This window comes from Mycobacterium sp. BK086 (assembly GCA_004362315.1).
GTDB lineage: Bacteria > Actinomycetota > Actinomycetes > Mycobacteriales > Mycobacteriaceae > Mycobacterium.
Window position 1 is genome coordinate 396,328 of record SNWL01000008.1, and the last position, 115,343, is coordinate 511,670.

The 115,343-nt window shown below is 66.0% G+C and carries 101 protein-coding genes and 1 tRNA gene (2 of these 102 only partly in view); 31 read left to right on the forward strand and 71 right to left on the reverse strand.

All coding sequences use genetic code 11. The features are described from left to right. The 4 genes from EV580_RS28380 to EV580_RS28395 all read right to left on the reverse strand — a co-directional run. Positions 1-934 carry the 5' portion of an NAD(P)H-dependent glycerol-3-phosphate dehydrogenase gene (locus EV580_RS28380; RefSeq protein ID WP_133695674.1) on the reverse strand. The gene continues 92 nt to the left of window position 1, outside the view, so the window shows 934 of its 1,026 coding nt (coding positions 1-934); it begins with the start codon at positions 932-934; its stop codon lies off the left edge, out of view. Positions 935-965: 31 nt separating this feature from the next. Beyond that, entirely contained in the window at positions 966-1,199 is a 234-nt protein-coding gene (locus EV580_RS28385) for a hypothetical protein (RefSeq protein WP_133695676.1), read from the reverse strand. Between the two features lie 6 nt (positions 1,200-1,205). Beyond that, a complete protein-coding gene (locus EV580_RS28390; RefSeq protein WP_133695678.1) occupies positions 1,206-2,720 on the reverse strand; it encodes a flavin-containing monooxygenase in 1,515 nt (504 codons plus the stop codon). Between the two features lie 77 nt (positions 2,721-2,797). Beyond that, on the reverse strand, positions 2,798-3,289 hold the full coding sequence (locus EV580_RS28395; protein ID WP_133695680.1) for a YajQ family cyclic di-GMP-binding protein: 492 nt from the start codon (positions 3,287-3,289) through the stop codon (positions 2,798-2,800). Positions 3,290-3,395: 106 nt separating this feature from the next. On the opposite strand from EV580_RS28395, the gene EV580_RS28400 reads away from it, so the two are divergent. Next, positions 3,396-3,478: transfer RNA gene (locus EV580_RS28400), tRNA-Tyr, on the forward strand. A gap of 317 nt (positions 3,479-3,795) precedes the next feature. Here EV580_RS28400 and EV580_RS28405 read toward each other — a convergent pair. Then, on the reverse strand, positions 3,796-4,107 hold the full coding sequence (locus EV580_RS28405; RefSeq protein ID WP_133695682.1) for a hypothetical protein: 312 nt from the start codon (positions 4,105-4,107) through the stop codon (positions 3,796-3,798). Between the two features lie 576 nt (positions 4,108-4,683). Beyond that, positions 4,684-5,415, reverse strand: a complete 732-nt coding sequence (locus EV580_RS28410) for a cutinase family protein (RefSeq protein WP_133695683.1) — start codon at positions 5,413-5,415, stop codon at positions 4,684-4,686. Between the two features lie 271 nt (positions 5,416-5,686). Here EV580_RS28410 and EV580_RS28415 point away from each other — a divergent pair, with 271 nt between their 5' ends. Beyond that, positions 5,687-6,001: a hypothetical protein gene (locus tag EV580_RS28415; protein WP_133695685.1), complete on the forward strand. Its 315-nt coding sequence runs from the start codon at positions 5,687-5,689 to the stop codon at positions 5,999-6,001. Between the two features lie 302 nt (positions 6,002-6,303). Next, on the forward strand, positions 6,304-9,372 hold the full coding sequence (locus EV580_RS28420) for a serine/threonine-protein kinase (protein ID WP_133695687.1): 3,069 nt from the start codon (positions 6,304-6,306) through the stop codon (positions 9,370-9,372). A 4-nt stretch (positions 9,373-9,376) separates the two neighbouring features. Here EV580_RS28420 and EV580_RS28425 read toward each other — a convergent pair whose 3' ends face one another. The 13 genes from EV580_RS28425 to EV580_RS28485 all read right to left on the reverse strand — a co-directional run bounded on the left by EV580_RS28425 (position 9,377) and on the right by EV580_RS28485 (position 26,235). Next, positions 9,377-10,000, reverse strand: a complete 624-nt coding sequence (locus EV580_RS28425; RefSeq protein ID WP_133695689.1) for an FHA domain-containing protein — start codon at positions 9,998-10,000, stop codon at positions 9,377-9,379. Between the two features lie 9 nt (positions 10,001-10,009). Then, positions 10,010-11,065 (reverse strand): branched-chain amino acid aminotransferase, encoded by a 1,056-nt coding sequence (locus tag EV580_RS28430; protein ID WP_133695690.1) that lies wholly within the window; start codon positions 11,063-11,065, stop codon positions 10,010-10,012. Beyond that, positions 11,062-12,426 carry a class-II fumarase/aspartase family protein gene (locus EV580_RS28435; RefSeq protein ID WP_133695692.1) on the reverse strand — a complete coding sequence of 455 codons (1,365 nt, stop codon included), beginning with the start codon at positions 12,424-12,426 and terminating at the stop codon, positions 11,062-11,064. Before EV580_RS28435 ends, EV580_RS28430 begins: the two co-directional genes overlap by 4 nt. Beyond that, entirely contained in the window at positions 12,423-14,387 is a 1,965-nt protein-coding gene (locus tag EV580_RS28440; RefSeq protein WP_133695694.1) for an FAD/NAD(P)-binding protein, read from the reverse strand. Before EV580_RS28440 ends, EV580_RS28435 begins: the two co-directional genes overlap by 4 nt. Next, the gene (gene aroF / locus EV580_RS28445; RefSeq protein WP_133695696.1) at positions 14,377-15,420 is read right to left on the reverse strand and encodes a 3-deoxy-7-phosphoheptulonate synthase; all 1,044 of its coding nucleotides are present in this window, start codon (positions 15,418-15,420) and stop codon (positions 14,377-14,379) included. Before aroF ends, EV580_RS28440 begins: the two co-directional genes overlap by 11 nt. 174 nt (positions 15,421-15,594) lie before the next feature. Continuing rightward, positions 15,595-16,890 (reverse strand): ATP-grasp domain-containing protein, encoded by a 1,296-nt coding sequence (locus tag EV580_RS28450; RefSeq protein ID WP_133695698.1) that lies wholly within the window; start codon positions 16,888-16,890, stop codon positions 15,595-15,597. Next, positions 16,887-18,638 carry an MFS transporter gene (locus tag EV580_RS28455; protein ID WP_133695700.1) on the reverse strand — a complete coding sequence of 584 codons (1,752 nt, stop codon included), beginning with the start codon at positions 18,636-18,638 and terminating at the stop codon, positions 16,887-16,889. Before EV580_RS28455 ends, EV580_RS28450 begins: the two co-directional genes overlap by 4 nt. After that, positions 18,635-20,290 (reverse strand): class I adenylate-forming enzyme family protein, encoded by a 1,656-nt coding sequence (locus tag EV580_RS28460; protein WP_133695702.1) that lies wholly within the window; start codon positions 20,288-20,290, stop codon positions 18,635-18,637. Before EV580_RS28460 ends, EV580_RS28455 begins: the two co-directional genes overlap by 4 nt. A gap of 35 nt (positions 20,291-20,325) precedes the next feature. Further along, positions 20,326-21,552, reverse strand: coding sequence for an aminotransferase class I/II-fold pyridoxal phosphate-dependent enzyme (locus tag EV580_RS28465; RefSeq protein ID WP_133695703.1), 1,227 nt, complete (start codon positions 21,550-21,552; stop codon positions 20,326-20,328). Next, the gene (locus tag EV580_RS28470; RefSeq protein ID WP_133695705.1) at positions 21,549-22,466 is read right to left on the reverse strand and encodes a prephenate dehydrogenase/arogenate dehydrogenase family protein; all 918 of its coding nucleotides are present in this window, start codon (positions 22,464-22,466) and stop codon (positions 21,549-21,551) included. The genes EV580_RS28465 and EV580_RS28470 overlap by 4 nt, the downstream gene beginning before the upstream one ends. Further along, a complete protein-coding gene (gene pabB, locus EV580_RS28475; RefSeq protein ID WP_133695706.1) occupies positions 22,463-24,532 on the reverse strand; it encodes an aminodeoxychorismate synthase component I in 2,070 nt (689 codons plus the stop codon). Before pabB ends, EV580_RS28470 begins: the two co-directional genes overlap by 4 nt. Continuing rightward, positions 24,532-24,837 (reverse strand): chorismate mutase family protein, encoded by a 306-nt coding sequence (locus EV580_RS28480; RefSeq protein ID WP_133695708.1) that lies wholly within the window; start codon positions 24,835-24,837, stop codon positions 24,532-24,534. Before EV580_RS28480 ends, pabB begins: the two co-directional genes overlap by 1 nt. Positions 24,838-24,864: 27 nt before the next feature. Next, positions 24,865-26,235, reverse strand: coding sequence for a phenylacetate--CoA ligase family protein (locus EV580_RS28485; protein WP_133695710.1), 1,371 nt, complete (start codon positions 26,233-26,235; stop codon positions 24,865-24,867). A 232-nt stretch (positions 26,236-26,467) separates the two neighbouring features. Here EV580_RS28485 and EV580_RS28490 point away from each other — a divergent pair, with 232 nt between their 5' ends. Next, positions 26,468-28,693 carry a hypothetical protein gene (locus tag EV580_RS28490; protein WP_133695712.1) on the forward strand — a complete coding sequence of 742 codons (2,226 nt, stop codon included), beginning with the start codon at positions 26,468-26,470 and terminating at the stop codon, positions 28,691-28,693. Between the two features lies 1 nt (position 28,694). Here the strand turns inward: EV580_RS28490 and EV580_RS28495 are convergent, their stop codons facing one another. From EV580_RS28495 to EV580_RS28505, 3 genes are read right to left on the reverse strand one after another with little or no spacing between them, the layout of a single operon-like run. Then, entirely contained in the window at positions 28,695-29,780 is a 1,086-nt protein-coding gene (locus EV580_RS28495; protein WP_133695713.1) for a DUF2855 family protein, read from the reverse strand. 9 nt (positions 29,781-29,789) lie between these two features. Further along, the gene (locus EV580_RS28500; RefSeq protein ID WP_255497172.1) at positions 29,790-30,101 is read right to left on the reverse strand and encodes a hypothetical protein; all 312 of its coding nucleotides are present in this window, start codon (positions 30,099-30,101) and stop codon (positions 29,790-29,792) included. Positions 30,102-30,119: 18 nt separating this feature from the next. Then, positions 30,120-31,112, reverse strand: coding sequence for a GGDEF domain-containing protein (locus EV580_RS28505; RefSeq protein ID WP_133695717.1), 993 nt, complete (start codon positions 31,110-31,112; stop codon positions 30,120-30,122). Positions 31,113-31,261: 149 nt separating this feature from the next. Between EV580_RS28505 and EV580_RS28510 the strand changes: the two genes are divergently transcribed. Both EV580_RS28510 and EV580_RS28515 read left to right on the forward strand, forming a co-directional pair. Further along, positions 31,262-33,400 carry a hypothetical protein gene (locus EV580_RS28510; RefSeq protein WP_133695718.1) on the forward strand — a complete coding sequence of 713 codons (2,139 nt, stop codon included), beginning with the start codon at positions 31,262-31,264 and terminating at the stop codon, positions 33,398-33,400. A gap of 66 nt (positions 33,401-33,466) precedes the next feature. Then, entirely contained in the window at positions 33,467-34,912 is a 1,446-nt protein-coding gene (locus EV580_RS28515; protein ID WP_133695720.1) for a beta strand repeat-containing protein, read from the forward strand. Positions 34,913-34,927: 15 nt separating this feature from the next. Here the strand turns inward: EV580_RS28515 and EV580_RS28520 are convergent, their stop codons facing one another. The 6 genes from EV580_RS28520 to EV580_RS34360 form a co-directional block, all read right to left on the reverse strand. Beyond that, a complete protein-coding gene (locus EV580_RS28520) occupies positions 34,928-35,284 on the reverse strand; it encodes a heme-binding protein (protein ID WP_133695721.1) in 357 nt (118 codons plus the stop codon). Between the two features lie 37 nt (positions 35,285-35,321). Next, complete coding sequence (locus tag EV580_RS28525; protein WP_353619864.1) at positions 35,322-35,561, reverse strand: hypothetical protein; 240 nt, start codon at positions 35,559-35,561, stop codon at positions 35,322-35,324. A gap of 167 nt (positions 35,562-35,728) precedes the next feature. After that, the gene (locus EV580_RS28530; protein ID WP_133695723.1) at positions 35,729-37,171 is read right to left on the reverse strand and encodes an amino acid permease; all 1,443 of its coding nucleotides are present in this window, start codon (positions 37,169-37,171) and stop codon (positions 35,729-35,731) included. After that, positions 37,168-38,703, reverse strand: coding sequence for an MFS transporter (locus EV580_RS28535; protein ID WP_133695725.1), 1,536 nt, complete (start codon positions 38,701-38,703; stop codon positions 37,168-37,170). Before EV580_RS28535 ends, EV580_RS28530 begins: the two co-directional genes overlap by 4 nt. Before the next feature lie 5 nt (positions 38,704-38,708). After that, a complete protein-coding gene (locus tag EV580_RS28540; RefSeq protein ID WP_286171897.1) occupies positions 38,709-39,014 on the reverse strand; it encodes a hypothetical protein in 306 nt (101 codons plus the stop codon). Positions 39,015-39,080: 66 nt separating this feature from the next. Next, positions 39,081-40,712 (reverse strand): helix-turn-helix transcriptional regulator, encoded by a 1,632-nt coding sequence (locus EV580_RS34360; RefSeq protein ID WP_133695726.1) that lies wholly within the window; start codon positions 40,710-40,712, stop codon positions 39,081-39,083. 159 nt (positions 40,713-40,871) lie between these two features. Between EV580_RS34360 and EV580_RS28550 the strand changes: the two genes are divergently transcribed. The 6 genes from EV580_RS28550 (at position 40,872) to EV580_RS28575 (ending at position 51,031) form a co-directional block, all read left to right on the forward strand. Continuing rightward, positions 40,872-41,285, forward strand: a complete 414-nt coding sequence (locus EV580_RS28550; RefSeq protein ID WP_133695728.1) for a hypothetical protein — start codon at positions 40,872-40,874, stop codon at positions 41,283-41,285. Positions 41,286-41,597: 312 nt separating this feature from the next. After that, complete coding sequence (locus EV580_RS34130; RefSeq protein WP_208114671.1) at positions 41,598-45,575, forward strand: Eco57I restriction-modification methylase domain-containing protein; 3,978 nt, start codon at positions 41,598-41,600, stop codon at positions 45,573-45,575. After that, positions 45,572-49,021 (forward strand): SNF2-related protein, encoded by a 3,450-nt coding sequence (locus EV580_RS28560; protein WP_133695729.1) that lies wholly within the window; start codon positions 45,572-45,574, stop codon positions 49,019-49,021. Before EV580_RS34130 ends, EV580_RS28560 begins: the two co-directional genes overlap by 4 nt. Before the next feature lie 295 nt (positions 49,022-49,316). Next, a complete protein-coding gene (locus tag EV580_RS28565; protein WP_208114672.1) occupies positions 49,317-49,838 on the forward strand; it encodes a hypothetical protein in 522 nt (173 codons plus the stop codon). A gap of 129 nt (positions 49,839-49,967) precedes the next feature. Further along, entirely contained in the window at positions 49,968-50,393 is a 426-nt protein-coding gene (locus EV580_RS28570; RefSeq protein ID WP_133695731.1) for a cupin domain-containing protein, read from the forward strand. Between the two features lie 59 nt (positions 50,394-50,452). Next, positions 50,453-51,031, forward strand: a complete 579-nt coding sequence (locus EV580_RS28575) for a hypothetical protein (protein ID WP_133695733.1) — start codon at positions 50,453-50,455, stop codon at positions 51,029-51,031. On the opposite strand, the gene EV580_RS28580 is transcribed toward EV580_RS28575, so the two are convergent. Then, positions 51,028-51,510 (reverse strand): hypothetical protein, encoded by a 483-nt coding sequence (locus tag EV580_RS28580; RefSeq protein ID WP_133695734.1) that lies wholly within the window; start codon positions 51,508-51,510, stop codon positions 51,028-51,030. The genes EV580_RS28575 and EV580_RS28580 overlap by 4 nt on opposite strands. A 100-nt stretch (positions 51,511-51,610) precedes the next feature. On the opposite strand from EV580_RS28580, the gene EV580_RS28585 reads away from it, so the two are divergent. Further along, positions 51,611-52,420: a glycoside hydrolase family 16 protein gene (locus EV580_RS28585; protein ID WP_286171899.1), complete on the forward strand. Its 810-nt coding sequence runs from the start codon at positions 51,611-51,613 to the stop codon at positions 52,418-52,420. Between the two features lie 13 nt (positions 52,421-52,433). Here the strand turns inward: EV580_RS28585 and EV580_RS28590 are convergent, their stop codons facing one another. Next, positions 52,434-53,969 (reverse strand): hypothetical protein, encoded by a 1,536-nt coding sequence (locus tag EV580_RS28590; protein ID WP_133695736.1) that lies wholly within the window; start codon positions 53,967-53,969, stop codon positions 52,434-52,436. Between the two features lie 103 nt (positions 53,970-54,072). After that, on the reverse strand, positions 54,073-55,290 hold the full coding sequence (locus EV580_RS28595; protein ID WP_286171900.1) for a TetR/AcrR family transcriptional regulator: 1,218 nt from the start codon (positions 55,288-55,290) through the stop codon (positions 54,073-54,075). A gap of 180 nt (positions 55,291-55,470) precedes the next feature. Here EV580_RS28595 and EV580_RS28600 point away from each other — a divergent pair, with 180 nt between their 5' ends. Then, positions 55,471-56,349: an oxygenase MpaB family protein gene (locus EV580_RS28600; protein WP_133695739.1), complete on the forward strand. Its 879-nt coding sequence runs from the start codon at positions 55,471-55,473 to the stop codon at positions 56,347-56,349. A 5-nt stretch (positions 56,350-56,354) separates the two neighbouring features. Here the strand turns inward: EV580_RS28600 and EV580_RS28605 are convergent, their stop codons facing one another. From EV580_RS28605 to EV580_RS28655, 11 genes are all read right to left on the reverse strand, one after another. Further along, positions 56,355-57,134, reverse strand: coding sequence for a mannan-binding protein (locus tag EV580_RS28605; RefSeq protein ID WP_133695741.1), 780 nt, complete (start codon positions 57,132-57,134; stop codon positions 56,355-56,357). Positions 57,135-57,139: 5 nt separating this feature from the next. Continuing rightward, positions 57,140-57,730: an Rv1363c family protein gene (locus EV580_RS28610; protein WP_502703949.1), complete on the reverse strand. Its 591-nt coding sequence runs from the start codon at positions 57,728-57,730 to the stop codon at positions 57,140-57,142. A 4-nt stretch (positions 57,731-57,734) separates the two neighbouring features. Beyond that, positions 57,735-58,985, reverse strand: coding sequence for an MlaD family protein (locus tag EV580_RS28615; RefSeq protein ID WP_133695744.1), 1,251 nt, complete (start codon positions 58,983-58,985; stop codon positions 57,735-57,737). Next, entirely contained in the window at positions 58,982-60,196 is a 1,215-nt protein-coding gene (locus EV580_RS28620; protein ID WP_133695746.1) for an MlaD family protein, read from the reverse strand. Before EV580_RS28620 ends, EV580_RS28615 begins: the two co-directional genes overlap by 4 nt. Next, complete coding sequence (locus EV580_RS28625) at positions 60,193-61,269, reverse strand: MCE family protein (protein WP_286171909.1); 1,077 nt, start codon at positions 61,267-61,269, stop codon at positions 60,193-60,195. Before EV580_RS28625 ends, EV580_RS28620 begins: the two co-directional genes overlap by 4 nt. A 35-nt stretch (positions 61,270-61,304) precedes the next feature. Continuing rightward, positions 61,305-62,324: an MCE family protein gene (locus tag EV580_RS28630; RefSeq protein ID WP_133695749.1), complete on the reverse strand. Its 1,020-nt coding sequence runs from the start codon at positions 62,322-62,324 to the stop codon at positions 61,305-61,307. After that, complete coding sequence (locus tag EV580_RS28635; RefSeq protein WP_133695751.1) at positions 62,317-63,372, reverse strand: MCE family protein; 1,056 nt, start codon at positions 63,370-63,372, stop codon at positions 62,317-62,319. Before EV580_RS28635 ends, EV580_RS28630 begins: the two co-directional genes overlap by 8 nt. Beyond that, complete coding sequence (locus tag EV580_RS28640; RefSeq protein ID WP_133695752.1) at positions 63,372-64,745, reverse strand: MlaD family protein; 1,374 nt, start codon at positions 64,743-64,745, stop codon at positions 63,372-63,374. The genes EV580_RS28635 and EV580_RS28640 overlap by 1 nt, the downstream gene beginning before the upstream one ends. After that, entirely contained in the window at positions 64,746-65,600 is an 855-nt protein-coding gene (locus EV580_RS28645; RefSeq protein ID WP_133695754.1) for an MlaE family ABC transporter permease, read from the reverse strand. Further along, a complete protein-coding gene (locus tag EV580_RS28650) occupies positions 65,597-66,439 on the reverse strand; it encodes an MlaE family ABC transporter permease (RefSeq protein WP_133696017.1) in 843 nt (280 codons plus the stop codon). Before EV580_RS28650 ends, EV580_RS28645 begins: the two co-directional genes overlap by 4 nt. Positions 66,440-66,696: 257 nt before the next feature. Continuing rightward, on the reverse strand, positions 66,697-67,830 hold the full coding sequence (locus tag EV580_RS28655) for a fatty acid desaturase family protein (RefSeq protein ID WP_286171910.1): 1,134 nt from the start codon (positions 67,828-67,830) through the stop codon (positions 66,697-66,699). 280 nt (positions 67,831-68,110) lie between these two features. On the opposite strand from EV580_RS28655, the gene EV580_RS28660 reads away from it, so the two are divergent. Continuing rightward, positions 68,111-68,821, forward strand: a complete 711-nt coding sequence (locus tag EV580_RS28660) for a GAF and ANTAR domain-containing protein (RefSeq protein WP_133695757.1) — start codon at positions 68,111-68,113, stop codon at positions 68,819-68,821. Between the two features lie 43 nt (positions 68,822-68,864). Then, entirely contained in the window at positions 68,865-69,626 is a 762-nt protein-coding gene (locus EV580_RS28665; RefSeq protein WP_133696018.1) for a GAF and ANTAR domain-containing protein, read from the forward strand. Positions 69,627-69,636: 10 nt separating this feature from the next. On the opposite strand, the gene EV580_RS28670 is transcribed toward EV580_RS28665, so the two are convergent. Further along, entirely contained in the window at positions 69,637-70,449 is an 813-nt protein-coding gene (locus EV580_RS28670) for a GAF and ANTAR domain-containing protein (RefSeq protein WP_133695758.1), read from the reverse strand. Between the two features lie 38 nt (positions 70,450-70,487). Beyond that, entirely contained in the window at positions 70,488-72,122 is a 1,635-nt protein-coding gene (locus tag EV580_RS28675; RefSeq protein ID WP_133695760.1) for a fatty acyl-AMP ligase, read from the reverse strand. 361 nt (positions 72,123-72,483) lie between these two features. On the opposite strand from EV580_RS28675, the gene stpK7 reads away from it, so the two are divergent. Next, on the forward strand, positions 72,484-74,283 hold the full coding sequence (gene stpK7 / locus EV580_RS28680; protein ID WP_133695762.1) for a serine/threonine protein kinase StpK7: 1,800 nt from the start codon (positions 72,484-72,486) through the stop codon (positions 74,281-74,283). 4 nt (positions 74,284-74,287) lie between these two features. Here stpK7 and EV580_RS28685 read toward each other — a convergent pair whose 3' ends face one another. After that, positions 74,288-75,559: an ROK family transcriptional regulator gene (locus tag EV580_RS28685; protein ID WP_286171902.1), complete on the reverse strand. Its 1,272-nt coding sequence runs from the start codon at positions 75,557-75,559 to the stop codon at positions 74,288-74,290. Positions 75,560-75,584: 25 nt separating this feature from the next. On the opposite strand from EV580_RS28685, the gene EV580_RS28690 reads away from it, so the two are divergent. Next, on the forward strand, positions 75,585-77,957 hold the full coding sequence (locus EV580_RS28690; RefSeq protein ID WP_133695763.1) for a cadherin-like domain-containing protein: 2,373 nt from the start codon (positions 75,585-75,587) through the stop codon (positions 77,955-77,957). Here EV580_RS28690 and EV580_RS28695 read toward each other — a convergent pair. The 10 genes from EV580_RS28695 to EV580_RS28740 are packed head-to-tail and all read right to left on the reverse strand — an operon-like array spanning position 77,954 to position 87,816. Further along, complete coding sequence (locus EV580_RS28695) at positions 77,954-78,400, reverse strand: DUF5709 domain-containing protein (protein WP_133695765.1); 447 nt, start codon at positions 78,398-78,400, stop codon at positions 77,954-77,956. The genes EV580_RS28690 and EV580_RS28695 overlap by 4 nt on opposite strands. A gap of 39 nt (positions 78,401-78,439) precedes the next feature. Beyond that, complete coding sequence (locus EV580_RS28700) at positions 78,440-79,402, reverse strand: 2-hydroxyacid dehydrogenase (protein WP_133695767.1); 963 nt, start codon at positions 79,400-79,402, stop codon at positions 78,440-78,442. Next, a complete protein-coding gene (locus tag EV580_RS28705) occupies positions 79,402-80,748 on the reverse strand; it encodes an enolase C-terminal domain-like protein (RefSeq protein ID WP_133695768.1) in 1,347 nt (448 codons plus the stop codon). The genes EV580_RS28700 and EV580_RS28705 overlap by 1 nt, the downstream gene beginning before the upstream one ends. 12 nt (positions 80,749-80,760) lie before the next feature. After that, positions 80,761-81,570: an IclR family transcriptional regulator gene (locus tag EV580_RS28710; RefSeq protein WP_133695770.1), complete on the reverse strand. Its 810-nt coding sequence runs from the start codon at positions 81,568-81,570 to the stop codon at positions 80,761-80,763. A gap of 1 nt (position 81,571) precedes the next feature. Beyond that, the gene (locus tag EV580_RS28715) at positions 81,572-82,300 is read right to left on the reverse strand and encodes a sulfite exporter TauE/SafE family protein (protein ID WP_133695772.1); all 729 of its coding nucleotides are present in this window, start codon (positions 82,298-82,300) and stop codon (positions 81,572-81,574) included. Then, a complete protein-coding gene (locus EV580_RS28720; protein ID WP_133695774.1) occupies positions 82,297-83,301 on the reverse strand; it encodes an ABC transporter ATP-binding protein in 1,005 nt (334 codons plus the stop codon). Before EV580_RS28720 ends, EV580_RS28715 begins: the two co-directional genes overlap by 4 nt. Further along, entirely contained in the window at positions 83,294-84,316 is a 1,023-nt protein-coding gene (locus tag EV580_RS28725) for an ABC transporter ATP-binding protein (protein WP_133695776.1), read from the reverse strand. The genes EV580_RS28720 and EV580_RS28725 overlap by 8 nt, the downstream gene beginning before the upstream one ends. Then, on the reverse strand, positions 84,313-85,296 hold the full coding sequence (locus EV580_RS28730; protein WP_133695778.1) for an ABC transporter permease: 984 nt from the start codon (positions 85,294-85,296) through the stop codon (positions 84,313-84,315). Before EV580_RS28730 ends, EV580_RS28725 begins: the two co-directional genes overlap by 4 nt. Before the next feature lie 12 nt (positions 85,297-85,308). Continuing rightward, a complete protein-coding gene (locus EV580_RS28735; RefSeq protein WP_133695779.1) occupies positions 85,309-86,238 on the reverse strand; it encodes an ABC transporter permease in 930 nt (309 codons plus the stop codon). Between the two features lie 18 nt (positions 86,239-86,256). Continuing rightward, the gene (locus EV580_RS28740) at positions 86,257-87,816 is read right to left on the reverse strand and encodes an ABC transporter substrate-binding protein (protein WP_166654943.1); all 1,560 of its coding nucleotides are present in this window, start codon (positions 87,814-87,816) and stop codon (positions 86,257-86,259) included. 319 nt (positions 87,817-88,135) lie between these two features. Here EV580_RS28740 and EV580_RS28745 point away from each other — a divergent pair, with 319 nt between their 5' ends. After that, on the forward strand, positions 88,136-89,122 hold the full coding sequence (locus EV580_RS28745) for a 2-hydroxyacid dehydrogenase (RefSeq protein ID WP_133695782.1): 987 nt from the start codon (positions 88,136-88,138) through the stop codon (positions 89,120-89,122). Here EV580_RS28745 and EV580_RS28750 read toward each other — a convergent pair whose 3' ends face one another. The 7 genes from EV580_RS28750 to EV580_RS34365 all read right to left on the reverse strand — a co-directional run bounded on the left by EV580_RS28750 (position 89,123) and on the right by EV580_RS34365 (position 96,257). Beyond that, on the reverse strand, positions 89,123-90,058 hold the full coding sequence (locus EV580_RS28750) for a LysR family transcriptional regulator (RefSeq protein ID WP_133695784.1): 936 nt from the start codon (positions 90,056-90,058) through the stop codon (positions 89,123-89,125). It abuts the gene before it with no gap. A 60-nt stretch (positions 90,059-90,118) separates the two neighbouring features. Then, a complete protein-coding gene (locus tag EV580_RS28755) occupies positions 90,119-91,384 on the reverse strand; it encodes a glucarate dehydratase family protein (RefSeq protein ID WP_133695786.1) in 1,266 nt (421 codons plus the stop codon). A 3-nt stretch (positions 91,385-91,387) separates the two neighbouring features. Beyond that, a complete protein-coding gene (locus EV580_RS28760) occupies positions 91,388-92,326 on the reverse strand; it encodes a 5-dehydro-4-deoxyglucarate dehydratase (RefSeq protein WP_133695787.1) in 939 nt (312 codons plus the stop codon). Positions 92,327-92,356: 30 nt separating this feature from the next. After that, positions 92,357-93,955 carry an aldehyde dehydrogenase (NADP(+)) gene (locus EV580_RS28765; RefSeq protein WP_133695789.1) on the reverse strand — a complete coding sequence of 533 codons (1,599 nt, stop codon included), beginning with the start codon at positions 93,953-93,955 and terminating at the stop codon, positions 92,357-92,359. Between the two features lie 71 nt (positions 93,956-94,026). After that, positions 94,027-95,364, reverse strand: coding sequence for an MFS transporter (locus EV580_RS28770; protein WP_133695791.1), 1,338 nt, complete (start codon positions 95,362-95,364; stop codon positions 94,027-94,029). A gap of 109 nt (positions 95,365-95,473) precedes the next feature. Beyond that, entirely contained in the window at positions 95,474-95,929 is a 456-nt protein-coding gene (locus EV580_RS28775; RefSeq protein ID WP_133695792.1) for a DUF5994 family protein, read from the reverse strand. A 196-nt stretch (positions 95,930-96,125) separates the two neighbouring features. Then, on the reverse strand, positions 96,126-96,257 hold the full coding sequence (locus EV580_RS34365) for a hypothetical protein (RefSeq protein WP_133695794.1): 132 nt from the start codon (positions 96,255-96,257) through the stop codon (positions 96,126-96,128). Between the two features lie 114 nt (positions 96,258-96,371). On the opposite strand from EV580_RS34365, the gene EV580_RS28785 reads away from it, so the two are divergent. The 5 genes from EV580_RS28785 (at position 96,372) to EV580_RS28805 (ending at position 101,733) form a co-directional block, all read left to right on the forward strand. Continuing rightward, complete coding sequence (locus tag EV580_RS28785) at positions 96,372-97,139, forward strand: GAF and ANTAR domain-containing protein (protein ID WP_133695796.1); 768 nt, start codon at positions 96,372-96,374, stop codon at positions 97,137-97,139. Positions 97,140-97,281: 142 nt separating this feature from the next. Continuing rightward, on the forward strand, positions 97,282-98,439 hold the full coding sequence (locus tag EV580_RS28790) for a glycosyltransferase (RefSeq protein WP_286171911.1): 1,158 nt from the start codon (positions 97,282-97,284) through the stop codon (positions 98,437-98,439). Then, complete coding sequence (locus tag EV580_RS28795; RefSeq protein WP_133695799.1) at positions 98,436-99,458, forward strand: glycosyltransferase; 1,023 nt, start codon at positions 98,436-98,438, stop codon at positions 99,456-99,458. Before EV580_RS28790 ends, EV580_RS28795 begins: the two co-directional genes overlap by 4 nt. After that, complete coding sequence (locus EV580_RS28800) at positions 99,455-100,933, forward strand: glycoside hydrolase family 130 protein (protein ID WP_133695801.1); 1,479 nt, start codon at positions 99,455-99,457, stop codon at positions 100,931-100,933. The genes EV580_RS28795 and EV580_RS28800 overlap by 4 nt, the downstream gene beginning before the upstream one ends. Next, positions 100,930-101,733 carry a transglutaminase-like domain-containing protein gene (locus EV580_RS28805; protein WP_183507834.1) on the forward strand — a complete coding sequence of 268 codons (804 nt, stop codon included), beginning with the start codon at positions 100,930-100,932 and terminating at the stop codon, positions 101,731-101,733. The genes EV580_RS28800 and EV580_RS28805 overlap by 4 nt, the downstream gene beginning before the upstream one ends. A 6-nt stretch (positions 101,734-101,739) precedes the next feature. Here EV580_RS28805 and EV580_RS28810 read toward each other — a convergent pair whose 3' ends face one another. Beyond that, positions 101,740-101,925, reverse strand: coding sequence for a hypothetical protein (locus EV580_RS28810; protein ID WP_133695804.1), 186 nt, complete (start codon positions 101,923-101,925; stop codon positions 101,740-101,742). Then, entirely contained in the window at positions 101,925-102,731 is an 807-nt protein-coding gene (locus EV580_RS28815) for a class I SAM-dependent methyltransferase (protein WP_133695806.1), read from the reverse strand. The genes EV580_RS28810 and EV580_RS28815 overlap by 1 nt, the downstream gene beginning before the upstream one ends. 187 nt (positions 102,732-102,918) lie before the next feature. Between EV580_RS28815 and EV580_RS28820 the strand changes: the two genes are divergently transcribed. Continuing rightward, positions 102,919-103,518: a TetR/AcrR family transcriptional regulator gene (locus EV580_RS28820; protein ID WP_133695808.1), complete on the forward strand. Its 600-nt coding sequence runs from the start codon at positions 102,919-102,921 to the stop codon at positions 103,516-103,518. 155 nt (positions 103,519-103,673) lie between these two features. Beyond that, entirely contained in the window at positions 103,674-104,174 is a 501-nt protein-coding gene (locus EV580_RS28825; protein WP_221218612.1) for a DUF5994 family protein, read from the forward strand. Positions 104,175-104,235: 61 nt separating this feature from the next. Here the strand turns inward: EV580_RS28825 and EV580_RS28830 are convergent, their stop codons facing one another. Both EV580_RS28830 and EV580_RS28835 read right to left on the reverse strand, forming a co-directional pair. Next, positions 104,236-104,439 carry a cold-shock protein gene (locus tag EV580_RS28830; protein WP_071947580.1) on the reverse strand — a complete coding sequence of 68 codons (204 nt, stop codon included), beginning with the start codon at positions 104,437-104,439 and terminating at the stop codon, positions 104,236-104,238. A gap of 76 nt (positions 104,440-104,515) precedes the next feature. Beyond that, positions 104,516-105,865, reverse strand: a complete 1,350-nt coding sequence (locus EV580_RS28835) for a DEAD/DEAH box helicase (RefSeq protein WP_133695812.1) — start codon at positions 105,863-105,865, stop codon at positions 104,516-104,518. Between the two features lie 267 nt (positions 105,866-106,132). Here EV580_RS28835 and EV580_RS28840 point away from each other — a divergent pair, with 267 nt between their 5' ends. Beyond that, a complete protein-coding gene (locus tag EV580_RS28840; RefSeq protein WP_133695813.1) occupies positions 106,133-107,383 on the forward strand; it encodes a KasA/KasB family beta-ketoacyl-ACP synthase in 1,251 nt (416 codons plus the stop codon). Here the strand turns inward: EV580_RS28840 and EV580_RS28845 are convergent, their stop codons facing one another. Together EV580_RS28845 and EV580_RS28850 are read right to left on the reverse strand one after the other, a co-directional pair. Next, positions 107,384-108,238, reverse strand: a complete 855-nt coding sequence (locus tag EV580_RS28845) for a cyclopropane mycolic acid synthase family methyltransferase (protein WP_133695815.1) — start codon at positions 108,236-108,238, stop codon at positions 107,384-107,386. A gap of 48 nt (positions 108,239-108,286) precedes the next feature. After that, complete coding sequence (locus EV580_RS28850) at positions 108,287-109,198, reverse strand: cyclopropane mycolic acid synthase family methyltransferase (RefSeq protein WP_133695817.1); 912 nt, start codon at positions 109,196-109,198, stop codon at positions 108,287-108,289. Positions 109,199-109,260: 62 nt separating this feature from the next. Here EV580_RS28850 and EV580_RS28855 point away from each other — a divergent pair, with 62 nt between their 5' ends. Both EV580_RS28855 and EV580_RS28860 read left to right on the forward strand, forming a co-directional pair. After that, entirely contained in the window at positions 109,261-109,812 is a 552-nt protein-coding gene (locus EV580_RS28855) for an SAM-dependent methyltransferase (RefSeq protein WP_133695818.1), read from the forward strand. Next, positions 109,809-110,516 (forward strand): hotdog fold domain-containing protein, encoded by a 708-nt coding sequence (locus EV580_RS28860; RefSeq protein ID WP_133695820.1) that lies wholly within the window; start codon positions 109,809-109,811, stop codon positions 110,514-110,516. Before EV580_RS28855 ends, EV580_RS28860 begins: the two co-directional genes overlap by 4 nt. On the opposite strand, the gene EV580_RS28865 is transcribed toward EV580_RS28860, so the two are convergent. Next, complete coding sequence (locus EV580_RS28865; protein WP_133695822.1) at positions 110,513-111,364, reverse strand: NYN domain-containing protein; 852 nt, start codon at positions 111,362-111,364, stop codon at positions 110,513-110,515. The two genes, EV580_RS28860 and EV580_RS28865, sit on opposite strands and share 4 nt — an antisense overlap. A 145-nt stretch (positions 111,365-111,509) precedes the next feature. On the opposite strand from EV580_RS28865, the gene EV580_RS28870 reads away from it, so the two are divergent. Together EV580_RS28870 and EV580_RS28875 are read left to right on the forward strand one after the other, a co-directional pair. Continuing rightward, positions 111,510-112,766, forward strand: a complete 1,257-nt coding sequence (locus EV580_RS28870; RefSeq protein WP_286171903.1) for a L,D-transpeptidase — start codon at positions 111,510-111,512, stop codon at positions 112,764-112,766. A gap of 165 nt (positions 112,767-112,931) precedes the next feature. After that, a complete protein-coding gene (locus EV580_RS28875) occupies positions 112,932-114,200 on the forward strand; it encodes a L,D-transpeptidase (RefSeq protein ID WP_133695826.1) in 1,269 nt (422 codons plus the stop codon). Positions 114,201-114,203: 3 nt separating this feature from the next. Here EV580_RS28875 and EV580_RS28880 read toward each other — a convergent pair whose 3' ends face one another. Both EV580_RS28880 and EV580_RS28885 read right to left on the reverse strand, forming a co-directional pair. After that, positions 114,204-114,761 carry a hypothetical protein gene (locus EV580_RS28880; protein WP_133695827.1) on the reverse strand — a complete coding sequence of 186 codons (558 nt, stop codon included), beginning with the start codon at positions 114,759-114,761 and terminating at the stop codon, positions 114,204-114,206. 136 nt (positions 114,762-114,897) lie between these two features. Next, on the reverse strand, positions 114,898-115,343 hold the 3' portion of the coding sequence (locus EV580_RS28885; RefSeq protein WP_133695829.1) for a hypothetical protein. The gene runs 271 nt beyond the window's last position; only the last 446 of its 717 coding nucleotides appear in the window; its start codon lies off the right edge, out of view; the stop codon is at positions 114,898-114,900.

Consider the following 115,343-nt stretch of genomic DNA (forward strand, 5'->3'; position numbering starts at 1 on the left):
CGTCGACCTCACGGGCGATCGGCATGTTCAGGCCGTACTTCTCGGCGAACTCCATGATCACGCTGGCGGCCTTGACGCCCTCGGCGACCTGGTTCATCGACGAGATGATTTCCTCAATCGTCTTGCCTGAGCCCAGTTCTTCGCCGACGTGGCGGTTGCGGCTGCGCTTGGACGTACACGTGACGATCAGGTCGCCCATCCCCGCCAGGCCGGAGAAGGTGTCGCGGTGCCCTCCGATCGCCTCGCCCATGCGGGACATCTCGCGGACCGCGCGGGCCATCACCAGTGCCCGGGTGTTCTCGCCGATCCCCAGTGAGTAGCCCATGCCGACCGCGATGGCGTAGACGTTCTTCAATGCCCCGGCGATCTCGACGCCAACAACGTCGTCCGTGGTGTAGACGCGGAACCGCTTGGTACGGAACATCTTCGCGAGGTTGGCGGCCAGATGCTGATCGGGCATGGCCAGTACCGCGGCGGCGGCATAGCCGTCGGCGACCTCGCGCGCGATGTTGGGGCCGGCGAGGATGCCGGCCGGGTGGCCGGGCAGGACCTCGTCGATGATCTGGCTCATCCGCATGTTGGTGCCTTGTTCGAGGCCCTTGACCAGGCTGACGACCGGCACCCAGGGGCGCAGTTCCTTGCTCAGTTCGGCGAGCACGCCGCGGAAGCCGTGCGAGGGCACGCCCATCACCACGACATCCGCGCAGTCGGCTGCCTCGCTGAAATCGGTGGTGGCGCGCAGGGTTTCCGAGAGTTCGACGTCGTCACCCAGGTAGCGGGAGTTGCGGTGGTTCTCGTTGATGTCCTTGGCGGTTTCCTCCGAACGCACCCATTGCAGCGTCGGCCCCCGGCGGGAGCAGATGGATGCGACGGTGGTTCCCCAGGATCCGCCACCGAGTACGACTACTTTGGGTTCGCGGCGTTCAGACGTCATGGGGTTCAGGGTATGGCGAACAACCCGGTGTTCATGGGGAGTTGGGCAACTGAATACTCGGGTCGGCGTCAGGATCCTCGTCTTGGGCGGATTCGATCACCCACTCAGGCTTGGGGGTCGGCGCGTAGGCGCCCATCCTCGCGATATCGGGTCCGGTCCACATGGTCCCGGAGGTGCCGAAGCGCCAAATGAACGTCACCACGAAGATGCCGATGGCGATCACGATCCACCCGATGAGCACGATCTCAGCGACCCTGGCCCACACGGGAAGTCATCCCGCGACGCGGGCCGGGCTGGCCACCCGGCCGAATGTCATGTTCTCGTCGACCTTGTCGATGAAGTGGTGATCGAACGCGTCGGCGAGATAGTTCTGCCGCACCACCCACGGCCGCTTGAGTCCCGACTTGGGCAGGGCGTGCAGGTTGCGCAGCACGTACCCGGCCTGGATGTCCCACGCCGGCTTCTCGGCGAGCGGCTCGCCACCCAGATGCGGGAAGGCGTGCGTGTAGCCGTGCGACTTCATGTGCGCGATCAGCTTGGCGGCCGAGCGTGCGGTCATATCGGCGCGCAGCGTCCACGACGCGTTGGTGTAGCCGATGCACCAGATCAGGTTCGGCACGTCCTCGAGCATGTAGGCCTTGTAGGAGAACCGCTCCTGGGGCTTGATCTCGTTGCCGTCCAACGTGATCCGCACGCCGCCGAGTGCATGCAGTTGCAGGCCGGTGGCGGTGACGATGATGTCGGCGTCCAGGTGTTGGCCCGACTTCAGCGTGATGCCGGTTTCGTCGAAGTGGTCGATATGGTCGGTGACCACCTCGGCGCGGCCATTCCTGATGGCCTCGAACAGATCGCCGTCGGCCACCAGACACAGCCGCTGATCCCACACGTTGTAGCGCGGATTGAAGTGCACGTCCACCGGATAGCCCGGGGGCAGTTCCTTGACGTTCTGTGCCCGGACCATCTTCCTGGCCGTACTGGGGGAGATGCGGGACAGGAACCAGACGAAGCTTTCGAAGGCCACCGCGAAGTACCGCGCGAATGCGTGAGAGAACTTGCGGGGAGTGATCTTTCGGACAAGGTCGATGAGCGGATTGACCCGCGAACCGGCCAGCAGGTAGGTCGGTGAGCGCTGCAGCATGGTGACCTTGGCGGCCTTCTGCGCCAGTGCGGGAAGCAGCGAAATCGCCGTGGCCCCGCTGCCGATCACGACCACCCTCTTGCCGCTGTAGTCGAGGTCCTCAGGCCAGAACTGCGGATGAACGACGGTGCCTTTGAAGGTCTGTAGCCCGGGGAAGTCGGGGGTGTAGCCCTCGTCGTAGTTGTAGTAGCCGGAGCCGAAGAACACGAAGCGACCCCGATAGGTTTTGGGCGCGCCATTCTCGGTGACGCGCACGGTCCAGGTGTCGGTGACCGAATCCCAGTCGGCGGACCGCACGTGGGTCTGGAAGTGGATGTGGGGAAAGATGCCGCGCTTGCGGGCGGTGTCCTCCATGTATTCGCGGATGTGGTCGCCGTCGGCGACACCCTCCTTGCGAACCCACGGTTCCCACGGCCACGACAGCGAGAAGATGCTGCTGTCCGAGCGGACGCCCGGGTAGCGGAACAGGTCCCACGTGCCGCCGATGCGCTCGCGGCGTTCGAGGACGACGTAGCGGACGCCGGGGTTGCGCTCGGCGATGCGGTACGCGGCGCCGAGCCCAGAGAAGCCCGCGCCGATGATCACGACGTCGTACGTGCCGCCGTCCTGCTCGGCGGTCACGGGTTCGGTCGCCGGAGTAGCGGTCATCGCGGTCCTCGCTTCGTGCCTCGAGTGGTGATGCTCACCACATTAGGCACTGACCGGTTGGTCGAGCGAGGGTTGTCCTACCGGTAATTGACGAACTGCAGGGCCACGTCCAGGTCGGCGCCGCGCAGCAGTGCTTGTACGGCCTGCAGATCGTCGCGCTTCTTGGAGCTGACCCGGATCTCGTCGCCCTGGACCTGCGTCTTCACACCCTTGGGGCCGTCGTCGCGGATCAGCTTGTTGATCTTCTTGGCGCTCTCCTGGTCGATGCCCTGCTTCAGGCTGCCGACGACCCGGTAGGTCTTCCCGCTGGCCATGGGCTCGCCGTCGTCGAAGGCCTTCATGGAGATGTCGCGGCGGATCAGCTTTTCCTTGAATACGTCGACAGCGGCCTTGACCCGCTCCTCGGTGGAGCTGACCAGCTCAATGGCCTCGTCGCCCTTCCAGGCGATGGTGGTGTCGGTGCCGCGGAAATCGAAGCGGGTGCTCAGCTCCTTGGCCGCCTGATTCAGCGCGTTGTCGACCTCTTGGCGGTCGACCTTGCTCACGATGTCGAACGATGAATCCGCCATTGGACTCGTCCCCTTCCTTCACGTGATCGGCCGGTTTGTAGTTGAGGTACATGATCGTTGTACCCTGCTAGTCGCACCAAACCGGATCCCCGGCGTGGCGCACCCAGGCAGGTTGCCCGAGCGGCCAATGGGAGCGGACTGTAAATCCGTCGGCGGAAGCCTACACAGGTTCGAATCCTGTACCTGCCACGTCTTTGTTCAGGCCCCCTCATCGAGGGGGCCTGAAGCGTTTGTGGGCATCGGCAGTCCCACGGTTTGTCATTGCTGGGATTGAGGTGGGAAACCATCGCGGCAAACAAAGAAGGCAACGGCGAACAGGCCCTCGATGCGATCGAGCAAGGTACGCTAGTCCACGTCGAGCTCCAGAATCGGGCGCGTACGAGTCGCCAGTCGCTCAATCATGAACTAGCGCAACAAAGCACCGGGGGATTTGTCATGTCATCGTCAGCAAAGGACGGTCGCCTAGCTGGACCTCACGACCAAGATCTGTCTGTGCGTCGCTGGCTTCAGCTCGGTGTGGCGTCGGCCGGCATGGGTGCGGCGCTGGTCGGCTGGTCTCTGGTTGGGCCCCAGATCGGTGTTGCGGGCGCCGATAGTGGCGTTGGGTCGTCCTCGTCGGTCTCCTCGTCCAACGGCGGTACCGGAACGGCCAAGCCGCGCGCCCGTGTCGAGACCCGGTCGACGACACCCCGCAAGGCGAACCGGACGGATGCGTCGTCGCGGGTGACGTCTCGCTCGAATCGCGTCGCGGTAGCCGAAACCTCCTCGGTCGCAGGCAGGCTCACCAGCACGACCACCGTGAATTCACGGGTGGTCACTGCGGCGCAAAACGCTCCCGCGCCGAAGGTGGTCGTGGCGGCGAGTAGGAGTGACCCTCTGGGCGCGGCCGGAAAATTCCTTACAGAGGCGTTGAAAGAACTCCTCAATCGGAAAACGACACTGAACCCGTTGCAAAAACTGGACGACTTGAGCCCCAAGCAAAAGAGCTTGTTGGACTTGATCCCGAAAATCCCGGTATCGAAAGAAAACACCACGTGGTACCGGGAAGCGCAAGCACGGGAAGCAGAACGACTGCTGCGAGCCGACGCCAACAAACGGCGGATGGCCGAGATAATCCAAAACGGCGTTCGGTTGACTGACAGAAACGGAAGGTCGGTCTACTCGACGGACGGGAAAGTTTTCGTCCGTTACGCCGTGACGTCGTTCAGCATCGGTCCTAACGGTCGAGTTGACGGTCCGCTTGAGCCCCAACTTTTCACTCTGTCCGACAGAGGGTCGCAGAGGAACCGGGACGCCATAATTCGGTCTATCCTGAAGCTTGACCCGGCACAGGTGCGGAGCACCTGGCCACGGTAATGCACTCCAAACTGCTTATGCCGCAGTGTGATTGCGGATCATCCCGCAGAGGCGTCGGACGGCGGCGACCCGATGCGATCTTCGGCATAGCCCGCCGCCTGAGCGGTCATCCCGTTGAATCCGTACGACGCGTGCGCGATGCCCGGTTGGCCGCCGGGGGTGCCGTCGCAGATGCTGTCTCCCGCTGCGCACAACTCGAGGAGCTTCGGAGTGTAGCTGGGTCCGATGACGAGGTCGGGCGCGTCGTACTGCTTGAGGAACTCAGCCGACGGCGTGCCGAAGAGTGTCACCGCTGTGACATGGCCGGCCACGCTGGCCGGTAGCGGCGCGGGAGCCACCGATGCGGGAATGCCGGCCGGTGCGTGGTCGGCGGTGACGTATCCGGCGACGACTGCGCCCTGCGAGTAACCGCCGAGCACGATCTTCGTGCCAGGGCAGTTCGCCGCCGTGGCCGCTACGTGCGCCCCGGCGTTCTTGACACCGTCGATGACCGTCGCGGCGAACGCCTCCCGGTTGGCGAAGTCACTGCTGGCCGCATAGTCGACGGGGTAGACGTCGAGCGTCCGCGGGCCCAGCTGTGCACGCAACGCATCCACGAACGACTGACCCACTCCGCCGACGCCGGGGGGCTCGCCGGTGCCCCGCGCAAAGACAACCTCGACGTCGGGGCATGCCGCGGCACTCGCGGACGGAATCGACGTCGAGCTGAGAACCGCACTGGCGGAGACGACGGCGGCGGTGATCCGGCCGAGCAGGTGTCGCGGTGCCATGGAAACCTCCGGTGGGGCTAACGAGATGAGCTGTCACACCGAACTACCCCGGCGTCTGTCAACGAAACCCCTTTGGAGTCACCAGGCGGCGACTTATTGCTGCTCGCAATGTGTTTGAGACGCACGATCGTCGCACCCTTACCTGGCGGATAGCTATTCCTTCCCTGTCGCAGGAGTAAGTCTGGCTTCTCGGCGATTACGGCAGAACCGCCGAATCGGCAGCATTTCTTCTCAACGAGCAACACCGAAACGAACCGAGAAGGAACCCACAATGACCGCATTCAAATACGCAGCCACGATCGTCGGCGCCCTGGCGTTCGTCGCCCTGGCCCCGGCCGTCGCCAATGCGCAGCCAATCGACAACACCGGCGGTGGCGGCGGCTGCACCTACACCGACAAGGACGGCTACGACGTCCCGATCGACGACGGCCAGGACGTCTTCGTCGACGGCAAGATCGTGAGCTGCCGCGGCGGAAAGATCGTCGTCACCACCGCGCCGGCCAGCACTGGCGGCACCGTCAAGCCCACCAACCCCTCGAAGATCGGAGTGCTCATCGACCTGCCGCGCGCGGCTGCGACCCGCTAACCCCGCACAGTCAACCTTCGGCCCGTCACCAGGGGAGTGGTGGCGGGCCGAACAACTGTGCCGAGCCCGCAACCCGGGCAAAGTTTGAACCACCGCCATCCCGAGGCCGTGTCTTGCCTAATGGGGAGGGGGCCAAACACTGGAGCAATGCCGTAACCCAGTCCACTATGTAACTGCGAGCTTCCCGGCGGGGACTGAATATGTAGGCGGCGGCTAACACCAAATACGGCGTCGGCGAGTTCGCGCTCGGTACTTTTGTAGATCGCGAATCGGACGCATCACATCGGAGGACCATCGGCATTATGGCCGGAGAACGTGCGGAGGGCGGAAAGCCCCCGGCTGAGGGGATCGCTGCTGAGCTTGTAGCAGCGGGTTTTCTGGACGCAGTCGAAGTTGGCCGGGGCGGCGCGGGGATCGTCTACCGGTGCCATCAAACCTCACTTGCGCGCATCGTCGCGATCAAGGTGCTGATGTCCGATCTCGACCAGGACAACCGCGAACGCTTCCTGCGTGAGGGCCTGGCCATGGGCAAGCTCTCCGGGCACCCGAACATCGAGAACATCCTGCAGGTCGGCGTGACCGACACCAACCGGCCCTACATCGTGATGCCCTACCACGAGGCGGGTTCGTTGGCGCAGCGCCTGCACCGCGTCGGCCGGATCGCCTGGCCCGACGCCCTGCGCATGGCCGTGAAGTTGTGCGGAGCGTTGGAAACCGCCCACCGGGCAGGCACATTGCACCGTGACATCAAGCCGGGCAACGTGCTCGTCAACGATTACGGCGAACCGCAGCTGAGCGATTTCGGCATCGCCCGAATCGTCGGCGGATACGAAACCGCGACCGGGTTTTTCACCGGCACGATCGCCTTCACCGCGCCCGAAGTGCTGTCCGGAAATCCGCCGACGGCGGTGTCCGACGTGTATTCGCTCGGTGCCACCATCTACGCCCTGATCGCCGGCGCGGCCGCACACGAGCGCAAGGACGGCGAGGATCTCGTCGCGCACTACCTGCGCATCAGCTCGACGCCCGTGCCCGACATGCGTCCGCAGGGCATCCCGGCCGACGTCTGCGCCGCCATCGAGAAGGCGATGTCCCTGGACCCGACCGAACGGCATTCGTCCGCGGCGGAGTTCGGCCGCGCGATGCAGTCGGCCCAGCGGCACAACGGGCTGATCGCCGATCAGATGGTTCTGAGCGAGGCCACCGGTCAGTCGGCGCCGCCCGCGGACACCGCGGCGATCCAGTTCGCGACGCAGACCGACCTGTCCGAGGCGGCGTCGCTGTTGGGTGGTCCTCCGGCGTCGGCGCCGCCACCCCCGCCGCCGGTCTCGCCGAGCCTGACCGGCCCGGTCTCGCCGGGCCCGGGTGGGCCGATCTCGCCGATTCCGCCGCTTCCCCCGGGGCCGATCCCACCGGGCGGATTCGGGCCGTCGACCCCGGAGCCTGACGGGCCGACCAGCATCATCAAGGGAAAGGCGCAGGATCGTCGATCCCTGCTGTTGATCGGCGCGGCGGCGATCGTGACGCTGATCGTGGTGGCAAGCCTCATCTACTTCGTGTCGTCGCGCGACAAGGCCCCCGGTGGTGCGGCCGGGCCGGCGACCACCACGAGCCAACCGACGACCGAGGTCCAGGCCGGCTGGAAGCCGATCACCAACGCTCGGGTCGCCCGCGAGGCGACCGCCACAACCCAGGCCGACGGCACCATCTGGATCTTCGGTGGCCTGGAAAGCGACGGCAGCGTCAGCGGACGTCACGAGGGCTACGACCCCGCGATCGACAGCTGGAAGGGCGGCGACGATCTTCCAGTCCCGGTCCAGCACGCGATGGCAGTGACGTGGCAGGGCACCCCGTGTGTTCTGGGCGGCTGGCGGGCCGACGGCGCCAACACGCAGGTGGCGACCGACAAGGTCTGGCGGGTGGTCAACAGTCGCTGGGTCGAACTGCCGCCGCTGTTGCAGCCCCGCGCCGCGGGCGTGGCAGCGGTGGTCGGTGGCCGCCTGGTGATCACCGGCGGGGTCGGCGCCAACGGCAAGCTGCTCAACACCACCGAGGTGTTCGACGGCACCGTTTGGAAGCTCGGAGCCGAAATCCCCACGCCGCGAAAGATGTTGGGCGGAGCGTCGGACGACAAGGTCGTTTATGCGGTCGGCGGATCCGACGGGGCCAACGATCTGGCTTCGGTCGAAGCCTATGACCCCGTTGCTGATTCGTGGACGGCACTGCCCGCGCTTCCGCAGCCGCGTAGCGATCTCGGCGTCGCGATTGCCGACGCCCGCTTGGTCGCCGTCGGTGGCGTTTCTACCGGCCAGGTGCTCAAAACCGTTTCTGTGATGGATCTTTCGGCCAAATCGTGGGCCGGTCTGCCCGATATGAGCACCGCGCGTCACGGCATGGCCGTCGCGGCGGTCGAGAAATCGGTCTACGTGATCGGCGGAGCGACGGCCGCGGGCAACAACCAGGTGACTTCGGCGGCAGAGACCTTGAAGCTGGCGCCGCGCAAGCTGCAGCCCGCGTCGGCATGGCGCGCGCTGCCGGATGCCCCGACCCCCCGGCTGATGATGGCCTGGACCGTGCTCGACGACAAGATCTACATCGCCGGCGGCATGAGCCATGGCGACACCCTTCAGCTGGTCCAGAGCTACGACCCGCAGACCGGTGCGTGGGCGGCCCAGCCGCCGCTGCCGGTCCCGCTGCACCACGCGACCGCGACGACGTTCCGTGGCGAAATGGTGGTCATCGGCGGCGCCAGCGACGAGCTGGCCAGCGCGTCGAACAAGGTTTACGCCCTGCGTGGTGGCAACTGGGTGGAGCTACCCAGCCTCACCCACGCCCGCGCGGGCGCCGCGGCTGCGGTCGTCGGAGACAAGCTCGTGGTCGCCGGCGGCCAGAACCAGAAGCAGTTGGTGGCGCAGACCGAGGTGTTCGACGGCCAGTCCTGGAAGGACGCGGCCGACCTGCCGACCCCGCGCGAGCACTTGGCCGCCGTGTCGGACGGGACCTACGTCTACACCGTCGGCGGACGATTCCTGTCCGCCGACAAGAACTCCGCGGCGTTCGAGCGGTTCGATCCGGCGTTCGGGCAGTGGACCAAGCTGGTGGACATGCCGACCCCGCGCGGCAGCTACGGGGCCACGTTCATCGACGGCCGGATCGTTGCCCTCGGTGGCGAGGAGCCGACGCAGGTGCTGGCCACCGCGGAGATGTACGACATCGCCGAGGGCAAGTGGATATCCCTGCCGCCGATGCCGACGGCGCGCCACGGTGAAGTGGTCGCCGCGGTCGGAGACACGGTGTACGCCATCGGCGGTGCGAATCGGCCGACGCATGAGGGTGGGGTCGCGACGGTCGAGGCGCTGGACTTCTCCTAGCGCCTTACTGACCAGAACCGTTGTCGCGCAACATGTTCAGCGTGACAGCGCCGCGCCGAATGGCCTCGTTGGCCAAGCGCACCCGGCGCTCGCCCTCGGGAGGGATCGAGAACTTGTCGTACAGGTTCTGCAGATGCTGTTTGATCGCGGCCTCGGTGACGAAGAGCTCCTGAGCCATCTGCTTCACCGACACCGCCTCGGGGAACGGATCCCCGGACACCAGCGGGCGGCACAGAACGACGAGGACCTCGAGCTCGCGCGGGGTCAGTCGCGGGGCCGGCTGGGACGGGGCGACAGATACCGTGGCTTCACCGATGGTCGCTTCGTCAGTACCCCGCACCTCCCAGAAGACCAACTTGGACTTGCCGATCCGCAACTCGTCGCCCGAGCGCAGGACGCGCTCGGCGGCAATCTTCTCGCCGTTGATGTAGGTGCCGTTGCGGCTCCCGACATCCCGGATCGACCACGCGTACCCGTGGTTCTCCAAGACGGCGTGCAGGCGCGAGACGGTCGAGTCGTGGTCGAGTGACACCACGTTCGACGAGGACTTGCCGACCGTTACTCGCTCGCTGCCGAGTGGGATCAGCTGCCGTCCGGAGGGTTTCCAGACTTCCAGGTGGGAAGGCATGTCGACAGCTTATTCGGCGCTGTCGACGAGCCGCATCCAGCCGAACTCGTCCGGTGCGTCGCCGTAGTGGATGTCCAGCATCGCCTCACGCAACCGCGAGGTGACGGGACCCGCGGTGCCGTCGCCGACCGGCCATTCCCGCTGGCCGGAGACCACGTGGCCGACCGGGACGATCGAACGGAAGGTGCCCGAGACGAACGTCTCGGTGATCCGCCCGTCGGCGCAGCTCTGCTCCCATTCGTCGACCGTCAGCGGTTCGGCGGAGACCGGATAGCCGAGCGAGAGCGCCAGCTGCAGGACCGTGTCACGGGTGATGCCCGCCAACAGTGATCCGCTCAGGGGTGGTGTGCGCACGCACGGTCCGTCGAACGTCGACTCCACGAAGAACAGGTTGGAACTGCCGGCTTCCTCGATGTAGCGGCGCTCGACCGCGTCGAGCCAGACGACGTCGTCGCAGTCGTTGGCGGCGGCGCGCCGCTGGGCGACGTAGGCGCCGCCGTAGTTGCCGCCGCACTTGGCTTCCCCGGTGCCGCCCGGTGCAGCCCGGATGTGATCGGTCGCGATCCACAGCTTTAGCGGCTTTGGCTCTGCGGTGGATGCCGGCCGCGACGGTGTGCCGATCACGGCGAACAGAAACTCCTCGGCGGGGCGGTTGCCCAGGCCCGTCTCGGCCGCAATCATGAACGGCCGCAGGTACAGACTGTGTCCGCGGGTGGGCGGCACCCAGTCCGCGTCGGTCTGCACCAGCGCCGCCACGGCCGCGACGAAGTCGTCGACCGGCAGCGTCGGCATGGCCATCCGGCGTGCGGAGTTGTTGAACCGGCGGGCGTGGTCAGTCGGCCGGAACACCGCTCGCTGACCGTCGGGGCGCCAAAACGCTTTCATCCCTTCGAAAATCGTCTGCCCGTAGTGCAGCGCCATGGTGGCCGGATGCAGGGCCATCGGGGCGAGTGGGCCCAGTTGCGGTTCGTCCCAGCCCTCCTGCGCCGACCATCGCATGGTCACCATGTGATCGGTGAACACATCGCCGAATCCCGGTGTGGCAAGTGCGGCAACCCTATTCATGAGATCTCCTTGAAGTGTCTGAGTGCACGGTCGACGAGCGGACCGGAGATCCCGGTGTAGCCGGCCGGATCGAACAGGTCCGCCACGTCTGCGGTCACGCCCTTGTCGTGCAGGGCGACTGTCAGCAGGTCGGCGACATCGGCGCCGGTTCGCTCCGCGGTCGACGTGACCTCGGCCAGTAGGCGTTTGGCGTTGCCCTTGCCGAGCAGCGGCGCCAGCACCGCGTTGACGCGTTCGGAGACGATGGCGCCGCGGGTGAGTTGCAGATTCGCGGCCATCTGCTCGGGGACGACCTGCAGTGTTTCGGTCAGGCGTACGGAGTTGGCGGCCGCGCCGGCAGCGATGCGCAGGCACTCGCGCAGCGGCTGCCACTCGGCATGCCAACCGCCCGAGGACCGTTCGTCTTCGGCGGCCATGGAACTGAACAGGATTGAGGCGATCGGTGGCAGCTGCCGGGCCGCGGTCGCGACGAGGGTGGCAAAGACCGGATTGTGCTTCTGCGGCATGGCCGACGACGCGCCCCGGCCGGGTGCGGACTCCTCGGTGACCTCACCGATCTCGGTGCGGCTCAGCACGAGCACATCGGCGGCCAGCTTGCCGAGCGCGCCGGTGGTGACCATCAGGCTGGCGGCGACATCGGCCAGCGGAGTGCGGATCTGGTGCCAGGGCAGGACCGGCTCGGCCAGCCCGAGGCGCTCGGCCACCAATGCCGGCAGGCGCAGCGTGGCATCGGCCGACTCCTGCCCGTACTGGTGATAGGCCGCGAGCGTGCCCGCGGCGCCGCCCATCGACACCGGCAGCGTGTTGCGGGCCTGGCGCACCCGCTGGACGGCGTCGAGCACCAGGTGTAGCCACGTCGCGGCCTTCAACCCGAAGGTGACCGGCACGGCGTGCTGGGTCAGGGTGCGCCCGGCCATCGGGGTGTCCCGATGTGTCTCCGCCAGACCGGCCAGCCGGTCGGCGCAGGTGATCAGGTCGTCGGCGATGCGGTCCAGGGTCGCCGCGCAGAGCAGAGCCAGCGCGGTGTCCAGGATGTCCTGGCTGGTGCTGCCGCGGTGCACGTACTCCGCGGCTTCGGGGTCGACGGACCGGACCGCCGCGGTGAGCTGCTCGACGAACGCGACGACGGGGTTCGCGGTGTCGCGCACTCCCGCGGCGACCGCCGCGCGGTCGATGTGTGCAGGCGCGGCGGCGGCCCTGATGGCCACCGCCGCGCCCGCAGGGATCACGCCTAATTCGGCCTGTGCTTCGGCCAGTGCGACTTCCGTCGCGAGCATGGCGCTCAGCACAGCGTCGTCATCGACCAGATCGGCCACGCCCGTCGCCGCCCATGCGGGTGCCAGAATTCCGTAGTCCGTCATGCCGATCGCTCCGTCAGTTGGTCGGTGGCCGATTGCAGGGTGGAGCGGGCAATCGCGTCCGCGTCGCCGAGGATCACGGAGTTGACGCCCGGGCGGATGCCCGCCGCGGTCACCCAGTGCACCGACTCGGTGGGCACGCCGAACGCGAAACGCCGTGGGTGAGCGCGGTCGTGTGCGTCGAGCAACCGGTACGGACGGCGGGTGACGGCGACACCTCCGGCAACCCAGTGCCCGCCGCCGCGGATCGGAATGCGGTGCGCGCGGCACTCGCCTCTTTCGAGCAGTGTCCGTAGCAGTGGGTCGGCGCTGCGGTGCAGGTCGGTTTCCGGCAGCCGCGCCTCGATCAGCGTCGCTGCTCTGACGGTGAGGTCCGGGCATTTTCGTGAGTAGGCGACGAATTCGCCGCTCTCGCAGTCGACCTGCATATCCGGGCCGAGGACCTCGAGGATGCCGGCATCCATCAGCGCGCAGAACTGCTCGATCCGTTCGGCGGGCGGGCCGATCGACAGGAACGCGTTGAGCGGCATGTACCAGCGTTGGAGCTCGTCGCGGTACGAGTCGCCGGACAGGCCGCCGTGGTCGACCAGCAGACGGATCTCGTTGCGCAGGTCGCGCAGGACGTCCATGGCTGCCTTGCGCGGCCCGGTCACGTTGCCCTTGTCGGCCTCGCGGACTTCGTCGTCGAGGTAACTCCGCAGCCAGCTGCGGAATTCGCTCGTCGAGGACACGTCATTGTCGCTGTACGGCGTGGCGATTCTCTGCCAGTTCCAACCACTTTCGGGATCGATGTCGAATTTGGCCAGTACGGTGCGCTGGGCTTCGCTCTCCTCGATAGCCAGCGGATCACCGAAGATCGGCACGGTCGCCGGCTCCGCGGCAGCGAACAAGGTGGTGAATTCGTCTGCGTCACAGGTGCATCGGCGCTCCCGGACCAGGGTCGCGTAGTACACGGTGCGGACTTCCTGGTCGATCAGCGGCCAGATGTCACGGCGGAAGTCGGCGGGTGCGCCGGCGTCGGCGCGGGCGCGCAGCCGTTCGATGACTTCGGGGGTCACGTAGCGGGCCGTGTGTCTGCCGAACGATCCCTTCTGGTTCTTGCCGCGGGCGTGGTAGGGCACCCCGCGCCGCGATCCGACCACCAGGTGGGGTTCCTCGCCGGACGCGACGTATTTCAGGCTACCTTCGTCGCGTACGAAAGACCCGCCGCGGCCGATGCTGAACAGCGCCATGTAGTCGAAGAAGTTGAGGCCCATGCCCCGCAGGATGATCGGCTCACCGGCGGGGATGGCGTCCAGCGCCACATCAGCGGGGTTGTTTGGCGCGATGTACCGGATGTCGTTGCGGAACGCGTACTCACTGAGGGCGGATTCCGTCTCGCCGAGGTGATGCGGCTGGTGTCCGAGCGCGAGCACGACGGACTGCAGGTCGCTGATGACCTCACCGGAGTGTAACGCGATCTCCTGCAAGCCATTCGGCATATCGCGCACGTCGACTGCGATCGCCTGGTGCGACACGAAGCTGACCGAGGGCGGTGCGCTCCAGATGATGCGGTCGCGCGCCCACTGCAGGTAGCTGCCGTAGAACGGCCGCGACGGGTAGTCGTCCGGTCCGAGTGTAAGGGCCTCGGCCCGAACAGCTTCCGGCACGGTCGGGCTGCCGACCAAGGCGATGGAGCGGGCCCACTCGTAGAGGCTCGGCCCCGGGACGACCGGTCCGTCGCAGTCCACGGTGTCGTCGACGAAGATCGTCACCTGGCAGGCGACCGTGTTCATCAACAGCACCCGGTCCTGGTCGCTGCGCCAGACCTGACCGCCGTCGAACACATGCGGGTCGATGAGGTGGATGACGAGCTGCTGGCCGGGCGCCAGAAGTAAATCGGCGTTGGCGCACAGGCGTTCTGCGACCGAGAGGCCGCGGGGGCCGAGGCCGACGATCGCCGTGTGTAGCGGCTTAGTGAACACCGGGCGCCCCGCTCATGGTGCGGCCGAGTGCTTCAGCTACGGGAGCCAGCCGAGCCATCACGTCGGCGAATTCGTAGGGCAGCAGTGCCTGCTTGCCGTCGCACAACGCCTCTTCCGGCGCCACGTGCACGTCGATGATCAGTGCGTCGGCCCCGGCGGCGATTGCGGCCAGCGACAGCGGTGCCACCAGGTCGGGGTGTCCGCCGGAGTGGCTGGGATCCACCATGACCGGCAGGTGGGTGCGCTGCTTCCACAGCGCGACCGCGGTGAGGTCGAGCGTGAAGCGGGCTGAGGGCTCGAAGGTGCGAATTCCGCGCTCGCACAGCACAACCTGATCGTTGCCCTCGAGCAACAGGTATTCGGCAGCGGCGAGGGTCTCTTCCACGGTGCAGCCGAAGCCGCGCTTGAGCACCACCGGGAGTCCGCTCTGGCCGGCGGCGGTCAGCAGCGCGAAGTTCTGCATGTTGCGCGCGCCGATCTGCAGGGCGTCGACCACGCCGGCCAGCCGCTTGACGTGCTCGGGATCGATCACCTCGGTGACGACGGGCAGACCGGTGCGTTCGCGGGCCTCGGCCAGCAGATCCAGACCGTCCCACTGCAAGCCCTGGAAGGAATGGGGCGAGGTGCGGGGCTTGAAGACGCCGCCTCGCAGGCCGGCCGCGCCCTCGGCGGCGACGACGGCCGCGGTGGCCAGCGTCTGCTCGCGTGATTCGACCGCGCACGGGCCGGCGATCACCGCGACCGAGCCGTCGCCGATCGTCGTCGGACCGAACGAGACCTGGGTGCCGCTGGGGCGGAGCTCCTTGCGGCCCAGCGGGGCCTCCTTGTGCCGTTCCACCACGTGCGTCGGCGCGGGCAGATCTAGGAGATAGGCGGTGTCGATGAGCTCGATATCGGACGCCGAGAGGACGTGCGACTCACCGAGGCGGTACAACTCGGCGGGGGAGCCGCCGGCTTCGAAGTGCTGGATCCATCCCTCGACGCCGGCGCGGGTGATGCTCTCGTCGAAGATGAGCAAGGTGTCTGTGGTCATGGCTCAATAGTCGTGACCTGGGGCTTTCTGCGTAATCGCCTGCGGTACCAGATAATTCCATGCGCGAGGATAGGTTTTCCTGTCCCCGCGGTAAGTGTGCGCGGCTGACGCGAAAACGACACCAGGGCTGCGAATCGCGAAGATTCACAGCCCTGGTGTCGATCTCGGCGCCCACTAGCGCGTGTGCACCTCGATTGCCGCGCGGACGCGTGCCTCGATGGCGTCCAGCTCCGCGAGCGTCGGGGCGTCGATGAAGAAGGTGACGGCCCGGTCGTCGGAGCTGCGGATGGGGCCCAGCTCCGTGCCGATCGCCTCGTAGACGAACACCGCACGCAGCGCCGCAGGCGCATGGGCGGGCAGCGCGGGAATGTCCGGCCAGGGATTGCCGTCGTTGACCCATCGGGGCTGCACGTCGGGCCAGTCGACCGTCACGTCGACGAGTGTGCCGGGCTGGTGCGCGACGTACACCTGCCGCGCGTACCGCCGGGCCGCGGGATAGTCGGCGGGCTCCCCGAGCGCGATCCGCAGGATCTCGGGCTCCATCCGCCAGCCCGTTGCGAGCCGGTACAGCACCATGATTCCGTCGCCGGGAGTGCGGGCGGCCACCTCCATCAGCCGGGCCTCGCCGTTCTCGTCGAGACGCCACTCGGCGTGCGTGATGCCGTTCTCGACACCCAGCCGGTCCAGCAACTCGATGTTGGCCCGCTGCACCGCATCCCACGCGTCGTCGCGCGGGGCGGGCACGGTGTGGGCCATCTCGACGAAGTACTGCGAGTCGACGTCGTTCGTCTCCTTGCGGGTGATCGAGGAGAACAGCGTCTTGCCGTCTTGGGTCAGGCTCTCCACCGAGTACTCCTGGCCGGTGATCATCTGTTCGACCAGGATGGTCTCCTCGGCGGGGTAGGTCGCCAACTGCGCGGCCAACTCGGCGTCGTCGTGCACCATCTGGACACCCTCGCTCGAGTGCCGGGTGGCCGGTTTGACGACTGCGGGCAAGGGGACCGACCCGGCCTCGGCAGTGCGGGAACCGGGCGGCATCAGCGCCGACACCGGGCTGAGATCGGGCAGGTACCACCGCTGCAGGAACTTGTTACGGCAGGCGCGGGCCGCCCGCAGACCCGGGAACGGCAGGTCGAAGGCGTCGGCGATCAGGCCCGTCGGCTCCACGAGAGTTTCCCCGACGGCGTAGGTACCGACGACGTCGTACTGCGCGCGCCAGCGTTCGGCATGTTCGATGACCCCGGGAAGGTAGGAGCCTTCGCTGGCGACCGACCCGTCGACGAAGGCGATCTCGTCGATCATCGAGGCGGGATGAGCGGGGTCGTCGCCGTGGGCGGCCGCATACGAGCGCGAGATTGCCGGGGTGATCACCAGGACCTTGAGGTCTCGCCTGCGTAGCTCCTCGATGTAGATGGCATCGCGGCAGACGACGGGCAGGTAGCCGGTCAGGATAAAGGCGCGAGGTTTCATGATGCGGTCCTTCCAGATGTGACGGGGATTCGTACGGTGGGCTGGCTCGACGGCGGACCGGCGATGACGGCGGCGGGAATGTTGGCTTCCAGCCGCAGGATTCGGCTGCCGATCCGCACCGACATCCCGGGGAGCCAGGCGACCGGCTTCCACGGCGCGATGCGGGTCCACCGGGTCTTGCCCGCCGCCCGGATGGCGACGCCGTTGCGCGATTCGCGGTCGATGACGTACACCTGGCCGGCGATACTGCGAATCTCCAAGTGCGCCCGTGACATTCCGTTGGAGCGGACGTCGATCTGAATCGGCCGCAGCCCCCGCCGGACGGCATCGCACTGATGCGGGTCGCGTCCCACCACGCAGTCCCGATCCAGGATGAACCGCGACGCATCGTCGAGGACAACGTGTTCGAGATTGCGCTGGACCTGGACCGTGGTCTGCGGCACGAGGCGAGCCGGCGGGCGGACCGCGAACGGGGCGGCGGCCAGCACGACGGTGGCGGGCTCGGCCACGACTTCGGCCGGCTGCTCCGCGTCGACGGGGAAGGGCCGGCTCCGGATCGCCCAGTGGACGACGGGCACGGTCGCCAGACCCGCCGCGGTGAGCATGCCGCCGAGCATCAGCCAGCCGACCTGCCCGATGCCCAGGCACAGGAAGCCGAGCACCGCGGGCGCCACCGCGAACGCGGCACCCAGGCCCATGTCCTGCAGCCCCACGTACTCGCTCTGCGCATGCGCGGGTGCCAGCTCGAAGCTCAGCGCGAACACCGCTGCCGCATGGCACATTTCGCCCACCGAGTGCACAGCCACCGCGACCAGCAGGACGGCGGCCGACGCCCAGCCGGGCAGCCCGGACGAGACGGCGACACCACCGCAGGCGATCAGGAAGACCAGCCCGGCGACCCGCATGGCGGCCGCACCCTGGCGGACGGTGTGCACCTTCTTGCCGACCCAGACCTGCAGGGCCACCACGCCGATGGTGTTGACCAGCAGCACCGCACCGACCATCCAGCGCGGGGCGTTGGTCTCGGTCGCGATCCACAACGGCAGCGCGAAGGTGATGACCGCGTACTGCAGGCTCATCACGCCGTTGAGGATCGTGTACGCGATGAACGGCTTGTCGCGCAACGCAACCCCCGGCCGGGTTCCCGGCGGAGCCGGCAATGGCTCGAAGTAGGGCAGCATCGCGGTCACCAGCGCGCCGACCAGAAAGGTCGCGGCATTGGCGATGAACAGCACCTGGTAGGCGACCAGGGTGTGCAGGGTCAACGCCAATCCGCCGATGGCGGCGCCGATTCCGACGCCGGCGTTCTCGATCGCCCGCAGCTGCGAGCGGTAGGCCGCGGCACCTTCGCCGCCGACGCGACGGATCAGGCCGCCGCGAGATGCCCGCGACGCCGCTGTCGCGAGCATCTCGACGACCGTCACCACGACGAACATCCAGATGTGGCTGACGAAGACGTAGGCCACCATCGTCGCGGCGAGCACCACCAGGCTGAGCGCCGCGACCCCACGGGGGCCGCGGCGGTCGGCCAGGTGGCCCATCGGTACACCGGCGAACAAGCCGATCAGTCCGGCCACGGCCAGCCACAGGCCGACCTCGGTGACCGAAAGTCCCAGTCCCTCGGTGAAATACAGGACCGACGACGTCATGAACATGCCGGTGCCGATGTTGTAGATCCCGGTGCCCAAGCCCAGGCGGCGACGCGCGCCGGGCTCGGGGACCAGGGTCTTGAGCCACGTCCCGATCATGCGACTGCGCGGTTCTCGAATGACGAGCACAGGGACAGATCGCTGTACCGTTCCCGCAGTTCGCGTTTGAGCACCTTACCCGTCACACCCACCGGGAAGTCCTCGGGTGTCACGGCGATGTCGAGAACGGCGATGCGGGGGTGGCCCGCCTTCGACAGCACCTCGTTGGCCTGTGCCAGCAGCCGCGCGGCCGCCGACGGCGCCTCGTCGGTGATGATCACCGCGACCGGGACGATACGCTCGCCGTGCCGGCCGGCGACGACAGCGCAATCGGTGATGGCGCTGATCTCGCTGAGCAGCACCTCCTCCATGAGCACCGAATAGCCGGTGCCCTCGGCGGTTTCGATGGAGTCCTTCGTCCGGTCGACCACGAAGATGTTGCCGTCCGCATCCTGGAACACGAAGTCGCCGGTCAGCCAGTAGCCGCCGAGCTTGGAGCGGTAGGTGGTGTCCGAGTCGTTCCAGTACCCGGCGGTGATCGACGGACCTTTGGCTCCGAAGAAGCCGACCTCGCCGACCGCCGCCTTGCTGCCGTCGGGCCGCAGCACCGCGACCTCGGCGACCGGGTCGGGCTTGCCGACGCGGCGGTCCGAGCGCTCCGAGGCCAGCGTGCGGGGCTGAACCACCAGGCCCCAGCCGAGCTCGGTGGTGCCGAAGCGGTCGTAGAAGGTCGGCGGCTCCTGGTCAGGGCTGCGCTTGGCCAGGATCGCGTCGATGTGGGCGCCGTGGATGGCGTCACCCATGTTGACCCAGTAGTCGACCGAATCGACAACACCGGTGGCTGTGTCGAGAGCGGCCAGTTCGGAGTACGCGTGTGCGAAGGCCATCACGCCCTTGGGCTGATGCAGGTGCACGGCCTCGGCCAGCTGCTCACCGCTCGGGTCGTAGAGCGCCACCAGCGGGGTGCCCGCGAGGATGGAGTAGGCGGTGTACACGATGCACCCGAGATGCGACTGCGGTTGGGCGGTCATCATCCGCTCCTGGGCGGGCTCGATGTAGTTCACCAGACGGAAGCGCGGTCCGGCGACACTCGACGCGTGAGTCTGCGTGACCGCCTTGGGGATTCCCGTGGTGCCTGACGAATGCATGATCGACACCGGGTCCTCGGCCGCATGCTTGAAGCGCCAGGCGTCGGGCAGGGTGGCCGCGGGCGGTGCGGGCAGGTCCTCGGCGAGCTGAATCCACTTGAGGCCCAGTGAATCGATGCCGTGGTTGATGGCCGCGAGACGCGTGCGGTCGGTGTAGATCCCCACCGGCGTGGTGCGCTCGCACAGACCGAGCGCGAGCGCCGGTGACGCCTTGCTGTTGATGAGCACGCCGATGGCGCCCAGCTGGGCCAGCGCATTCAGGTGGATCGTGTAGGCGAAGGTGTCCGCCATGTACAGCGCCACCCGGTCGCGCGGGCCGACACCCTGCTCGTGGTACCAGACCGACCAGCTCTGCACGAGCGAATCGAGCTGGGCCAGGGTGAATTCCGTCTGCTCCTGACCATCGGTGTTGATCACCGGGCGGCCGGTACGGATGAACGGGATGTGCGGGTCGGGGTGCACGGCCATCGCGGTGGCGATCAGGTTGCCGCCGCCGAGCTCGGGCATCGCTGCCAGGTCCGTCCGCTGTTGCGGGGTGAGCAGTGCGTGAGTGGTGAGGGACATGGGTCAGACTCCTTGTGGTTGAGGGTGATTGGGAACTAGAACCCGAGGGCCCTGGCGGCGGTCTCGAGGTGGTGCTGGGTGTGCAGGGAGGACACGGCGAAGCGCATGAGTCCGGTGCCCCTGGCGACGGTGGGGTAGAAGGCGGGCAGGACCAGCACGCCGGCCTGCTTCAACCGGCGAGCAGCCGCGAAAGCCTTCTCCTCGGTGTCGAAGACGGCGCCGCGGACCGGTGAGTGCAGGCCGGCGTTGACCAGCGTCCCGGAGGTCAGGCGGTCGAACTCGGCGGCATTGCGCCACAGCTGCTGCTGCAGATCGGCGACCTGACCGTCGACGTGCAACCAGGCGGCGGCGACGTTGGCCGCGAGCATCGGCACCATGATCGAGTGCCCGAACACCAACGGGTTGGCGAACTTCCGCAGCACCCGCATGTCGTCCTCGCTCGGCACGACCACGAAGCCACCCGCCCCGCCGAAGGCCTTCGACAGCGAGCCGGCGAGCATGACGTTGTCGGGCAGCGTGCCGCCCAGTGCCTCGAACGCGTAGCCCGCGCCCAGCCGGCCCTCGATCGAAACCCCGTGCGCGTCATCCACATACAGATGACCACCGAACGGTTCGAGGATGGCGTGCATCGCCGACACGTCGATCAGGCCGCCCATCGAGCCGACGCCGTCGACCAGGACGATCGGAGTCCGGCCGGTGGCGGCGACCTCGCGGACCGCCGCACCCAATGCCGCGGGGTCGGTCATATCGAAACGCCGGGTCGGTCCGATCTGCTCGAGCACACCGCGGATCACCTGGATGGAGGCGTGCGCGGTCTTCTCGACCAGGAACGAAACACCGGCCTCGGCAACCGGATAGCTGGGCAGCGCACCGGCGCCGAGCAGCGGCAGCACGCCGAGGTGGACGTTGCTCACCGAGGTGAAGGCAGCCACCTTGGCGCCGCCGTACATGACGGACAGCAGGTCCTCCAGCTCGGCGAGGTACGGCGGACGTCCGCGGTTGCGGGAGGTGGAGAAGTGCAGTCCGAAACGACCCATCGCTTCGGTCGCCGCGGCGATCAGGTCGGGATGTGACTCCAGTCCGAGGTAGGAGCACGAGACGAATTCGACGGCGTCGCTGCCGTCGGCCAGCGTGACCCGCTTGCCGTCGCGTGCGGTGATGACGTGCCCGGTGAGGCCTTCGGCGAAGGCCCGGTCGAGCGAGTCCGAGGTCTTGCTGACCCGGGAGGCGACCCAGTTGGGTCGGGTGATCACACTGGTCATTTCACAATCTCCTTGCTGAGTGTCATGGCACGCAACGCTTTTGCGCTGCGCTCGCGGTAGGCGCCCTGCAGGGGGCCGAGCACCCCGCGAAGACGGTCGAGCAGATCGCCGAATGCGGCGGGGTCGTCGTCATCGACGACGTCGGTCAGCTCTGACACTCCGCGCAACAGGGCGCGGCGAGCTGCCGGGGCATGGGGGTTGGCCGCCTGGACGTCCCAATACACTTCCGGGGCGCCGGCGGTGATGCGCGCCAGCAGGGCCAGCAGGGCGGCGTGCGGCGGTGGGGCGATCCGGTCCAGGTCGGCGATGTCGACGTCCAACTCGGCCAGCGCGGCGCCAAAGGCGAGCACGGCGGCGTGGGTGAGGGCCTGGGCGGCGGCTGCCAGCCGATCGTGTTGGTCGGCGGTCACGTTCACCATGCGGGCGCCCCACTCTTCGATCAGGTTGTGCAACGCCCGCCCGCGACGGCCGTCGCGCACGATCACCGACGCCACCGGATGACCGGCGAATCCGAGCGAGGGCGCGAACATCGGGTTGAGGCTCAACGCCTCCGCGTCGCCGGCGATCGTGGCGGCAGCGTGCAGGACGGGCACCACCGTGGACTTCACCGACGACGTGTCGACGATGAGGGCGTCGGGGCGCACGGTTCCGGTCAGTCTGCCGATGGCGACCAGCGCAACAGGCTCAGGAACCGACAGCATGACGACGTCGGCGGTGCGGACGACGTCGGCTACGGCCGCGCCGGGATCGCTGATGTCACCCCGCACGAAGCGGCTGACCCGGTGGGTGGGCCCCGGCACGTTGCGGTCGACGATGACGACGTCGTTGCCGGACTCCTGAAGCCGTTCGGCGAACAGCGATCCCACGGCGCCCGAGCCGCCGGCGACGACGACGCGTCCGATGGTCCCGGTCACTTCGAGCCCTCCTGGCTGGCTGCCAGGGCGGTCATCATGGCCCGGGACTTGACGACGGTCTCGTCGAACTCGCCGTCGGGGTCGGAGAGGGCGACGATCGCGCCGCCGACTCCGAAGCTGACCCGTCCGGAGTCGACCACCAGGGTGCGGATCACGATCGACAGGTCGCTGGCGCCGGAGAGTGAAAACCAACCGAGTGCACCGGAATACACGCCGCGCGGGCCCTGCTCGAGCCGGTCGATGATCTCCATCGTGCGGACCTTGGGTGCGCCGGTCATCGACCCGCCGGGGAAGGCGGCGCGGATGCAGTCGACGGACGACCGTCCTGGGGCCAGCGTGCCGCGGATCGTGGAGACCAGCTGATGCACGGCGGCATAGGTCTCGACGTCGAACAGCGTGGGCACGTGGACCGAGCCCACCGAGCAGACCGTGTTGAGGTCGTTGCGGAGCAGGTCGACGATCATCAGGTTCTCGGCGCGGTCCTTCGGGTTGTCTTGCAGCTCTTGGACAAAGGCGCGGTCCTCGGCGGCATCGGCGCCCCGCGGGCGGGTGCCCTTGATGGGCTTGGCCTCGACGGTTCCGTTGAGGTCGATGGACAGGAACCGCTCGGGGGATGCGCTGAGCACGGCCACGTCACCGAAGTCGAGCAGGGCGCCGAACGGGACCGGGCTGACCCGGCGCAGGTGTGCGAAGGTGGGCAGCACGTCGATCTGCGTGTGGACGGTGACCATGTTGGTCATGCAGATCTCGTAGGACTCGCCGGCGTTGATCTCGTCGAAGCACTCGTCGATCCGCTTGAGGTAGGCGGCATTGTCGTGCCGGAGCTCGACGTTCATCCCGATGTCGGGATCGGTCATGGCCGGCCCGGACAGCGGCAGCTTGGCAGCCGGCTCCAGCGGTGCGGTGGGAAGGGCGTGCAGCGCTGCGGCGGTTGTGGCAAGCCACGCCTCGGCGTCGGCGGAGGCTCCCGAGAGCGACAGGGCCAGAAGGTAACTGGTGCGAGTCGCGTGATCGAGCACCAGCGCCCGGTCGGCGAACAGCAGGGCGGCGTCGGGGGTGTCGGACTCGTGCGCCGCGATGCCCCCGGTCTCAGCTTTCAGCTCGTAGCCCAGATAGCCGACATAGCCCAGGTTGAACTCGAAGGCCAGGCCTTCCGGTGCCGGCACCTCGCGGGCACGCAGCTGCTCGTCGAGATAGTCGAAGAACTGCTGGCGAATTCGCTGCGTGGTTCCGTCGGCGCGGCGGACGACGACCTGGCGGTCGGCGACGCTGTAGGTGACGTGCTCGGCGAGCGGCCCGTCACCGTTGCCCATGATCGAGAAGCGGGACAGCCCGTCGATCACTGAGCTGCTGTCCAGCCAAAAGCCCTGCTGCCCTGAGGCGAACAACGAGCTGTAGGCGGCCAGCGCCTCGGGGTGGGCATCGACCTGTTGCACGTGCAGGTCGTAGCGGGGGGACTCGGCGTCCGCCGTGGGGGTGGCGGCGGACGCCGAGTGGTCTGCGGCGAGGGTGAGGAAGTTGGCGATCAGTTCGTGGCCGTAGGTGCTGCTGATCGATTCTGGATGGAACTGCAAGCCCCACAACGGGAGTCGGCGATGACGGACGCCCATCACGACGCCGTCGTCGGTCCAGGCCAATTCCTCGAGGTCCTCGGGGAGCGCGGTGACGGCCAGCGAGTGGTAGCGGACGACCTCAAACGGCGAGGGGATGCCGGCGAAGAGGTCGACGCCGGTGTGCCGGACATCGGAGATGCGGCCGTGCATGGGCTCGGGTGCGTTGACGACCTTGCCACCGAACAGGTGGCACAGGCCCTGATGGCCGAGGCAGACCCCGAGCACCGGCAGCCCGCTGTCGAGGATGACCCGTGCGCTGATGCCGAAGTCGCGGTCGTTGTCGGGACGGCCGGGGCCGGGGGAGATGACCGCGGCGTCGAACTCGTCGAATCGCAGTTCGGCCCAGGGGGTGTCGTTGCGGACGACGGTCGGCGGCTGTCCGGAGACCTCGCCGATCAGTTGATAGAGGTTGTAGGTGAAGGAGTCGTAGTTGTCGACCAGCAGGATGCGCATCAGGCGGCGCTCCCGTCGAGGTCGGCATCGATGATCAGATCCTCGATGCGGCAGGTCTCGGCGATGATGAGGTCGTAGAACCGCTTCATGAAGTCCAGATCCAGGCCGGTGGCCTCGGCGAAGCGGGCGGCCCGCTGCTGCACCACACCGATGCGGTGCGGCTGCATCATCGGCACGCCGTGGTCGCGCTTGTAGTGGGCGATGCTGCGGCACACGGCAACCCGTGCGCCCAGCGATGCGAGGAACTCCACGTCGATGCGATCCAGCTCGGCGCGCAACATCGCAAGGGTGTCTTGGTGTTTCATGGCTCGATCTCCTTCTCAGAACTTCCGTTAACCGCTGATTCCGTGCTGGTAGAGGACCGGCACCTTGCCCCGCTTGGTGCGAGCGAACTGATGCACGCCCGCTCGCTGCACCTCGAAGTCCAGGCACCGCGGGCTCACGATCACCTCATGGATCTCGTGGGCGTGGTGCATGGCCGATCGGGCCGCGTCAGTGGTGAATCCGACTGGGGTGGAATGCGTTACGAGCAGGCGCACCCGGTAGCGGTGGCCCTCCCACAGGACCTGCAGCTGGCAGTCGGCCGGCCCGGCCACGCCCAGGGGCGCCAACGCGGCCAGCAGGTGGTCGCTGGAAAACGTGATGGTGTCGACGGTCATCGAATTCGGCATGCGGCCCAGCAGCATCACGGAGCGGGCGGCGCTGCCGCAGGGGCAGGCGTCGGTCATGAACATTCCGCGATCACCGAGGCGGTAGCGGATGAGCGCCATCCCCGACGTGGTCAGCGGCGTGACGACGAGCTCGCCAGGCGTTCCGGCGGGCAGCGGCCGGCCGGCCTCGTCGACAACTTCGAGCACGTTGGCGTCTTCGTGGACGTGGTGCACGCCGGTCGACTGGTGGTGGCATTGGTAGCCCAGTGGACCGGTCTCCGACGTCGAGTACGCCAGTGACCGAACGGTGAGATCCGGTGCGGCTGAGCGCACGATGCGCTCCCGCTCGGCTCCCAGCGATTCGCCGATGAACAGAAAGTTCTGCAGGGGCAGGTCGGGGGTGCCGGCCAGCAGTTCGGCTCCGTAGGCCGGGGACGAGACCAGCGTGTCGATGCCGTGCGCCTCGATGACGGCTGCGGCATCGGCGGTCGCGGTCAGCTCGCCCATCGCGAACGAGAGCGCGGGCAGGGACCGGGTGATGTCCTGGACGAAGAGGAAGGCTCCGTTGAGGTCGCCGGGCCACAGGCAGTTCGCGACGCGTGCCGGCGGGGTCGGCAGGGCGGCGCGGACCCCGCGCACGCCGAGGTGTCCGACGCGGTCGGTGAAGTCCCAGGAGTGGTAGAGGACCTTGGGCCGGCTGGCGGTGCCGCTGGAGCGCAGGACGAGCCCGGGGCTCTGATCGAAGAGGAGGTCAGCCGAATGCGGCGGGCAGCCGGCCGAGAGATCCGCGGCCGACATCAGCGGCAGCACCGCGAGGTCGTCGGCGACGGCGGTGGGGTCCAGAACCCCGAGTCCGGGAAAGCGGCGCGAGACGTTGGTGGACTCGTGTGCGGCGGCCAGGGTGGCCCGCAGGTTGCGCTGCTGGGTGGCCTCGATCTCGTCGCGGGACAGCACGTCGAGGTTCTCGGCGAGGCGGATACCTGCCACATCGCGGAAGCGTGGCTGGGCCTCGCTGCGGTGGGCTGTTGCCGGGTGGGGCAGGTATGTGGTCATGACTCAAATAGTCGTGACCTGCGGCTTCTGGCGTAATCGCCGTGACGACCAGATTCCCGCTGTCGATAGGGAAGGTTTTTCTATCCCCGGGGTAAGGACAGGTAGGGCACTACTCGAATTCCGTTATGGCCCACGTATTGAGGACCAATGGCCCGCAAAAAGTCATGTTCCGGTCTTGCCGCCGTGCTATATCAGATTTGAATCGTCGTATACGTCAATATTCGGGGGAACAATGACAACTCAGCACATCGGTCGGGTCGGAGCGCTGGCACTGGCCCTCGGCGTCGGCGCAGTGATCACGGCCCTGCCGGCGGTCGCCTCGGCGGACACCGGGAACTCGGGCAAGAGTTCCTCGTCGGCCGACTCGTCGTCGAAGGCAGGCCCGAAGGCGCGCGGTACCAGCGCCGCGGGCAAGAAAGCCCGCGCGGCTGCGACCGTCGATGCACCCGTGATCACGGTGTCCACCGGTCATTCGCTGCGGACGACGCCCAGGGTCAAGCTGGACAAGGCGGGCGGCGGCAGCGATCCGGTCGCGACTCCGCTGGAGTTGGCGGCGTTGGCCTTGCGCCGCGAGTTGTCGGGCGCCAGTGCCGCGGTGGTACCTGCGTCGGTCGTGACCACCGGAGAGCCCGCCGCGGCGGTGCCGGCTGCCGGCACCACGATGGCGGACTGGACCACCAACGTTGCGCCCGTGCTCACCAACTTCATCAAGACCCAAATCGGCTACGTCGGCCTGAGCACTGAAAAGCAAGCCTTCGTCGACGCGGTGCTGCCCAGCGTCGTGGAGTTGATGGGTAACGCCTACACCAAGACCTCACTCGGCGGCGCCCTCACGAATCTGGCCAACAACCAGACGCTCCTGAATTTCGTGACCGACCAGGTTCAGACCATGGCCGTCGCCAACGGACTCACCCCGGGAGCCGCTCACGTCGCTGGTCAGGCGATGGGCTACCTCGCGCAGACGCTACTGGGCAACACCGCCGTCCAGAACGCGGTTACGACTCTGGCCCATACGTTGACGGTGGTGCCCAACGGGGACCTCGCGGCCCTGCTCGCCAACCTGAACTCACCAACCTACACAGTGAAAGACCTTATCCAGCAAGACGTTCTGCAGAGCGCACCCGCCTTCATAACCGGTATCCCGGTGCTGCTCGCCGATCAGGCCCTGCGCACAGCGGTGTTCAGCGCGCTCAAGGGCTCCGCGCATGTGCTCGTCGGGCTGAGCGGGTGGCAGGAAGATCCGTCGTCCGCCTTTGTGACGTTCATCGGCGATCAGGTCGAACTGGCGGTAGGGGGAGGCACGACCACCGATCCCGTCACCGCCGTCGTCGCACTCGCGGGACGTGCTGCGGTAGAGCACATTCTGAGCTCCGCGGTGATCATCGACGGTGCGGTGGGCACGGTCGAGACCGGAGTGTCGACCTTCCTCGACTATGCGGGCGTCAATACCGCATTGGTGGGCGCCGCCAACACGGTCGCGCAGGTGGTGGCCACGGGGACCGAGGCGGAAGTGCAGGCGGCCTACGACGCCGCGATGCAGACGCTGAGCGCCAATCCCGCCGTTCAAGCGGCTTTCGGGCAGGCCCTCAAGGGTGGTGTGAAGGCCGCCGTCGGCAATGCCGGCATGCTCGCCGACATCAGCGCGACGGTGAAGACGTTCCTCACCGACGTGGCGACCGACCCGGTGATCAAGGCCGCCGTCCTCCTGCAGTTCGGTCCGAAGTACGGCGGCGAGATCGCCGGTGTGCTGGACAATACGGCCGCGATCGACAAGCTGGCCGGTGCGATCAGCGGGGTGCTGCCGAAGTTCCTTGGAGCGCGCGGGGTTTCGGATGCGCTGGGGGAGGCCGTCAACCAGGCGGTTCTCGCGATGTTCGCCGGTGGCACGTCAGACCAGGCCGTCAGTGAGGCGCTGAAAGCGTTGCAGGCCGATCCGGCGTTCAAGGCGGCGCTGAAGTCGACGGTCGCGGCCGCGGTGCGTGGTGTGCTGGGGGTGCAGGCGCTGGAACAAGCCGCCGCCAGAATCACGAGTTACGCGATCCAGGACTTCTTCGATTCGTCAGGGATCAACAACCCGACCCTGGAGCGGTTGGCGGCCAATGCGCTGAAGTCCGTGGTGTATTCGCTTCTGGGCGACGGGTCGGTGCGGACCCTGGTCGGCAGCCTCGCCGGCGATCTGGCGATCGGTAAGGCGCCGGGGACTGTCGTGAAGTCTTTCCTCGGCGCGGTTCTTTCCAGCCCCGGTGCACAACTCGCCTTCGGCCAGGCCTTCGGTCAGGCAGTCGGTTCGTTGTTCGGCGGCGGCCCAGTCGGGTTCCTGGTGGGGCAGTTCTTCGGGATCCCGACCGGGCTCTTCATCGCGGTGAACGCACTGCCTGCGCTGCTGTTGGTCCGGTCCGGTCTGCTGGATGGGCTGTTCGCTCAGCTCAATGGGCTGGCGGCGGTAGGCGTAGCCTGACTCACACCGACAGAATGTGGCCCTCGCTGGCCGGCACCGTGCCGGCCAGCAGGGCGGTGTAGGACCGCTCCACCGCGTCTCGGTCCTGCCCCGCAACCACTTTCAACCAGGGGTGCTCGGCGTTGGTGACTGGCTCCATGAACGCCGTCCACGCTCCGGCCATGTTCGCCTGGAATTGCTCAGGTCCCCATTCGGCGATCCGCTTGCGGGCCTGTTCGGGCGCGAAGAACAGCACCGGGGCCGGACCGGGCAGATCGTCGCCGCCGCCCATGCCGTCCCAATGTGTGGCGCCGACCGCGCAGCTGTAGGCCAGCTGGTCGCCGAGCCTGCGATGCACCGCCGAGCGCACCGAGCCGCTGCCGCTGAAATCGACGTACGCCGAGGCTGTTTCGGGTAGCGCCGTCGCGATGTCCTCGTATACCACCACGTCGTCGTAACAGCCCAGCGCGCGGGTGAAGTCGGCATTGCCCGGCGAGGTGAGTCCGACCACGGTGACCGCCTTGCGCTGCGCGAGACAGAACGCGGTGCCGTAGGCGGTCTTGCTCGACGCGCTGGACATGACCACCGTGTTGGCGCCGAAAAACCCGTTGTCCGCAAGGAAGTCGTCGATCAGGAACGAGGTGGCGAACAACGGCCGGAGCAGTGCCTGCTGCGCCTCGCGGTCGGCCCGGTAGCCCGGATCGGCGCTGCACCGCACGTACTGGTTGTAGATCGGATGCAATGCCTGCCGATGCTCGGCGCCGTCGGTGAAGCCGCCGGGATGCACACCGGTGGCCTGCAGCACGATCTCGTCACCGATCGGCCAGTAGCCGTAGAACCGTTCACCGACTTCGACTCCAGGGCAGCGGGATTCGATAACCGACGCGAAGCCCCACACCGGAACGCAACCCGTCGCCGGCTCGCCGGTCGGGAAGAACTGCCAATAGTTCATGGCGTCGCCCAGTGCGGCGTAGGTGATGTTGTTCGACGTCAGCGCGAAGGTGTCGATCCGCAGGCGGGCGTCGCCGTCATTCAGCGTCACCGCCGGTGATTCGGTCCACTGGAACGCGCGTATGTCATTGCGCTGCACGACCAAGCGTGTGGTCATGGATTCTCCTCAGATGCCGATGCCAAAGATGCCGCCCCAGTCGTGGTCGTCGCTCGGGCACGATACGTCGACATAGACCGTGTCGAACGTGCCGGGGGTCGGCGGGGCTGAATTGGGATTGTGGATCGCGGTCACGCGGCAGCGTTCCAACGACACTTTGGCGAGGCCGAATACCCAGTTGATCTGGACGTCGTACCCCTGGGCTTCGAGGTCGTCGATGGTCGCTCGTGCGTTTTCGGCCCCGGCGATGGGATACACCGGGTCGGCGGTCGCGGCGGGGGACGTGCAGACTGCCGCCGCGATGAGCGCGCCGGCGAGCATTCCCCACCCGACCATCATTCAGCTCCGCGCCGTCGACCGGGTCCGCTTGTCGGCGTACATCGCGGCATCGGCTCGGGCCAGGACCGCCTCGGCGAGGTCCGCACCGCCGACGACGGCTGTCCCGCAACTCGCCCCGACGCTGACAACCCCCGCGCTCGTCGGGATTTCCTTCTGCAGCACGGTGAGCAGGCGCTCCCGCAGGCTGAACGGGTCGGGCGCAAACGAGGACGAAAGAAGGACCGCGAACTCGTCGCCACCGATGCGCGCGCCCATGTCTTCTCCCCGGCAGGTGGCGGCGATGCGCTGACCGACGATGCGCAGCACCTCGTCGCCGACGGCGTGCCCGTGGACGTCGTTGATCGGCTTGAACCCGTCGAGGTCGATGTAGAGCACGACGGCCACGGGGTTTCCGGTGCCGGCTGCACCGGAAATCATCGACTCCAATCCGGCCAGGAACGCGGCCCGGTTGGCCAAGCCGGTCAGGGCGTCGACCGACGCGGCGTGCGCCTTCTCGTCCATCACATTGGCACGCGCGAGGGCCTTGGCGATGAACTGGGCCAGCTGCTCGAGCAGGTCGACGTCGTCGTCGGTGAAGGCGCTCGGCTGGTCTGAGGTGACCTTGAGGACCCCTTGGGTGCGGTTCCCGTCGACCAGCGGGACGACGACCATCGACCGGGCGTGCACCCGGCGGCAGGCCTCCAAATCCACCCGGGGATCGGTCTCGGTGTCCTCGGAGATCAGGATTTTCCCGGTCCGGACGCATTCGCCGGACATGCTGCCCGACATCGCCAGCCGAAGGCCCTCGGTGCCGGCCAGCGAACCGGAAGTCGTGGTGTAGACCATCTCGCCGAACTCGGCGAGTTCGATGACGGCGCCGGGAGCTCGCGTCGCGATTCGTCCCTGCTCAACCACGATCTTCATCACTGCATCGGCAGTGTCGTCGGCATCGTTGATCGCTTGCTGGACCTTGATGATGGTCTGCAAACTCGCAACGGACAGCTCGCCCCCCACGTGCCGAACTTTAGTGGAACTCTGGCCCGCCGCCGAGTCAATGCGCAATATTCGGACACCGTTAGTCGGCTCGTACTGGCTCGCGTCACCGGCGTGGTGTGCTATACCCCTAGCAAATTACTTGAACGTCAAAAGTCGGGGTAGGTGCCATGGGGCAGCAGGGTCGCTACAGCATTGGTCGGGTCGGGGCTTTGGCCGTCGCTCTTGGCATCGGGGGGTTCATTCTCGCCGTGCCGGCGGTGTCCGACGCCGACACCGGGTCGGGGAATTCGGGGAAGACGACGTCGTCCGCCGGTAAGCCCGCCCCGCGCAATTCGACCAAGCCGGCTGCGCGCGCCCCGAAGGCGACGGTCAAGCCGTCCGGCACGCTGGCGGCGGCCAACCGGGTGCCGGCGGCTCGGTTGAGCAGCGGCACCGATCCGCTGGCTCCGGCCACCGAGCCGCTGTCGTTCGCGGCGCTGGCGGTGACGCGCCGCGACAAGGTTCGCGGAACAGTCACGAGCACAACCACTCCCAGCGCCAGCGATACCGGTGCTGCGCCGCTGGCGGCCGGGGCCACCGCAAGTCCCGCGCTCAACACCGCCGTCCGCACCTTCATCGACACTCACCTCCCCGGATGGACGTCGATTGCCGACGAGTTGGCGCCGATCGTCGCCGACGGGATCCAGGACCTGCTGAGCAACGGCGCGGTGAGCGCCGAGGTGCAACGACTGGTCACGAATACCGCTATCCGCCAATTCGTTTCGACGAAGATCTCGACGGCGCTGACCTACTACCTCGGCGCCCCCGAGGCGGTCGGCGTGGTCGTCGGCAACGCCGCGGTCAACCTGGCCACCACGGTGCTCGGCAACACCGGTGTGCAAGGCGCGCTCGACGTGCTCGCCAACGCCGTGCGGCCGGACTCGGCCCAGGCCACCGCCATCTCCACAGCCCTGAATGGCGGCGACGTCGCCCCGCTGACGAGCTACCTCAAGTCGGTGGTCGCCAACTCGTCGGACGAGATCGCCACCTTCCTGAGCACCCCGGCGGTCGGGGCTGCGCTGGCTGCCGGTGCGTCCCAAGCGGTCATCGACCTCACCAGCGGCCCGACCATTCCCACCTGGCTCGGCGGTGTCGCCGGCGGCTGGGTGTCGCAGGCGCTGGGCGGCGGTGCCGCTGCCGAGGGGCTGGGCAGCGCAGTCGGTAATGCGGTGCAAGGCTTGCTGAGCAATACGAACGCGATGCAGGGCCTGGCCGCCGCGGCCGGTATCGCGGTGACGAACATCCTTGGCACGCCGGGCGTTCCCGCTGCCCTGGCCGATTTCATCACCCAGTTCGGTACGTCGTATCTGGGCGGAACCAACTGGATCGACGCGCTGGACGTGGCATGGCAAGGGCTGGTGTCGGATTCGGCCTTCCTGTCGTCCCTCGGACCGGCCACCGGCGCGGTCGTCTACTCGCTGGCCACCAACTCCGGCGTGGTCTCGGCCCTGGGGTCGACGGTCACCGGACTGGTCAACGACATCGCCGGCAATGCCGCCGTCCGTGCTCTGATCGGTGAGGTGCTCGGACCCGAGTACGGGCCGACATTGGTCAGCACACTCGCCGATCCGACGTCGGCCGCGCAGCTGGCCGCGACGGCAGGTGCGGTGGTGGCCGGCTTCCTGAGCCAGGCCGGGGTGGCCGCAGCGCTGTCCGCCGCTGCCGACCAGATCGTCACCGACCTGCTGGCGGGAGCGTCGTTGACCGACGCGATCATGACGGCCTTCGGTGGGCTGCAGGCCGACGCCGCTGTGGTGGCCGCGTTCAACGCCACCGTCCCGGATGCGCTGAAGGGGGTCCTGAAGGCCCCCGCGGTGCGGGGCGTGATCAGCGAGGTGGCGCAGGGCGTCGTCGCCGACCTGCTGGACAAGACGCCGCTCAATTTCGTGGCGACCAGCGGGGTGACCAAAGCCGCGGTCGACGCGCTGGTGGCCAACCCGGCCGCGCAGAACCTGATCGGCAACCTCGCCGGCGAGATCCTCAACGGAACGCCTCCGGAGGAGCTGGTGAACACGGTGGTTGCCGAGGTCGTGAAGAGTCAGGCGCTGCAGATCGCGCTCGGCCAGGCGCTGGGCCAGGGATTCGGCGCGCTGTTCGGTGACAATCCGGTCAGCTTCGCCATCGGCCAGCTCGCCGGAGTGGGTGCCGCCGCGTTCTTGGTCTTCGCCTTCGGTGCGGCCAACCTGTTCGGGCTGACCGGCAGCTTGACGGCAGCCGCGGCTCCGAGCGGCAGCTCCTATCTCCTGATTCCGGTGTCGGTGGCTTGACAGGCCGCCATACTAGACGCCTAGCAAATTGATCAAAAGTGATCTTGCTCTGAGGGGAGAGGCATCATGATCACCACCGCAAAGTCTCGTTCGACGGTTGCCGGCGTTCTGGTCGCGGGTGCGGCAGCCACCGGTGTTCTGGCGGCAGCGGCGTTGGGCTCGGCCCCGACGGCGAACGCGAGCTGCGCCTCGTTCTTCGGCCTGGGCAACAGCGCCGACTGCAGCAGCACGCCGCTGAGCATCGCCATCGCGTTGGGCAGTGGAGCGACGGCTCACGCCAGCGGGCTGCTGGGCGGCGCCTTCGCCGTCGGCACCAACTCGGCGGCGACCACCGGTGACGCGTTCACCGTCGCCACCGCGCTTGGGGATGGCTCGGTCGCCACCGCCAACGGATTGTTCGGTATCGCAACACAACTCGGGCCGAATGGCACTGCGATCACTCAGGGTTCAGGCTTGATCACCAACCCTGGGTTCAACATCGCGCTGAACGTCACACCGCTCAACTCGGCGGCGAACGGCAGCACTGTCACGGCCGGCGGTCCCGGTGCGGCCGGGAACATCGCCCTCAATCTCTTCGGCAGGGCAACCGCGGCCGACAGCATGAACGTCACCTCCCACGGGTTGCTCAACATCGCCACGAACTGGGGCGGCCACGACAACGTCATCGAGGCCGGTGATGCCGCGACGAGCTCGTTGCTCAACCTGACCACGAATCTCTTTGGCAGTAATACCAACGTCACGGCCGAAGGCGGCATCTTCAACTGGGCCACGAACCTCCTCGGCGACAACAACTCGGTCGCTACCAATGGCAGCCTGGTGAACACCGCGAGCAACCTCTTCGGCAGCAATAACACCGTCACCACAACGGGCGGCTACTACAACTGGGCCCGCAACATTCTCGGCAATGGCAACACCGTCACGATCACTGGCGGCTACGCGAACGCGGTCCGAAACCTGTTCGGCGGCGGCAATACCGTGACGATAACGGGCGGTGCCTATGGAAGCACCGCGCAGAACTGGTTCGGCACCAACAACGCCGTGACCGTCGTCAGCGGTATCTATAGCTCAGCCAGCAACTTCTTGGGTGGCAACGGCAACACGCTCTCGTCGACGACCGGGTACGAGAACTCGGTGGTGAACCTGATCGGCAGTAACAACACGCTGAGTGCCGGTGGCGCAGGGAGCAACTGGAACCTCGCCCTCAATGCCCTGAGTAGCAACAACGCTGTGTCCGCAGGCGGTGCCGGCGGCAACTTCACCGCCGGGTTCAACGTTCTCGGCGGCACCAACACCGTGAGCGCGGGCCCGGGACCGCTTGCGTTGGCGGGCACGATCATCACGAACGGTCAGACGGTCACCAAGGCCGGCCCCGGCATCGCGATCAACAACTTCCGCATCGGTGGGGCGCAGGCGACGGCAGGCTCGAGCAGCAAGGCGCCGTCGTCGAAGTCCGGTGATACGGGCAAGAAGTCGGCGAAGGCCGGGACCGGTGGGAGCAAGCGGGCTAAGTAGTAGGCGCCAGCCCTCCTAGCCCATCGGCTCCATGTCTCCAGGCATCGACCCCACATCGCAGCGAGCCTTGAAGTCGGCGGCGGGCTGCCGCACGGCCTTGATCTGATCCCGGACATCGGGGTTCGCCTGCAGGTAATTGGAGACCGCGGTGCGCATGTCCTCCCGCGACATCCCCTTGAGACCGGTGAAGAACGCGTTCACGTCGGGGTGGGTGAAGAGGTAGACCGACATGCCGGCGTTGACACCGGACAGGACTTGAGTGAGGTCGCCGGCCGTGCAGCTCAGCGGTTCGTCGGCGGCGGCGGTGGCGGTGCTGCCGAGGAGGGTTGCACCCGCGATGATGCTGGCGCCGATCAGGTTTCGGAACGACATTCGACTGCTCCTAACGAGGAAGGATGGACAGGGCGACCTAGTTACGCGGGCCGGGCCGTGGCGGTCGGATGGGCGGGCGAGGCGGCGGATTCGGCCGAGGATTGAGATCGATATCGACGCCCCACATGTCGTCGCAATACCAGGGATCCGAGCAGTAGCCCGGATAGACGGGTCCGGCACTCGGCGGGGTCGGCCCACCACCACGTACCTCACCCTGCGCGCACACGGTGGCGTAGCCGGCACTGTCGCAATCCGCGACCGCAGGCGTCGCGGTCAAGAGACTCGCTGGAACCAATGTGACGATGGCTCCGAGCGCAATGTGCCAGTGAGTTTTTCGCACAGCAACCCCCGATCGGGACATCTCCGTTGTCAAGACCCGAACCTACTATTTGTGCAGCCTAGTACCGGTTTCGCCAAAGAGCGCCATTTGGCTGGCAAGTATTTTCAGTTGAATTCATCATCGCCGGGCTCGGTGTCCAGCACCTCACGGTTGAAGATCATCATCGCGCCGAAGTACAGCGCGCCGACGACGATCAGTCCGAGCGAGATCAGGCTGGGCACTCGGGCTTCGCTGGGGGACACCAACGTGAAGATCGCGAACGCCACCCAGATGAGTGCGGCGTAGGCGACCGGCAGCTCGAAGCGGCCGAGGCTGAATCCGCCTTCCTTGGTTCCCAGGCGTTTGCGCACACAGAGGTAGAGCACCACGATCCCGCCGTAGAGCAGGGCCGGCAGGATCGTCGACCCGACGATCAGTTGCAGCAATGCGTTACCGGGTAGCGCGACCATCAGGACGACCCCGATCGCCAGGATCAAAATCGTTGCCCACACAGGTGTCTGGGTGCGCGGGCTGACCTTGCGGATCAGCGTGTGGGCGGGAAAGCGTGAGTCGCGCGCCATGGCGAAGGCCTGCCGCGAGCAGGCGGCCGTCATGACCATGCCGGCACCGAACATCGCAAAGACGATGCCCGTCAACAGAACTCGCTCCATCACCGGGCCGAGTTGATCGCGAATGATCGTCGCTACCGGCGAACCGCTGGCGGTCACCTCGCCGACGTCTTTGATCGCCAGCGTGAGGATGAGGACGAAGAGGAATCCGAGCACCGACGAGGCCACCACCGAGGAGACGATGGCGCGCGGGACGCTGCGGAACGGATCCTTGGCCTCTTCAGCGAGATTGGCCGCGGAGTCGAAGCCGACGAGCGTGACGAGGCCCATGAGCATCGACGCCATCAGTGGCCCGCCGATCGCGAAGTAGTTCGGCGCATCGGCGGCAGCGCCGCGGGAGACGAGGTTGTCGGCGGTGCCGGTCCCGGAGAACACCATGACCGCACCGAGGCCGATGATCAGCGCCACCAGGATCGCCAGCTCGAGTCCCACGGTGGCGGACGTGACCCTGCCGAGAAGCTTGGTCGACGCGATGACGAGCACGGCCTCAGTGAGCATGAGCGCCAACGTGATCAGACGTGCGACGTTTTCGTCGGGCGCCATCCCGAGCAGGGGCATGAGGGCCTGGCTGGCCAGTGCGTTGTTCATCGCCACCACGCCGATGGCCAAGAACCAGAACGTCAGCCACCCGAAGAACCAGCCGACTTTGGGGTTCGCCAGCCGCGAGGCCCATTGATAGGACGAGCCGGTGAGCGCGATCCTGGCGGCGAACTGCGCGACCACCAGCGCGACGAGGGTCTGGCCGATCGCGACGACGATCCACAGCCAGATCCCCGCCGGCCCCGAATAATTGAGCAGGATGCTGTAGGACGCGAAGACGGCGACGAGCACCGAGATGAACGCGAACGAGATCGCGAACAACTGAAATCCACCGAGGGTGCGTTTGAGTTCGGGTTGGTACCCGGAGTGCCGGAGTTCTTCCTCGATGGCTTCGGTCATCTGGGTACCGATCCTTCCTGACAGTCAGCGGAACAACGATAGGGGAGAAGGGACGACTCGCAACGCGGTTTGAGCAGCATCCACACCGCCAATGCCGAGGCCAGCAACAGGGCAGAGCCGATGCCTGCGGCGACGACCAGTCCGGTGGTGAAAGCGCTTCGGGCAGCGGTCAACAACGCCTCGGCCTGGTCGGCGCCGAGCATCTCGGCGGCCTGATGGGCGGCCGACAGCGATTGCCGCGCGTGCGCGCCCACCTCGTCGCGGATACCCGCCGGGATCGTCAGCCCGCGATACACGGCGGCAACAAGACTTCCGAGCAGCGCGATGCCCAAGGCCATGCCCAACTCGTAGGCGGTCTCGGAGATCCCGGCCGCGGCACCGGCGCGTTCAGGCGCGACGGTGGTGATGATGACGTCGTTGGCCACGGCGTAGGCCAGGCCCAGCCCGGCGCCGATGACGAACAGGGCGATGCCCAGTTGCGGGTACGTCGTCGCCGGGGTGACCAACGTCAGCGACGCCATCGCCGCACCGATCATCGTCAGCGCCGTCGCCAACACGGCACGCTGCGACCAATACCGCACCGCGACACCGGCCAGCACGCCGAACACCGTCGCTGCCACCGCGGCCGGCAGTTCGGCGATCCCGGCCTTCAGTGGGCCGTACCCGTCGACGAGCTGAAGGAACTGGGAGAGGAAGAAGATGACGCCCGAAAGGCCAAGGATCGACAGCATATTCGCGATCACGACACCCGAGAACCGGCGATTGGCGAACAGCCGCAGATCGATCAGCGGGTTGGGCGTGGTGAGCTGGCGGCGCACGAACAACGCCAGCGCCGCCGCACCCACCAGGGCCGCCACGACGATATCGGCGTGCAGTCCCTCGGCGGCGCCCTCCTTGGCGGCGTAGACCAGCCCGAGGATGCCGACCAGAGACAGTGCCACCCCGACCAGATCCCACGGTCCGGGTTGTGGGTTGTGCAGTTCCGGGAGCAACACGATGCCGCTCACCAGCAGCACGGCGATCACCGGAACGTTGATCAGGAAGACCGATCCCCACCAGAAGTGCTCGAGCAGCAGCCCGCCGATCACCGGGCCCAGCGCGGTGCCTGCTGAGAACACTGATGCCCAAATACCCACGGCCACAGCGCGTTCCCGGTCGTTGGGAAACAGGGCGCGGATCAGCGCGAGAGTCGAGGGCGCCAGCGCGGCACCGGTGACGCCGAGCAGGGCGCGCGCGGCGATCAGCAGACCAGCGGTCGGGGCGTAGGCGGTCGCCAGCGAGGCGAGTGCGAAAGCGATTGCGCTACCGAGCAATAACTTCTTGTGACCGATGCGATCCCCGAGGCTGCCCATCGTGACCAGAAGACCCGCCAGCACGAAGGAGTAGATGTCGCCGATCCAGAGGGTCTGGGTGTTGGTGGCGTCCAGCTCCCTGCCGATGATCGGGGTGGCGACGGCCAGCGCGGTGCCGTCCACCCCGATGAGGAGCACTCCCAGGGTGAGCGGAGCCAGGGCCAGCCAACGATGCTTCATGCGGCTTAGACGTGGCAGAAGACGTCGACGTAGGCGGTGGCGAAGGCGTCGCGCTGTTGGCTGCCGTGGTGCTCGTGGCGGTCCTGGTGCACCGAGATCACGGAGCACTTCTCCAGCGGCACGCTGTCGTCCTTGTTGACGACGACGTGGATGCCCTGTTCGCGCAACTGGGTGACGGTGTCGCTGGCGGTGACAGTGCCGCCGTCGGTCTCGGGGGTCTCGGCGGCGGCGTGTCCGGCCAGCCCGATGGCGAGGGTGGCGAGGACCGGGGCGGCCAGGGTGGTCAGTGCGAGCTTGGCGGTGATGGTCATGCTGATCAAGTTATGGCGCGCAGGCACCCCACAACATCGGGAGAAAGGTGCGTTTGTGCAGGCAGGCTATGGTGCAAATGATGTAGACGCGGCCCTGACCTTGTTCTCGTGGGCCCAGGCCGCGGCGGCGGTGCGCGAGGAGACGCCGAGCTTGACGTAGATGTTCGCCAGGTGCCGGCCGACGGTCTTTTCGCTGATGAACAGCTGTTTGGACACGTCGCGGTTGGAGGCGCCGGCGGCGACGCCGGCCAGGACTTCGAGCTCGCGCTTGGTCAGGCCGCCGGGGGCGTCGTCCTGGGGTGCTTCGGCTCGTACCGCGCCGAGCTGTTGGTAGATGGCTGCCGCATTGGCCGCCTCGCTGGCCGCGCCCTGGGGGTCGCCGATGGCGTGGCGGGCCTGGGCCATCCACTCGTAGACCTGCGCCATCTCATAGCGGCACTGAGTGTTGCGGTAGCGCTTGAGAGCGTCTTGCAGGACGGGCAGGGCATCTTCGGACTTGCCCTGCTGGACGAGGACGGCGCCGCGGGCGTGGCGCGCCCAGGCGCGGAAGCCGGGGGAGTCGAATCTCTCTGCGCCGCTTTCCAATTCGGTGCAGTAGCGGTCGGCCTCGTCGGTCTTGGTGCGGGCCAGGGCGATCTCGACGGCGGCGGGCAGCAGTCGTGTGCGGTTGATTTCGTCCTGCTCGGCGTCCATGCGCATGCGCAGATCGGTGGCGGCGGCGTCGTGCTCGCCGAGGTGGCAGCGCAGCAGCGCCTCACCGGGCTGGGGGTCTTTGTTGTGCTCTTTGGCCTTCGCGAAGGCTTCCTTGGCGCCGTCGACGTCCCCCTTGCGGCGGCGGAGCTCGCCGAGCTCGTAGTAGCCCTTCCCGGCGGTGCCGGGGAAGTCGCCGAGCGCGGCGATCGCGTTGGTGAGCCGCTGCTCGACTTCGGCGAAGGTCTGGGTGGCGCTGTGCAGGTCCATCTTGTGGACCTCGCAGGTGGTGCCGTACCAGGAGGAGGTGACCTGCGGGCCTTTGCGCCAGACCTCCATGGCCTCGAACCAGGACTTCATGCGGGCAAGGTCGGCCAGTCGGTGGCATTCGTGGATGACGGCGCAGTAGATGTCGCCGGCCCAGTCGACGGGGACCTGGTCGGCGAGGACGGGCATCATCGCCTCGTCGAGCTGGGCGAAGGCTTCGGTGGTGCGGGCGAACGGGAGCATGGTGACGCCGCTGGCCGTCGAGCAGAGGGCGTTGAAGCCGGGGTCGTTGAGTCTGGATGTGACTTCTTCGAGCTGGTGGGCCAGGTCGGCGGCGACGTCGTTGCGGGCTTCATCGATGGCGACCAGGGAGTCGACGTAGAGAAGGTAGGCCAGGATCCGGTCGTCGGGCTGCTTGTCGTGCAGACGGCGGGCGCGGTTGATCCAGACGCGAGTGATGGTGAGGTCGCCGCCGTTGAACCACTGCAGGGCGACCTCGACGGCCTTCATGGCGGCGCCGGGGATGTCGTTGGCGGCGTTGAGGCGGTTAAAGGCCTGCTCAGAGAGCTGCATGGAGTGCCGGCCGTGGCCCAGGCGCCAGGCGGCCAGGCCGAAGGAGGACAGGTCGTCGGTGGTGAGATCGACGGTTCCCTGGGCTGCGGTGAACTGGTCGTAGGCGGAACGCCAGTCGCCATTGGCGTACGCGTCGCGTGCGGCGGTGAGGTGATCGTCAGCAGCCATGGGAATCGGGGCTAACGGTAGTCGAGGTGGCGGCGATGTAATGGCTGAACAGTGCGGGTCGGAGTGGGTTTTCGTGGCGGCTGCAAAGTCTCGTGCTGCAGGTTTACAGGTTGTCGGCATACTGTTGACAGCCGTCGACTGTTGGTAAAGGGGTTGTTCATGCGCGCTGGGCTTGTCGCCGTGGTGGTGTGCGGTCTTGCTGTGGGGATGGCCCCGGCGGCTCATGCCTCCGACGATCTGCTGAGCGGCACGTTCACCGTGAAGGGCCCCAACGAGGTGATCGACACCTGGAGCATCTCGAACCTGTGCAACGTGATCGAGCCCGGGTGTCTGGCCAACGTGACGTCACCGCTGATCGAGGGGAAAGCGGTCTATCAAGGCATGCACACCTGGATGATGCGGATCACCGGTCAGGTGCCGGTGTGCCCGGACAGGTCTAAGACCAAGGGCGCGATGGTCTTCACCTGGAACTCGCAGACCTTGCAGGGCCAGGTGATGGAGATCCAGCAGGGCAACTGCCAGATGACCCGGCCGGGGCAGACGCAGATGCCGATTACGTTGGTGCCGGCTTAAGGGGTTGGCCTTTGACTCGCTAGCGAAGTTGCGCTCGTTCGCACGACGGTCGCTTTGGCGGCTGGGCGACACCACGCCGTCAACCGGCGGTTCTAAAGTGACCCTCCGGCTCACGGTGGTGACAAAGTCTTCGCCGTGGCAGAGCGACGACTTGGAACCGGCGCGCGGCCTGTCAAAACACGACCGACGCGCGTCTGTGAGGCCCTAGTCGGATCAGTCTTCGCGCGAGTCACGCAACTTGCGTCCGCCTCCGTGGTTAAGGTCCGGAGCGAAACTAGAAAGTTCTCGGCCCGACGCGGAGGAGATGCGCGCGTGCGATTGACCGCCGATAAGGTCGTGACTTGGACCCTACCTTCCGCCTTGAGTGGAGTGACAACCGAGAAGGTCTACTTTGGCCCCGATCCGCACGGGCTCGGTGGATTTCAGGTCGCGGTTGCCGCCACGGAATCCGCACCGTCTAAGCAACTTCTTCGCGACCTCTTCGTCGCACGCAAGGGCAAGACCCAGATCCAACTCGTAGTGGCGGTCTTGCATGGCGGCAGAGCTCACTTATTCGGGCCCGACCCGCAAGCGCACGCACTAGACCTTCCTGTTGAACAGGCGGCGCGCCAGCTTCAGTCGATTCTTTCGGAGGCCGACGTCTTCGCCGCCACCCAACGTTGTTCCGGCTTCCGCAAGTCGAATGACTCGACGGGCGTTTCGGGCTTCACAAACAACGGGTTGTTCGCGACGCATCACATTCTCCACAACGTTCCGAGTCGCATCGATTGGGAAGACATGCGAAAGGCGGCTACCCCGCTACTCGACTTGCGCCGTAAGCAGTTGATCGAGACGCTTGGCTTCAAGACGAAAGCAGGTCCAAATGGGACACTCCTGCTAGCGATAGATGGCCAGGCGCCGCGTGCCGTCGCAATCTTGCTTGACGATGCGGAACAGTTCGACGCTACGACTGAACGATTTCAGCTGTCACCCGTAGCATTCGGACTTGCAGTTGCCGCGCGCGCGGAACTTCCGTGGCTGGTGGTCCTGAGGAAGGACCAAATTCGCCTCTACCCGGGCCGTGATGGAGTGGGGGTCGGATCGAAGGGGCAAGCGGAAACCTATTTTGAAGTTGATCTCTCCACCGTCGACATCGACCACGCCGGGCTGCTGCCGCTGGTTTTCTCAGCCGACGCGCTGAAAGCCGGCGGAAGCGCTGACCAATTACTACGTGACAGCGCGCGGTATGCCAGCGAGTTAGGTGCGCGTCTCCGTGAGCGGATCTACGACGAAATCGTTCCGCCTGTCGCCGTAGAGGTGGCGAGGCGCCTGGCGGCGAGCACAGGATTGTCGTTTGACGCCGAAGGTCTTGCTACCGCCTATCGCGTCACGCTTCGGATTCTCTTTCGTCTGCTTTTCCAGGCGTACGCGGAGGACCGCGGGTTGCTGCCATCCGGTCGCAACGATGGCTTCGACGCGAACAGTCTCAAAACGAATGCTCGGCGTCTCCTCACGACACAAGCTGCAGACTACGGAGAGGCGGCGACCATCTGGTTTGACCTCGTTCAAGTATGGAATGCAATCGATCAGGGCAATCCGCAGTGGCAAATTCCGGCGTACGATGGCGGCCTTTTCTCGACTGATCCTGATCGATCACCGGAGGGCGCCTTGATCAAAGGGATCGAACTTCCGGACAGGGTGCTAGGCCCAGCGTTGAAGAGCCTCTTGATCGATGTCAACGATGACGGTGTCCTTGGCCCAGTGGATTTCCGCTCTCTTAGTGTTCGTGAGTTCGGCACGATTTACGAGGGCCTGCTGGAAAGCTCTCTCTCGGTAGCGGAGCAAGACCTCACAGTCGACGAGAACGGCACCTGGGTCCTTGCGACCCACGGCGAGGTCGTCGTACACGCAGGCTCGGTGTATTTCCATACTGCGTCCGGCGAACGAAAAGCCACCGGCTCGTACTTCACGCCGAAAGTCGTCGTAGACCACCTGATCGAGCGGTCTATCGTGCCAGCGCTCTCCGCTCACCTACAGAAGATTGCCGGCCACCTTGCTCAAGGCCACGGTGCAACTGCATCACGCGAGTTCTTCGATTTTCGAGTTGCCGACCTTGCGATGGGTTCTGGCCATTTCCTCGTGGCCGCAGTCGACAAGATCGAAGCACTGATGCGCACGTTCCTCACCGAACACACAGTCCCCGGAGTCACCGAAGAGCTGTTGCGGTTGGCCGGGGTCGCCAGACAGGCTCTGGGTTCTGACGATGTCGCCAAGAGTGAAGTCGACGATGTAGGCCTATTGCGCCGGCAGGTTGCGCGACGTTGCATCTACGGACTCGACATAAACCCTATGGCCGTCGAACTCGCCCGTCTCGCGTTGTGGATTCATACGTTTGTCCCCGGCCTCCCGATGAGCAATCTCGACCATGGGCTTGTTCACGGAAATAGCCTGACCGGCATTGCAACGATCGACGAGGCACTCGACGCGTTGCAGCCAGGCCGGCGGCCGGGTGAACTGAGCCTATTCGATTCGATCCTTACCGACCAGTTGGTCTCAGCCAAGACGCTTCTTATCGACATCGCGAATGCGAGTGAAGCCAACAAATCCGAGATCGAAGAAGGAGCCAGGCTTCTGAGCCAAGCGCGCGAAGCTGCCGACACCGCCCGACAGATCTTCGACGCCGCCGTGGCGACACGGATGGGACTGCTCGCTCCAAACGCGGTAGTGGACGAGCCTTCGCTCTTACGCATGCTGGCTCGCCCAGAGTTGATAGAAGCTGAGCAACAATTGCTTCCAGCGCATCTGCCGTTTCTCTTCCCCGAGGTTTTTCTGCGAGAGTCGCCGGGATTTGACGCCATCATCGGAAATCCGCCGTGGGACAAGGTTCGCTGGGAAGCTGCCCCGTTTTGGGCAAGAGTCAGTCCTGGACTAATCGCACTGCCTGATACGCAACGTGATGTGCGGATTGCTGAACTGCGCAGCGAGCGCCCTGTGGAAGCTGCTCGCGAGGCGGCCGAGATGGTTGAACGTCAACGCTTGCAGGAGTACTTCAAAAAGGCCTTCACTTTGCGGGGAGGCACTCACCTCGAACTCGCGCAGTTGATGCTGGAGCGCGCCCTAAAATCGGTGCGTCCTACCGGTGGTTTGGGTCTCGTACTTCCACGACAATCGCTTGTACTACCCGGGTGGAAATCGCTGCGCGCGGAGCTTTTCGATCACCATAGTGTCGCCCTGGTGCAAGCGCTAAACGCGCGCGGCTGGCTCTTTGATGGTTTAGACGGACGATATTCAGTGGTGCTGCTCGCTGCGGTGCCCGCATCGGACGAACCTGTTAGCGTCGCGGTTGTCACCTCGCCAGCCGAGCTTCGGGAAATGGAGTCGGATGCGATGATCAAATTGAGTAAGGAGGAATTGTCGACACTCACAGACTCTATGGTCGTGCCGTGGTTTGACAGTGCAGACGACAGGCTCGTGTTCGACAAGATCCGCGAGTTCCCGCGCTTGTCCGCTGGCGGTTCTTGGGTCGAGGGGACGCATGATGCGCGGTGGGATTTTCGCGGTTCGGGTCCTGATCATAGTCTCGCAGACTCGACGGAGAATCGCGGCAATTGGCAGGTCATGATGACTCGCCACGTGGACGCATTTTCGATCCGCAACACCCCCGCTAAGCAATTTTTAAATAACTTCCAAGGCCTCGCTGCGAAGCGTCGGGGCATAGTTTTTAGTGGGGGGGACGCCCCGTCTTTTGCACCTGAGCATCCGGTAGTAATCTTCCGGCATCCCAGCACTAGAGACAACACCCGAACACTAATTGCTGCCGCTCTACCAAATGAGGGGTACTTGTACAACAAGGGCTACGTGCACGCCATTTCCCTTGTGCCGGGTACATCTCCAACAGCATTGATGGCGCTCATCGGTCTGCTAAATACCAACACCCAAGATTGGTGGGCTCGACGGTTTGTCGATCGTCACGTTACCGCGCCGGTCATTAATAATCTTCCACTACCCAATCTGACTGCAGACGAAATTTTCGGGATGGCCGGGCGGTCGGCCGTGCTTCTTAGGAATAACGGTTACACAAAGTTGGGGCCGGGTATCGACGTAGTGGAGTTCGCGAACTCCTCACAATTTGCGGCGCAGGACCGGGACGACCTGCTCGCGGGATTGGAAGCAACAGTTGCCCGGGGATATGGCCTGTCTCTAGATGACCTCGCGATTATCCGGCGAAATTTCAATGCAGAAGGTTTCCCCGATTCAGTTTTCCGGCTTGCATGCAACCTGCTCGTAGCAGGTGGGAAGGCAGCCTCGTGACCCAACTACCCGATTTTGCAACGAATCACCCACCAAGCGAGGCTGGCGCCACCGTCGCCGCTAAGGTCAACGAATTGTTTCGGCTTCTGCGAGCCAACAAAGTGACCGCGCCGCCGATTGCGATCGCCACGGCATACATCAACCCTGGTGGATTTGCGCTCCTCGCTGACGAATTGGAGGCAGCTCCGAGAATCCGACTACTGCTAGGAGCCGAGCCCGAAGCTGACTCTATTCGAGCGATTACGTCTGGTGACTCCGATCAAGACGTTCGACGTGATGCTGCGATGCGACAACACCAATCTTGGCTCGAGGCCGAACGGGACACGATGGGTTTCGCACGGGTGCCTACAACCGAGGCGAAGCGGATGGTGCAGTGGCTACGTAGCGTTGACAACGACGGACGAGCAAAGGTCGAAGTACGTCGTTACTCAGGGGGTTTCCTTCACGGCAAGGCGTATATCGTCGAGGACGGGGCAGCGCAGGCCGCCATCGCCGGCTCGTCAAACATGACGTATGCAGGATTGGCTCGCAATGCCGAACTCAACCTGGGCACAGGCGGTGGCACAAGCGCGGCGTCGAAAGTCCGTGAGTGGTTCGACCACTTTTGGGAGATCAGCGACGATTATGACCTCGCGGGGCTGTATGGGCGCTTGTGGGAAGCGCACACACCGTGGTCCATCTTCTTGCGGATGCTTTGGGAGCTCTATGGAGAGCACCTCGAAGCCGACGAGAATCCCAATGTTCGAACAGGGTTGCACCTCACGCGCTTCCAGGCTGACGGGGTAGCCCGAATGGAGCGGCTGCTGAACGAGCATGGAGGCGTGCTTGTCGCTGACGAGGTTGGTCTCGGGAAGACATTCCTCGCCGGCGAGGTGATATATCGCACGGCGAACATCAATCGGCAGCGGGTGCTCATCGTCGCTCCAGCGGCGCTAAAGACATCGATGTGGGAGCCGTTTCTAGAAGCCCACGATTTCAGTCGGTGGGTGAAGGTCTATTCCTACGAGGAAGTGCGCAACCGTTTGGATGTTGATAAGGGATCGATCGATGCTTTCCTACGAGAGGTCGAGGACTATTCGCTTGTAGTGATCGATGAGGCGCACAATTTGCGCAATTCCGGCGCTCAACGTTCCGGTGCGGTCGACCGCGTGATCACTGCCGGAAGCCCAAAGAAGGTCGTGCTATTGACGGCAACGCCGGTCAATAACTCGCTCATCGATCTCGAAACTCTCGTCAAGTATTTCATTCGTGATGACGCCCGCTTCGCGTCGTTGGGAATCCCGAGCATCCGCAGCTACATTCAACGCGCGCAAGCGATCGATCCGACGAATTTGACACCTGAGCACTTATTCGATCTTATGGACCAGGTCGCAGTACGCCGGACGCGAAAGTTTGTAAAAGAACACTACGCGAACGATCTCATCATCGGCCCCGACGGCAAGACGATGACGATAAAGTTCCCCCAGCCAAGCGTGCGGCGAATCGACTACAGTCTCGATAATGATGGGCTGACGCTGATAGATGCCATGGTCTATGCACTTGATGATCCAACTGATCCGCACGCTCCCCACGCATGGCACGACCGTAGCCGCGATCCTGAGCGGCTCATGCTGGCGCGCTATCTGTCAAGCATGTACACAATCGACCATGACCTTCAGGAATATCAAATCACCAACGCTGGTCTATTGCGGTCCGGGCTACTCAAACGGCTGGAGTCAAGTCCGCATGCGTTGCATGCATCGCTTGAGAAAATGATTGTCTCCCATTCAGCATTTCTCGAAGCTCTGGGCAAGGGCTACGTCCTCAAAGGTGAAGCTCTAAGTGAGTGGGTCTCTTCGGATTCTGACGATCTCGAAGCCTTTGTCACCGCTTTTGACCAAGACGACCAGATTGAATCGGTTGGCGGCTATCACCTGGCCGAGCTCGAGGCCGACGTCGAATCCGACATCGCCCTATTGTGTCGGCTGCGCGATCTGGCAGCGGTTGTTGTCGGCGGAATCGAACCTAAGGTGAAGACGCTTATCGAAGAGTTAACCGCTATAGCTGCTGATGCGCAGCGGGTTGACCCACGTGGTTTGTCACAGGCGGACCGTCGGAAGGTCATCGTCTTTTCTGCTTTCACAGATACGATCATCCCGATTCACGAAGCCGTGCTTGCGGCTATCGACAACGCACCGGCAGATTCTCCGTTGGCTGATTACCGAGGTCGTGTTGCCCCTCCAATTATGGGCTCGTACGCGAGGGCGCATGAGCGGGGCGCGAGCGGAGGTGTCGATCAAGGCGGCCGCGCATCCACCATTGCCGGGTTCGCACCTCAGACAGCAGGACCACGCAATGCTCAGGGGCAACCCACGGCCAAGGATGAATTTGACATCCTCTTCAGCACTGATGTGCTCGCCGAGGGTGTCAATCTGCAGCAGGCAGGCCAAATGATCAACTACGACTTGCCGTGGAATCCCATGCGGATTGTTCAGCGTCATGGTCGAGTCGACCGAATTGGGTCCAAGCATGACTACGTCCACCTGGGCTTATTCTTTCCTGCGGCCCGCCTAGATGCGCTGCTGGAGCTGGAGTCGCGGCTGGAGGCGAAGCTAGCATTGGCTGATGCAGCGGTGGGCGCAGGCGAAGTGCTTCCCGGACGTGGGCCGGGCCAGGAAGTGAATCTGGCCGACGACGAAGTCATTGAAGATTTTGAGAAGTTGCTGGACACAGGCGGGTCTAGCGCATCTCTCTCTGGAGAGGAATACCGGCGCCGATTGTTCGGCGCATTCAACATGGAGCCGCTTCTCAAATCCGAGGCCCTGAGCCTCCCGTACGGATCGGGTAGTGGTTTCGTCAACCCTGCCGTGCAAGGAAACGGTTACGTTTTCTGTTTGAAGATCGGGATCAGTGCCAAGCCATGGTTCCGCTATGTACCTGCCACCGATGACTGGATGGTCAGGCACAACGATGATGGAACGCCGATCGTCTCGCCTGACACCTTGATATCGCTTCGGGTCGCTGACCCACAGGACGCTGTTGCCGAGAGATGGCTGCCGCCCGAGGTCTACGACAAAGCTTTCGACGCCTGGGAAGTCGCACGCAACGATTGCTATCGGGCTTGGAAAGAACTGACGGATCCCAACGCCTTTCAGCCCGACCTACCGCTATCGTTCCGGGACGCATCCGCATTGGTGATTCATAGGGGCGGCTATCTGGGAAGAGAGGTTCAGATCGAGCTGGCAAGCCGCCTTCGTACCGTTCCGTCTTCAAAAGTGTCTCGCCAAGTGCGGGGAGCTCTTAACAACGGTCGTACCGATGAGGAACGCATCAAACTGGTCGCTGAGGTGCTCGACGAGGCAGGTATTACACCGCCGCCCGTCCGCGAGCCGTTGCCCGATATCGAAGCCCATGAGGTTCGATTGGTTGCTTGGCTCGCGGTGCAGGGGACGCGTGGGCTTCAATAGGACAGACGTTCCGTGAACGCACGTTCGTGTCGATGAATCCGCCCACAAGGGACATCGGCGCACACATCGCGGGAGTTATGTGGTTCGTCGAGGACGTTTCACGCGAGTGATTCTGATGGCCAAGCAGTCTCAGCGGCTGACTGTAATTCGCCTCCAGAACGGTCCGACCTGCCGTGCAGGGACTACTTTTCAGCTCCCGGTAGTCGGTCGATGATTCAATCCGTAGCAAGGTGTGACGCATTTGCCTGTCGGCTATCAGCCAGCACGCGCGCGAAGAGATTGGAAGAATGTGTACATGGCGGCCTACCTACTGGTGATCGGCGATCGGGATGCCCTTGGCTGGATATTGAGCGAGGGCCGAACTGCATTTCCCGAAGCGAGGCAGCGCGAGGTGAGTTCGGTGTCGATAGGGGATGAATTCTTCCTTTATACAACTCGAGGGGCATTTCGAAATCCGACCCGCGATCGCGGACGCGTAATTGGGACGGCGTCGGTCACGAGCAATGTGGGTCAGCTGCGCGAGTCGGTGAGCTTCAACGGTCGCGATTATCCAGTCGGATGTGATCTTGAGGTGGGCCGGCTCGCCCCGCTCGGAAGAGGCGTTGAGTTGGCGCCGCTGGTGACCGGATTGGATGCGTTCAAGGACGCGGGCAACGCGTGGGCGATCAGGCTTCGGCGACCATTGTTGCGCTTGACCGAGTACGACGCATGTCTTTTGAGCGGGGTGCTCAATGAGGTTGATCGTTCGTTCGAGGCGAGACGCGAGTACACGCGTTGGTTCGTGGACTCGCGATCAAGAGGCCGCGGCCATCGCTGATCGGTTGGTCCAGCTGTCTTCGCGCAAGGCAGTTCGGTGTGTGCGCCCGCGGGATACTTTGAATCATCGGTCCCGCGCGGCATGGTTGGGCGTCGAGACGCACGTGGCCACGTCAACGAAAGGGAGCACATGCGACTGTTCATCACCGGCGTCGACGCCGACGGCAAGTCCTGCGTCGTCAGCAGCGACGAGGTCGAAATCAACTCCGTCGCACCTGGTTTCGCCATCGGCATCCCGTACAACACGACCCAGAGCCCGCCACCCGCGAGACCCCAAGGCGATGCCGACCTCATCGACCAGTTCCTCGAGCCCGGCCTTGCCCGCTGGATGGTCGTCGAGCAAGGCCCCAACACCGAGACCCCCAAGCATCACACTGACACCCTCGACCTTGAGACCGTCCTCAGCGGCAGCGTCGACCTCATCCTCGACGACGGAGCACACCGCCTCGAAGCCGGCGACATGGTCGTCATGACCGGCGTCGACCACGCCTGGAAAGCCGGCCCCGACGGCTACCGCATGTCCGCCGTCCTCATCGGCACCCCGCCGCCGGCATAACCCGCCTTAGGTTCGCCGAACCCCTAGACAACGCCAGTTGTCACACGGGAAAATCGGTCATGCACAAGGGGTTCGCACTAGCAGTGGCGTTAATAGTGGCAGCACTCACCGCACCAATTGGCCGCGCCGACAACCCGACCCCGTCACTGCCACAGTTCGTCCCACACGAGTCCGACTGGCAGCCCAACACCGTCGTCTATCCCTACAACCTCTGGCAGAACCGGTTCACCCCCGACCAAGTCACCGCCATGCGCGAATCCTGCCAATGGTTCAACGCCCAATACGACCCACTCATGAGCCAGGTGTTCGGCTTTCAACACTTCCTCGACAGCCAGCATGACAACTGGCGAGCCCCCGCTGTCCAACAAGCCGCCAGCACCATCGAAGCCAACCTCGACCAGTCCGCGGCCTTCCTCGACCCACGCGCCCACACCCTGTTCATCGTCAACTACCCCGACCAGAGCGAGTATTCGCCTGTCTACAACGGGGATTCGGTGTTCCACCTCTGGTATCAGCTCACCCAGATCAGCGACAACATAAAGCAGCAGCTGCCGTCAGGTCAGCTCAACGCTCACATCGCCACCGCCAACGTCTACGGCACCACCATCCGCGACTCCGGAGTGTGCGCGGGCGCCTAAGCGGAGGTGAACCGGATCGCCGCGAGCTTGTTCACCTCGATCGCCTCGCGAAACTCGTCCAACGACGGAATCCGGTCATCGCGAAACTGCAGCCCCATCATCCGCTGCGCCCGCTTCACCCCGTACGACACCGCGCACCGGTGAAACAGATCCGCGGTCGCCTCACGGTCCTCGATCAGCTCACCTCGCATCGCGCGTTCGCGTCCGTCCACCAACACCGACGCCGAGCCACCGCCACGGAAGTTCACCTTCCAGACGCTCCCGATCAACGCATACAAATCGCCGTCGATGTGATGCGCACTCACCGGAATGTTGAAGTCCCGTCCGGTCTTGCGTCCCTTGAACGAAAGCACCATGAATTGCTTACGCAGCCCGCCCACGAGCGGGGTGCGCAACAGATACCGCATGAGCGGGTTGACGGCCCGCATGATCGCATCCGGCGGAGGCGCCGGCGTGATCGCCGCTGTCTGATCTGCCACGGCACCACCGTACGGCCGCAGCCCGCATAACCGCAGCTCAATACGCATACAGCAGACAACAAGGTTGCGCCTCGCCGAACGAAGCGGCTTGTATGGGGTCATGGATCGTCGCCAGATGCTGATGACCGCAGGCCTCGGCCTCCTCACAGCAGCCACGAGAATCCCGCACGCCAACGCCGCACCGGCCACACCCGTCCCAGAGGCCCCGGCCCCGCAGAACTACCTCTTCCACGACGAGTTCGACGGCCCCGCCGGCTCGGCCCCCGACCCCTCGAAGTGGACCACCGCCCTGGCCCGCGAAACCATGGAAGACCCCACCTTCTGGGAGCTGCCCGAAAACGTCGGCCAATACCGCGACGACCGCCGCAACGTCTACCTCGACGGCAACTCCAACCTCGTCTTCCACGCCGCCAAGGACGGACCCACCTACTACAGCGGCAAGATCTTCGGGAAGTGGCAGGGCGGCATCGGCCATACCTGGGAAGCCCGGATGAAGATGGACTGCCTGACCCCCGGCTGCTGGCCCGCCTGGTACCTATCCAACGAAAGCCCGGTCAACGGCGGCGAAGTGGACGTCATGGAGTGGTACGGCAACGGCAAGTGGGCACCCGGCACCGCCGTGCACGCCAAGCTCAACGGCGGCGAACACGTCAGCCAGACCATCTCCGTCGACAGCGCCTGGCACACCTGGCGCGTGGTGTGGGACGACGCCGGCATGAGCTTCTCCAAAGACGGTGCGGCGCCCTACTTCACCGTTCCCGCGCGCTCGCTACCGGACTGGCAGTTCAATGACCCTGGCTACCAAATGTTTCCGGTGTTCGACCTCGCGGTCGCCGGCTCCGGTGGCGGCGATCCCACCGCAGGCAAGTACCCGGCGAACATGCTGATCGACTACATCCGCGTCTGGTGACCAACGCGATCCGCTAGGGCGCAATCAGCTGCCCGGCGTCCGAAGCCGCTTGCAGCAGTTGGGGAATGGTCAGCGCGCCATACCCGGTCTCCACGGGACCCATCGGCAACCCCAGCCACGGCACCACCCCGGGATCCGGGTCGAGGTCGAGGTTGTACGCCTGCATGCCCGGCAGATGATGCTCGAAGAAGTTCCCCAGCGTGTCGACCATGAAGATCAGATCGCCGATCGGGCCGTAGCCATACAGCGCCGACGCATTGAACAGTGGCGCAACCGCATTCGGGTCGCCGATCATCACGATCGCGCCGTAGTGCGGCTTGATTCCGCCGGCGGGCACATAGGTCGGCATGAACGGCTGCAGACCCGGGAGATCGGTGGCGAAGAACGCCGCCGGGTCACCATAGGTCTCGATGTTGACGAACCCGGAGTCGGCGCCGTTGCCCGCGACGATGCTGTTCATACCGGGACTCTCGAAGCCGATGCCGTCCAAACCCGTCTGCTGCGCAACGTATTCGGCCTCCCAGCCGCCCAGCGAGTGGCCGGTGACAAAGATGTCAGATGTGCTGTACCCCTGCAACGCCGCGTCGGCCTGTACCCGGTTTGCGAATGCCAGCGCGTCGTGGAACGCCCGCGGAGTGGTGTGAGTGTAGAGGACCTGCAGGTCGGTGATGATCTGCGAGATGGCGATCAGCGGGTTGAACAACAGGTTCGTCCCGCCGGTGGTGCCCTGATAGGCGATGATGATCTGATTCTGCGGGGTCACCCACACCTGCGCTCGCTCGCCCGTCAGGGTGTTGGTGGACGTCACCGGCACCCCGTTGACGGTGAACGGCCGCAACCCGCCCGGGGTACCGCCCAGCACGTACTCCGCCGCGGCGGCGTTCAGGAATTGGGCGACGGTCGGCGTCAGTGCGGTCGTCGGGCCGGTGTAGGTCATCGTGGGTGGCGCCGGTTGCGTGGTCGGCGTCGCGTCCAGTCCGACCGCGTGCTCGATTCGCCGGAACACCGCGAAAATCAGGTTGTCGAAGGGCGCGAAGTCGAGCGGGCTTTGTGGGCCGCCGACCGCGGCGGTGAGGTCGAGCGCCTGCAGCACGGTGTTGACGATGTGGCCGGGCAGTGCGATCAGCTTGGCGATCGGGGACAGCGGTGCCGGGGGAGTCGGGGTCGTCGGCGAGGTGACGGTCACCGCGAGCGCAGGGCTCGTCGTGGTCGTCCTCGCCGTGGTCGCCACGGCGCGGATGGATGCGGCCGACGCACTCGCCGGTTTCGCCGAGTTGACCCGCGACGCAGTCGAATCCGGTCGGACCGTCGAGCGGCGGGCCGTCCCCAGGCCGCTGCCACGATGGTCCCGGGCGTCAGCCGCCTTCCTCGGGCCGCTGGCCTGTGACTGGCTTGACGATGTCGCACCGTGGCCGGTATCGGCCCAGGCCGCAGCTTGTCCGCCGACGGTTCCGATGCCCAACCCGATGCCCACCGCGACCGTAGCCACGGCGCAACGGGACGCTGTCCTCTTCCGGTGGCTGGCGCGGCGCTGCGCTTGTACCGTCATCTATCCCCGTATTCCGTCACGGTGTCTCTGCGTTGCTGACGACGATATGACAACGCGCAATGTCGGTCTCGATTTTCACGGCCAAACCGCTCGGGACGCCCAACTACCGCCGGTGCTTCACCGGCCGGCCCAGCAGCGTGACCTCCATCAGCCGCCGGATCGTCGCCACCGACTCCGGGCCGGACTCGCGCGCGAACAGCCGACGGAAGTCCACCGTCAACGCCAGCGCCGCACCCACCGCATACCGCGCGGCACCGATCTTCATCTCCGGACGCGCCGCCGTCACCAGCCGCGCCCACGCATCCATCGTCGAATGCTCGATGGTCTCCAGCACCCGCAGGTCCGACTCCGGAACATTGTGCCGCTCTGTGTAATACACGTACGGCAGGTCCGGCCACTCCATCACCCGGCCCAGGTACTCGTCGATCACGTCGTCGAGCGCCTCCTCCGGATCGGAGGTCCGCGCCAGCGCGTCCGCCGTATCGCTGGAATGCCGGTCGGCCGCCCGCCGATACGCCAGCGCCAGGATGTCCGCCTTGCCCGGGAACGACCGGTACAGCCCCGACGCCTGGATGCCCACCGCTGACGCGATGTCCTCCATGCTCGTATTGCGATACCCGTTGTCATAGAACAACCGCACCGCCTCGTACAACACGTGCTCGTACATTCCGGCCTCGGCGCCGACCACCAGCGGTGCGGGGTGCGAACCGCTCCGCCGCCGCCCGGCAGGCAGCTCGGCGGCCAGCACATCGGCCGTCATCGTGCAGAGAACAGACCGAATCTCGCCTGCCGCAAGCTGATTCGAGTGATCGGTAATAGACCCGATGACGGTCAGCGCCGCCGACGACAGCGTCCACGCCTGACTCGTCGTCAACTTGGGATGCAGCTTGAGCAGCGGACGCTGCATCCGCTCGTTCACCACCTTGAGCTGGTGAACCAGGACCACGCGGTCGTGCTCATTCAGGTAGCGCGCTTCCCACCGATACAGCCCGCCCGCGGCCCGATTGGTGATCGTGGCGTCGACCAACGCAGAGGTCAACGCCCGCAACGTCATTGCCGGATCGTCGTCGCCCGCGTCGTCGACGAACGCGGTGGTGTCGACCAGCATCTGCCCCAGGCCCAGCACGGCGTCGCGGAACAAGTCGTACTTGCTGGAGGAGTGCCGATACAGCGCGGCGGGCGTGATGCCGACCCGCGCGGCGATGTCCTCCATGCTGACAGCGTGATAGCCCTGCGACCCGAAGGCGTCGGCGGACGCGCGCGCAATCTGCGCCTTGCGATCCTTCGGCCGGCGCCTAACAGCGGGTTCGCCATCTGACACGGACTCCACGCTAGTCGCTCCTTGGCTGCGGTACCGGGCGAGATGCCGAGAACGGTGAGAATAGATAGTTACTTACAGCAGCTTTAGCTGCAACAAAAGCCAACTTATGGTCTGAACAACATTTACTTAATGACGGCACGTGGCTAGCCTGGAGGCAGTTCGACAAGGGGAGATGTGCGCATGTCGTCGTCATCGCTGACCACGCAGACCACTCGTATCGCGATTCACAAACGGACCGCCCGCTGGGATGACGAACCCGTCACCGCCGCGGACGCCATGGACTTCTGGTCCTTCGCCGGTGGCCCGGCCAACGTCATCATGCAGCTCTCGCTGCCCGGTGTCGGCTACGGCGTCGTCGAATCCAAAGTGGATTCCGGCAACCTGCTCAAGCATCCGTGGAAGCGTGCCCGCACTACGTTCACCTACATCGCCGTCGCGGTGCTGGGCACCGACAACGACAAGCTCCTCTACCGCGAGGCTGTCAACAGCTCCCACCGCCACGTCAAGTCCACCGACGAAAGCCCGGTGCGCTACAACGCTTTCGACCGCGACCTGCAGATGTGGGTGGCCGCCTGCCTCTTCATCGGCCTCGAAGACACCTACCAACTCCTGCGCGGCGAGATGACCCCCGAACAGGCCGAGGGCTTCTACCGCTCGGCCTGGCCGCTGGGCACCACCCTGCAGGTCACCGACGACCAGTGGCCGCCTACCCGAGCTGCGTTCGACGACTACTGGAACGCCGCCTGCCAGAACGTCCAGATGGACGAGACGGTGCGCGCCTACCTGATCGACCTGATCAACCTCAAGATGATCAACCCGTTGCTGCGCTTGCCTTTTCGCGGCCTGCTGAAGTTCCTCACCGCCGGCTTCCTGGCGCCGGTGTTCCGCGACGCGATGGGCCTGACGTGGAGCGCCAAGAAGCAAAAGCGCTTCGAACTCCTCTTCCGGTTTGTCGCCCTGGTGAACCGCTTCCTGCCGTCGTTTATCCGCCAGCCCGGCCCCTACGTCCTGCTGGCCGATCTGCGCTGGCGCGCCCGGCGCGGCAAGGCGCTGGTCTAGCGCGATCACGATCCGCCGAACTGCGGACGCAACACCGAACTCAACGTGGCCAACGGGATGTGCGCCTGCACGGCGCCGCCGTCCATCGACCACTGCATGACGCCGGGCGTGTAGTCCAGCGGGGTATCGTGCGCCACTGGGTAATCCGGCATGTACAGGATCAGCTCGTCACCGGACAGCGCCCACGCCTTGTACCCACCCGAGTACACTTTGTCGGGGCCCCACCGATCGATCACGAACGGATAGCTGCCCGGCTGATGCGGTGGCGGCGCCTGATCCAGCGCGTCCTGAATGAACGGCTGGCCCAGCGACGCGATCGCCCCGAAATCCGTTCCGGGCTTCAACAGATCGGCCAGCCCCAGCTGAACCCCGCGGCCCATGTCCCAGGTGAACGTGCGAAAAGCGTTGTTGAACTTGGGTCCATCGGCGTGATAGTCCTCGTGGAACACCACACTCAGCAAGTCGCCGCGCTGCAGGACCTGAAAGTTCTCCTCACCGAAGCTGTCCTGAACCATGTGTACGCCGACGTTGCGCCAGTTGTTGACCAGCGTGGTCAGATAGTCCCGGATGGTCGGACCGGTCACCGGGTTGTCGATCAGATCTCCGGGCACGGCCACCTTGATGTCACGGACCGCCTTGCGCTCCGAGGTCACCGACGTGTGGCAGTACGCCCCGTCCCACTGCGCGCCGAGTCCCGAGCAGAAGTCCGGTGCCGACGCACCGGCCGCCGGCGCGACCGCTACAGACGCGACGGCCAGCGCACCGAGCACACCATGAATACGCATGCGCGTCAGGGAAGTTGGACTTTGCTCGCCCGCCACGAACCATCGACCTTCTCCAGCGTCATCTTGATCCGGCTGCGGTCGATGCGGGGATCCGGCGCGGCCTTGTTGGCCACCGTCTGGTCGACGAACAACAGCACGACGACCTTGTCCTTGGTTGCCGACTGCACCGCGGACTCGATGACCACACCGTGGGCGGTGGCCTTGTTGTCCACCAGCAGCTGGCGCAGCTGCGCACTGGATTGCGAATACATGTCCTTGAATTCGCCGGTCGAGCCGTTGAGCACCTCGGTGAAGTTCTGGTCGACGTTGTTGGAGTCGATGCTCGTGAGCACCTGTGCGTACCGCACGGCGGCCTGCTGGGCGTCGTGGGCGGCGGTGTCGACCTGATGCTGTTGCCATACCTGCCAGCCCAGGAAGCCCGAAAGACCCAGCAGCACAGCGATCACCACGCCCAGGACACTGCGCCACAGCCACCGCCGGGGACGACGCTCCACAGCCTCGACGGCCTCGACCGGCTCCACCGCCTCTTCGGCAGCCTCAGCCTCAGTTTCGACGTCAGTATCGGGTTCGTCGGTATCAGTCACAGTCACCGCAATCTCCTTAGCTCGGCGGTTCGATCGGCAGCACCGGGCCGCCATAGGGGGTCGGAATGGTGTAGCGGCCCTTGGGCGTTGGGTCGGTGGTAGCACCCAGGTCGGCACCCGGCGGGGGACCGGCGGTGTCGTCGCCCGCAGGTCGCGGCGCGTTCTTGGCCCCGCGGATCAGCACGGCGGGATCGTCGTCGCGGCAGTACGTGTACAGGTACGGCTCCGGGTAATCGGCCGACGACGCCGGGCGCCGCGGCGTGCCGTAGTCGCAGGCGTAGCGCGGGTAGATGTCGGCGGTCGCCCACAGGCCGTGGTCGTGCATCACCGTGGCCCACGCGTCGAGAAGCCCCCCGCGGTAGTCCGGGAACAGCGCGTTGAGCGCCGGTACCCGCACATACAGCAGCTGCGACGCGGTGGCCATGCTCGTCAACAACCCGACCATGGTGTCGGAGTTGTCGGTGAACAGATTGTCGGTGGCCGAAAGGGTTTGCGGCGTCTGATCAACGAACCGGCGATACCCGTCGAGCATCTTGTTCACCCCGGTGAACGTGCGGTCGAGGTTGCCGGTGGCGACCTTGATTCCCGGGCTCTTGTCGGCCGCGGTGGTCAGCACGATCCGGCTGGTCCGCAGAATGCTCGTGGTCTGCGGCAGAACCGAATCCAGCGTCGACAGCAGGAACGTGCCGCCGTCGATGATGTCGGCCAGCTTCTGTGGGCCCTGATTGGTCAGGCTCAGCTCTTTCTTGATCAGCTCGAGCTTGGCCGGATCGACCTGCTTCAGCATTCCGTCGGCGTGAGCGAGGACATCGGCCAGGCTCACCGGCACCGACGTCTTACTCTGCGCGATGACACTGCCGTCGTGCAGATACGGGCCGGCATCAGAGTCCGGCGCGAACTCGATGTACTGCTCACCGGCCGGGGACAGACCCGACACCCGCACCGGGCTCGACGACGGGATCCGGACATCCGAGCGCACCGTGGCCACGGCGTTGACGCCGCCAGGCGTGATCGCCAACGACTGCACCCGCCCGATCGCCACCCCGCGCAGCGTGACGTCCTGATTGGGCAGCAGCCCACCGGATTCCGGCAGCTGAATCGTCACCTGATACGCCGAGTCGAACGGCGACACCCGCAGCGCGCCGACCATCACGTAGGCCGCGCCGACCACCAGCGTCATCACCAAACCCGCTGTCGACAGCCACAACCGCTGCCGGTATCCGAATCCGACCACCTTCACCAGGAGGTCGGCAGCCTTGTCGATCATGGCGGCGGCTCCGTCGGTGCGGGCTCAGGCGGCGGCCCGGGCGGCGGACCCTGCGGCGCGACGATGACTTCGCCGGGCTGGTCGGGACTGGGCAGCACCGGAACCTGCGGAACGCCGGGGCCGGATCCGACGACGCGCTGCTGCAACCGCCACAGCGTGTACTTGAACGTGCCGACCATCTGGGCCCAGTCGTAGCGCTTGGGTCCGTGGAAGCCGGGGTCACCGAGGAAGCCAGCATCGGGCATCGACCCGAGGACCAAACGGTCGATGCTGGCCCGCACCGAGAACGAGTTGCTGGCAGTCGCTTTGATGATCGGCGGCATCAGCCGGTTCAACGAGCGCAGGTCGGCATCCGGGGCCAGCACCAGATCGTTCCACGACCGGGCGATGGTGTTGGCGTCGGCGATCACACTGCGTCCGCTGGTGTCGGTGCCCGCTATCGACGGGAACTTCTGCAGCTGCGTGCCGGTGTCGCCGACCTGCAGGACGACGTCGGAGACCGTGTCCGCGTTGGCGGCCAGCGTGTCGGTCGCCGGACCCGCCGCGACCATCACCTCGGACAGCGCCTGGTTCTTGGCATCGAGTTCCTTGGCCAGCTGCGAGGTTTCGGTCAGCGCGTCCGAAATCTGACCCGAGCGCGCTGTCAGCTTGGACAGCGTGCCGTTGGTCTTGGCGATGATGTCGCCGAACGCCTGGCCCTGATCGCCGGTCGCCTTGCCCATGCCGTTGATGACGTTGGTGAAGTTGCGCACCGCACCGCCGTTGACCATGACCGCCGCGGAGCTGAGCACCGACTCCACCGTGGCCGCCGCCGCGGTGTTGTCCAGGCCGATGGTGTCGCCGTCCTTCAACAGCGGCGTGGTTGCCGAAGCGTCCGGTGGAGGCTTCAACGCGATGAACACATCGCCCAGCGGTGTCGCCGAACGTAATTCGGCGGTACTGCCCTGGGGTAGCCGCACGCCGTCCATGATCCGGATCGTGGTGACCGCGGTGTAGTTGTGCGCGACCATGGTTTCCATCTGGCCGACGTCGGCGCCGGCGAGCTTCACCTTGGCGCTGGCGGGCAGGTTCAGCGCGTTGGAGAAGATGGCGGTCAGCCGGTACCCGCCGCTGCCGACGGTCGGCGCGGGTAACGGCAGGCTGGACAACCCGTTGGACGAGCAGCCCGAGACGCCGACCACCACCGCGAGCACCGCCACCAAGCGCTTCATTTCTGCCCCATCGCAGCCATGCCGTCGAGCACGTAGGTCAGCCCGAAGTCCGGTCCGAAGTCCTGCAATGTGCCGGTGCTGCAGCCCAGTTGGCGCAGGCCCATCAGGTTGCAGATCTCCTTGGTGTACTGGCTGTCGAACAACACCCGGTCGGTGAGCACCCGGGCCCGCGCCGCGCCGTTGGTCTGGTCGACGACGTTGTACATATTGTCCAGGGTCAAGGGGGCGACGTCGAGGAATTCTTTGAGGTCCCGCTGACGCTCCACGAGGGTGGTGGCGGTCGTATTGCCGTTGTTGACAACAGCTTTGATGTTGTCGCGGTTCTTCTCCAGGAAATCACCGACCTGGGTGAGCAGGGTGTTCATCGTCTTGCCGGTGGTGCCGCTGCCGAAGTCCTCGTCGTTGACGATCTGGCTCAGCTGGCGCACGGTCGATCCGAAATCGCGCAGGGTCGCGTCATTGTCGGCTGCGGCCTGCATCAGCGAGCTCAGGTTGCGCACGATCGTGGTCAGCTGATCGCGGGTCGTTGCGCCACCATCGGCGGACAGCCGCAACGCATTCGACAGCTGGCCGAGCGCGTCCTTGATCTTCTGCCCGTTGCCGTCGGCGATCGCCGCACCCGAGTTCACGACGTCAGCCACCGGACCGTTGCCGTTGCCGTCGCCCTTCAACGACACCGAGATCTTGTCCAGCACCCCGAGCACCCGAGCGAACTCGACGGGCGTCTTGGTCCGCGGCAGCCCGATGGTGTCATGATCCTTGAGCGTCGGGCCACTGCGGTAGGGCGGGGTGAGCTCGATCTGCCGGTCGGTCAGGATCGACGTCGAGATCGTCACCGCCTGCGCATCGGCCGGGATCTTGACGTCGCGGTCGACGGTGAACTGGACCTCGACGTAGCCGCTCTTCGGGGTGATCGTGGTGACCTTGCCGACCGGCATGCCCAGCACCGCCACCGTGTTGTCGACATACAGCCCTGCGGCGCTGTCGAATTGGGCGGTCAGCGTGATGTGGTCGGTGGTCGACCGGAAGTACACCCACGCGACGGTGACCACCGATGCCACGGCCACTGTGATCACCGTCAGAATCGCCAGCAGCCTGGCCCGGGCACTCACTTGCAGTCCTTGTAGTACTGGATCATGCCGAATTGCTTGGCCCGCCCGCTGATCGCGCACATCCAGGAGTCGACCGCAATCCCGTTGGGCGTGTTGAAGTCGACGGCGTTGCCGGTGCCGCTGGCGTTGGCGAAGCCGCGCAGCGCCACCGGGCCGGCCTGCAGGGTGCTGCGCAGTAGATCGTCATGCTGGGCCAGCAGGTCGGAGAGCTTGCGCAGGTTCGTGATGGTTTGGTCCAACTCGCTGCGGTTGGCCACCACGGTGGTGCTCATCGTGTTCACCAGATTGGTCAGCGCCGCGATCATCGCGTGAAACGTCGCGCTGCGGTCCACGAACCGGCCGATCAGCTCCTGGCCCTGGTTGATCATCGCGGCGATGTTGGCGTGCTGACGTTCCAGGGTGCTGCTGATCATGTCGGTGCTTTTCAGCAAGGCGCCCAGCTGGTCCCGGCGATCGGCGATGACCGTCGACAGGGTCTGGATGTTGCGCATGGCCTCCGGCACGACCGTGGGCAGCCCCTGCATCTGCGTGCCCAGAATGCCCAGCGACTTGGCGAACGCATCGGTGTCGACCTGCTCGTAGGTGGTCGTCACATCGGCGAGCGCTTCCTGTAGGTCGTAGGGGACTTCGGTGTGCGACAGGTCGAAGGTGTTGTTGGGCAACGTCCCACCGTCTTCGGGCTCCAAAGCCAGATAGCGGGACCCCAGGATTGTGGCGACCTTGATGACCGCCTTCGAGTTCTTGCCCAGCACGACGTCGTTGCGCACCTCGAGCCCGGCCTCGACGTGGTCGCCGGCCAGCTTCATGCTGGTGACCTTGCCCACCTGAATGCCGCCGATGGTGATCGGGTTGCCCGTCTGCAGGGCGGCGGCCTGAAGGAACTTCGCGGTGTAGTGCGTGTGACCGACGTTGGCCGCGTTGGCGATCAGCATCGCCCCGACGATGACGCTGACCACGGCCACGGCGATCAGACCGAGCCAGGTCTTGTTGTAACTCTCCAGCCGCCGCCTAGCCATTGGCCATATTCCTGCATCGTGGGGTGTACATCGCCTTGTTCCCCGGTGTCGCGTGGTCCACGATGATCGGCGTCACATCGTTCAACCCGGGGAAGAACCCGGTGCCGTTCAGGTCGCAGGCGTACGCGTTGGCGAAGGCGCCCTCGTTGGTGATCCGGGCCAAGCCCTTGAGCATCAGCGGCAGGTTGGCGCCAGTGAACGCCAGCTGCGGCTCGATATCGACCAGGTGGCCGGTGAAACCGGGCTGGCGAGTGACCATTTCGTTCAGCTGCGGGTTGACGGTGTCCGAGATCGTCGACAACTGGCGGATCACCCGCGCCAGTGAGCCCGTCGCGTCGATCAGCTCGGGGCGGCGCGCATTGAAGTCCGACACCACCTTGGTGGTCTGGGACAGCACCTGATCGAGGCTCTTGTTCTGCGCCGACAGGCTGCCCATCACCGTGTTCAGTTGGGTGATGACGTCGCCCAATACCTCGTCGCGGCCGGCGAATGTGTCAGTGAGGGTGGAGGTTTGACTGACCAGCTGCAGGATCGAGGCATTGTCACCCTGCAACGACTGGATGACGCCCTTGGTCAGGTTGTCGGCGTCGCGCGGGTTCAGCACGCTGAACAGCGGCTCATAGCCGTTGAGCAGTGTCCCGACGTCAAAGGACGGATCGGTGCGCTCCACCGGGATGGTGGTGCGCGGGGCGAGTTGTCCGGTGTCGCCGATCTTGCCCAGGGACAGCCCGAGATACCGTTGGCCGACGATGTTCTGGTAGGTCACCGAGGCGACGGTGTTGCCGAACAGACGCTGGTCGTTCTGGACGACGAACTCGACCTTGGCCAATTTGCCTGCCAGTTCGATCTTTTCGACCCGGCCGACGCGCACGCCCGCCATCCGGACATCGTCACCTTCCCGCAGCCCGTAGACGTCGGTGAACATCGCCGCGTACGGCGTGGTGGGGCCGGCGACGTCGCGACGCAACGTGACGTACACCAGCCAGGTCAGCGTCATCGCCACGACCATGAACAGCGACAGCCCGATCAACGGGGCACGGAATCTCATCAGGACCCTCCGGCTTCGGCGGGTAGCGGCGGCGGCGCGGCCGGGGGTGCCGGCGGCGGCAGGGCATCATCGGGATTGGCGGACAACGGCACCGGCGGGAAGGGTGGCGCCCACCACGGCGTGGGCGGATTCGGGTCCGCCAGATTCGGATTCGGGTTCACCAGCGGCGGGCCGACGGCCACCAGGTTGCCGTCGGGGCCGACGACCGTGCCCGGGGTCGGGGCGAGATCCTTGGGCGGCTGGTAATTCTGCGGCAGCAGCATCTCGGGAAGGTCGGGCCGCATCACGATCTTCGGTGCCGTGTAGCAGCTGTTCCCCAGCAGCTGGCCGTAGCGGGGGCAGTCGGCCCGGGTGTAGTCGGTGCTTGGGGTCAGCGACAGATTGACACGCATGTTGCCGGTGTCCAGCTCGGGCATCCACACCTCGTCGAAAAACTTGCGGGACAACACGTTCAGTTTGGTGAACGCCGGCACGAACTTGCCCGCGTTCATCGCGAGGCTGCCCAATACGGGGGTGAGGTCGTGGCTGATGCCGGTGAGCTGGTCGATGTGATTGTTGATCGCCGTATGCGTGGTGCCCATGGTGTGGGCGCCGCCCGTGACCAACGCCGTCAGGGCCGACCGCTTTTCGGCCAGCACCTGCATGGGCTGGACGGCCTGGTGCAGGGCGTCGACGAGATCGGGTGCGGTGTCGGCCAATCCGTGAGTGGCATCGATCAGCGCCGACACCGTGGATGGCCCGTCGTCGGTGCTGACCACCGAATTGAGTTGGTCGAGAAGCCGGTTGAGCTGGGCACCGGAGGTGAGCAGCTTGCCGCGACGGTTCTCGGTCGCAGCGTTGACGGCGGCCAGGATGCCGACGCTGCGGTCCTCACGGCCGCGGCCGGTAGCGGCCAGCACGTCGCGCAGCTTGCTGATCGTGGTCTGGAACAACACCGTCGGCAGTGCGGTGTCCTCGGGGATGTGCTCCCCGGCTTGAATTGCCGGCCCGGTGCCGTCGGACACCAGCTGCACCGACGACACCGCGAAGACGTTGGAGGGCACCACCCGTGCGGTCACCGACGCCGGGATGGAGCCGGCATATTCGGGCTTGAGGTCGATGTGGACGTAGTTGGGATGGCCGTTGGCGGCGGGGATCACGTTGTCGACCGCGCCGACCAGCACGCCGTGGTACTTGACGTCCGACTTCTGCGGCAGTCCGTCGCCGACGTTGAGCAGGTCGGCGACCACTCGCACGTAGTTGGTGAGCTTGCCGTTGGACTTGAGCAGCAGCAGCGTGGTGACCAGCGCCGCCACCAGCAGCACGGCCAGCCCGCAGACGAGCAGCTGGCGCTCCGACGGCCCGCGGCCGTCCAGGTCAAGGGAATTCGCCATCTATCCGCCGAACCTCGCGCCGGCGTCGACGCTCCACAGCGCCATCGTCATCAGCATGTTCACCACGATCGTCACCGTGATCGCCGCGCGCATCGCGTGCCCGGCGGCAATGCCCACGCCTTCGGGTCCGCCGCTCGCGTAGAAGCCGTAGTAGCACTGGATCGTCGAGGCGATCCACACGAAGATGACCGCCTTCAGCAGCGAGTAGATGACGTCTGTGCCGGACAGCATCAGCGTGAAGTAGTGCAGATACGCCCCGTTCGACCCACCGCTGATGACCTCGACCACGATCTGGGTGGTCAGATAGCTCACCGCCAAACACAGGACGTAGAGCGGGATCACGGCGACCACCGACGCCATCAGCCGGGTGGTGACCAGATAGGGGATGGGCCGGATCGCCAGCGAGTCGAGCGCGTCGATCTCCTCGGCGATTCGCATCGAGCCCAATTGAGCGGTGAACCGGCAGCCTCCCTGCGTCGCGAACGCCAGCGAGGCCGCGATGGGCGCGAGCTCCCGGGTGTTCACCAGCGACGAGATGATCCCGGTGGCCGGGCCCAGCCCCAGCAGGTTCAAGAAGTTGTAGCCCTCGATGCCGACGATCGCGCCGACCGTGATGCCCAGGACCAGCGCGACGCCCGCGGTGCCGCCGCCGACCACCAGCGAGCCGTTGCCCCAGGCGATGTCGGAGAGCAGCCGGGCGAACTCAGTCCGGTAGTGGCGCAACACAATCGGGATCGCGGCCACCGCGCGGAAGAAGAACACCAGCATGTGGCCCAGGCGGATGACCGGTGCGATCAGCCGCTTGGAGAACCGGGCCCAGGGGACCCGGAACGGACTGTAGGTGGACGCCGTCACAGGCCGACCCTGGGGAACAGCATGTTGTAGAGCTGGCTGATGACGACGTTGACGATCATCAGGATCAGGATCGATTCGACGACAGCGGCATTCACCGAGTTGGCCACCCCGGTCGGGCCGCCCTGGGTGGACAGGCCCTTCTGGCTCGAGACGATCGCGACGATCGCGCCGAACACCACGGCCTTGAGTAGGGCCAGCACCATGTCGCCCGGGGTGGTGAACGACGCGAACGTGGCGACGAAGCTGCCGGGGGCGCCGTTCTGGAAATAGACGTTGAACAGATAGCTGGCGAGGAAGCCGACGAAGCACACCACTCCGGTGAGCGCGACGCCGATCATGATCGCGGCGGCGAACCGCGGGACGACGAGGCGGCGGATCACCGAGACGCCCATGACCTCCATGGCGTCGATCTCCTCGCGCATGGTGCGCGAGCCCAGGTCAGCGGTGATGGCCGAGCCGACGGCGGCCGCCATCAGGATCGCCGCCACCAGGGAGGCGGCCTGCCTGATGACGGCGAGACCGCTGGCCGCGCCGGCCAGCGACGTGGCGCCGACCTGCCCCGCGAGCAGGGCGAACTGGATCGACAACGTGACCCCGACCGGCAGCGCCACCAGCACGGTGGGCACCACGGCGGTCCCGGCCTGGAAGGCGCCCTGCCGGACGAACTCCTGCCATGGGAAGCGGCCGGTGACGAGGTCGAGGAACAAGTACTGCAGAGTTCTCACGCCCAGAACGAACTGATCGCCGACGGTTGCAAGCGATGCGAGCGGGTGTCGCTTTACATACCCGACAGTCCAGTTCTCGATGGCCTCTACGCCACCAGGTGAGTGGGCAGCCACCGTGGACGGGTCGCGATCAGCGATAGTCACGGCTGTGCTCTGTCATCTGTTTCCCAAATGGGTTGATCCCTATGCGCTTTGGCGAGCATGAGAGACGACGCGCACGATGGAGCTTGTGCTAGCCCACCGTCGCGTTGAGTCAGAAACTCGCGATGCCGACGTCCCCCTACCTGTCGTCACCGTAGGGCTCGTCTGCTCGGAGCGTCAAGGAATCGGAGAATATTCATTAACATAATTGGATCTATGGTGCGCGGATGTTAACAAGGGATCCGGCCGTGACCTCTCCTATTGGCGTCATCAGCCGCCTCGGATGCCGGGCTCGCCACGCGATCGGGGAACGCCAGCAGCACGATCGTCCGCTGGGTTTGGAGGAACTGGCTCAGCAGCGGTCCCGTGGTGTACGGCAGCCCGTAGGTCTCGCACAGCGCTCGCACCCGCGGGGCGATGTCTGCGTAGCGGTTGCTCGGAAGATCGGGGAACAGGTGATGCTCGATCTGGTAGCACAGGTTTCCGCTCAGAAACGCCAGCACGCGCCCGGCCCGGAAATTGGCGCTGCCTAGCATCTGGCGCAGATACCACTCGCCCTTGCTTTCTCCCTTGACGGCATCGAGCGTGAAGGTCGCGACGCCGTCGGGAAAATGCCCGCAGAAGATCACCATGTAAGCCCAGAGGTTGCGGACAACGTTGGCTGCGACGTTCGCCGTCAACGCCCGCCGCCAGCGAGATCCGTTGAGGGCCGGGATGAGAACGTAGTCCTTGAGGACCTGGCGTTTGATCTTGGCCTTCAGTGCCCGCGTTTGGCCGTTGCGGTCCTCGGCGTCCGTCGCGCGTTCATGGTCGGAATGCAAACCGTGCAGGGCGATGCCCCACTCGAAGATGATAGCCAGCAGTGCGTTGCGGAACGGCTGCGCCAGGTTGCGGGGTCGCCACGGGACGTCGCGGGTGACCCGCATGATGCCGAAGCCGAGGTCGTCGTCGAGGTCCACAACGTTGGCGAACATATGATGTCGGTAGTTGTGTGAGTACCGCCATTGGGACGTGACCCCGGCCATGTCCCATTCCCAACTCGACGAGTGGATCTCCGGATCGTTCATCCAATCCCATTGGCCGTGAACGACATTGTGGCTGATTTCCATGTTTTCGATGCTCTTGGCCACCGCCAGCGACACCACGCCTAGCGCCCAGGCGCCCCGCGACTGGCTGCCGAAGATCAGCAGGCGGGCGCCGGCATCCAAGGCCCGCTGGAACTTGATGGTTCGGCGAATGTAGGCGGCGTCGCGCGCACCACGGGAATTCTCGACCTCGGTGCGGATTGCATCGAGCGCGGCCGCGAGTGCGTCGACGTCGTGCAGGCTCAGATGCGCATAGTCGGCGACGTCTGTGATGGCGATGGGGAGTCCTCGACGAAGCGACCGTTGCGCGGTTGAGCGACAACGGCGTTGGGAGGATGTGCCCGACTGTGAGCGGGTGCTCGCGGAGCCGCTGAACAACGACGCCGCTTCGGGCCGGCTGCAGGTGCCAGCAGGTCGAGCCTACCTGTCTGCCGCAGGTGCGGCATTGCCAGCGGGCTTGGGCAAATCCGAGCACGACTGGTCCAACTAGGGAAGGGTGGAGGGATGGCTGCGGAACTGTTGCGCGCCGCACCAGCCTTGCACCCCTGGTCCGGTTAGTTTGACGATCCAGGACGAGCTCATTGCGGCCGTCGACGGCCAGCGTGGAGTCAAAGCCGCCGACCGGCTCTGTGAAGCGTGTGTGCTGCTGCTCGACATCGATGCGGCGGCGATCTCGCTTGTGTTCGACGGTGCGAACGCGGGAACGCTGGGCTCCAGTGGCACGTCGGCTCGCACGTACGACGAATTGCAGTTCACCTACGGCGAAGGACCGTGCCTGGACGCGGTCACCCTGCGGGCCCCGGTGGTCGTGGTCGATCTCGCCCACCCCGGGGAAGCGCGCTGGCCCACTTACGGACGGGCCATGTTGGAGCACCGGATCCGGGGCGTCTTCGCCATGCCGGTACTGGCTGCCGGCGAGTACATCGGCGCTCTGGACCTGTTCCGGGCTCAGCCCGGTGATCTGGCGGGCGAACAACTCGCGGGTGCGGCCGCCGCCGCCGAGCTGGCCGGTGTACCGGTGCTGGATCTGCTTGTCGGCGATCTGCAGGCTGCCGTCGACGACCCCACCAGCAACGCCTGGGCGGAGCTGGTGGCATTGAGCCGTGCCGAGGTCAGTCAGGCAACCGGAATGCTGGTCGCGCAATTGGACGTCGAGCCGACCGAGGCGCTGGTGCGGCTGCGTGCGCACGCCTACGCCACCGGCCGCAGCGCCACCGACGTCGCCCGCGACATCATCGACCGGCGACTGAAACTGGAGACCGACCGATGAACGACCGATCCGCACGCACAGCCGGCCCGGGAGGCAAGCCATGGTGAGCGATGACCAACGCGAAACCCGCGTGCTGAGCGCGGTGGTGTCACTGGTCGACAGCCTGCTCGACGACTTCGACGTCGTCGACCTGCTGACGGAACTGACCGAACGCTGTGCCGAGCTGCTCGACATCGCGTCGGCCGGATTCCTGCTCGCCGATCCAGTGCACCGACTTCATCTGATGGCCACGACCTCCGACCGGACCCGCGATATCGAGCTGTTCCAACTCCAGGCCGAGCAGGGGCCCTGCATCGACTGCTACCGGACTGGCGAGCCGGTCCTGGTCGCCGACCTCGGTACTCAGATCGACCGTTGGCCGCAGTTCGTCCCGGCCGCGACGCAGGCCGGCTTCGTATCGGTGCACGTTCTGCCGATGCGGGCGGCCGGCGTCGTACTCGGAGCGCTCGGATTGTTCGATACCCAGCCCGGTGAACTCACCGAGGCGGATCGACTGGTCGCTCAGACCCTCGCCCACATCGCGTGTGTGGCGGTCCTCCAGGAACATCCGCCCACCCGCGCCACCGTGGTGTCGCCGCTGCGCTCCGCACTCACCGGTCGTGTCGTCGTGGAACAGGCCAAGGGGTTTGTCAGCGAGGTGCTCGGCGTGTCGATGGACGAGGCGTTCCGCTTGATCCGCGCCCACAGCCGGAGCCGCGGCGAGCACCTGGCTGAGGTCGCGCGGCGGTTGATGAGGGACCGGCATTCCCGCCCGGAGTTGGTCAGGGCGCTGACGGACCTCGCCCGCGGGCGGGGCCAGCAGTGAGTACGTCTCGTCACTGACGTGCCCGGGCCCGCCGGACCGCCTCGTCGACGAGCTGCTCGGCCACATCGGCCAGTTTGACGTGCTCCCGCTGGCTGATTCGGGTGAGACGGTCGAAGGCATCCTGTGCGGTGCCGCCCGAGCGGCTGCGGATGATGCCGATCGCCTGGTCGATCACCGCCCGGCTGCGCAACGCCCGCTGAAGTTGAGTCGTGCGCCGTCGGGTACTCGCCAACAACTGCGCGTTGTACACCGATACCGCTGCGGGGCCGGCGAATTGGCTGCCGAGTTGGACGGCGTGCTCGGTGAACGCGTCTCGGTCGTGGGCGTAGGAGTTGATCGCGCCGATGACGCGGTCACCGATGGTCAGCGGCAGGGCCAGTACGGAGTGCACGCCCATGCGGGCCACCGAACCGCCGAAATGCGGCCAGCGGCGGTCGCTGCCCAGTGAACCGCTGATTGCGGGCCTACCGGACCGAATGCAGCTGATGCACGGCCCCTCGGCGACCTTCTCGTACTGCAGGGTGTCGATGGCTGCAATGAACTCTGCGGTCACCGACCGCGCCTGGATGCGCAAATCCTCACCGGAGTCCGGGTGGTGGGGATGGATCAGGGTGACGCCGGCACCGTCGGCGCCTGGTATCGCCTGAACCGCGAATTGTGCTACCTGGCCGAGCATTTCGTCGACACTGGTGGCGTCCGCGATGATCCCTGCCAGGCCGCTGAGCCCGGCGTGCAGGTCCAGTTCGTCGGCCTGGAGTTGAGCCGCGGAGAGCTCTGGTTCCGGGGGTGGCTTGCGGTCGGGTTGCGCGTCGTAGTCGTCCATCACCTCGTCTCCTGCGCGATGAATCTACTCGCCATCGATCAGGTGACGAGTGTCAACGCGTGCGCGCGCCGCAGCTTGCCCGACGGGGTCTTCGGGATGATTCCCGGCGCGAGGACCACCACGTTGCGGGGCCTGGCGTTGACTTCCACCACGACCTCGTGGACCACTTGATGTTCGATACGCCGCACCTCGTCGCGATCGTCGAAAGCCTTGGACTCCACGGCAACTGCGAAGGACTCGCGGGAATGCCCGGCGTCGAGTCGGACGGCGACCGCGCAGCCCGGCCGCACTCCGTCGACGCGGGTGGCGGCGCGTTCGATGTCGGTCGGATAGATGTTGCGCCCGGCCATGATGATGACGTCCTTGAGCCGGCCGCAGACGACGATCTCGTCCGTCTCGGTGAGGTAGCCCAGGTCGCCGGTGTCGTACCAGCCCTGGTCGTCCTGCGCCGAGATGAACCCGGCCGCCGTGGTGTATCCCGGCGTGACGGGGTCGCCGCGGAGTTGGATCACGCCGACACCGCGGGCGGGGAGCACGGCGCCGAATTCGTCGATGATGCGCGCTTCCAGCCCATTGAGCAGGCGACCGAGCGTCACCAGGCGCCGGACATTGCCTCGCGTCGCCGGGATGGCGCGCTGCAGGACGGCCAGCAGGTCGGCGTCGATCTCGTCGACGGTCATGCCTGCGCCGCAGGTGGAAAAGGATGCCGCAACGGTGGTCTCGGCCATCCCGTAGGCCGGCAGGATCGCCCCCGGTCGCAACCCGTGGGCGGCGCCGGCCGCACACAGATCCTCGACGTCGGCGGGATCGACCTGTTCGGCACCCGACAGTGCCCACCGCAGCGACGACAGGTCGAAGTCGCCGGGCGATGCCAGGCTGCGCAGTCTCTTCGCCAAGAGGTTGTAGGCGAAGTTCGGCGCAGCCGTCATCGTCGCCTTGTACTTGTCAATCAGCTTGACCCACAACAAGTTATCGCGGAGGAAGTCCATGGGGGTGACCTTGACCAGCTCGACGCCGAAGTACATGGGTACGGTCAGGAACCCGGTCATGCCCATGTCGTGGAAGCAGGGCAACCAGCTGACGATCACGTCGGTTTCCACGTCGACCTTGGCGCCGATGAACATCGCCTCCGCATTGGCCACCACGTTGGCGTGGGTGATGTGGACCGCCTTGGGCGAGCCCGTCGACCCCGAGGTCAGTTGCATCAGGGCGAGGTCATCGCCGCAGGTGTCGACGGGGCGTACCGGTTTGGCCTGCAACAGTTCGCCGGCGATCACCACCGGCATCCCCCGCTCGGCGAGAAGTGGCGCCGCCGGCAGGAACGGCTCGCCGACCACGACGGCCTTGGCGTCGATCGTGTCGAGGACTGCGGCGGTTTCCTCGGCCCAACGCTGCAGGTCGGTGCGCGGCGTGGGCTGGTGCAGCATGGTGACACTGGCGCCGCGAATCCAGATGCCCTGTGCGGTCGGTGCGATGTCCACGGGAAGTCCGGCGAGAACGGCAACCGCGTCACCGTGGCCGACGCCGGCCGCCGCCAGGCCACCGGCAATCCGGCAGGCGCGCGCGTGCACCTCGGCCCAGGTATGCCGCACCGGAGCGCCGGGCTCTCCGGTGGTCATACCGTTCATGCTCCACCGGGCGTTTCGGAACATCGTCTCGGTGAATTGGCTCACGGAGCTCTTCCTTCTGCAGGCCGCGTGAGGGCATGACCTGCGATGTTGTGGCCGCAGGCGGGTTGCCGCGGGTGCCGTCGGACAGAAGCGCTTGTCGGCCACGCGCCCAGGATGGGCGCCAGGAATGCAGGTCGGCTTACGTCGGGCCGGGTGGCCATGCAGCGGGGAGTTCAGATCGCCGCCGTGACGTTTCCGAGAAGCTGGTGGGTCAGCCGCATTGACCGTACCGCGCCGCGGTGCGTCGGGTCGAAGGCACGCAGGCCATAACCCGACCAGTGTTTTCCTGCCGCTGACGGCGGTACTTCTGGCAAAGGTGATGTAGCTTCAATCGACGGTCAGCCGCCTTGCCGAGGAGTGGATGGTGGATGCGACACCATTTGGGCACTATCAGCTGCAGGAGCTGATAGGTCGCGGAGGCATGGGTGAGGTCTACCGGGCCTACGACACCAAGACAGATCGCGTGGTCGCGCTCAAGGTTCTCCCGCACCGGTTGGCCGAGGACAACGTCTTCCAGCAACGTTTCAAGCGCGAGGCCCAAGCGGTCGCCGCCCTCAACGAGCCGCATGTCGTTCCGATCCACGGTTTCGGCGAGATCGACGGCCGGTTGTACCTGGATATGCGCCTGATCGACGGCCGGACCCTGGACGCGATCCTCAACGAGGCGCGTAAGCCGCTGATGCCCCCGCTGGCCGTCGACATCGTCGAGCAGGTGGCCGCCGCGCTGGACGCCGCCCATGCGGCCGGGCTGATCCACCGTGACGTCAAGCCCTCGAACATCCTGATCACCGCCCGCGACTTCGCCTACCTGATCGACTTCGGCCTGGCTCGTACGGCGAGTGAGGCGGGCCTGACGACGGCAGGCAGCACCCTGGGCACCCTGGCGTACATGGCCCCCGAGCGGTTCAGCGGCGGCAAGGCCGACCTGCGCTCCGATGTCTACGCCCTGACATGTGTCCTCTACGAATGCCTCACCGGTGTCCGGCCGTATCCGAACGACAGCCTGGAACAGCAGATCGCCGGGCATATGACCGCACCCGCCCCGCGCCCGTCCGACAAAGATCCGAGGCTGGCGGCGTTCGACGACATCATCGCCAAGGGCATGGCCAAGAAGCCCGCCGAGCGCTACGGCAGCGCCGGGGAGCTGGCCGCCGCCGCGCGGTCGGCGTTGACCACGCGGGTGCGCAAGATCGGCAGCTCGGGGCGGCACGCGTTGGCCGCGGCTCCGCGGTCACACCGGCGCACGTGGCTGGCGGTTGGGGCGACGGTGCTGCTGGTGGCCGGCGCGGGAATCGGTGTGTGGCAGTGGCGGGAATCGGACACGAAGTCCAGTGGTGCGACGAGTTTGGCGGGTACGGCGTCCAGTTCGGAGCCCACGCCGCCTGCCGACGGTGCGGTGCCGGCGCTCGCGGCGACCGTGCCGCAGAAGATCCGGGATTCCGGCAGGCTGGTCGTGGGCGTCAATATCCCCTATGCGCCAAACGAATTTATCGACGCCGACGGCAAGGTCGTCGGATTCGACGTCGACCTGATGAACGCGGTCGCCCGCACGCTCGGTTTGACGCCGGAGTATCGGCAGACCGCGTTCGAGGCGATCATCCCGTCGGTGCGTGCAGGCGACTTCAATCTCGGCATGTCGTCGTTCACCGATACCAAGGAGCGGGAAGCCGCCGCCGACTTCGTCACCTACTTCCAGGCAGGCACGCTGTGGGCACAGCGCCCCGGTGTTGCGGTCGACCCCGACAACGCCTGTGGGCTCAAAGTCGGTGTGGCGTATCCGTCTTTGCAGGAATCCGACGAGCTGCCGGCCAAGAGCCAAGCCTGCGTCACCGCGGGCAAGCCGCCCATCAAGAAGGTGATCTACACCCGCCAGGACGATCTCAACACCGCGCTGATCGCCGGCGAGGTCGACGCGATGTCTGCCGACTCGCCCGTCACCGGTTTTGCGATCAAGACCAGCGGCGGGCAGCTCGAGGCGGCGGGCACCGTGTTCGACTCCGCGCCATACGGCTGGCCGGTGGACAAGGATTCCGGTCTCGGCACGTCGCTGCAGCTGGCGTTGCAGCATCTGATGAAGACGGGGGAGTACCGCACCATCGCCACGATGTGGGGTGTCGAGAAGGGCATGATCGACGCGCCGGTGATCAACGGGGCTGTGCGCTAACGGTTTACGCTTCTGCCGAATGCAGCATGCCCGCGATATCGGGGTCGAGCTGTTGCAGCGCGACGATGACCGAGATCGGTGCGTCCCGGCCGATGTTGGACAGGACGGTCGTGGTGCGGCCCTGTCGTTCCGGTGGGCGCAGTTCGTCGATGCGCGCTTGCAGCGCCGTGGCAAGTTCGTCGAACTCGATGATCAATCCGGCCACGATGATCAATTCGGGATCGAGCAGTGCTTCGATCAGCGCGGCGGTGTGTGCGACACGGTCGATGACGTCACGAATGATGTCCTGCGCCTGCTGATTTCGGGCAGTATTCTCCCGCAACGCGCCGACGTCGACCTCGTCATAAGTCATCCCGACCGTCTGCGGCGCTGCTGCCTGCATCGCATACATCGACATGTCTGCCTCGACGCATCCGAGCCGACCGCAACGGCACGGCGTGGAGCTGCCGTAGACCGGCACGTGGCCGATGGCGCCCGCGACGCCTGTCGAACCGGCATACGGTCGGCCGTCGATGATCAACCCGACACCAAGTCGGCCACCGTGATCCAAGACGACCGCCGAGCGCGCCTCACGTGCTTCACCGGCGATCGTCTCCGCCAACGTAATTGCCTTGGTGGTGTCCTGTACTGCCACCGGGATGCCGAGATCGCGGGAAAGCAGCTTGCCCAGTTCGATATTCGCCCATCCGAGCTCGTGGGTTTCGATGACCAGTCCCGTGGTGTCGTCGACGAGTCCCGGGACGCAGACACCCGCGACCGATGCGGGCTTGCCAGCGGAATCGGCCATCAACTTTTTGGCGAGTGTTGTGATCGAGCGGATCACCGCCGCGGGGTCCCTGTCGCCCGTTGGTGTCTGACCTTCGTGGGAGATGTTTCCGGTCGCGTCGGCGAGGACGACCCTGGCGCGGATTCCGTCGATCTGGATTCCCAGGACTCTGCGCGCCTCCGGGTTGCAGTCGAGCAGAATGCGCGGTCGGCCGCGAGAGCTGACGCCCTCGATGCGGGACTCCAGTTCGACCAGGGTGCCGTCTTCGATCAGATCGGCCACGATCGTCGTGATCTGGGGGCGGGGCAGGCCGAGTTTGTCGGCGAGATCAGCCCTGGCCAGCGGGCCGGATGTCCGCAGCAGGTGAACGACGCGCTGACGCAGCAGGAGGCGCGCGACCTGCCTGCTCTGCCTCGTCGAATCTGACGGTTTCAGCACGACCTCCTTGACGCCGACCGGCGTCCTGCTATTAAATTCGTCACACCAACTAAATCGTATTAAGTACGTCACACCAATTAAACCGGGGAGACCTCCAATGACCGCTGAACATCGACCTGCCAAACCGCTGACCAGCTCCCTGCAGGGTGCCGCCAAGGTCGGCGCATACGGAGGGATCGCCGTTGCCGCGTGGCTGGCCGGGTCGGTAGCCGCCGGTCACGGGGTCGCGTCGGCCGACGCGACCGGCAGCTCGTCGGGTTCATCCGCTTCCTCCGCTGGTGGATCTACCTCCGGCGGCTCGTCGACGGCACATGCCGGGCCGCGATCCACCGGTATCGCCAAGGCTAGAGGCAGCCGCATCTCCAAGCCCGCTGCCACGACGAAGGCGGGCGATTCGACCGGTACCGCGGCAGCGACAACGGTGACCGCGCCGGCCGCACCCAAGCTCAAGGCCACCAGCCCGCGTACCGCGGTCTCGTCCGTGCCGGCTGCGGTCAGCGCACCCGTCGTCAGGCCCAACCCGCTGGGATTGCTCAACAGCGCCGTCACGTCACTGCTCAACCCGTTCCTCAAACCGGCGCCCACCAACAGCGGGCCCATCGTGCCGATCATCTGGTCGGCACTCGGTGCGGTGCGGCGGGACGTGTTCAACCAGGCGCCGACGATCGGAACCCCGACGACCACGGTGCAGACGGGCCAGACGGTTACCGGGAACGTCGGCGCGACCGACGCGGAAGGTGATGCGCTGAAGTACACCGTCACCCAAGGCCCCAAGTACGGCACGCTGACCATCGATCAGGCGACCGGCAACTTCACCTACACCCCGGACGACATCAATTACTCTGCTGCGCAGACTGATTCGTTCACGATTTCGGTCACCGACGGCAAGTTCAACGTGCTGATGCCATTCAGCTCGCGCACCGCGTCGGCCAGCAGCAGCCTCACAGTGCTCAGTCCGGAAGCGACGCGGGTGATCCTGAACCTGCCGGCCACGATCACCAACCCGACGATTCCGCGATTCGCGCCGGACGGCAAGACCCTGATGTTCTCGGCGACACCCGTCGCCGGTGGGCGCACCGAGATCTACTCGATCAGCGCCGACGACACCGACGGGTCCACCGTCACCTGTGTCACGTGCGGGGTAACCCCCTCTGAGGGCAACTTGGGCAAGAGCACCTACACCAGCGACGGCTCCGGCCGTTTCCTTGTCGAGGCTCCCGGCCATTGGGACGTATACCAGCCCGCCACCGAGACCAGCGCCGCGGCGCTGATCCCCATCATCACGCCGCCGTCGGGATCCACCGCTGTCGACAAGCAGCGCGAGATGCGTATCTCACCGGACGGCAAGTACGTGATGTTCAGCCAGATCCAGCTCGGGACAGGCAATCTCATCACCGCCGTGCCCATCGTGGGCAAGTTGGTTCTCTCAGCCAACGCGACCACCGGAGCCCCGGAGTACCACATCGAGGATGCCAGGGTGGTCTACCCGGTCGGCGAGGGCAAGCAGTGGACGCCAGACGGCAAAGGCGTGATCATCCTCGCCGGCCGGTACGAGTCGGGCAATGTCGACGACGTGGTCGTCGACCTGGCCACCGGGAACGTCACGCGGCTGACCGGAAACCTCGACTACGACGAGGACGTCGACATGTCACCCAACCAGCAGTGGATCGCGATCTGCAGCACGCGGGGGCTCGACGCCCTGACCCCGATGACCCGGATCGACCGTCCCGCCTTGCTGCCGGCCGATATTCAGGGCGCCGTGTACACCGCCTACGCAGGTGGACTCGCGACGGGCCAATACCCCAGCGGCACCGGGATCAACGTGTCCAACCAGGAGTGGCTGGTCGCGATCGACGATGATCTCAAGGGCGAGAACGGCATTCCGCTCTTCGTCACCGGTGACGGCTACACCGCCCGCAGCATGCCGAGCTGGAACGCCGATGGAACCTCGGTCGCCTTCTGGGAGCGCAACATCAGCGACGCGACCGACACCAGACTGGTCGTCACCAACCTGAAGTACACGACCAGCGTCGGAACGGTCCAGGGTGATCTGGTCACACCGAACGCGGACTGGGCACCGGCCTTGGCGACCTACAAAGCCGGACCTGCGCCGCTGCCGCCGGTCGGGGCGTACACCAGTCAGTACGGCGGCACCGCGTACGTCTCGGAGGCACCCGATCCCACCACGGCCGGCAACACGATTCGCACCGTGACGTACACCAACTACGTCAACAAGGAAGGCATGATTCTAAACGGCACCGAGTCGACGAGCGCGGGAGCCAGCCAGGCCTCAATCGTCTACAAGGCCAACATCGTCGTCACCGGTGATCACACCGGCTCCCTGACGGCCAACGCCACCATCAACAAGCTGACCCGGACGATCACCGGCACGATTTCGTCCACGCTCGACGGCGACACTCAAGTACTGCTCGACCCGACGAAGGTCATCGACGATCAGCTGAGCGCCTAGTCGTCCTCGTCGTCGATGACGTGCATGGCGGCCTCCTCCGCGGAGGCCGCCCCGCCGTCGATACCGACGTCGGAGGCGAACAGCTCGGACTCGTCGTCCTCGCCGAATCCCGCATCGGGTGCCACCAGCCGGCCCGAGCGGGCCCGGCCGACCTCGTCGTCCTCGGGAAACTCTTCCTCATCGTCGGAGTCGCCGTTCAGCTCGTCGAGCACATTGCCGATGCGGGAGATCGGGTCGGGCTCCTCCTCGGCCAGCAGCTCGTCGAGGGTTTCCGGGCCGGGATGGTCCAGGTTCGTGCGCGCATACGGTCGTTCCGGCGGTGAGATCCCCTCGTCGAGGATGTCGTCGACGCCGCGGTCGACCAGGGTGTCCTCGGGTTGGAGCTGGTTGTCATCCTCGACGCTGTACTCGCCGCTGTCGTTGTCGTCGTCCCAAGTGCTCACCGCTCCAGAATGTCACGGTGTCGCGAGAACGCCACCCCGTCAGCGGGTGACCACGTTGTGCAGCGGCGCGCCCATCTGCAACCGGGTGATGTTCGCGGTGATGTCCTCGATCCGGCCGATGAAGGTATCGCGGGTGACACCCGACGAATGCGGGGTCATCAACAGGTTCGGCAGATGGGCGAACGGTAGATCGCCCGGCGCGGCCACCCCGTCGCCCGACGGATAGCGATACCAGACATCGATCGCCGCGGCGCGGATCACGCCACCGGCGAGCGCGTCGAAAAGCGCCTGCTGCTGTACCAGTGGACCGCGCCCGACGTTGATCAGCACCCCGTCGGGTCCCAGCGCCCGCAACTGTGCGGCGCCGATCATCCCCTGGGTGCGTGAACTCAGCGGCGCAGACACGACGGCAACGTCGCATTCGGTCAACAGCCGAGTCAGCGAGTCCGTGTCGCCCGCCCAGGCCAGCCCGCAGTCCGGCACCCGACCCGAGTTCGTCACCGCCGCACCGCTGCATCCAAAGGCGCGCAACAACTGCCAGGCGCACTGGCCGATATGCCCGAACCCGACGAACCCGATGCGGGCCTCCCCGAGCGTGGGTGCCTGTGGAATCTTGCGGTCATACACCGATGTCGCCCACCGGTTGTCGCGCAGCGCGCGATCCTGAACGAGGAAGTCCCGCCGTAGCATCACTGCGGCGGCGACGATGTATTCCGCCATCGACCGTTCATGGTGAAAAGTGTTGGCGACCAGCACCTCCGGCGGCAGTGCCTCGAAAGCCACCTTGTCGGTGCCGGCGCCGGCGACGTGGACCAGTCGCAGGCTTTCGGCGGCCTGTGCCATCTGCGTGGTGAACCGGCCGCCGACGAACACCTGCGCATCACGCAGGTCCTCCGGGGCGACCTCACCGACCCGCCAGCGCACCTCGGTGCCCTCGGGCACCTGCGCTTCGAACCGGGAGCGGTGCGGAATCAGGTTGGCGTCGTTGACCAGAACGTCCATCATAAGCCCCGCTGCAAGGCCGGGCGCTTGCTGTCGAAGGCCCAGCCGGGTATCAGATATTGCATGGCCGCCGCGTCGTCGCGGCCGCCGAGCCCCTCGCGTTGATAGAGCTCGTGTGCGGCGGCGAGCGCGTCGTGATCGAGTTCGACGCCGAGGCCCGGCTTGTCCGGAACGGCGAGGTAGCCGTCGATGATCTCGAAGGGCCGCTTGGTGATTCGCTGACCATCCTGCCAGATCCAGTGCGTATCGATTGCGGTGATATCACCGGGGGCGGCCGCCGCGACATGGGTGAACATCGCCAGCGACACATCGAAGTGGTTGTTGGAGTGCGACCCCCACGTCAGGCCCCAGGCGTCGCAGAGCTGCGCCACCCGCACCGAACCGGCCATCGTCCAGAAGTGCGGATCGGCCAGGGGGATGTCGACGGCGCCGGCCTTGATGGCGTGTCCGAGTTCACGCCAGTCGGTGGCGATCATGTTCGTGGCCGTCGGCAATCCTGTCGCGCGCTTGAACTCCGCCATCACCTCGCGACCGGAGAAGCCGCCTTCCGGGCCGACCGGATCCTCGGCGTAGGCCAGTACGTCGGTGAGCTCGCGACAGGTCGTGATCGCGTCGGCGAGCAGCCAACCGCCGTTGGGGTCCAGGGTGATTCGCGCGTGCGGGAACCGGTCGGCCAGGGCGATGACGGCCTTGGCCTCGTCGGCGGCGGGCAGGACGCCACCTTTGAGCTTGAAGTCCTGAAATCCGTAGCGGGCCTGTGCGGCCTCGGCGAGCCGGACGACGGCCTCGGGCGACAGGGCCTCTTCGTGGCGAACGCGCAGCCAGTCGTCGGCGTCGGCGGCTTCGTCATCCGGTGACCGGTAGGCCAGATCCGTCTTGGCCCGGTCGCCCACGAAGAACAGATACCCCAACGCCTGCACCCGATCTCGCTGCTGTCCCTCGCCCAGCAGCGCGGCGACGGGCACTCCGAGATGCTGACCGAGCAGGTCCAGCATCGCCGACTCGACGGCGGTGACGGCGTGTACGGTCACGCGCAGGTCGAATGTCTGGGCACCGCGGCCGGCCGCGTCCCGGTCGGCGACGGCCCGGCGCATATCGGCCAGCACGCTGCGATGATCGCCGATGCTGCGGCCCGTGACGATCTCGCGAGCGTCGGACAGCGTACGCCGGATCGGCTCGCCACCGGGGACCTCACCGACACCGGTATTGCCGTCGGAGTCGGTGAGAATCACGATGTTTCGGGTGAAGTAGGGGCCGTGGGCACCGCTGAGGTTCAGCAGCATGCTGTCGTGGCCGGCGACGGGGACCACCGTCATGTCCCGCACGACGGGCACTGATGGACTCATGTCATCACTTCCTCATGAGGCGAACCACTTGTCGCCGTTGGCTAATGGGCGCACGACGCGGGAGACCTTGTCTCCCATGGTGCAGAGGGCATCGACGATCTCCCGCTCGCGGTCCGAAGTCAGCCGGGACACCGGAATCGAGGCGCTGATGGCGTCCTGCGGCGGTGTGCCATAGCGCAGGACGACCGCGAAGCACCGCACACCGAGCGTGTTCTCCTCGTCGTCGGTGGCATATCCGCGGACCCGGACGGTGTCGAGGTCGGCGTCGAGCGCGGCGCGGTCGACGATCGTCTTGGCGGTCAGCGGTTTCAGGCCGGCGGGGACGTGCTGGTCGCGATCGAGGCCGAACCTCTCGGCGAGCAGCGACTTACCCAGGGCGGTGGCATAGGCCGGCAGCCGTCGCCCGACCCGGCTGGCAGTGCGGGTGTACTGCTTGGACTCTCGCGTGGCGAGGTAGACGACATCGGTACCGTCGAGCCGGCCGAGGTGGAAGGTCTCGTCGAGGTCCTGACGCAGATCGTCGAGGAACGGTGTGATCAGCGGCAGGTAGGGATCGCTGTCCAGGTAGCTGGTGCCGACCAGCAGGGCTCGGATCCCGATCGCGTACAGGGTGCCGGTCGGGTCCGAGCGCACCCAGCCCTGGGCCACCAGCGTGCGCAGCAGGGCATGCGCGCTGCTGCGGGGCATGCCGAGCGCGTCGCTGATCTCGCGCAGCCGCGCGGGATCGTCGTGGCGCGCGGCCAGGTACTCCAACAGCTCGACGGTGCGCACCGCCGACTTCACCTTGCGCACTGCGAGATCGGGCGCCGATTCGTCGGACACCTCACCCTCCCATCGTCAGAAGTTCACGGGCGATCAACACCACGGCGCCCAGCGTCGAGGCGCTGATTGCCAACCACCGCAACCGTTTCGGGTCGAGGATACGGTTGAGGCCGCGCGAGAGCCCATAGCCGATCACCGCCGCGGGAATCAGGACGGCGAACGCCGCCAGAGTGTGGCCGGTGATGGCGCCCGTCGCGGCCAGCGCCGCCAGCGACATCAACGATCCCACCAGAAAGAAACCGCCCATCGTCCCGCGCAGCCGTGCGCCCGCGTTGCGCTGCCACACCAGCGCCATCGGCGGGCCGCCGATGGCCGTCGCCGTTCCCAGCACGCCGGAGGCCGCGCCCGCCAGTACCACATTGCGTCGGCGCGGCAACGGAATCCAGCCGAAGCTGGTCACCACGACACCGGTCAGCACGACGGCGGCGAGCATGATCGCCAAGCCGCGCTCCGGCAGGCTCGCCAGCAGCAACGCACCCGCGATGGTGCCAGGTACTCGACCGGCCAGCGCCCATCCGGTGCCGTGCAGGTCGATCTCCTGGCGCTCCTGCACGACGACCATCAGCGTGACGAGCGTCGCCACCATGATCAGGGTGCCGGGGATCAGCCCGGGATCGACCAGCGCGACAACGGGTGCGGCGAGCATCCCGATGCCGAATCCGATGGATGCCTGAAGTGCGGACGCCAGGACGACGGTCGTGGCGATAGCGGCAAATCCCCACGCGCTCATGCCGGTACAGATGTGAGCGCGGCCCCCTCGGACAGCAGGGGATGATGGCACCCGGCCGCGTGTCCGACGACCACCGGGTCCAGCGCAGCCGGCGGCTCGGTTGTCGCGCAGATCTCGGTGGCCTTCCAGCAGCGGGTCCGGAACCGACAGCCCGACGGCGGGTTGAGCGGGGAGGGCACCTCGCCCTTGAGAAGGATGCGCTGTTTGCGTTGTGCGCCGTCCAGCGTCGGTGCCGCCGACATCAGCGCCGCGGTGTAGGGGTGGTTGGGCCGGTCGAAAACCGCTTCGGTGGGCCCGGTTTCGATGATCCGCCCCAGATACATCACCGCAACCCGATCGGCGACGTGGCGCACCACCGACAGGTCGTGCGAGATGAAGATGTAGGCGATCCCCAACTGCTGCTGCAGCTCGTTGAGCAGGTTCAGCACCTGCGCTTGCACCGAAAGGTCCAGTGCGGAGACCGGCTCGTCACAGATGATCACGTCAGGGTCCAGTGCCAGGGCACGGGCGATCCCGATGCGCTGGCGCTGCCCACCGGAGAACTCCTGAGGGTATTTGTCGGCCGCACCGGCGCCGAGTCCGACGAGGTCGAGCAGTCCCCGCACCCGGGTCTGGCGCTCCCGCCGATTGCGGTACATGCCCGGATGGCTGCGCCACGGTTCGGCGATGATGTCGCCGGCCGACATGCGGGCGTTCAACGACGCGTAGGGATCTTGGAACACCATCTGCACCCGGCGGCGGAACTTCAGCAGGTCCTTGCCGCGCAGGCTGAACGGGTCGACGCCGTCGAATTGCACGCTTCCCGAGTCCGGCTTCTCCAGCATCAGCAGGGTGCGGGCCAGAGTGGACTTCCCACAGCCCGATTCGCCGACCAGGCCGAGTGTCTCACCGCGTGCGAGATCCAGCGTGATGCCGTCCAGGGCGCACAGCTTCTTCTTGCCGCCGCCTGCGACGTGAAACGACTTGCGAAGGTCGCGCACCGCGAGCATGGACTCAGACATTGGGCACCTCTTCGGGGAAGTGGCAGGCGGCGCTGCGGCCGGAGCCGACGGGCTTGAGGCTGGGACGGGTGGTGGCGCACAGATCACTCGCCAGCGGGCAGCGGGCCTGATAGACGCACCCCTCCGGGATGTTGTGCAGATCGGGCGGCGATCCGCCGATGGATTTCAGTTCGTCGCCGCGACGGGCGTTGACCGGAACGGAATTCAGCAGGCCCTTGGTGTAGGGGTGCCGCGGTTCGGCGAAAACGTCTGCCACCCGGCCGGTCTCGATGATATTGCCGGCGTACATCACCGCGACGCGGTCGGCTTCCTCGGCGACCAGCGCCAGGTCGTGGGTGATCAGCACGACCGCCATCCGGTATTCGGCCCGCAGATCCCGCAGCAGCGCCATGATCTGGGCCTGGACCGTGACGTCCAGTGCCGTGGTCGGTTCGTCGGCGATCAGCACACTGGGGTTCAGTGCGACCGCCATGGCGATCAGCAGCCGCTGGCGCATACCGCCGGAGAATTGGTGCGGGTAGGAATGGAGCCGCGTCTCGGGTTGCGGAATGCCCACGCGCGCCATCAATTCGACAGCTTTGCGTTTGGCTTCTGCGGCGCCCATGCCCTGGTGGATCCGGAACGGCTCGGCCAGCTGAGTACCGACGGTATAGAGCGGATTGAGGGCGGTGAGCGCGTCCTGGAACACGATCGCGAGCTCGGTGCCCGCGATCTTGCGCCGGGTCTTGCGGTCGGCACCGAGCACGTCGGTGTCTTTCAGAATCGCGGTACCGGCGACCACGTCGGCGACCGGTTCCAGCAGCCCGACGAGCGCGGTCGCGGTCATCGACTTACCGCACCCGGATTCGCCCAGCAGCGCCAGTGTTTCGCCGCGGTGGGCATCGAACGACACGTCGTTGACGGCGCGCACGGTGCCGGAAATGGTGCGGATGTCCACGGTCAGCCCGTCGACCGACAGCACGGTGTCGGCGTCGTCGGTGTCGGCGGACAGGCGGTGGTCTACGGCTGCGGTCATGACAGGGCCTTCGTGGTCTTGGTGAACGAGGACAGGCGCTTCTGCGGAACGGTGAGCCGCCACCGCTGGGCGGGATCGGTGGCGATGCGGGCCCAGGCGGCCAGGATCGTGGCGGACACGGTGGTGATCACGATGGCGACACCGGGGAAGAACGACAGCCACCAGGCGGTGTGCAGATAGGTGCGGCCCTGTGCCACCATCAGGCCCCAGCTGACCTCTGGTGGCTGAATCCCGATGCCCAGGAAGCTCAGGGAGCTCTCCGCCAGCATGACGTAGCAGAAGTCCAGCGTCGCGACCGTCAGCAGGGTCGGCAGCACAACCGGTAGCACGTGGCGGCCGATGATCGAATGCGCGCTCGCCCCGAAGGTGCGGGCGGCGTCCACGAACAGCCGGCTCTGCAGCTCGGCGGATTCGGCGCGTGCGGTGCGCAGGTAGACCGGGATGCGGGTGATGGCAAGCACCAGAACGATATTCGCCGCGCTGGGAGAGAAGACGTACAGCACGACGACCGCCAGCAGCAGCGACGGGAAGCTCATGATCACATCAGCGATCCGCATGGCGATGGTCTCCCGCCAGCCCCGGTAGTAGCCGGCCCACATGCCGATGGCGGACCCGACCACCGCGGAGATCAGCACCGCGGGGATGGCCACCGACAGCGTGGTGCGGCAGGCGACCACCAACCGGGCCAGCATGCTGCGGCCCAGTGGATCGGTGCCCAGCACGCCGGCCCAACCGTGCGCCAGCGTGAACGGCGGCTGGTTGGAGTTGTCCAGATCGATGTGGGTGGCCAGGTTGCCGACGAGCATCGGGCCGAACACGGCGGTCAGGACCACGATTCCGAGAACGACGGCCGCGGCGGCGGCCACCCGGTCATTGACCAGCAGGCGAAGCCACATGGACCGCTTGCGGGTGTTCTTGCCGCCTTCGCCGACGATCGCCGTTGTCGGCTTGACCGGAACCAGATCGATTTGGGTGCTCATGGTTTCGTGCTCCTAGACGGTGACGGGTTCGCGGACACGCGCGTCGAGCAGCGCATAGCAGGCGTCGATGAGGATGTTGAGGGCGAAGATGCTCAGTGCCGTCAGCAGTACCGCGGCCTGCAGGACGGCGAAATCGCGCTGCAGGATCGCGTCGATCATCAGCTTGCCGATACCGGGCCAGCCGAAGATCGCCTCGACCACCACCGCGCCGTTGATGAGGCCGACGGCCAGGTCACCGGCGACGGTCAGCGCGGGTGCGGCCGCATTGCGCAGTGCGTGGTGGGTGACGACCCGCAGATCGCTGGCTCCCTTGCTGCGGGCGAGCCGCACGTAGGGCGCCGACAGCGCGGAAACCATTGCGCCGCGGACCACTTGGGTGAGCACGCCGAGCGGCCGGATCATCAGGGTGGCCACCGGCAGGATCCAGGACAGGATGCCGCTGTCGACGCCCGAGGTGGGCAGCACGCCGAGCAGCACCGCGAACAACCAGACACCGGTGATGGCGAACCAGAAGTCGGGGATGCTCGCCGCCGTCATCGACAGCAGGCTGGAAAACCTGTCGGCCAGGGAGTTCGGCCGGTAGGCCGCCCAGCAGCCGATGATCACCGCGAGCACGATCGACAGCAGCATCGTGGTGAACGCCAACTGCAGAGTGGCCGGGAAGGCCCGCAGCGCCATCGTCGAGGCCGACTCACCGGTCCGCAGCGACGTGCCGAAGTCCAGGTGCAGAACACCTTTGAAGTAGTCGCCCAGCTGAGTGAGCACCGGCTGGTCGAACCCGTTCTTGGCCGCGAAGGCGGCGCGCTGGTCGGCGGTGGCCGACTCGGGCAGGTACAGGCTGGTGGGATCGCCGGTGAGCCGGGCCAGCAGGAAGACACCGAGCAGCACGATGATCAGCGGTAGTGCGCTGGTGTACATCCGGCGCCGGACGAAAGCGAACATGGGCTGGGCCTTCCCTGACTACTGGGCGTTGGTGCGGTCGGCGGGGGCGGCGGCCGGCGTCATCTCGGACAGGCGCATCTCGTCTCCGGTGGCGGAGTTGGGGGTGTAGGACACCCGCGGTGACTTGCCGAGGATTCCCCGCATGTGGGCGATGTAGGCGAACTGCATGATGTCCTGCGGCTCCTCGGCGAACAGCTTCGCGAACGCGTCTTGACGCTGCTGGCCGGTGAGGGCCTCGGCGGCGCGGATCTTCTTGTCGAATTCGGGCGTGCCGTAAGCGCTTTGCGGTCCGTCGCTGAGCATGTACTGGTCCATGGTGAACGCAGCGTCGCCGGCCTGGTTGCCGTGCATGATCATCAACAGGTAGGGGCCGGGATTAGAGGGGAACGGCCGCAGCTGGTACTGCAGCTGATTCGAGGTGTCCATCATTTCGATCTTGACGTTGAGGCCGATGTCGGCGAACTCGCTCTGCAGCACCTCGATGGTCTCGCTGATGTTCGGGAACTGTGCGGTGCGGCCGATCAGCCGGATCTGGCGGTCCACCGGGACACCGTCGGCCCTGGCCTCGTCGATCAGCTGCTTGGCCTTGGCCGGGTCGTGCGGCCACAGCGCGAGACTGTCGTTGTAGCCGACGACGCCGGATGGAATCAGTTGCGACGCAGGCTGACCCAAGCCGCGGAACAGCGCCTTGACGATGCCGTCCCGGTTGACGGCATAGTTGATGGCCTGCCGCACCCGCATGTCGTTGAGCGGCGCCTCGGTGGCCTGCATCCGCAGCGCGGTCGTCTCGTTGTTCTGGAATGGCACCCCGAGGTTGCCGGCTCCGTCCTCGGGGCCGAGTCCGGTGGCGATGTCGGCTTCGTCGTTGGTGATCATCGCCGCGCGCACGCTGCCCTCACTGCGCCACTGATATTCGGCGCGGGTGAAGGCGGGTTTGGGGCCCCAATACGTGTCATTGCGCTTGAGCACCAGATTCTGGCCGAAGTCCCAGTTCTCGATGGCGTACGGGCCGGTGCCGATGGGCTCCCGAACCTTTTCCTTGGTGCTGGTCGTGCGGGGCACGATCTCGACGAACGAGATGCGCAGCGGCAGAATCGGATCCGGTTCCTCGGTGCTCACCTGGAGCGTATTGGCATCCGGCGCGGACAGTTTCAGCTTCTCGTCGCCGAAGACGTAGCCGTCGACGTTGCACTGCAGATCGGAGTTCACCGCCCGGTCGATCGAGAACGCGGCGTCCTCGGCGGTGAAGGGGGCGCCGTTGGAGAACGTCACGCCGTCGCGGACTTTGAAGACCCATTGATTGGGCGACGCCTGCCGCCACTCGGTGGCCAGTAGCGGCTGCAGGTCACCGGTGTTGGGATCGCGCTCGATCAGCGGCTCGGTGATGTTCGAGCGCACCACGATGCCGGTGGATGTCAGCGAGCTCTCGCACGGCTCGAGGGTGGGTGGTTCTTGCTGCAACACGATGCGCAGGGTGTTGGCGTCGTACCCGCCGTGATGCGAGTTGGCGACGGTGCAGCCCGAGGCCACGACGGTGATTCCCGCGAGGGCGACGGCCATCGTCTGGCGTTGCCGCATCGTGCGTGGGTGCATGAGTCCTCCCAGGAGGCGGTGATGTCCACGTATGTGGATGACATCTGTGATCGCAACCACACCGTAAGGACGGCGCTCGAAAGCCGTCAACCCCGCCGAAATGCCCGAATTGAGGCACAAACGGCGGCGTCCGAGCGGCGAGGTCGCCGCCGGAAAATAGCTCTGAACTGGGCATTCGTACCGCTCGGCCCTGCGGTTATGCCGTGGCGGGTGAGGCCGCAGCGCAGAAATGCCGTTTCGGTATAAGTCCATGCAAATTCGGGGTTGGACGGGTATCTGCAGTTCGCCGTACCGTTGAGACACTATGAGCATCGACGAACACCACGGCCAGCCGCGAAATGTGTTGCAGGTCGGCCCGCTGAAACCGTCACTGGCGCAAGCACTTCAGGACCGCTACGCGGCCCGGGTGCTGCCCGACGACGCGGCCGGTCGGGCGGCGTTCCTGGCCGCCCACGGAGCCGACGTCATCGCCGTGGTGACCTCGGGCCGCACCGGGGTGGACCGGACCCTCATGGCAGACCTGCCGAACCTGGGCGCCGTCGTCAACTTCGGCGTCGGATACGACACCACCGACATCGACGCGGCCGCCGCCCGCGGGGTGTCGGTGAGCAACACCCCCGATGTGTTGACCGACTGTGTGGCCGACACCGCGGTCGGATTGATGATCGACACGCTCCGCCAGTTCTCCGCCGCCGATCGTTACGTCCGGGCCGGCCGGTGGGTCAGCGAGGGCAACTATCCGCTGACGCGTCAAGTGAGCAACACCAGGGTGGGGATCATCGGGCTAGGCCGCATCGGCAGTGCAATTGCCAAGCGGCTCACTGCGTTCGGCTGCACGATCAGCTACCACAACCGGCGGCCCGTCGACGGCGTGCCCTACACCTACTCCGCCTCCGCGGTCGAATTGGCCGGGGATATCGACGTTTTGGTGGTGGCCGCCGCGGGCGGCGCAGGCACCCGGCACCTGGTCGATCGTGACGTCATCTCGGCGTTGGGACCCGACGGCTACCTGGTGAACATCGCCAGGGGAAGCGTCATCGACGAGGTCGCGTTGGTCGAGGCACTGGCCGAGGGCCGCTTGGCGGGGGCCGGACTAGACGTGTTCGCCGACGAGCCGGCCGTCCCGGAACAACTTCTGACGATGGACAACGTCGTACTGCTGCCGCACGTGGCCAGTGGGACCGTGCAGACCCGCGCGGCGATGGAAGAACTCACGCTGCGCAACCTCGACAGCTTCCTGACCTCGGGCACCCTGGTCACCCCGGTTCCGATGCCAGCTCCGGCGAGCTGATCAGCCGCTGCGGTCCACCACTTCGTCGACCAGATCATCGGTGGTCCATTCCCGCTGCGGCAGAACGTCTTTGAGGAAGCGCAGCAGCGCCGGATTGGAACTGTCGCTGCGCCACACCGCGTCGAGTTCGACGGGACGCTCCCGGAACGAGCCGATGGACCGGAACGCGACGCCCTCGGGATGCAGGGTGGCCGCCGAGGCGGGCACCAGTGCGATCCCGATCCCGGAACGGACCAGCACCAACATCGTGTGAACCTGCGTCACGAACTGGACGTAGCGCGGGGTTGCGCCGGCGATGGTGAACGTGGAGATCAGCAGGTCGTTGAAATAGCGGGCCTGCACCGGCGAATACATGATGACGTCTTCGCCGTCGAGGTCATTCAGCGTGAGCTGGCGGCCGAGCTGAGCCAACGGATGTGCCTCGGGCAGAGCGGCGATCAGCTGCTCGTGCAGCAGCGGCCGGGACACCAGTCCGGGACGTTTGAGCGGTGGCCGCGCCATCCCGAGGTCGAGCTCGCCGGTCATCAGACCCTCGATCTGCGCGGCGGTGACCATCTCGCGCAGGTCGAGTTTGACGTCGGGCAGCTTCTTTCTGGCCTGCTCGAGCAGGCGCGGCAGCACGGCGTGCGCGGATGCCGCGGTGAAGCCGACGACGACGGTACCCAGGTCGCCGGAGGGGATCCGCTTGACGGTCTGGGCCGCGCCCTCGGCGAGCTGCAGGATGCGTCGCGCGTCGGGAAGGAAGGCGAGGCCGGCCGGGGTGAGCGTGACGGTGCGTGTGGTGCGGTCGATGAGCTGCACGCCCAGCTCGCTTTCCAGCTGCTGGACCTGCCTGCTCAACGGAGGCTGGGTCATGTGCAGGCGCTCGGCGGCCCGGCCGAAGTGCAGTTCCTCGGCGACGGCGACGAAACACGACAACCGGGCCAACGAGAACATCGATGCACTCCTGGAATCATTGGGTGCGCTACGCGCGCCCAGTGTGCATCAGTGTAGGCGCTACCAGCGCGGACTCAGCGCCTCGAAGCCGGGATCGACCGTCTTCATATAGCCGGTGTCGTCCCGGTCGCGGATGCCGCAGCGCAGGTACTGCTCGTGCAGGGCGGCCAGCGCCTCGTCGTCGAGCTCCACCCCGAGGCCCGGTGTGGTGGGCACCGGGACGGCGCCGTCGACGAACGTCAACGCGCCCGGCCGAACCACGTCCTCGGTCTTCCACGGCCAGTGCGTGTCGCAGGCGTAGCTCAGGTTGGGGACCGCCCCGGCGAGGTGGACCATCGCGGCCAGGCTGATGCCCAGGTGCGAGTTCGAGTGCATCGACAGCCCGAGGCCGAAGTTCTCGCAGATGCCGGCCAGCAGCCGTGATCGCTGCAGCCCGCCCCAGTAGTGGTGATCCGAGAGTACGACGCCGACCGACTGTTTGGCGACCGCCTCGGCGAGCTGGTCGAAGGCGACGACACACATGTTGGTGGCCAACGGCATCGGAGCCTGGGCTGCGACATCGGCCATCCCGTCCAGGCCCGGGGTGGGATCCTCGAGGTATTCCAGGACTCCGGCCAGACCGGTGGCCACTTTGACCGAAGTCTGTGGCGTCCAGGCGGCGTTGGGGTCCAGCCGCAGCGGATGGTCGGGGAACGCCGCGTGCAGGGCCTCGATGGCCGCCATCTCCTCCTCGGGAGGGAAGACACCACCCTTCAGTTTGATTGCGGTGAAACCATATTCGTCGATGATGCGGCGGGCCTGGTCCACGATCCCGTCCGGGTCCAGCGCCTCGCCGAACCGATCGGGCGCCTCCCCCGGGTGGCCCGCCCACTTGTAGAACAGGTAGGCACTGAACGGAACGGTATCGCGGACCGCGCCGCCCAGCAGATCGCTGACCGGCCTGCCCGCCGCATGGCCCTGGATGTCGAGGCAGGCCACCTCGAACGGGGACAGCACTTGGTCGACGGCGCTGGCCGTGGTGATCATCCCGGCCGTGCCGATGGCCCGCGAGTCGCCGTGCAGGCGTTCAGCGATCGCGGCACGAATCTGGTTCAGTGCGAACACATCCTGGCCGGTGATCGCCGCGGCGGCGGCCTCCAGCCGGGCGAGATGGGTTGCGTCGGCGTAGGTCTCGCCCAGCCCGACGAGACCCGCGTCGGTGTCGAGCTGGATGATCGCGCGAAGGGCGTACGGCTGGTGCACGCCGACGGTGTTCAGCAGTGGAGGATCGGCGAAGGTGACCGGCGTGATACGGGCCCCGGTGATGCGAATCCGGTTGCGCGCCATGGCCTAGACCGCCTCGGTGAGGGCCCCGGCCAGCGCGGCGCGGCCCGCGGCGATGATCGATCGCAACTCGGCGACGTCGGTGCCGCTGGGCATGATCAACGGTGCGCGCACCGGCCCGGCCGGGATGCCTGCCATGGCCACGCCCGCCTTGACCAGCGATACGGCGTATCCGGGCACGGTGTCGCGCAGTCGGACCAACGGATGGAAGAAGTCCCGCAACAGCGCGTCGACGAGTGCGTCGTTGCCGCTCTCCAGTGCGTCGTAGAAGGCCAGTGCCACATCGGGTGCGAAGGCGAAGGCGGCCGACGAATACAGCGGCACTCCGATCGCCCGGTACGCCTGCTGGGTGGTCTCGGCGGTCGGCAGGCCGTTGAAGAACAGGAAGGGCTTGCCGGTGGGGGCCAGTGCGTCGGTCACCGCCCGCACGATGCGCGCGACGCGGTCCAGGTCACCTGTGCCGTCCTTGAAGCCGACCACATTCGGGATCTGGGCGACGGTCACTGCGGATGCCTCGGTGTATCGGGCGTTGGTGCGGTTGTAGACGATCACCGGCAGATCGGTGGCCGACGCGACCTCGGCGGTGTAGGCGATCAGCCCCTCCTGCGGCATCTCGACGAGGTACGGCGGCAGCAGCAGCAGTCCGTCGGCGCCGGCGTCCTTGGCGGCCTTGGCGAACAGCTTGGCCTGGGCGACGGAGCCGCCCGCACCGGCGTAGACCGGGACACGGCCGGCGACCGATTCGACGGCGGTGCGGACGATCGCGGCGAACTCCTGCGGTTCGAGAGCGTGGAATTCGCCTGTGCCGCAGGCGATGAACACACCGCCCGCACCGGCGTCGACGCCGGCGGCGACGTGCCGTGCCAGTGCGGCGAGGTCTGGCTCACCGTGTTGGGTGAAGGGGGTGACGGGGAAGAACAGAACTCCACCGAACGTGGGGTGCATGGCGAATGGCTCCTTGGTGAGTGGGATGGGTCAGTTCTGCTGAAGCCGGCCGTCGATACGCCGCCACAGGTGGTCAGGGTTGCCGTCGGCGATTGCGCTGGGCAGCAACGATTTCGGTACGTCCTGATAGCAGACGGGCCGCAGGAATCGTTCGATCGCGCGTGAGCCGACCGACGTGCTGCGCGAATCCGAGGTCGCGGGGTACGGGCCACCGTGGACCATGGCGTGGCCGACCTCGACGCCGGTGGGCCATCCGTTGAACAGGATGCGTCCGGCCTTGAGCTCGAGCAGTGGGATCAGGTCGCGTGCGTCGTCGTAGTCGGACGGCTCGGCGTGCACCGTCGCGGTGAGCTGGCCCTCGATGTTCTCGGCCACGGCGCGCATCTCGGCGGCGTCCCGGCACCGGATCACGAGGCTGGCCGCCCCGAACACCTCGGCCTGCAGCGTCTCCGACGCGAGCAGGCTGCGAGCGTCGGTGGTGAACAGTGCTGCCTGGCAGCTGGTTTGGCTGTCGCTACCCTGACCGGAACCCACGAGTTCGGCCTCGCCGGTCAGTGCAGCGACGCCGTTCGCATAGCTCTGGGCGATACCAGGGGTGAGCATCGGAGCGGCCGGGCTGTCCGCCAGTGCATCGCGAGCTGCCGCGAGGAATGCGTCCAGTCCGTTCCCGTCGACGGCGATGACGAGGCCCGGGTTCGTGCACAACTGCCCGGATCCGGTCGTCAGCGATGTGACGAAGGCGCGGCCGAGATCCGCCGCGCGGTGCGTCAGCGCTCCGTCGAGCAGGAACACCGGATTGATGGAACTCATTTCGGCATAGACCGGGATCGGCTCGGGCCGTCCGGCCGCGGCCTCGACCAAAGCCAGACCGCCGGAACGTGATCCGGTGAATCCGACGGCTTTGATGCGGGGGTCGGTGACCAGTGCGATCCCGAGGTCCGGGCCGGATCCGAAGAGCAGCGAGAAGGTTCCGGCCGGCAATCCCGCCGCGGCGACGGCGTCGGTGATGGCGCGACCGACGAGTTCCGAGGTGCCCGGATGCGCGTCGTGGGCCTTGACGATGACGGGGCATCCGGCGGCCAGCGCCGAGGCGGTGTCGCCGCCGGCGACGGAGAAGGCCAGCGGGAAATTACTGGCCGCGAACACCGCGACGGGGCCGAGCGGGATAGCGCGCTGCCGAAGATCGGGCCGGGGCAACGGGGTCCGGTCGGGGAGCGCGGGATCGATGCGGGCGCCGTTCCAGCTGCCTTCGCGCAGCAGCGCGGCGAACAGTCGCAGCTGACCCGTGGTTCGGGCGACCTCCCCGGTGATGCGGGCCTGGGGGAGTCCGGTCTCGGCCATGGCGCGAGCGATGATGTCGTCGCGGATCAGTTCGATATTGCCGGCGATGGTGTCGAGGAACTGCGCCCGCTGTTCGGCGGTCGTCGCGCGATAGGCGGCGAAGGCCGCGAGTGCGGCGGCGCACGCGGCGTTGACGTGCGAGCGGTCACCGTGGCGGTAGGTGGGCTGCAGCGGTTGTCCGGCGCTCGGGTCGAAGGCGGTGATCTGCGTGCCGGTGCCGTGCACCGGGTCGCCGGCGATCAGCATCTGTCCCGTCAGCGCGACGGTCTGCGGCATGGTTGCTGTCATGGTTTCCTCGGCGATTGTCGGGTGGTCTACAGCAACCGTAGGAAACTAGATCCATGCTTGTCCAAGTCCAATTAGGACACTAATGATGCAGTACTTGGATTAATGCCGGCCTCGCGTAGCTGGCGGACCATGCCTCGTCCCGCCGTCTCTCTGAGCAGCAGGACGCTGACCAGACTCACCACCGCGAACCCGGTCATCATCGCGGTGACCGCCCCGGTGCCGTAGGAGGACACCAGCATCGGCGAGAGCACCGGCGGCAGCGCGCCACCGAGAATGCCCCCGATGTTGTACGAGAAGCCGGCGCCGCTGTAGCGGTAGCGGGTCGCGAAGGTCTCCGGGATGAAGGCGGCCAGCGGCCCCATCATGATTCCGATGATGGCGTAGGTGCCGATGATCGCGAGGCCGTAGCGGACCGGATCACCGGATTGGATCATCGGGAACAGGATCAGTGTCCATGGCAGGGCCAGCGCGCCGCCGACGGCCAGGATGCGACGGCGGCCATAGGTGTCACTGAGCATTGCCGACGCGGCGACGAAGACCAGCGAGCACAGGCCGCCGGCCACGCCGACGAGCAGGATCAGATCCTCGTCGTAATGCAGGTGTGTGGCAGCGTAATTCGGGAAGTAGGTGCCCACCTGGAACGCCAGCATGAACAAGCCCATGACCGCGCCGGCCGCCAACACCATCTCGCGGCCCTGATGCCGCATTGCCTGGGCGATCGGGACACCGGCGGGCCCGTCGGCGGCCGATTCGGCGAACACCGAGCTCTCCTCGACGTGTAGCCGGATGTACATCGCGACGGCCAGCAGGACGGCGCTCAGCAGGAACGGGATGCGCCAACCCCATTGGAAGAACGCCGATTCCGCCTCGCCGAAGGCTCCGTGCACCCCGAGGAACACCAGATTCCCGAGGACCAGCGCGGTGCCGAGGCCCAGCTGGGTGAACATGCAGAAGTAGCCACGCCGTCCCTGCGGTGCCTGCTCGGCACTCATCAGCGCGGCGCCGGCCCACTCGCCGCCCACGGCGAAGCCTTGCAGCAGACGCATGCTGATGAGCAGCAGCGGTGCGGCGATGCCGATGGTGTCGGTACTCGGGATCAGGCCGACGCCGATGCTGCACGCGCCCATGATCACCAGCGTGAACACCAGGACGTTCTTGCGCCCGATGCGATCGCCGAAGTGGCCGAACACCGCGGCCCCGAGCGGTCGCGACAGGAAGGCTGCCGCGAAGGTGCCCAACGAGGCGATCGTGGCCATCAGCGGGCTCAGGTGCGGGAAGAAGACGATCGGGAACACCAGCGCGGCGGCGGTGCCGTAGATGAAGAAGTCGTAGTACTCGATCGCCGAGCCGACGTAGCTGGCGAGTGCGACGCGGCCTGCGCGGGCGCGGCCTGCCTGGAGTGTTTCCATGCCGCAATCGTCGCCACCTGCAGATGGTGGGGGTATCCGCCAGCTAGTTGATCTTTGTGGTTGACACCCGCTGTCCGCCGATCGGTGGGCAGCAGGTGGAATGCCTCGCCTAGCCGTCGTGGCCCATCGCCAGTAGCTCGTCGACTGTAGAGGCGTTGCCGGGCACCGAAGCCGCCATCATGATCGTGTGCGCTCGGTGCGGATCTGTGGCGGCGGGCACGACCAGCAGGACTACCTTCCTGCCGCCGAGTCCCTGAATCTCAACAGTGTTGCTCGGCTGGCGCTGGTAGCCGCCAAGCCGGACGAATCGTCCGCCGATCGGCATCTTGCCAACCGCCTTCACCCACTCCGTCATCTTGTACAGGACGTAGCTGATGGGGCCGAGGCGAACCGACAACACGGCGAGCAGGTCTGGCACCTCGGCCTCGAGGTTGTCACTGTGCGGCCACCACGCCCCGTCGACGCGACCTGTCAGGGGGCCTTTTGGCTTCAACCGTAAGCGGGGCGTGTGTTGCGGTGGCGGCTCTTTCCAACCGACTGCTGGGCGAACTTCTGACTGCGTCATGCGACGCTCCTGTCTGCGGCCGTGAACCCGGCCAAGCGCGCCGACGGGCACCCGATCTGAAGTCGTGTGCGAAATAGCGTCGACACGTTGAGACTACGCGCATTCGCGCTGAAATGTCACGTCGCAGACGGGTATTGGCTGGCGGGATCGAAAGATGTTTCGCGCCAGCGACTTTCAAGGACAGGTGGAGAGTCGTTCAGCGATGCTTGCTGTTCAACACGTTGTCGGTCGGAGCTCCATCGGATTTGGCGCGCTTTTCGGCGCGTTTCTCTTTCAGGGACTTGCCGGCCTTCTTCGTCATTGATTGGCGAGGGGATTTGTCTGCCATGAGAGGCCCTTCGATAAGGGGCCTGTCGATGGTCCCGGTGCCAGTGACTGTACGCGCGGATAGCCAACGGGAAGCGGGCAGTGGCAAAAGTGATGTCAAAGTATAGTTGCGTAAATGGCGGAGTCAGATCAGGTCGGTGCTGACGACGCGAATCTGCGCGCGGGTATCGGTGATCTGGCGGGTCTGGTCGCGGGCAGTCGGTCTCTGTCCGAATCGCTCACGGAAATCGCAGGATTCGCCGTGCGGGCGATACCGGGGGCCGACGGTGTCGGGGTGGCGTTGTTTAGGGCCACGCCGGAAGACAAGGTGGAGGCATTGTCGGCCAGTGCCCCCGTCATCGAGGAAATCGAGCAGATCCAGTACGTCGTCCTCCGGGAGGGGCCCGCGCTCAGTGCGGTGCTGGAACGCCGGCCGGCCCTGTCCGATTCGTTGGGCGGTGAACGGCGCTGGCCTCGATTCGGTCCTCGGGTGGGGCGACTCGGTGTACACAGCGTGCTCGCTTTGCCGCTGGAGGTGGCAGACAGGGTTGTCGGCGCAATCAGTGTGTACGCCCACGGCAAAAGTGCTTTCGATGAGGATGCTGTTGAGCTGGGCACGATGTTCGCCAGGCCGGCCGCGGTCGCCGTGCACAACGCGCAGGTTCTTGCGCACGCGCAGGTGCTGACCGCGCGCTTGCAGGCTGCGCTTCTGACGAGGCCAGTGATCGATCAGGCGATTGGTCTCATCCGTGGGCGTACCGGACGTAGTACCGAGGACGCACTGAGTCATCTGCGGACGATCAGTCAAACCGAGCAACGCAAGCTCGTCGACGTGGCTCAGGCCCTGATCGATGAATCGGTGCGCCGCGCCCGCGCCCGCGCGTCCACTGGTCCCGGGGTGTAACGTGGGTGAGGTTGGTAACACAGCCAGTCCGGAATAAGACAGCCGTCCGCCGCTGAACTTGCCGAGCAATCGCTCATGCCGGACACGTCGGTGACAACCGCTAGGCGGATCACCCTTGAATTTCTTGTCCGTACTTCCTTCCCTGACGCCCAATGTTGTTCCATATCAGGGTGTTTCCCGCGCGCCGACAATTGCAATCCTCGGTACTTATCCGCCGACACTATGTGGGCTGGCAACGTTCAGCGCCGCGCTGTCCGAAGGGCTGCGCGTCGACGGTGCTCGTGTCGACGTGGTTCGAGTCGCCGACGGATCGCCGGGTGACGGTGCCGGGGTCGTCGTCGGAGAGCTGGTCAACGGCTCGCCGACATCGGTGGCGGGCGCCATCGAGATTCTGAATCGATCTGACGTTGTCATCGTGCAACACGAGTACGGCATCTACGGCGGGCCCGACGGCGACGAAATTGTCGACATCGTCCGAGGGATACGGGTGCCGTCGATCGTTGTTGCTCACACGGTGCCCAAAGCGCCTACGTCGCAACAGCGTTGGGTGTTGGAGACGCTTGCGGCAGAGGCTGATCAGGTTGTCGTGATGACCGTTGCCGCGCATGCGCGGCTCAGCCAGGGCTACGATATTGACCGTCGAAAGGTCACCACGATCCCGCACGGGGCCACCGTGGCAGCCCAGGTCCAGGTGAAGCGTTCGGGCCGCCCCACCGTGTTGACCTGGGGTCTGTTGGGGCCGGGTAAGGGCATTGAGCGAGTCATCGACGTGATGGCGTCGCTCAGTGAGCTTCCCGGGCGCCCCCGGTACCTGGTTGCCGGCCGCACGCATCCAAAAGTCCTGGCCACCGACGGAGAGAGCTACCGGGAAGCGCTTCTGGACCGGGCGAAGTCCCTGGGCATTGCAGACTCGGTGAGCTTCGACTCGTCTTACCGTGATGGCCCTGCGCTCGCTGCGATGGTGCAGTCAGCCTCGGTGGTGGTCTTGCCGTACGACTCCGCAGACCAGATCACCTCCGGTGTCCTCGTCGACGCGATCGCCAATGGACGTCCCGTCGTGGCAACCGCCTTCCCGCACGCTGTCGAGCTGCTCGGCGACGGTACCGGGATCGTTGTGTCGCATGATGATACGGATGCGCTGAGATCCGCCCTGCACATGGTGCTGACCCAGCCACGCCTTTCCGGGCACATGGCGGCGAGGGCCCGGCTTCTGGCGCCGACGATGGCTTGGCCGGTAGTCGCCAAGGACTATCTGCTGCTGGCACAACGGCTGTGTGCAAAGAGGTCGGCCCTGGTATGAGCGACGAATTACCGATTCCCGTCTTCGAGCATCTGCTCCGGATGACGGATCACCGTGGAACCTTCGAACACGGATGCCTGGACCAGCCACGGCCCGAGCACGGCTACTGCACCGACGACATGGCCCGGGTGCTCGTCGTCGCCGCTCGTGAGCCCGACGCGATTGGTGAGGTCAATCGTCTGGCCGGTGTCGCGCTGCGGTTCCTGGGTGACGCGCAGGCCCTCACCGGCGCTTGCCGGAACCGGATGAACGTCGCGGGAAACTGGATGGACGATCCGAGCCTGGACGACTGCTGGGGCAGATGCTTGTGGGGACTCGGGACCGCGGTGGCACGCAGCGACGTTGTCTGGGTGCGCAAGTCAGCGCTCATTCAGTTCGAACGGGCCGCGCAGGTGCGCTCGCCATGGCCGCGCGCAATGTCATTCGCGGCGCTGGGTGCCGCCGAAGTCCTTGCGGCACATCCTGACCATCGCGGTGCCCGCAAACTGATCACCGACTATGCGATTTCCGTACCCACGCCCAACGGTGATCCCGATTGGCCGTGGCCCGAGCCCCGGCTTAGTTATGCCAATGCGGTGCTCGCCGAGGCGATCATCGCCACGGGAGTCGCGCTGGAGGCGCCGAAGCTCTGGCAGCGGGGGCTGGACTTACTGGGCTGGCTTCTGGACCACGAAACCTCAGGCGATCACTTGTCTCCGACCCCGGTCGGGGGAAGGGGGCCGGGTGACACCGGTCCCGCATTCGACCAGCAGCCGATCGAAGTTTCGAGCCTCGCCGACGCGTGTGCTCGAGCTGCCGCCGTCGACCCCGCCGCGAGATGGGTCGATGGAGTGCGTATGGCCGCATCCTGGTTCTCCGGCGCTAACGACACCGGCCAGTTGATGTGGGATCCGGAGACCGGCGGCGGTTTTGACGGGTTGCAGGCCGAGGGCGTCAACCGCAATCAGGGTGCGGAGTCGACACTGGCCGTTATTTCGACATTGCAGCATGCGCGGCGAATATCGTTGCTACAGAGATGACGTCAACGAAATCCGGCCTCGTCACTCGCGTCCCGGTCCGCTTGGCGGCCGATCCGTCACGCGTCATCACCCGACTCTTTGTGCCCGGGCAGGAAGGATTCGAACAGCAGGATTCGCGGGCGGGAGCTGTTCTGGCTCGCATCCTCGCGCTGAGCGAAGCCGAAGTGCTGCGCTCGTTGGACGATGTCATTGACCGATTCGACAGCCGACACCGCAATCTCGGCGATACCTTTCGTCGGCATGCGCGTGAGCTCGCCGACCGGCTGCGCCCTGACGCGCGAGTATCTGATGCCCGAATGTTGCTTCTGGGCGCCACGTTCACGTCCGAGTATGCGATCGAGGGGGCGGCTCTGTGCAATCCCAGCATGGTGCCGCACTGGGACCAGACCGGGACGGCTGCGGGCAGTCTGCGGTTCGTGATGAGCGTGCGAGGCATCGGTGAAGGTCACCGGTCCTCGATCGGGTTTCGGACCGGCGTGATCGATGAGTCTGGATGCCCAAGAGTCGATCATCCGACAGCGCTGGCTACCGTCGGGGCGACCTCACCGACGCTGCTCGACGCCGCCGTCTTCCGCGCCGAGCTCGGCCGGCACGATGACGCGGGGGAGGCGGCCAACTACGTCCTCGAGGCACTCGGTGAGCGTTTCAGCAGAGCCGACCTGGAGCGTCGACTGGCGGAACTCCAAGCCAATGTGAGCACGCGTGGACGGGCGCTCGAGACCATTTCCGATATCCGCGTCGTCGCCGACAGGAGTTACGCTGTCGAATTTCCTTGCCGGATAACGATTTCTGAACGAGTTCTGTGGCCCGCAACCGAGGCCGAGTCGGTCGGCATGGAAGACGCTCGCTTCGTTCGCTTCGCCGACGACGACGGCGCGACAACCTTCTATGCCACCTACACTGCCTACAGCGGGTCGCGCATCAGCCAGCAGCTGATGAAAACTACCGACTTCCGGTCATTCACGTCGACTCCGATGGTTGGACGCGCCGCGGCGAACAAGGGCCTGGCACTGTTTCCGCGCCGGATCAACGGCCGATACGCCGCTCTGTCGAGGGCTGATCGCGAGTCGAATTCGATCACGTACTCTGATCGTCCGTACCTGTGGACGGACACGCAACCATTGCAGGGCTCGGTTGAACCCTGGGAAGTGTTGCAACTGGGCAACTGCGGGTCACCAATCGAGACTGATGCCGGATGGTTGGTGCTTACTCACGGGGTCGGTCCGATGCGTACCTACCGGATCGGTGTACTGCTGCTCGACCTCGAGGACCCGACGAAAGTCGTCGGCCGCCTGCGCGAGCCCCTGCTGAGCCCTGCCGCCGACGAGCAGAATGGGTACGTACCCAATGTGGTCTACTCCTGCGGCGCACTCGTGCACGCTGACACCTTGGTGCTGCCCTACGGGATTGGTGACGCGATGATCGGTTTCGCCACCGTTCCGCTGCGCGAGCTGCTCTCGGCGCTGAGCGAATGAAGCGCGAAGTGAGCGCGAAACTCGACATCGAGATCACCGGCCCGACCACGTTGGAGTTCCAGATCGCTGTTGCGCCGCATCCGGGCGCGTCGGTGTCGGAGGAGTTGTCGTTCGTCTTGAACGGATCCCCGATTCCGGCGCTGGAGATCAGCGGCACACACGGTAACCGCATTCACAAGCTCGACGTTGCGGTCGGCAGCTTGAAGGTCAACTACGAGGCGACGATCACCGGCCGGACCGGCCCCGCGCCGGTGACCGAGTACGACCTGTCGATGTACCTGCGTCCGAGTCGATACGCCGAGGCGGACAAGTTCTTTGGCTTCGCGGCAACGGAATTCGGTAGCTTCCTCGACTCGGAAGAGCTGTTGGAGAAGGTGTCGCTTTGGGTGGGCACCCGGTTGAATTACGTTCCTGGCTCCAGTGATCCGATCGATGGAGCGGTGGATACGTTGCTGGCCGGCGCCGGGGTGTGCCGCGACTTCGCGCATCTGGTGGTCGCACTTCTGCGGGCGGTCAACGTGCCGGCCCGCGTCGTATCGGTGTACGCGCCGGGTCTGTACCCGATGGACTTCCATGCGGTGGCCGAGGCCTATGTGGACGGGCAGTGGCGAGTGGTCGACGGAACTCTTCTGGCGCCGCGGCAGTCGCTGGTGCGGATTGCCACGGGTCGCGATGCCGCGGACACCGCGTTCCTGGACAACCACAAGGGCGCCATCGCACTGCAATCGCTGGAGGTCATGGCGATTGCCGTCGGTGATCTGCCCCGAGACTCCATCGACCAACTGGTGTCGATCGGGTGAGCCGGCCTAGAGCCGGAACATCTCCCGCGACATCGTCGCCTGCTCGACAAAGCTGGCCCGCTGCGGCGGGTAATGCCGTCTCTTGTCCTGTGGTTCGGACTCTTCCTGCGCGAAGGCGGGGGCCCGCAGCCACGCCGCGACGCGGCTCAGGAAGCGTGCCGGCGACAGACCGCCGGTTCCGATGGCGACCATCACCGCACCTTCGCCCAGGCCGTGATCTGCGTGGGCATCATGATGCTGGCCTTCGCGGCGGACACTTCCCGTTGTAGCAGCGGCAGCATCTCGTCGGGTGCGGGCACGTCCGCCGTCAGCCCGAGCCCGTCGGCGATCGGGTACACCAGCCGCCAGATCTCGACGGCGTAGGTCAGCAGGTCGATGTCGTCGGCGCCGCCCATCGGCGCCCCGACCGCCATGCGAGGGATGCCCAGCCCGGCCTGCTGGAACAGTGCCCCCAGCTTGGGCCCGAACGAGATGTCCAGCCCCAGCGATTCGAACGACCGCGCGACCGCGTCGGTGACCGCGCGGAAGAGCGGAATCTCGGGATAGCTGCGCACCGACGCGATGTCGTTCTCGGCGAAGGCGACCACGCCGCCCGGCCGGACCAGTCCCGCGAGCTGACGCAGCGCGGCAACCGGGTCGGGCAGATGCATCAGGATCAGCCGCCCGATGACGGCGTCGACCGGTTCCTCCAGCACCAGCTCGTCGAGCGACACTTGGGTGAACGACACGTTGGTCCAGCCCTGTTCGTCGGCGCGCGAGCGGGCCAGGTGTACGACGTCGGCGGCGTCGACGCCGTGGACCGAACCCGTCGGTCCGACGAGTTCGGCGGCCAGGAACGACACGTCACCGGGGCCGGAGCCGACATCGAGGACCCGCATCCCGGGTTTGAGGCCCGCCATCAGCAACGCGTGTTTGGTGTCGGCCCGGTACACCCTGCCCTGGAGCAGTAGCCGGCGTACCTCGCTGTCCTCGTGTCCGAGCGTGTAGGTGGTGCTCATGGAAATGGTCCTCCGTTCGCTTGACCCCTCCGCGCTAGACTAAATCGTCTAGACGTAGTGGTCTAGACGATGTGGTCTAGGCCACATAAATTGGACGATGTGGTCTAGTCCACTCGGTCTAGTGGTCGGCGAAACCGCCCTATAGTGGAAAAGCCCACCTCAACGGCGCATATCGAAGGCGGTACGAATGACAACCCAGGAAGCGGTCCTCCCGCACAAGGAGCGGCTGCTGCGCGCTGGGATCAAGTTGTTCTACGAGAACGGCTTCCACGGGACGACGATCGATGCGGTCTTGGCCGAGGCCGGCGTTCCGAAGGGGTCGTTCTATCACCACTTCGGATCCAAGGACGCGTTCGCCCAGGCCGTGCTGAACCGCTACATCCAATTCCAGGGCCAGCTGTTCACCACGTGGTTCGCCAGGACGGACCTGTCCACCGTCGAGCAGCTGACCGGCTACTTCAAAGACATGTCGCAGATCTTCATCAAGTCGGGTTTTCAGACCGCGTGCCTGACGGGAAAGTTCTCCACCGAGGTGGGCGCGACGTCCGACTACTTCCGGCCGCAGCTGGCCACGCAGATCGGGATGTGGAAGTCGCAGCTCTCGACGCTGCTCACGGCGGGCCAGGACCGCGGCGACATTCGCCGGGACCGTCCCAGCGAGGACCTCGCCGACGCGGTGCTGGCGCTGATTCAGGGCGCGTTCGTGCTGACTCTGTCGACACGTGACGAGCGCACGCTCACCACGGTCTGCGCGACGATCAAAGAGCTCGTCGAACCCCAGAACTGAGATGGCCGGCGGCCGGGCGCGCCAGCGGGTATAGGGTTCGAGTAATCCGTTCGCGCTCAGCAGTCGTCGCAGTCCGCGGATCGGCCCGCCGATCTGAGGACCACGTTCATGGACTTTTTCGATTCCACTTTCTGCCCGGCCTTGTCGTGAACGGGATGCGCGGACCGCGCCGTACCGCCAGCCCAATTCGACTCACCCTCAATCGCTCGCTTGGTGGCGACATCGACGGGGCGTGGTGGCCGCGAACCGGGTCGTTGGCCAGTGAGCTTCCCGATCTCATCGACGCGCTGCACGCGCCGCTCGGCGAGATCGTCGACATCAACATCAACTGGTCGGCGACCGCGCCTGCCCCGGTGCTGGATGCCCATTTCGCAACCGCAATGCGCAGCATGGGCTGGAACGACGAGCGTCAGCGGATCATGGTCGTCGTCGGCCGAAGCGAGTGCGCCCGGTTGCTGGTCATTCCGCAAACGACGACGCAGGCGCTCGGCTGGATGGTCATGCGGCAAGCCGCCGCCTTACTGGCTCTCGACGAGGGCATCGACGTGCCCGAGTACGCCGTCGCGGACCGGGTGATCCAGGCGGCACGGGCTCAGAGCGCATCCTCGGCGGCTCGTACGATGCGCTCGCCCACCATCGACGTGGTGGAAGACTGACCAAAAGCCAAGGGCTGGTACGGCATTGCCGTACCAGCCCTTGCTGTGGTCTTGGGTTCGATCAGACCGCGGAGACGCGCGTCGCCTGGGGGCCCTTGGGTCCCTGTCCAACTTCGAACTGAACTCGCTGGTTCTCCTCGAGCGACTTGTAGCCGCTGCCCTGGATTTCCGAGTAGTGCACGAACAGATCCTGCTCGCCACTGTCAGGAGCGATGAAGCCGAAGCCCTTTTCGCCGTTGAACCATTTCACAGTTCCCTGTGCCATCTATCTTTTCTTCTCTCATTCAGTTGGATGCCGGAGGCATCCGTTGCTCGAACCGGCGGGCCCGCCGGAACGAAATCTACTTGGCGCCCACAGGGCGCGGGCGGCGGGAGCGCCGGCGCCCGGGCTGGCCAACGTGAGCACCTTGGCCACTGTGGCCGGGCTGACCGCCGCCACTATTGCCACCTCGGGTGCGACGCTGGGCGGGGGAGCGGCGCGGCTGCTGCTGCTGCGGAGCGGGTGCAGCCGGCGGTGCCTGGTAGGGAGCGACCTCGCCGACCAATGCCTGCACCGACTCCGAATCAGCCGAAACCTGTTGCGGCGTGGCCTTGATACCGGCCTTGCGCAGCAAGACCTGGGTGTCGCGGCGCTGCTCGGGCAGTACCACGGTCACCACGTCGCCGGCCCGTCCCGCTCGCGCGGTGCGACCCGAACGGTGCAGATACGCCTTGTGCTCGGCGGGCGGATCGATGTGCACGACCAGCTCCACATCGTCGACGTGGACACCGCGCGCGGCGATGTCGGTGGCGACCAGCACTCGCGCGGTACCAGCCGCGAACGCGGCCAGGTTGCGATCGCGCGCCGGCTGAGAAAGGTTGCCGTGCAAGTCAACTGACGGGATGCCCGCCTGAGTGAGCTGCTTGGCCAGTTTGCGGGCGTGATGTTTGGTGCGCAGGAACAGGATCCGCCGCCCGGTACCGGAGGCCAGGGTGTGCACCAGGTCCTTCTTGGCGTCGGCGCTGGCCACGTGGAACACGTGATGGGTCATCGCGTCCACCGGCGACTGGTCGGAGTCGACGGCATGCGATACCTGATTGCGCAGGAACCGGCTGACCAGCTTGTCGACACCGTTGTCCAGCGTCGCCGAGAACAGCAGACGCTGCCCACCGGCCGGAGTGGCCGCGAGGATCCGGGTGACGCCGGGCAGGAAGCCCAGGTCGGCCATGTGGTCGGCCTCGTCGATCACGGTGATCTCGACGGCGTCGAGGGTGATCAGTCGCTGGCGCATCAGGTCTTCAAGGCGGCCGGGGCAGGCGACGACGATGTCCACGCCGCCCTGCAGGGCCTTGACCTGCTTGTTCTGCGGTACGCCGCCGAAGATGGTGGTGACGCGCAGCCCGGACGCCTCAGCCAGCGGCTGCAGCGTCGCGGTGATCTGGGTCGCCAGCTCACGGGTGGGCGCCAGCACCAGGCCCGACGGCCGTGACGGACGGCGGGTGGTGCCGGTCAGGCGGCTGACCAGCGGAATGGAAAACGCCAGCGTCTTGCCGCTGCCGGTCTTGCCGCGGCCCAGCACATCGCGGCCGGCCAGGGTGTCCGGCAGGGTCGAAACCTGGATCGGGAAGGGAGAGGTAATGCCGTTGTCGGACAGGGCGCGCACCAGCGGTGCGGGCACGCCAAGGTCCGCAAACGATTGTTCGGTTTTCATGGTGCCTTTCGGGCATCGGGTGTGTGGCGAGATTGCCGGTGGGCAAAATCGATCGCCGCGAGACTGTGTGCTTGGGGGCACTACATCAGCTGACTCGGTTTCCGGATTCCGGAAGTGCCGGTGAAGTGAAGGTGTTCCACGACGCGGTTGACGACTTCATCGTGACGCCAACGTTGCGACCAGCATAGCAGCACCCGGTAGGCATAAATCCCGCGCATGCGGGTATGCCGCGCGTCACAACGATGCCGCCGAAAGGTGCCAACCGGGATGACTGCATTGCGGACGGGCGAGGGTCTCACCGATGTGGTGGTGACCGCGTTGACATCGACCACGGCGCTCGGCCCCGACGCCGAGGACACCTGGCAGCAAATACTGCAGGGCGGCAGCGGGATTCGTCAGCTCGACAAATGGTTCGTGCGCGAATGTGACTCGCCGGTGCGCATCGGCGGTGCGCTGCGCGAAGACTTCGATCACCACCTCAATCGCGTCGAGCTTCGCCGGCTGTCCTATCTGGGCAAGATGGGCACGGTGCTGGGACGCCGGCTCTGGGGCAACGCCGACTCGCCCGACATCGACACCGGCCGGCTTCTCGTCTCGATCGGACTTGCGCTGGGCAGCACCGAGGAGATCGCGGTGCAGTACGGCGCGTTTCAAGCGCGCGGACTGCGCGCGATGTCGCCGCTGGCGATCCAGATGTACATGCCCAACGCCGCGGCCGCCGCGGTCGGGCTGGAACGTAAAGCCAAAGCGGGGGTGATCGCGCCGTTGATGTCTGACGCGTCCGGCGCTGCCGCGATCGCCCAGGCGTGGCGGCACATCGTGATGGGTGAGGCCGATATCGCGATCTGCGGTGCCGTCGAATCGTGGGTCGAGCCGGTACCCGTGGCTGCCTTCGACGGACTCGGCATCATGTCGACCAACAACGACGACCCCGCCGGGGCATGCCGGCCGTTCGATCGGCACCGCGACGGCATGGTGCTCGGCGAGGGCGGCGCGCTGATGCTCATCGAAACCGAGGACCATGCAAAGGCGCGCGGCGCACCCATCCTCGCTCGCCTCATGGGTGCATCGACCAACTCCGACGCCTACGACCACGTCCAGTCCGATCCCACGGGCGAAACCGCCGGTGCGGCCATCGCCCGCGCGATCGAGCTGGCCGGGCTTCGACCGTCTGATATCGATCACGTGAACGCGCACGCCACCGGGACGACCCTCGGTGATCTCGCCGAGGCCCGTGCCATCCGGCGTGCTTTCCAGGGGCATCAGCCGGCGGTGTACGCACCCAAAGCCGTGCTCGGACATTCGCTGGGTGCCGCGGGTGCGGTAGAAGCGGTGCTCACCGTGCAGGCGTTGCGCGACGGCGTTCTCCCTGCCACCCGCAACGTCGATGATCTCGATCCCGAGATCGACCTCGACGTGGTCATCGGCCGGCCCCGCCGAGCCAACTACCAGTACGCGATCAGTAACTCCCTCGGCCTCGGCGGCAACAACGTGGTGTTGACGTTCGGGGCCGCCTGATCAGCCTTTCACCAGGGTGAACTGCCCGACCTCGGATACCCCTCGGTTGAAGAAGTCCGAGCACCCGACGAGATAGCGCATGTAGCGGTCGTAGACCTCTTGCGATGTCACGGCGATAGCTCGGTCGCGGGCGCCTTCCAATCGTTGTGCCCAAATGTCCAGCGTGCGTACATAATGCGGGGTCAGGTAGTCGAGATGTTCGACCGAAAAGCCGGCCTTCTGGGCGAATTCGACAACGTCCTCGTCGCACGGCACCGCGCCGCCCGGAAAGATCTCCTTGGCGATGAACCGCATGAACTTCAAATCGCTCATCACGATGGGGATGCCCAGATCAGGCCAGCGTTTGAGCGGATGACCCATGATGGTCTGCAGCACCATCCGACCGTCGACAGGCATGATGCGGTGGCATGTGTCGAAGAATGCCGCATACCGGTCTTTCGGAAACGCCTCGAATGCTTCGATACTCACGATGCGGTCGACCGGCTGGTCGAATTCTTCCCAGCCGCGCAACAGGATTCGCCGCGACCGGTCGGTGTCTACGGCGTCGAGTAGTTGCTGACCCAGCGCGCGCTGATTGCGGCTCAACGTCAGTCCGAGTGCGTTCGTATCAAGCCGTTGCACCGCCCGTTTCATCGCTGATCCCCAACCGCAGCCGATGTCGAGCAGCGTCATGCCAGGTTGCAGATCCAATTTGTCCAGTGCCAGATCGATTTTCGCGAGCTGGGCCTCTTCCAGCGACATATCGTCGCGCTCGAAGTACGCGCAGCTATACGTCCGAGACGGGTCCTGGAACAGTCCGAAGAATTCGTTCGAGATGTCGTAATGCGCCTGGACGTCCTCGTATGCCGGCGTCAACTGTGTTGAATCCGAACTACTTTCCGTTACCAACGGATGACCCCCAGGCTAGCTAGCTGCCTTTTCGCACGTGAACTGACATATGTCGGTGTAGCCGGTCCGGAACAGATCCGCACATCCCGTCAAATATTTGTAAAAGCGCTCGTAGATCGCTTCGGACGTGATCGCGATGGCCTGGTCCCGATTCGCTTCGAGATTGGCCGCCCAGGTGTCCAACGTGCGGGCGTAGTGCGGTTGCAGATGCTGCTCACGCGTCACCTGGTAACCCGCGTTGACGGCGTGTTGGCGGACCATCGAAGCCAGCGGCAACCGGCCGCCGGGATAGATCTCGTCCATGATGAACTTGATGAAGCGCACTCGAGACATGGTCAACGGCAAGCCCTTGGCTTTGATCTCTTCGTCCTCGGGAATGATGATCGTGTGTAGCAACATCACCCCGTCGTCGGGCATCCAGCTGAGGGTTTTCTTGAAGTAGTCGTCGTACTTGTTGAAGCCGAAATGCTCGAAGGCGCCGATCGACACGATCCGGTCGGCCTTGCCGTCGAACTCTTCCCACGGCTGCAAGCGAACTTCCATGCTGCGATGGGTGTCGATGTTCGGGAACCGGTTCTGCTCAATGTGCTGTTTCTGGTTCTCCGACAGCGTCAGCCCGATGACGTTCACGTCGTACTTCTCGACCGCGCGCTGGATGGTCGACCCCCAGCCGCAGCCGATGTCGAGCAACGTCATCCCAGGCTTCAGACCCAGCTTGCCCAGCGAGAGGTCGACCTTGGCCATCTGCGCTTCCTGGAGAGACATATCGTCGCGCTCGAAATATGCGCAACTGTAGGTCTGCGTCGGGTCCTGCCAGAGCTTGAAGAACTCGTTGGAGATGTCGTAGTGGAACTGGACCTCTGCCTGATCGGAGCCGCGCGTTTGCGACGCCGACTTGGACAGCCACAACGACTCTGCCTTCGACATCCGACGCGGTTACCCGCTGACGCTGATCTCAATCGCCCTGGCGGCCGTCTACCGTGAGCGACGTGGCCGAGGCTGATCGCGTGCGCTGGGACGAGAAGTACGCGGGCAAATCTGGCGGTTCACCCCGCCTGCCCGAAGTCTTCGCGCCGTACGTCAATGAGATGCCGATGACGGGCAATGTGCTGGATCTGGCGTGCGGCGCCGGCGCGGCTGCGGTCTGGCTGGCCGAGCGCGGCCTGGCCGTGTGGGGTGTCGACGTGTCCACCGTCGCGATCGAGCAGGCGCAAGAATTGGCGCACCGCCACGGCGTCGGCGACCGTTGCCGGTTCTCGGTCGCCGATCTGGACGACGGCCTGCCGCCGGGGCCGGCGGTCGAGATGGTCCTGTGCCACCGCTTTCGTGACCCGCGGCTGTACCCGGCGATCGTGGACCGGTTGACGCCGGGCGGTCTGCTGGCGATCACCGTGCTCAGCGAGGTCGGCGCCGAGCCAGGGTTTTTCCGGGCCACGGCAGGGGAACTCGACGTCGCGTTCGCAGATCTGCACACGCTCGCCACAGGCGAGGGCGACGGTCAGGCGTGGCTGCTGGCCAGGGTGAAAGGGGACCGGTCGTGACCGAGCCGTCGTTGATGTTCCCCGGCCGCTTCAACGGCCCACCCGGAAGCGCCAACGGCGGGTACGCCTGCGGTGTGATCGCCGGGCGCATCCCGGCAGACCTGGTCGAGGTGACGCTGCTTCGCCCGCCCCCTCTTGATACGGAGTTACTGGTCGAGGAGACGGGGCCGACGTATGAGGTGCACCCGCCGGGTGGGGAGGTCGTGGCGGTGGCCAAGCCTGTCGACGAGCCCGTCGAGGTGCTGCCGCCGGTGCTGGACATTCCCGCTGACGCTGAGCACGCGTTGGCCGACGCCAGCCATCCGTTCCGGAGCTGCTTCACCTGCGGCCCCGACCGCGAGCCCGGCGACGGGCTGCGAATCTTCGTCAAACGCCTTGCCGGACAGTCGATCCTGGCCGACCAGTGGACGCCCGACGAATCGCTGGCCGACGACGCCGGTGCCGTGCGACCCGAGATCGTCTGGGCGGCACTGGATTGCCCGGGCGGGTGGGCGGCGTTCAACCGCATCCCGGGCGGCGTCGCGGTGCTCGGCCGGATGACCGCCCACATCGAACGGGTACCGCGGGCGGGCGAACCGTGCGTGGTGGTCGCGACCTCGGACTGGCATGAGGGCCGCAAGATCGGCGCGCACTCCGCGCTCTACACCGCCGACGGTGACCTGCTGGCCGCAGCCCGCGCGGTCTGGATCGACTCGACCGCCTAGCGGAGCTTCACCATTCGAGTCGTCGAACTCTCGTCAAGCTCCACCACATCGGTGCGCGACCGCAAGAAGTCGCTGAACGACTTGAACCCCAACGACTTCTCCGAGAACGACGGGTCCATCCGCTTCATCTGCGCCTTCACCGCCGAATTGTGCAACCACTCGGCGTCTTCCTTCTCCAGGCCGATCTGCAGCGCCCGTTTCAGCAGCGCGGTGGCCGCGGTCTGCGGGTCGGGCGGCTCCGGCTCGGTGGACTTCGCGCGTTTCGTCCGCTTGGCCGGCGCGTCGGCTGTCGACGGCTCGAATACCGGCACCCCGGGCAGCGCGTCGTAGATGACGAACTCGTCGCAGGCCGCCGCCAGTGACCGGCTCGACGAGCCGGCCACTCCGATGCCGACGACATAGCGGCCCAACCGTTTGCACCGCTGCGCCAGCGGGATGTAGTCGGAGTCGCCGGCGACGATCACCACGTGGGTGAGGTCGGGCAGCCGGAACATGTCCTCGACGGCGTCCACCGCCAGCCGGATGTCGGCGGCGTTTTTGCCGTAGGCCGCCGCGGGGAACAGCTGCACCAGATCCACCGCCCTACCCACCAGTTGTTCGCGGTATTCGGCGTTCACGTCAGCCGACCAGTCGGCATACGCGCGGGTGAGTACCACCGTCCCGAACGACGAGGCGAAGTCCAGGACCGCGCCGACGTCGACACGCGCGCGGGTGAGCTTGGCCGCCTCCAGTCCCTTGGCCTTGTCGCGCTGAAAAGAGTTGCGGCCGTTGACCTGGTCGTAGCGCGAGATGACGATGTTGTCGAAGTCGAGGTACACCGCGACGCGGGTCGCACCGGGATCGGTCATGTGCTCGAGTCTTGTCCATGTTGTGACGCGGCACGCCCCTTTGCCCGAACGCGACCGTCCGCCATGCCGTCTATGCTTCAGGGGCCCGATAGATCTTCGGTATCCCGGCAACCGTGGCCGACCTCGTAATTCATGGAGTGACCAGTTGAGCTTTAGTCGTCGTGCCCGTGGGGCCTGCCTCGGCGTCGTTCTGGCGGTGCTCGCAGTGCTCGGCGGTGTCGTCGTCTCCGCCGCGCCGCGCTGCCCGGAGAACTGCCGCACCGAGGCCGCCGCCCGCGACCCCCAGCCGGCACCGTCCAAGGACAGGGCCGCCGTCGCGCTCACCCCCGCTGACGGGGCCACCGACGTCGACCCGCTGGGCGGGATCACCGTCGTCGCCAAGAGCGGCCTGCTCACCCACGTCACGATGGTCAACGACGCCGACAAGCCGATCCCCGGCGTCGTCACCCCCGACTTCAAGACCTGGAAGCCCACCGTCCCCCTGGGCTATGGACGCAGCTACACCCTGACCGTCGACGCCCGCGGACCCGGCGGGGTGCCCTCGACGATGTCGTCGACCTTCCAAACCGTCGTGCCGAGCGATCAGACGCAGGTGACATTCACGACGCCGGGCTGGCAGCTGCTCGATGGCGGCCGGTTCGGGATCGGCACCGTCATCGCTGCACACTTCGGCGAGCCCATCACCGATCGCGCCGCCGCCGAGCAGCACCTCTCGGTCACCACCAACCCGCCGGTGCGGGGGTCCTGGTATTGGATGGACGACCAGACGGCGCACTGGCGCCCGGAAAAGTATTACGCCCCAGGCACTTCGGTGACCGTGCGGGCCAACGTCTACGGCGTCCCGCTCGGCGACGGTCTGTACGGCGAGCAGGATTCCGCGGCGACCTTCACGATCGGTGATGCGCACGTCTCGGTTGCCGACGACACCACCAAACAGGTCAGCGTGTTCGAGAACGGCAAGTTGGTGCGCACTATGCCGACCTCGATGGGTCGCGGCGGCAGCGAGACGATCGGCAATCAGACCCTGACGTTCTGGACGCCGCCCGGCATCTACACGGTCATGGACAAGGCCAACCCGGTGATCATGGACTCCTCGACCTACGGCCTGCCGATCAACTCGCGCCTCGGCTATCGCGAGACCATCCCGTACGCGACGCGCATCAGCCCGGACGGGATCTACCTGCACCAGCTGAATGCGACCGTGTGGGCGCAGGGCAATACCGACACCTCGCACGGGTGCCTGAATCTCAGCAGCGACAATGCGGCGTGGTTCTACGACTTCTCGGTGCCCGGGGACGTCGTCGAGGTCAAGAACACCGGCGGCCCGCCCCTTGCGCTCACGCAGAACGGTGACTGGACACTGCCGTGGAGCGAGTGGCTCAAAGGTAGTGCGCGGCATTGAGATGCCGCCGAAAAGTTAGATTCCGCTAATGATTGGATCTTTGCTGCTGGTGACGGGCGCGTCAGTCTCCTTCAGGTGACAAGACGACGCTGTGGCCGTCTATGATCTCAGGCGTCAAAGGTGACGCCGGCAACTCATCGTCGACCAGTTCTGGAGTGATTTTCGGTGGTCTTTTCCCGTCGCGCGTGCGCGGCCGGCCTCGTGGTGAGCCTGCTGCTCCTGGGCGTTCTCGGGAGCGATGTGGCCGGGCTGCCCGGGTGCCGCGACGGGTGCAAAACCGCGACCGCCACCGCCCAGGTGCAGTTGCCACCCGCGCCGCCCAAACCCCCACTGCTGGGGATCGCGCCGGCCAATGGCGCGGCTGACCTCAACCCGCTGAGCCGGGTGTCGGCGCAGGTGGTGGGTGGCAATCTCACGAACGTCTCGTTGGTGGACGACTACGGCAACACCCTTGCCGGCGCACTGTCACCGGATGGGACGTCGTGGCAGCCGACCGTGCCGCTCAAGTACGGGCGCACCTACACCATGCAGGTGGCCAGTCTGGGCGCCAGCGGTGTGCCGCTCGCGCGGACCACGACCTTCGCGACAGCCTCGCCCGACAACCTCACCCAGGTCTACCTCGAGACGCCAGGTGGCCTGCCGATCCACGAAGAGATGAAATACGGCATCGGCACGATCATCGCGGCGCGCTTCGACGAACAGATCACCGACAAGGCTGCCGCCGAACGCAATCTGGTGGTGACCACCAATCCGCCGGTTCAGGGCTCGTGGTACTGGGTGGATGACAAGACCGCGCACTGGCGGCCGGCGAAGTACTACGCACCGGGCACAACGGTGTCGGTGGCGGCCAACATCTTCGGACTCAAGCTCGGCGACGGTCTGTACGGGAACGAGAATGCCAAGGCCACCTTCACAATTGGTGATGCCCACGTCTCGATCGCCGACGACACGACCAAGGTCGTGAGCGTGTTCGACAACGGCAAGTTGGTCCGGGCGATGCCGACCTCGATGGGCCAGGGCGGCTACCAAACCATTGCCGGACGGACGTTTTCGTTCTGGACGCCGCCCGGGGTGTACACGGTGATCGACAAGGCCGAGTCGGTGACGATGGACTCGTCGACCTACGGTCTGCCCGTGGCCTCCTCGATGGGCTACAAGGTGAAGATCCCGTACGCCACCCGGATCAGTACCGACGGCATCTATCTGCACCAGCTCAACGACACCCGATGGGCGCAGGGCAACACCAACGTCTCGCATGGGTGCCTGAACCTCAACGGCGAGAACGCCTCCTGGTTCTTCGACTTCTCCCAGCCCGGTGACGTCGTCGAGGTCAAGAACACCGGCGGCCCCGGTCTGGAGATCTGGCAGAACGGCGACTGGACCGTGCCGTGGGGCGAATGGCTGAAGGGCAGCGCGCTCGCGCCCAAGCCGTAGGGCTCAGTTGTTCTTGGTGGGCCGAGCCGAGCCTGCGGTGCCCCGATGCTTCTTCGTGGGGGACGGCGCGTTTGTGCTCTTCGCGCTGCGATGCGTCGCAGGCCTCCGGTCGGCGGTCGTCGTCGGGTTGACGGTCCGGCGGGAGCCGGCCACGCCTGTGGCGCGCTGATCCTGGCGAGGCGTTTGGGCTACCGCCGACGATTGCGTCGCCGGCCTCGACGCGGCAGCGGATGGGGCAAACGGGCCGAATGCATAGGCGATTGCGAGCACCGGGGCTATCGCGTAGATGGCGACCGAGAAGAAGGCGAGCTGGCGGATGCCGCCCGTCGGAAAGAAGAGGCCCTTGAGTCCGTTGGCCAGGAACACGCTGATCGGCAATGTGATGGGGAGGCCGACGTACCAGACCGGCGTCAACGCGATCGCGGCCGCCAAGATGAGCGCGGAACGAATCGTCGTCTCGGGAGATGCGTTGGCTTGCGGAGCCGACGCAGTGGTGCGGTTGGTCGCGGTGCTGGTGAGTTTTACGGCGCCGGCTTGCAGCTGAATTGCCGTGAAGTGCACTGGCTGTGGAATCGTGGGATGCGTTGTGCCAGAAGGCAACACTACGCCTAGGGCGATGACGGCTGAGGCGCCGGCGGCAGCGAGACGAGATGCGCGCCCAGGCGCGGGAATCGATCGGTACACAAGTTCCCCCAGTTCAGTCGTTGGTTTTGGCGGGTCGGGCCGAACGCGCGGTGCCCGAATGCTTCTTCTCGTTGGAAGCCTTTGGTGTGGTCTTGGCCGTCCGATGCGCTGACGGTTTCCGGTCGGCGCTGGTGGTTGTGCCGGTAGTCCGCGCCGAGTCGGCCAGTCCCGACTTGGTGCGCTGGACTTGGCGGTCCGCTTGGTATGTGGACACTGCGTCAGCTGCTGGGTTCTGCTGAGAGACAAGGGAGTTGAGGAAGCTGCGCACGTTCTTGGTTACCTCATTGACCACATAGAACGGTCCCACGGCCCACGCGGCGAGGCCCGCTGCGAGAGGAAACAACGCGGCGGGGGGATCGCCGGGACGGGTGATGATTCCTAGCCCGATCGCGGACAACCACCCGTAGAGGAAGACGGCAGCGCCCACGCTAACGGGCAAAGTGATCGGGGTGGCGGCAT

Coding starts and splice junctions, on each gene's coding strand:
- EV580_RS28765 (WP_133695789.1), bottom strand. CDS start 93,955: ATGACAGCAACCATGCCGCAGACCGTCGCGCTGACGGGACAGATGCTG.
- EV580_RS28740 (WP_166654943.1), bottom strand. CDS start 87,816: ATGCGGCAACGCCAGACGATGGCCGTCGCCCTCGCGGGAATCACCGTC.
- EV580_RS28490 (WP_133695712.1), top strand. CDS start 26,468: ATGACAACTCAGCACATCGGTCGGGTCGGAGCGCTGGCACTGGCCCTC.
- EV580_RS28760 (WP_133695787.1), bottom strand. CDS start 92,326: ATGCACCCCACGTTCGGTGGAGTTCTGTTCTTCCCCGTCACCCCCTTC.
- EV580_RS28550 (WP_133695728.1), top strand. CDS start 40,872: ATGCGCGCTGGGCTTGTCGCCGTGGTGGTGTGCGGTCTTGCTGTGGGG.
- EV580_RS28795 (WP_133695799.1), top strand. CDS start 98,436: ATGAGCGACGAATTACCGATTCCCGTCTTCGAGCATCTGCTCCGGATG.
- EV580_RS28520 (WP_133695721.1), bottom strand. CDS start 35,284: ATGTCGTTCCGAAACCTGATCGGCGCCAGCATCATCGCGGGTGCAACC.
- EV580_RS28465 (WP_133695703.1), bottom strand. CDS start 21,552: ATGACCAGTGTGATCACCCGACCCAACTGGGTCGCCTCCCGGGTCAGC.
- EV580_RS28575 (WP_133695733.1), top strand. CDS start 50,453: ATGCACAAGGGGTTCGCACTAGCAGTGGCGTTAATAGTGGCAGCACTC.
- EV580_RS28485 (WP_133695710.1), bottom strand. CDS start 26,235: ATGACCACATACCTGCCCCACCCGGCAACAGCCCACCGCAGCGAGGCC.
- EV580_RS28430 (WP_133695690.1), bottom strand. CDS start 11,065: ATGAATAGGGTTGCCGCACTTGCCACACCGGGATTCGGCGATGTGTTC.
- EV580_RS28690 (WP_133695763.1), top strand. CDS start 75,585: ATGACCGCTGAACATCGACCTGCCAAACCGCTGACCAGCTCCCTGCAG.
- EV580_RS28820 (WP_133695808.1), top strand. CDS start 102,919: ATGACAACCCAGGAAGCGGTCCTCCCGCACAAGGAGCGGCTGCTGCGC.
- EV580_RS28435 (WP_133695692.1), bottom strand. CDS start 12,426: ATGACGGACTACGGAATTCTGGCACCCGCATGGGCGGCGACGGGCGTG.
- EV580_RS28570 (WP_133695731.1), top strand. CDS start 49,968: ATGCGACTGTTCATCACCGGCGTCGACGCCGACGGCAAGTCCTGCGTC.
- EV580_RS28830 (WP_071947580.1), bottom strand. CDS start 104,439: ATGGCACAGGGAACTGTGAAATGGTTCAACGGCGAAAAGGGCTTCGGC.
- EV580_RS34360 (WP_133695726.1), bottom strand. CDS start 40,712: ATGGCTGCTGACGATCACCTCACCGCCGCACGCGACGCGTACGCCAAT.
- EV580_RS28750 (WP_133695784.1), bottom strand. CDS start 90,058: ATGTTCTCGTTGGCCCGGTTGTCGTGTTTCGTCGCCGTCGCCGAGGAA.
- EV580_RS28390 (WP_133695678.1), bottom strand. CDS start 2,720: ATGACCGCTACTCCGGCGACCGAACCCGTGACCGCCGAGCAGGACGGC.
- EV580_RS28620 (WP_133695746.1), bottom strand. CDS start 60,196: ATGAAGCGCTTGGTGGCGGTGCTCGCGGTGGTGGTCGGCGTCTCGGGC.
- EV580_RS28535 (WP_133695725.1), bottom strand. CDS start 38,703: ATGAAGCATCGTTGGCTGGCCCTGGCTCCGCTCACCCTGGGAGTGCTC.
- EV580_RS28815 (WP_133695806.1), bottom strand. CDS start 102,731: ATGAGCACCACCTACACGCTCGGACACGAGGACAGCGAGGTACGCCGG.
- EV580_RS28670 (WP_133695758.1), bottom strand. CDS start 70,449: ATGGACGACTACGACGCGCAACCCGACCGCAAGCCACCCCCGGAACCA.
- EV580_RS28530 (WP_133695723.1), bottom strand. CDS start 37,171: ATGACCGAAGCCATCGAGGAAGAACTCCGGCACTCCGGGTACCAACCC.
- EV580_RS28700 (WP_133695767.1), bottom strand. CDS start 79,402: ATGGACGTTCTGGTCAACGACGCCAACCTGATTCCGCACCGCTCCCGG.
- EV580_RS28640 (WP_133695752.1), bottom strand. CDS start 64,745: ATGGCGAATTCCCTTGACCTGGACGGCCGCGGGCCGTCGGAGCGCCAG.
- EV580_RS28775 (WP_133695792.1), bottom strand. CDS start 95,929: ATGACGCAGTCAGAAGTTCGCCCAGCAGTCGGTTGGAAAGAGCCGCCA.
- EV580_RS28565 (WP_208114672.1), top strand. CDS start 49,317: ATGGCGGCCTACCTACTGGTGATCGGCGATCGGGATGCCCTTGGCTGG.
- EV580_RS28480 (WP_133695708.1), bottom strand. CDS start 24,837: ATGAAACACCAAGACACCCTTGCGATGTTGCGCGCCGAGCTGGATCGC.
- EV580_RS28605 (WP_133695741.1), bottom strand. CDS start 57,134: ATGCGTATTCATGGTGTGCTCGGTGCGCTGGCCGTCGCGTCTGTAGCG.
- EV580_RS28495 (WP_133695713.1), bottom strand. CDS start 29,780: ATGACCACACGCTTGGTCGTGCAGCGCAATGACATACGCGCGTTCCAG.
- aroF (WP_133695696.1), bottom strand. CDS start 15,420: ATGACCACAGACACCTTGCTCATCTTCGACGAGAGCATCACCCGCGCC.
- EV580_RS28770 (WP_133695791.1), bottom strand. CDS start 95,364: ATGGAAACACTCCAGGCAGGCCGCGCCCGCGCAGGCCGCGTCGCACTC.
- EV580_RS28785 (WP_133695796.1), top strand. CDS start 96,372: ATGGCGGAGTCAGATCAGGTCGGTGCTGACGACGCGAATCTGCGCGCG.
- EV580_RS28805 (WP_183507834.1), top strand. CDS start 100,930: ATGAAGCGCGAAGTGAGCGCGAAACTCGACATCGAGATCACCGGCCCG.
- EV580_RS34365 (WP_133695794.1), bottom strand. CDS start 96,257: ATGGCAGACAAATCCCCTCGCCAATCAATGACGAAGAAGGCCGGCAAG.
- EV580_RS28450 (WP_133695698.1), bottom strand. CDS start 16,890: ATGAAACCTCGCGCCTTTATCCTGACCGGCTACCTGCCCGTCGTCTGC.
- EV580_RS28590 (WP_133695736.1), bottom strand. CDS start 53,969: ATGACGGTACAAGCGCAGCGCCGCGCCAGCCACCGGAAGAGGACAGCG.
- EV580_RS28460 (WP_133695702.1), bottom strand. CDS start 20,290: ATGTCCCTCACCACTCACGCACTGCTCACCCCGCAACAGCGGACGGAC.
- EV580_RS28715 (WP_133695772.1), bottom strand. CDS start 82,300: ATGAGCGCGTGGGGATTTGCCGCTATCGCCACGACCGTCGTCCTGGCG.
- EV580_RS28395 (WP_133695680.1), bottom strand. CDS start 3,289: ATGGCGGATTCATCGTTCGACATCGTGAGCAAGGTCGACCGCCAAGAG.
- EV580_RS28500 (WP_255497172.1), bottom strand. CDS start 30,101: ATGCTCGCCGGCGCGCTCATCGCGGCGGCAGTCTGCACGTCCCCCGCC.
- EV580_RS28425 (WP_133695689.1), bottom strand. CDS start 10,000: ATGCCTTCCCACCTGGAAGTCTGGAAACCCTCCGGACGGCAGCTGATC.
- EV580_RS28745 (WP_133695782.1), top strand. CDS start 88,136: ATGAGCATCGACGAACACCACGGCCAGCCGCGAAATGTGTTGCAGGTC.
- EV580_RS28615 (WP_133695744.1), bottom strand. CDS start 58,985: ATGATCGACAAGGCTGCCGACCTCCTGGTGAAGGTGGTCGGATTCGGA.
- EV580_RS28835 (WP_133695812.1), bottom strand. CDS start 105,865: ATGAAAACCGAACAATCGTTTGCGGACCTTGGCGTGCCCGCACCGCTG.
- EV580_RS28540 (WP_286171897.1), bottom strand. CDS start 39,014: ATGACCATCACCGCCAAGCTCGCACTGACCACCCTGGCCGCCCCGGTC.
- EV580_RS28720 (WP_133695774.1), bottom strand. CDS start 83,301: ATGTCTGAGTCCATGCTCGCGGTGCGCGACCTTCGCAAGTCGTTTCAC.
- EV580_RS28420 (WP_133695687.1), top strand. CDS start 6,304: ATGGCCGGAGAACGTGCGGAGGGCGGAAAGCCCCCGGCTGAGGGGATC.
- EV580_RS28510 (WP_133695718.1), top strand. CDS start 31,262: ATGGGGCAGCAGGGTCGCTACAGCATTGGTCGGGTCGGGGCTTTGGCC.
- EV580_RS28730 (WP_133695778.1), bottom strand. CDS start 85,296: ATGAGCACCCAAATCGATCTGGTTCCGGTCAAGCCGACAACGGCGATC.
- EV580_RS28755 (WP_133695786.1), bottom strand. CDS start 91,384: ATGGCGCGCAACCGGATTCGCATCACCGGGGCCCGTATCACGCCGGTC.
- EV580_RS28725 (WP_133695776.1), bottom strand. CDS start 84,316: ATGACCGCAGCCGTAGACCACCGCCTGTCCGCCGACACCGACGACGCC.
- EV580_RS28705 (WP_133695768.1), bottom strand. CDS start 80,748: ATGAGTCCATCAGTGCCCGTCGTGCGGGACATGACGGTGGTCCCCGTC.
- EV580_RS28630 (WP_133695749.1), bottom strand. CDS start 62,324: ATGGCTAGGCGGCGGCTGGAGAGTTACAACAAGACCTGGCTCGGTCTG.
- EV580_RS28825 (WP_221218612.1), top strand. CDS start 103,674: ATGCGCGGACCGCGCCGTACCGCCAGCCCAATTCGACTCACCCTCAAT.
- EV580_RS28455 (WP_133695700.1), bottom strand. CDS start 18,638: ATGATCGGGACGTGGCTCAAGACCCTGGTCCCCGAGCCCGGCGCGCGT.
- EV580_RS28810 (WP_133695804.1), bottom strand. CDS start 101,925: ATGGTCGCCATCGGAACCGGCGGTCTGTCGCCGGCACGCTTCCTGAGC.
- EV580_RS28515 (WP_133695720.1), top strand. CDS start 33,467: ATGATCACCACCGCAAAGTCTCGTTCGACGGTTGCCGGCGTTCTGGTC.
- EV580_RS28410 (WP_133695683.1), bottom strand. CDS start 5,415: ATGGCACCGCGACACCTGCTCGGCCGGATCACCGCCGCCGTCGTCTCC.
- EV580_RS28585 (WP_286171899.1), top strand. CDS start 51,611: ATGGATCGTCGCCAGATGCTGATGACCGCAGGCCTCGGCCTCCTCACA.
- EV580_RS28635 (WP_133695751.1), bottom strand. CDS start 63,372: ATGAGATTCCGTGCCCCGTTGATCGGGCTGTCGCTGTTCATGGTCGTG.
- EV580_RS28840 (WP_133695813.1), top strand. CDS start 106,133: ATGACTGCATTGCGGACGGGCGAGGGTCTCACCGATGTGGTGGTGACC.
- pabB (WP_133695706.1), bottom strand. CDS start 24,532: ATGCGCATCCTGCTGGTCGACAACTACGACTCCTTCACCTACAACCTC.
- EV580_RS28600 (WP_133695739.1), top strand. CDS start 55,471: ATGTCGTCGTCATCGCTGACCACGCAGACCACTCGTATCGCGATTCAC.
- EV580_RS28850 (WP_133695817.1), bottom strand. CDS start 109,198: ATGTCGAAGGCAGAGTCGTTGTGGCTGTCCAAGTCGGCGTCGCAAACG.
- EV580_RS28865 (WP_133695822.1), bottom strand. CDS start 111,364: ATGACCGATCCCGGTGCGACCCGCGTCGCGGTGTACCTCGACTTCGAC.
- EV580_RS28735 (WP_133695779.1), bottom strand. CDS start 86,238: ATGTTCGCTTTCGTCCGGCGCCGGATGTACACCAGCGCACTACCGCTG.
- EV580_RS28800 (WP_133695801.1), top strand. CDS start 99,455: ATGACGTCAACGAAATCCGGCCTCGTCACTCGCGTCCCGGTCCGCTTG.
- EV580_RS28415 (WP_133695685.1), top strand. CDS start 5,687: ATGACCGCATTCAAATACGCAGCCACGATCGTCGGCGCCCTGGCGTTC.